Source organism: Pseudomonas sp. 273, assembly GCF_029201425.1.
Lineage (GTDB): Bacteria > Pseudomonadota > Gammaproteobacteria > Pseudomonadales > Pseudomonadaceae > Pseudomonas > Pseudomonas delhiensis.
Map to the genome: position 1 here is coordinate 5,528,401 of NZ_CP116775.1, position 112,313 is coordinate 5,640,713.

Genomic DNA, 112,313 nt, shown 5'->3' on the forward strand with positions numbered 1-112,313 from the left:
TGGGCCTGGTGACCCGCCGCGAAGGCGACCTGGCCACCCAGGTGGTGCAGAACGTCAATGGCGTGCAGAAGATCGTGCGGTTGTTCGAATACATCGACTGAGCGAGTTCAGCCGGTTGAAAAAGCCCCGCCAAGCGGGGCTTTTTCTTGGCGCTGCGACCGCTGCAGGGCGCATAACCGTTCGCGGTTATCCGCCGTTGGCCAAAATTGCACCGGGACGCCCGGGCCGGTGAATCCAATCGCGGACGGAGTCCGCTCCTACGCTCGTGCTTCCGGAGCAGGCTCTGTCCGCGATTCGGCGGATAACGCCGTAGGCGTTATTCGCCCTACGGTTCCGGAGAAATGCCACCACAGGATGGGTTGGGCGAAGTCGGCGCGCCCTGCAAAGCAGGCTCCTACAGGCCCACCTGCCCGCCGACGAACCATCACAACCGCGCGGGCATGAAAAAGGCGATCCTCGGATCGCCTTTTTTCTTACTTGACCACCTTCAGGCTGGGCCGCCCGCTGGGCTTTGGCGGCTCGTCGCTGGGGCCGCCGTCGTCCTGCAGCTCCTCGTCGTCCGCCGGCACCGGCGGCTCCAGGTCGAAGACCATGCCCTGGCCGTTCTCCCGCGCATAGACCGCCATCACCGCCTGGGACGGGATGTACAGGCTCTGCGCCACGCCGCCGAAGCGCCCCTCGAAGCTCACCGCCTCGTTGTCCATCAGCAGGTGGCGCACCGCCGTGGGCGACACGTTGAGGACGATCTGGCCGTCGCTGGCATAGCCCGGCGGCACCTTGACCCCCGGGTACTCGGCGTTCACCAGGATATGCGGTGTACAGCCGTTGTCGACGATCCACTCATAGAGGGCTCGTACGAGGTAGGGTCGACTGGAATTCATCATCGGTTTCCTTAGCGCATATCACGTTCGATGGAGGACAGACTAGCCTGGAAGCTGTCACGGGCGAACTGCCGCTCCATGTAGTCGAGCAACGGCTTGGCCTGCCGCGGCAGCTCGATGCCGAGTCGGGGCAGGCGCCAGAGGATCGGCAGCAGGCAGCAGTCGACCAGGCTCAACTCCTCGCTGAGGAAGAAAGGCTTCTCGGCGAACAGCGGCGACACACCCGTTAGACTCTCACGCAACTCCTTGCGCGCCAAGGCGCGATCGCCATCCTTCTGACGATCGTCGAGGATGCGGTCGACCAGGGCGCACCAGTCGCGCTGGATGCGGTGCACCAGCAGGCGGGTGTTGGCGCGCGCCACCGGGTACACCGGCATCAGCGGCGGGTGCGGGTAGCGCTCTTCCAGGTACTCCATGATCACCGTCGACTCGTAGAGCACGAGGTCGCGGTCGACCAGGGTCGGCACGCTGGCGTAGGGGTTCACCTCGGCCAGCTTCGGCGGGCAGCGCCCGGCCTGGACCTCGACGATGTCGGCCTGGACGTTCTTTTCCGCCAGGACCAGACGCACGCGGTGGCAGTAGTGATCGGCAGGGTCGGAGTAACAGGTGAGTTTATTGACTGCGGCCATGCCGGGCCTCCTCGCAACAGCATTTCAGGGAGGTAAAAAGACGCGCGCGCCCCGAGGGGCGCGCGCGCTTCAACGCTTGGAGCTGGCTGTGCTTAGTGCACGTCCTTCCAGTATTCGCGCTTGAGCAGGTAGGCGAACACGAAGAAGAAGGCCAGGTACAGCAGGACGTAGGTGCCGATGCGGTGGGAATCCAGCTTGTTCGGGTCAGCCGAGTAAGCCAGGAAGGTCACCAGGTTCTTCACCTTCTCGTCGAACTGTGCTTCGGTCAGCTGGCCGGTCTTCGGCACCACGGTGAGCTGGTCGCAGGCCTCGTGGGTCAGCGGCGTACCGGTCAGCGGATCGAACTGCTTCTTGCCATTTTCCACGACCTGGACCTGCTTGCAACCGATAACCTGGCGGCCTTGCACGCTACCCAGCACGTTGGGCATGCCGACGTTCGGGAACACCTTGTTGTTCACCCCCCACGGACGCTTGGGGTCCTCGTAGAAGGAGCGCAGGTAGGTGTACAGCCAGTCGGTGCCACGCACGCGGGCCACCAGGGTCAGGTCCGGCGGCGCGGCGCCGAACCAGACCTTGGCGTCGGCCGGCTTCATGCCGATGTCCATGTGGTCGCCGATCTTCGCCCCGGTGAACACCAGGTGGCTCAGCATCAGCTCCTCGGGAATCCCGAGGTCACGGGAAACGCGCTCGTAACGCTGGAACTTGGCGCTGTGGCAACCCATGCAGTAGTTGGCGAAGGTACGCGCGCCATCCTGCATGGCCGCTTTGTCGGTCAGGTCGATGTCGACGTGATCGAGGGCCGGTCCGTGGCCTTCGGCGGCGAAGCCGAAGAGGGGCACCAGGGCCAGAATCAATGCTGCGAATTGCTTTTTCATCAGCCAGTCACCCTTTCCGGAACCGGTTTGGTTTTCTCCATCCGGGTGTAGAACGGCATCAGGATGAAGAACGCGAAATACAGGATGGTGCACAGACGCGACAGCGTGGTGCCCAGCGGCGACGGGGCCTGGGAGCCGTAGTAGCCGAGGATCACGAAGGACACCGCGAAGATCACCAGCCAGATTTTGCTCAGCCAACCCTTGTAGCGGATCGAGCGTACCGGGCTACGGTCGAGCCACGGCAGCACGAACAGCACGGCGATGGCGGCGCCCATGGCGATGACGCCCATCAGCTTGTCCGGAACGGCGCGCAGGATCGCGTAGAACGGGGTGAAGTACCACACCGGGGCGATGTGCTCGGGGGTCTTGAACTGGTTCGCCATCTCGAAGTTGGGCTTCTCGAGGAAGAACCCGCCCATTTCCGGGAAGAAGAAGATCACGGTGCAGAACACGAACAGGAAGACCACCACGCCGAGGATGTCCTTGACGGTGTAGTACGGGTGGAACGGGATGCCGTCCAGCGGGATGCCGTTCTCGTCCTTCTTCTTCTTGATGTCCACGCCGTCGGGGTTGTTCGAGCCGACTTCGTGCAGCGCCAGGATGTGCAGCACGACCAGGCCGAGCAGGACGATCGGCAAGGCGATCACGTGCAGGGCGAAGAAGCGGTTCAGGGTGATGCCGGAGATCAGGAAGTCACCGCGGATCCACTGCGCCAGCGCCTCGCCCACCACCGGGATGGCGCCGAACAGCGAGATGATCACCTGGGCGCCCCAGTAGGACATCTGGCCCCAGGGCAGCAGGTAGCCCATGAAGGCCTCGGCCATCAGGGCGAGGTAGATCAGCATGCCGAACAGCCACACCAGCTCGCGCGGCTTCTGGTAGGAGCCGTAGAGCAGGCCGCGGAACATGTGGAGGTAGACCACGATGAAGAACGCCGATGCACCGGTGGAGTGCATGTAGCGGATGATCCAGCCGTAGTCCACATCACGCATGATGTATTCCACGGAGGCGAAGGCTTCTTCCGACGACGGCGTGAAGCTCATGGTCAGCCAGACGCCGGTGAGGATCTGGTTGACCAGCACCAGCAGCGCCAGGGAGCCGAAGAAGTACCAGAAGTTGAAGTTCTTCGGGGCGTAATACTTGCTCAGATGGTCTTCCCACATCTTGGTCGCGGGGAAGCGGGCATCGACCCAAGCCATGAACTTGTTCATCAGGCTTTCTCCTGGTCCACACCGATGGTCAGCACGTCACCATCGAGGCTATAGGGCGGAATCGGCAGGTTCAGGGGCGCGGGCTGGCCCTTGTAGACGCGACCGGCCAGATCGTAGTGGGAGCCGTGGCAGGGGCAGAAGTAGCCACCCTTCCAGTCCGGACCGAGGTCGGCGGGAGCGACTTCCGGGCGGAAGGTCGGCGAGCAGCCCAGGTGGGTACAGATACCAACGATAACGGCGAGTTCCGGCTTGATGGAGCGCAGCTTGGGATCGACGTAGGTCGGCTGGTCGGAGGCCTTGGATTCCGGGTCGGCCAGCTGACCCTCGAGGGTCGGCAGGGCGTCGAGCATTTCCTTGGTTCGGTGAACCAGGAACACCGGCTTGCCGCGCCATTCAGCGATGACCTGCTGCCCTGGCTCGATCTTGCCGACGTTCACCTTCACCGGCGCGCCGGCCGCCTTGGCCTTGGCACTAGGGAACCATGACCCCACGAACGGGACCGCAGCACCGACAGCTCCCGCGGCGCCGACCACCGAAGTGGCCGCGACGAGGAAGCGACGCCGGCCTGCATTCACGCCGTCATTACTCATTCAGTCGTCTCCCATCAGCTTTAGCCCGTTATCTTCTCGGGCCTTAGAGTAAAAGTTGTGCCGCAGAAAAATTCGCCAAATGGTAAAGAAAAGCCCTGTACCTGACAAGGTAATTACCCTTGAACAGGAAGCTGGAGCCCTTGTGCCACGCGGCTCTCAGGCGTGCGACACCTTGCCGCATAAATTGCCGGCCACCTTAATCCTAGGCATAAAAAAACGCCCAGTCCTGTTGGAGCTGGGCGTTTTTTTCGAAGCGCCGTATTAACGCTTGGAGTACTGCGGACGCTTACGCGCTTTACGCAGACCGACTTTCTTACGCTCAACCTCACGGGCGTCGCGGGTGACGTAACCGGCTTTGCGCAGGGCGCTGCGCAGGGTTTCGTCGTATTCGATCAGGGCGCGGGTGATACCGTGGCGGATCGCACCGGCCTGGCCGCTGACACCACCACCGACGACGGTGACGTAGATGTCGAACTTCTCGGTGTTCTCGGTCAGCTCGAGCGGCTGACGTACGACCATGCGAGCGGTTTCGCGGCCGAAGAACACGTCCAGGCTGCGGTTGTTGATGGAAATATTGCCGGTACCCGGACGCAGGAAGACGCGTGCGGTAGCGGTCTTACGACGGCCAGTGCCGTAATTTTGAGTCGCCGACATGATGAGCTATCCCGTTAAATCTTCAGTTCTTGAGGCTGCTGAGCGGTGTGCGGGTGGCTGGCACCCTTGTACACTTTCAGCTTGCGGTACATGTCGCGACCCAGCGGGTTCTTCGGCAGCATGCCTTTGACCGCGATCTCGATGACGCGCTCGGGAGCCTTGGCAATCAGCTTCTCGAAGTTGATCGACTTGATACCGCCCGGGAAGCCCGAGTGGTGGTAGTACATCTTGTCGGTGGTTTTCGCGCCAGTGACACGAACCTGCTCGGCGTTGATGACGACGATGTAGTCGCCGGTGTCAACGTGCGGGGTGTATTCCGGCTTGTGCTTGCCGCGCAGGCGGGTAGCGATTTCGGTAGCCAGGCGACCCAGGGTCAGGCCAGCAGCGTCGACGACGAACCAGTCGCGCTTAACAGTTTCTGGTTTCGCGGTGAAAGTTTTCATTCGTTATAGCCTCAGGGGCCGCCTGAAAATAAGACGGCGAATCTTACTGGACAGTGGTTGCCTTGACAAGTCAAGGACAGCCAGAAACAGACACGATTTGGGGCTCGGGTCAGTGTGCGTCCGTAACGACTAGATGTATCAATCGGCAGGCTAGGCATCCCCCACCGATGAAAGGCTGGCGAATTATGCAGATTCCGGCAGAATTTACAACCTCGTCGACACTCGATTTCACTAGGAGAAGCGCATGGAGTACCGCCCGCTCGGCCGCACCGGACTGCAAGTCAGCGCCCTGTGCCTCGGCACCATGACCTGGGGGGAGCAGAACAGCGAAGCCCAGGCCTTCGCCCAGATCGACCTGGCCAAGGCCGCCGGCGTCAACTTCATCGACACCGCCGAGATGTACCCGGTGCCGCCGCGCGCCGAAACCTACTCGCGCACCGAGCAGATTATCGGCAACTGGTTCCGCCAGCGCGGCGACCGCGCCGACTGGATCCTGGCCAGCAAGGTGGCCGGCCCCGGCAACGGCATCAGCCACATCCGCGACGGCCAGCTCAAGCATGACCGCAAGAACATCGTGGCCGCGCTGGACGCCAGCCTGAAGCGCCTGCAGACCGACTGGATCGACCTCTACCAGTTGCACTGGCCCGAGCGCAGCACCAACTTCTTCGGCCAGCTCGGCTACCAGCACAAGGCCCAGGACTTCACCCCGCTGGAGGAAACCCTGGACGTGCTCGACGAGCAGGTGCGCGCCGGCAAGATCCGCCACGTCGGCCTGTCCAACGAGACGCCCTGGGGCACCATGCGCTTCCTGCAGCTGGCCGAGCAGCGCGGCTGGCCAAGGGCGGTGTCGATCCAGAACCCCTACAACCTGCTCAACCGCAGCTTCGAGGTGGGCCTGGCGGAAATCGCCATCCGCGAGCGCTGCGGCCTGCTGGCCTACTCGCCGCTGGCCTTCGGCATGCTCTCGGGCAAGTACGACAACGGCGCGCGCCCGGCCAACGCCCGCATCACCCTGTTCAGCCGCTTCACCCGCTACACCAACCCGCAGAGCGAGCGCGCCTGCGCCCGCTACGTGGCCCTGGCCCGCGAGCACGGCCTGGACCCGGCGCAAATGGCCCTGGCCTTCGTCACCCGCCAGCCGTTCGTGACCAGCAACATCATTGGCGCGACCTCGCTGGAGCAGCTGGAAAGCAACCTGGGCAGCCTCCACCTGCAGCTCTCGGAAGAGGTACTGGCCGGCATCGAGGCGATCCACAAGGACCAGCCCAACCCGGCGCCCTGAAAGCAGCCCCTGTAGGAGCGAGCTTGCTCGCGAACCGCACTCTGCCGGACTGGCCCGGTGCAAGGAAGGTTCGCGAGCAAGCTCGCTCCTACGAAAGGCCCGCAGCCGCTTACAACGACCGGGCGATAATTTCCTTCATGATCTCGTTGGTCCCCGCGTAGATGCGCTGCACCCGCGCGTCGGCCCAGGCGCGGGCCACCGGGTATTCCCACATGTAGCCGTAGCCGCCGTGCAGTTGCACGCACTCGTCGAGTACCTTGCACTGCAGGTCGGTGGTCCAGTACTTGGCCATGGCCGCGGTGGGTACGTCGAGCTTGCCTTCCAGGTGCAGCTCCAGGCAGCGGTCGACGAAGGTGCGCCCGACCTGGATCTCGGTGGCCATCTCGGCCAGCTTGAAGCGGGTGTTCTGGAAGTCCGCCACGGCCTTGCCGAAGGCCTTGCGGTCGCGGGTGTAGTCGAGTGTCCACTTCAGCGCCGCCTCGGCCGAGGCCAGGGCGCCCAGGGCCACGGTCAGGCGCTCCTGGGGCAGCTCCTGCATCAGGTAGACGAAGCCCTGCCCCGGCTGGCCGAGCAGGGCCTCCCTGGGCACCCGCACGTCCTGGAAGAACAGCTCGGAGGTATCCTGGGCCTTCATGCCGACCTTCTCCAGGCGCTTGCCCTTCTCGAAGCCCGGGGTGCCGGCCTCGACCAGGAACAGGCTGGTGCCCTTGGCGCCGGCCTTGGGGTCGGTCTTGGCGACCACTATCACCAGGTCGGCGAGGAAGCCGTTGGTGATGAAGGTCTTGGAGCCGTTGATGACGTATTCATCGCCATCCAGCACCGCGGTGGTCTTCACCCCCTGCAGGTCGGAGCCGGCGCCCGGCTCGGTCATGGCGATGGCGCCGACCATCTCGCCGGAAACCAGCTTCGGCAGGTAGTGCAGTTTCTGCGCCTCGCTGCCGTAATGCAGGATGTAGGGCGCGACTATGTCCGAGTGCAGGGAGAAGCCGATGCCGGTCAGGCCGAAGCGGCCGATCTCCTCGATCACCACGGCGCTGTAGAGGAAGTCCGCGGCCATGCCGCCGTAGGCCTCGGGGATGTGCGAGCAGAGCATCCCTGCCTCCCCCGCCTTGTTCCACAGGGCGCGGTCGATGTGGCCGTCCTTCTCCCACTGGTGGTGGAAAGGCACGGCTTCCTGCTCGAGGAACTTGCGCACGCTGTCGCGGAAAAGCTCATGGTCGGAACTGAACAGGGTTCTGGGGATCATGCTCGCCTCCTGGCGCCTCGCTGGAGGGCCGAATGTAGGGCAGCCCGCCGAGCGGCGCCTACTGGACACTTGCGCCAAAAAATAAGACGATCCAGCCGCCATTTGACCGGTTAAGCGTCGAATGCGGCCCTCAACAACAATGATAAGAACGATGTCCGAACAATCCGTATCTTCCCTGAAAAGGGTCAGCATTCTTGCGACCGACGGTGTCTTCGCCTCTACCCTCATGCAGGCGCGGGACTTTCTGCACATGGCCAGCCTGCGCTTCGGCAGGCAGGAAGGCCTGGGCCTCACGCCGCTGCTGCGCAGCCGCATCGTCAGCCCCGACGGCCAGCCGGTGCGCGCGTTCAGCGGCGACCTGCTGGCGGTGGACGGCGCCCTCGACGAATCCGACCTGGTGATACTGCCGGCCTTCTGGGGCGACTTCGACCAGTTGCTGGCGCGTTATCCACAGGTGGTGCCCTGGCTGCGCGAACGCCACGCCGCCGGCTGCGCCATCGGCAGCGAGGCCACCGGGGTGTTCTGGCTGGCCGAGGCCGGCCTGCTGGACGGCAAGGAGGCGACCACCTACTGGCGCTTCTTCGACGACTTCGCCGCGCGCTACCCCAAGGTGCTGCTCAACCGCGAGAAGCACATCACCGACGCCGACAACCTCTACGCCGCCAGCGGCGTGACCTCCGCCCGCGACCTCTACCTGTACCTGATCGAGCGCTTCTGCGGCGCCAACGTGGCCCAGGGCGTCTCCCGCGACATCCTCTTCGAGGTGCAGCGCAGCTACACCCCCGGGCGCCTGGGCTTCGGCGGCCAGAAGCTGCACCACGACCCGGCCATCCTGCAGGTCCAGCAATGGCTGGAGGAGCACTACGCGGACAAGTTCCGCTTCGAGGACGTGGCCCGCGAGCACGGCATGAGCATCCGCAACTTCATGCGCCGCTTCCAGGCCGCCACCGGCGACAAGCCGCTGCACTACCTGCAGCGCCTGCGCATCGAGACGGCGCGCAGCCTGCTGTCGACCTCGCGCAAGAGCATCAAGACCATCAGCTACGAGGTGGGCTACGACGACGCCAGCTTCTTCGCCCGACTGTTCCGCCAGCACACCAAGCTGTCACCCAACCACTACCGCAACCAGTACCGGCGGAAAGAGGCCTGAAACACGCCAGCCGTAGGATAGGTCCCGTGCACCGGGGCAGCCGCCTATGATCGGGGCTGCCCTTCCAGAACAAGAACACGGGATACCGCCATGCGCCGCCTATTGCTCGTCCTGCTCGCCAGCTTCTGCCTGCCCGCCTTCGCCGCGGGGGACTGGAAGCCCTTCCCCTACGACCAGAACGCTTTCGACTATTCAGGCGACAAGCTGCGCAGCGCCTGGCCGCAGCTGACCCGCGGCTTCGGCGGCTACCCCTTCCCCGACGCTGCCTGGGTGACGAAGATGGCCGCCGCCCACCCGGACGCGGTGGCCAGGACCGTCGCCGCCGGCAGCGGCTTCAGCGGCAAGCCCGAGGAAGCCCAGGCCTACGCCGAGAAGCTGCAGGACGTATGGCGCAAGGTGTTCCGCGGCGACTTCGCCCAGGCCAAGCAGGACGGCCTGGCCCTGGGCGTCGGCGGCCAGGTGCCGGCGATGTTCGCCCAGGTGCTCTACGCCATGTTCCTGGCCCCGGCGGCGGACAAGCAGCAGTTGCTGGAGGAAGTGATCAGCTACACCGACCAGGCCGGCCCGCTGCTCAACGCCGACCCCATCGCCCAGTTCGGCCGCGCCTATGCCAAGGCCCGGCTGGCGGAGGAACTGCCGGTGCCGGTGGTGCTCAAGCGCGGCTACACCAGCGACATCCCCAGGGAACTGGACGCCATTCTCGCCAAGCAGCCCAACCAGCCCTTCGCCCTGGCGCTGTACGGCGGCTACGAGGCCGGGGTGATCCGCAAGGTCGGCAAGCTGGTCGGGCGCATGACCTACGGCGTCAGCGCGGACAAGATGGAGAGCTACTTCGCCCGCTCCTTCCGCGCCAGCGACGACCTGCCCATCGGGCACTACGAATATGCCAACGCGCTGGGCTACGTGTATGGCGATGACGAGCAGCGGAAGGCCCTGGAACAACTGCAGAAAGCGGTGGCGATCAAGCCGATCAACGCCATGGAAGCCCTGGAAGTGGCGCACGCCAGGCAGTTGCTGCAGAAGGCCGAGGCGCAGACCGCGCAGCGCTGAATGCTTTTCGTAGGAGCGAGCTTGCTCGCGAAGGGTGTTTTCTGGCGGCCGCTTGGTGTCCGTCCCGAAGAGCCCCTCTCCCTAACCCTCTCCCTGAAGGGAGAGGGGACTGTCCGTGCCAACGGACATATCGGCGTTCGCCGGCAGCATCACGGTAGCAATGAGCACTGAGATTACGCTTTACGCCGTACGGCCCCCTCTCCCTTCAGGGAGAGGGTTGGGGAGAGGGAGCGGGCTCAACCTTGGCACCAAACTATCCGGCCAACACCCTTCGCGAGCAAGCTCGCTCCTACGAAGAGCCAGAAACGAAAAAGGGCTGCCATCCGGCAGCCCTTTTCGCATCACCACTACCCCATCAAGGCCGGTGCGGTCGGCTGAGGAACTCGTGGGACTGCATCTCCAGCAGGCGGCTCAAGGTGCGCTGGAACTCGAACTCCAGGCGGCCGCCGGTGTACAGGTCCTTCAGCTCGACCTCGGCGGAGATGATCAGCTTGACGTTGCGGTCGTAGAACTCGTCCACCAGGTTGATGAAGCGGCGGGCCATGTCGTCCTTGGCCACGTTCATCTGCTCGACGTTGGAGATCAGCACCGCATGGAAGATCTTCGCCAGCTCGATGTAGTCGTTCTGGCTGCGCGGGCCGTCGCACAGCTCGCGGTACTCGAACCAGGCCACGTCGTCGCAGGTCAGGCGCGCGCGGATCTCGCGGTTCTCGATCATCAGCACGTCGTCGCGGGTGGCCGCGGCGCATTCCGGGGTGAGCTTGCGGAAGTCGCGGGCCATGGCCTGCTCGGCCTGCTCGGTGAGCGGCCAGTGGTACAGTTCGGCCTGCTCCAGGGCCCGCAGGCGGTAGTCCACGCCGCTGTCGACGTTGACCACCTCGGTGTGCTCCTTGAGCAGGGCGATGGCCGGCAGGAAGCGGGCGCGCTGCAGGCCGTCCCGGTACAGGCCGTCGGGCACGATGTTGGAGGTCGCCACCAGGCTGACGCCGTTCTTGAACAGCTCCTCCAGCAGGGTCGCGAGGATCATGGCATCGGTGATGTCGGAGACGAAGAATTCGTCGAAGCAGATCACCCGGGCCTCGTCGGCGAAGCGCTTGCCGATGATGGTCAGCGGGTTCTTCTCGCCCTTGAGAGTCTTCATTTCCTCGTGCACGCGCTTCATGAAGCGGTGGAAGTGCGTGCGCATCTTCTGCTTGAACGGCAGCGCGTCGAAGAAGGTGTCCACCAGGTAGGTCTTGCCGCGCCCCACGCCGCCCCAGAAGTACAGGCCCTTGACCGGCCCGTTGGGCTTCTTGCCGAGCAGTTTGCCGAACAACCCGGGCTTGGCCTGGTCGGCCGCCAGCAGGTCGTCGTACAGACGCTGCAGGTGCTTCACGGCATTGGCCTGGGCCGCATCGTGGAAGAAATCGGGACGTTTGAGGTCTTCCTGGTAGCGCTGAAGAGGCGTCATGATCGGTAGCAAGGCAACGAAAACGGGGCCGACACTTTAGCGACGGCCCCGCCTCTTGGCAATCGGCCATCCGTCGAGGATGGCCGTTCGCGGCCTTACTCCTGGGGCGCCAGCGCCTCGCGCACACGCTCGATGGCGGCGTCGCGGCTGGCGGCGTCGGCGAACGCCGGGCTCTGCGCCACGGCCGCACCGTCCAGCCACAGGGCGAAGGCATTGCCTTCGGCGCGCAGGTCCAGCGCCTCGCCGCTCTGCAGGCGCTTGCTCACCGCCCCGGCAGACTTGCCGTCGGCGAAGGCATTGGACAGCAGCAGCTGCTCGCCGGCGGCGTCCAGCAGGCGGAAGCGGAAGCTGCCGTCTTCCTCGCGGAAGCTGACGATGCGCGCGCTCTTGGCGGCCTTCTTCTTGCCCTCGCCGGCCACCTGCACCTGCTCGCGGAAGGAGCGCAGGCCCACGGCCTCGCGCAGCTCGCCGAGGAACGGGGTGGCGATGCGACGGGCCTTGGCGGCGCCGGCCAGGAGGATGTCCTCCAGGTCGGCGGGGCGGGCGATCAGCGTGTGGTAGCGCTCGCGGGCCTCGCCCAGCTCGGCTTCCAGCAGTTCGTAGAGGCGCTGCTTGGCTTCGCCCCAGGCCAGGCCCTCGAGCAGCGCGGCGCGGAACTCGGCCAGCTGCGCCGGCGTGGCGAAGGCCTGGTAGAGGGTGAACAGGTGCGAATTGTCCGGGTCCTTCGGCTCGCCGGGGGCGCGGGAGTCGGTGACGATGCGGGCGATGGCGTCCTTGAGCTGCTTGCTGCTGCCGAACAGCGGGATGGTGTTGTCGTAGCTCTTGGACATCTTGCGCCCGTCCAGGCCCGGCAGGGTCGCCACTTCTTCCTCGATCACCACTTCCGGCAGGGTGAACAGCTCCTTGCCGTTGCCGAACAGGTGGTTGAAGCGCTGGCCGATGTCGCGGGCCATCTCCACGTGCTGGATCTGGTCGCGGCCGACCGGCACCTTGTGCGCGTTGAACATCAGGATGTCCGCGGCCATCAGGATCGGGTAGCTGTACAGGCCCATGCTGACGCCGGCGTCCGGGTCCTCCCCGGCCTCGACGTTCTTGTCCACCGAGGCCTTGTACGCGTGGGCGCGGTTGAGCAGGCCCTTGGCCGTGACGCAGGTCAGCAGCCAGGTCAGCTCGGGGATCTCGGGAATGTCGGACTGGCGGTAGAAGGTCGCCTTGTCGGTATCCAGGCCCAGGGCCAGCCAGGTGGCGGCGATCTCCAGGCGCGAGCGCTGGATGCGCAGCGGGTCGTCGCACTTGATCAGCGCGTGGTAGTCGGCCAGGAAGTAGAAGGAGTCGGCCTGCGGGTCGCGGCTGGCGACGATCGCCGGGCGGATGGCGCCAGCGTAGTTGCCCAGGTGCGGGGTGCCGGTGGTGGTGATGCCGGTGAGGATGCGGGTCGTCATGGGATACCAGAAATCAGCGCGGGAAAAATGAGCGGCCTGGATGTTAACCCGCGGCGCCGGCCGGCGCGAGCCGGGGCTGCAGCAGGTCCTTGAGCTCGATCAGCTTGCCGTGGAAGAAGTGGCTGCACTCAGGCACGCGCAGCAGTTCGTGGGGCAGCGCCAGCGACTCGCTCCAGGCGTAGACGCGGGCCGGGGTCACCACTTCGTCATCTTCGGGCTGTACCACGGTGATGGAGCACTGCCGCGGCAGTTCGACGGCGAAGCGTTCCACCGGCGGCGCCAGCATGAACAGGTGGCGCAGGGCCACGCCCTGCCCTTCCAGGCGCGCGGCGGCGTTGCCGGCCACGCAGGAGCCGAAGGAAAAGCCCATCGGCGTCAGCGGCAGGCCGGGGTGTTTCTCCCCGAGCCAGCGGGCCGCGGCCAGGGCGTCGTCGATCTCGCCACGGCCGTCTGCGTAGCTGCCGGCGCTCTGGCCGACGCCACGGAAGTTGAAACGCAGGGTGGCGTAGCCGGCATCCCGGGCGATGCGCTGCAGGGTGGCGACCACCTTGTTCTGCATGGTGCCGGCGAACAGCGGGTGCGGATGGCAGATCAGCGCCACGCCGACGGCGTCCGGCGTGTCCAGGTGCAGGGCTTCCAGGGGGCCGTCCGGGCCATCGATGAACAGGGGGATTTCGCGGGTGGACAAACAGCAACTCCGTGACCCCGAGGCGGGTCGTCTCGTCTAGCTCGATACCGCGCCGACACCGAGGCCTCGCCCCGTGGTATACAGCGCAGGTGCAAGTCGCTAACGTAAAGCAAAGCCGTCTATAGAGGAAGGATTCGCGTGGAACAGTCCCTCACCACCTGGTTGGTCCCGGTCATCGCTCTGCTCGTCGGGGCCGCTGTCGGCTTCCTGATCGCTCGCCTGCTGCCCGGCGCCGCGCCCAACCGCATGCAACGCCAGGTCGATGACCTGCAGGAACGCTTCGACAGTTACCAGCGCGAGGTGGTGACGCACTTCAACACCACCGCCAGCCTGGTGAAGAAGCTCACCCAGAGCTACCAGGACGTCCAGGAACACCTGTCCGAGAGCGCCGAGCGCCTGGCCCTCGACGAGCAGACCAAGCAGCGCCTGCTGGCCGCCCTGCACGCCGAGGACAGCTACCCCGAGCGCCGCGAACGCCTGACCCCGCCGGCCAGCCAGGAAGCGCCGAAGGACTACGCGCCGAAGACCGGCGAAGGCCCCGGCACCCTGGACGAGACCTACGGTCTCAAGCGCAAGCTCTGAGCCCGCAGCGCCCCGGAAAAAAGCCCCGCCATGGCGGGGTTTTTTCATGTCTGGAAACAGGCTTTCGTAGGAGCGAGCTTGCTCGCGAAGGGTGTTTATCGGCTGGTGCCTGGTGTTCGCCCCGAAGAGCCCCTCTCCCTAACCCTCTCCCTGAAGGGAGAGGGGACCGTTCGGTGTGCTTGGATATTCTGGAGTCAGCCGGCAACACCGTTGGTTTCCGACTGAAACCATTCCTCCTCTCGGCACGGACAGGCCCCCTCTCCCTTCAGGGAGAGGGCTGGGGAGAGGGCGCTCTAAAGCCCGGCATCTAAAGTCCTCGGCAGCCCCCTTCGCGAGCAAGCTCGCGCCTACACAAAAAAGAAAAAACCCCGCCTAGGCGGGGCTTTTCACAACGCTGTCGCGATCAGATCGCGCCGCGCTGGCGCAGCATGTCGAGGACCGCCTTGACGCCCTCTTCCACCGACTGGTGGTGGGTGTCGATCACCAGGTCGGCATCCAGCGGCACGTCGTAGGGGAAGGACTCGCCGGGGATGTTGTCCTGGCCGGCCGCGTACAGGCCCTGCGGGTCGCGCTCGCGGCAGACCTGCGGCGATGCCTGGACGTAGACGGTGATCAGGCGCTCGTCGCCGATCAGCGCCCTGGCCTGCTCGCGGCCTTCGGCGCTGGGCGCGACGAAGGCGCACAGGCTGATCAGCCCGGCCTCGTTGAACTGCCTGGCGACGTGGGCGGTGCGCAGCCAGTTCTCGGTGCGCCCGGCGCGGTCCTGGGGCAGGCCCTTGTTCAGGTCGTGGCGCAGGTTCTGGCCATCCAGCACGTAGACCGCGCGGCCCATGTCGAACAGCTTGCGCTCCAGGGCGTAGGCCAGGGTGCTCTTGCCGGCGCCGGAGAGGCCGCTGAACAGCACCGTGGCCGGCTGCTGACCGAAGCGCGCGGAGCGCTCCTCGCGGCTCACGTGGGCGCCCTGGCCGTGGTGGCCGGCATGGCTCTGGCCGGCTGGCGGCGCGGCGATGATCATGCCGGCGCCGACGGTGCCGTTGGTCAGCCGGTCGATGACGATGAAGGCGCCGGTGGTGCGGTTCTGCGCATAGCCGTCGAGGGCGATGGGCGCATCCAGGCTGACCTTCACGCGGGCGATCTCGTTGAGCTTGAGTTCGCTGGCGGCGGTCTCTTCCAGGGTGTTCACGTCCACCTTGTGGGTGATGCTCGGGATCGAGCCCGGCACATAGCTGGTGGCGCGCTTGATGTCGTATTTCTTGCCCGGGAGCATGGGCTCCTCGGCCATCCACACGAGCATGGCGTCGAAGCCGTCGGTGACCTGCGGGCGGTTGTCCGCATGCACCAGCATGTCGCCACGGGAGACGTCGATCTCGTCTTCCAGGGTCAGGGTGATGGCCTGGCCCGGGCCGGCGTGTTCCAGCTCGCCTTCGAAGGTGACGATGGACTTGACCTTGCTGCCCTTGCCCGACGGCAGCGCCACGACCTCGTCGCCCTTGCGCACGATGCCGCTGGCCAGGGTGCCGGCGAAGCCGCGGAAGTTCAGGTTCGGGCGGTTGACGTACTGCACCGGGAAGCGCATGTCGTCCAGGTTGCGGTCGCCGGCGATCTCGACGGTCTCGAGGATCTCCATCAGCGACTGGCCGGTGTACCAGGGCGAACGCTCGGACTTGTTGACCACGTTGTCGCCCTTGAGCGCCGACATGGGGACGAAGTGCAGCGAGCTGGCCTTCAGGTTGATCTTCTCGGCGAACTGCAGGTAGTCGGCCTTGATCTGCTCGAACACGCCCTGGTCGAAGTCCTTCAGGTCCATCTTGTTGATGGCGACGACGATGTGCTTGATGCCCAGCAGGGAGGCGATGAAGCTGTGCCGGCGGGTCTGGGTCTGCACGCCGTAGCGGGCGTCGATCAGGATGATGGCCAGGTCGCAGGTGGACGCGCCGGTGGCCATGTTGCGGGTGTACTGCTCGTGGCCGGGGGTGTCGGCGATGATGAACTTGCGCTTGGCGGTGCTGAAGTAGCGGTACGCCACGTCGATGGTGATGCCCTGCTCGCGCTCGGCCTGCAGGCCGTCCACCAGCAGCGCCAGGTCGACGTCGTCGCCGGTGGTGCCGACTTTCTTCGAGTCGCGGGTGATGGCCTCCAGGTGATCCTCGTAGATCATCTTGGAGTCGTGCAGCAAGCGCCCGATCAGGGTGCTCTTGCCATCATCGACGTTGCCGCAGGTGAGGAAGCGCAGCAGCTCTTTACGCTCGTGCTGGGCCAGGTAGGCGAGGATGTCCTCGCTGATCAATTCAGATTGATGCGACATTTCGTGGGCTCCAGGCTGCAAGCTGCAGGCGGCAGGCTTACAGCGCCAAAAATTACTCTGAAATCCGGCCAATCAGGCCGGTCAGCATCCGAGAGATCCGCGTCGACTCTTCAAGCCAGTGGTCGGCGACTGAGGGACTGATGTAACCGATGTCGGCACCCACCAGAATCTGCGTCCTGAGCTCTGCACAAGAACCCTTCGCGATCCAGAGGAACCGGCACTTCTCCCTCTCGCTCCCTCTCTCCATGCCCTCGGCGATATTGCTGGGAATGGACAGGGCCGAACGAGTGATCTGATCCCTGAAACCGTAATCGCGGCATCCTGCGAAGCCGCGATATACATCTACCGTAAGCGTCCTGGCCTTTTGCCAGACTTCAAGCCGTTCGAAATCCATTCGCAGCACTCCGTTCTTGCCTGGAGCCTGCAGCTTGAAGCCTGCAGCCTGTAGCCGCTTCTTAGAAATACCCCTGACGTTTCTTTTCTTCCATCGAACCTGCCTGGTCGTGGTCGATGACCCGGCCCTGGCGTTCGGAAGTGCGCGTCAGCAGCATTTCCTGGATGATTTCCGGCAGCGTGGTGGCGGTGGATTCCACCGCGCCGGTCAGCGGGTAGCAGCCCAGGGTGCGGAAACGCACCATCTTCTTCTGGATGCTGGCCTTCTGTTCATCGCTGAGGTGCTCGAGGATGCGCTCGTCGTCGATCATGATCAGCGCGCCGTTCATCTCGATCACTTCGCGCTCGGCGGCGAAGTACAGCGGGACGATCGGGATCTGTTCCAGGTAGATGTATTGCCAGATGTCCAGCTCGGTCCAGTTGGACAGCGGGAAGACGCGGATCGACTCGCCCTTCTTCACCTTGCCGTTGTAGACGTTCCACAGCTCCGGGCGCTGGTTCTTCGGGTCCCAGCGGTGCTTGCTGTCGCGGAAGGAGTAGACGCGCTCCTTGGCGCGGGACTTCTCCTCGTCGCGGCGGGCACCACCGAAGGCGGCGTCGAAGCCGTACTTGTCGAGGGCCTGCTTGAGGCCTTCGGTCTTCATGATGTCGGTGTGCTTGGCGCTGCCGTGGGTGAAGGGGTTGATGTCCTGGGCCACGCCATCGGGGTTGATGTGGGTGATCAGGTCCAGGCCCATTTCCTCGACCATCTTGTCGCGGAAGCGGTACATCTCCTGGAATTTCCAGCGGGTGTCGACGTGCATCACCGGGAACGGCAGCTTGCCGGGGAAGAAGGCCTTGCGCGCCAGATGCAGCATCACCGCGCTGTCCTTGCCGATCGAGTACAGCATCACCGGGTTGTCGAACTCGGCGGCCACCTCGCGGATGATGTGGATGCTTTCCGCCTCCAGCTGTTTCAGATGCGTCAGTTTGTCGACCATGGCTACTCACGGAATTGCTTATGGACGGCCTTCGGGCCGTAGACGAGGGCGCACTCTACCACAACGCCAGACTCTAACCGGGCGCCCACTTATACCGAAAGAATATACTCATATAGCCACTTGTCAGACCGCGCCAGCGCCCAGGAGACTAGGGCCCCGGCCTTGGCGGGCGGGCTGGGGCGCGCCGCTGGAAAGAAGATATCCACAGACGCCCGACCCGCCGACGAACAGCCTTGCCGACCGGCAGCGCGGGAAAACGGGCCAGGCGCGAATTCAGGAGGAAGCGCACCCCGGCCTCCGCTAGAGTATGCCCCAGTAGGCGCGCCCATCTGCGCTACCATACCTTCATTCCCGACGCCCCAGCAGATTTCCCATGCGCCGCATCGCCCCGCTCCTGCCCCTGTTCCTCCTGATCGCCGCCTGCAGCAGCAAGCCCACCTCGCCGCCGCCGGCAACCGCCCCGCAAAAGGGTGGCGCGCCCACCACGACGCGCCTGTACACCCCGGCGAACCCGGTGCAGCCGATCAGCCCGCTGACCGGCGACTTCGCCAACAACCCGAACGCGCGGCGTTTCGTCGACCGGATGGTCAGCCTGCACGGCTTCGATCGCCAGCAGCTGCAGGACGTGCTGGGCCGCACCCAGCGCCTGGACTGGGTGATCCGCCTGATGGACCGCCAGGCGCCGACCTACCAGGCGCCGAGCGGCCCCAATGGCGCCTGGCTGCGCTACCGCAGGAAGTTCATCACCCCGGACAACATCCAGAACGGCGTGGCCTTCTGGAACCAGTACGAAGACGCGCTCGAGCGCGCCTCGAAGACCTACGGCGTGCCGCCGGAGATCATCGTCGGCATCATCGGCGTGGAAACCCGCTGGGGCCGGGTGATGGGCAAGACGCGGATCATGGACGCCCTGGCCACCCTGGCCTTCGACTACCCGCGGCGCGCCGACTTCTTCACCGGCGAGCTGGAGCAGTTCCTCCTGCTGGCGCGCAAGGAGCGCGACGACCCGCTGGCCCTGCGCGGTTCCTACGCCGGCGCCATGGGCTACGGCCAGTTCATGCCGACCTCGTTCGCCCGCTACGCGGTGGACTTCGATGGCGACGGCCACGTCGACCTGTGGGACCCGCAGGACGCCATCGGCAGCGTCGCCAACTATTTCCAGCAGCACGGCTGGGTCACCCACGACAGCATCGCCGTGCCGGCCAGCGGCCAGGCGCGCGGGCTCGAGGATGGCTTCAAGACGCAGTATCCGATCCAGACGCTGAGCGCCGCCGGGCTGCGCCCGCAGGCGCCGCTGGGCAAGCACCAGAGCGCCAGCCTGCTGCGCCTGGACATGGGCCGCAACTACCAGTACTGGTACGGCCTGCCGAACTTCTACGTGATCACCCGCTACAACCACAGCACCCACTACGCGATGGCGGTCTGGCAGCTGGGCGCGGCCGTGGACCAGGCCCGGCGCCGCTACGCCTCGACGCCCTGAATGCCCCGCCGCATCAGGCGGGGTTCGGGCAGTCGATGAAGCGGTGCTCGATGCCGAAGCGCTCGGCCAGGTAACGGCCCAGCGCCTGTACGCCGTAGCGCTCTGTGGCATGGTGGCCGGCGGCGATGAAGGTGATGCCGTTCTCCCGGGCGCTGTGCACCGTCTGCTCGGAGACCTCGCCGGTGAGGTAGGCATCCACGCCCGCCGCGATGGCCTGGTCGATGTAGCCCTGGGCGCCGCCGGTGCACCAGGCGATGCGCCGGATCGGCCGCTCGCCTTCCACCAGCAGCGGCTCGCGGCCCAGCACCCGGGCCACGTGGGCGGCGAAATCGGCTGGCGCCGTGGGCGCCGCGGGGGCGCCCAGCAACACGATGGAGCGCGGGTTGCCCGGCTCCAGCGGGCCCTCGACGTGCAGGCCGAGCTGTTGCCCCAGCTGCACGTTGTTGCCCACCTGCGGGTGCAGGTCCAGCGGCAGGTGGTAGGCGATCAGGCTGATGTCGTGGGCCAGCAGGGTCTTCAGGCGGCGCTGCTTCATGCCCACCACGCAGGGATTCTCGCCCTTCCAGAAGTAGCCATGGTGGACCAGCACCGCATCGGCCTGCGCGGCCACCGCCGCGTCCAGCAGCGCCTGGCTGGCGGTGACGCCGCTGACGATGCGCCGCACCTGCGGCCGGCCCTGCACCTGCAGGCCATTGGGGCAGTAGTCCTGGATGCGCGCGGCGTCCAGGTAGCGGTCGGCCTCTTCGACCAGCTCGGTCAGATCGATCGCCATCGAATTTCCTCCAGGCATTAGGGGAGACGGCTATTTTCTTGCCACGCCGCCCGTATAATGGCGGCCACCCTAGCGGCCTTCCCCAGGCCGAGCAACCCCCAAGGATCGTCCTCCGATGCTGAAGGCCCTGCGTTTTCTCGGCTGGCCCGCGCTTGTCGGCGTCTTGCTGGCGCTGCTGATCATCCAGCGTAACCCCGAATGGGTCGGCCTGCCCGAACAGGAAGTCCACCTGCAGCAGGCGCCCCTGCTCAGCCGCCTGCAGCAGGGCCCCGGGACCTATGCCGACGCCGTGACCCGCGCCGCCCCGGCCGTGGCCAACCTGTACACCACCAAGATGGTCAGCCGGCCGGGCAACTCGATGCTCGACGACCCGCTGTTCCGCCGCTTCTTCGGCGACAACCTGCCGCAACAGAAGCGCATGGAGTCGAGCCTGGGCTCGGCGGTGATCATGAGCCCGGAAGGCTACCTGCTGACCAACAACCACGTCACCGCCGGCGCCGACCAGATAGTCGTGGCCCTGCGCGACGGCCGCGAGACCACCGCGCGCCTGGTCGGCAGCGACCCGGAGACGGACCTGGCGGTGCTCAAGATCGACCTCAAGGATCTGCCGGTGATGACCCTCGGCCGTTCCGACGGCATCCGCACCGGCGACGTCTGCCTGGCCATCGGCAACCCCTTCGGCGTGGGCCAGACGGTGACCATGGGCATCATCAGCGCCACCGGCCGCAACCAGCTGGGGCTGAACACCTACGAGGACTTCATCCAGACCGACGCGGCGATCAACCCGGGCAACTCCGGCGGCGCCCTGGTGGACGCCAGCGGCAACCTGGTGGGCATCAACACCGCCATCTTCTCCAAGTCCGGCGGCTCCCAGGGCATCGGCTTCGCCATCCCGGTCAAGCTGGCGCTGGAGGTGATGCAGTCGATCATCGAGCACGGCTCGGTGATCCGCGGCTGGCTGGGTGTCGAGGTGCAGCCGCTGACGCCGGAGCTGGCCGAGTCCTTCGGCCTGCAGGACCAGGGCGGCGTGGTGGTCGCCGGCGTCTACCGCGACGGCCCCGCGGCCCAGTCCGGCATGCAGCCGGGCGACATCATCCTCGACATCGACGGCAAGAAGGCCGCCGATGGCCGCACCGCGATGAACCAGGTGGCGCGCACCAAGCCGGGCGAGCAGATCAGCATCCAGGTGCTGCGCAACGGCAAGCACGTCACCCTGCAGGCCGAAGTGGGCCTGCGCCCGCCGCCGGCCCCGCCCGCGCAGCAACAGCAGCAATGACGAAGAACGGCGCCCGAGGGCGCCGTTGCTTTTCCTGCCGAGGAAGGCTCAGAGCCGCGGGCGCAGGGCGTCCAGCAGCGCCTGGTTCTGCTCCTCGGTGCCGATGCTGATGCGCAGGAACTGGGCGATGCGTTCCTGCCTGAAGTGGCGCACGATCACGCCCTGCTCGCGCAGGCCGGCGGCCAGCTCGGCGGCGTCGTGCCGCGGGTGGCGGGCGAAGATGAAGTTGGCCGCCGAGGGCAGCACCTCGAAGCCCATGCCGCTCAGCTCGCCCACCAGCTTCTCGCGGCTGTCGATCACCGCCTGGCAGGTGCGCTGGAAGTACTCGCGGTCCTCGAAGGCGGCGATGGCGCCGGCCTGGGCCACGCGGTCCAGCGGGTAGGAGTTGAAGCTGTTCTTGACCCGTTCCAGGGCCTCGATCAGGTCCTCGTGGCCGACCGCCAGGCCGACGCGCAGCCCGGCCAGGGAGCGCGACTTGGACAGGGTTTGCGCCACCAGCAGGTTCGGGTAGCGCTCCACCAGGGCGATTGCGGTCTCGCCGCCGAAGTCGACGTAGGCCTCGTCCACCAGCACCACGCTGTCCGGGTTGGCCAGCAGCAGGCGCTCGATGGCCTCCAGGGGCAGCAGGCAGCCGGTGGGGGCGTTGGGGTTGGGGAAGATGATGCCGGCGTTGGGCCTGGCGTAGTCCTCGACGCGGATCTGGAACTGCTCGTCCAGCGCCAGCGCCTCGAAGGGGATGCCGTAGAGGCCGCAGTACACCGGGTAGAAGCTGTAGGTCACGTCGGGGAACAGCAGCGGCCGGCCGTCGTGCTGGAACAGTGCGTGGAAGGCGTGGGCCAGCACCTCGTCGGAGCCGTTGCCGACGAACACCTGGCCCGGGCGCACGCCGTAGTAGTCGGCGATGGTCTGCTTCAGGCGGTCGGCGTTGGGGTCCGGGTACAGCCGCAGGGCATCGTTCAGCTCGCCCTGCATGGCGGCCAGCGCCTTGGGCGACGGGCCGTAGGGGTTCTCGTTGGTGTTCAGCTTGACCAGTTTGGCCAGCTTGGGTTGCTCACCCGGCACGTAGGGCACCAGGTCCTTGACGAAGGGGCTCCAGAACTTGCTCATCGCCCTTCTCTCCTCGAATGCGGTGGTGGGGCCGCCCCGTCACGGGGCGGCGGCACGGGTTCAGTTCTTGATGCGGTATTCGGCGCTGCGGGCATGGGCGGTCAGCGACTCGCCGCGGGCCAGGACCGAGGCGGTCTTGCCGAGTACCGAGGCGCCATCGGCCGAGCAGAAGATGATCGACGAACGCTTCTGGAAGTCGTACACCCCCAGCGGCGAGGAGAAGCGCGCGGTGCCGGAGGTCGGCAGCACGTGGTTCGGGCCTGCGCAGTAGTCGCCCAGGGCCTCGGCGGTGTAGCGGCCCATGAAGATGGCGCCGGCGTGGCGGATGCTCGGCAGCCAGCTTTGCGGGTCGGCCACCGACAGCTCCAGGTGCTCCGGGGCGATGCGGTTGGCCACCTGGCAGGCCTGGGCCTGGTCGGCGACCTGGATCAGCGCGCCGCGGTTGCCCAGCGAGGTGCGGATGATCTCGGCGCGCTCCATGGTCGGCAGCAGTTTCTCGATGCTGGCGGCGACCTTGTCGAGGAAGGCGGCATCCGGGCTGACCAGGATCGACTGGGCGTCCTCGTCGTGCTCGGCCTGGGAGAACAGGTCCATGGCGATCCAGTCCGGGTCGGTGCCGCCGTCGCAGACCACGAGGATCTCCGAGGGGCCGGCGATCATGTCGATGCCCACCTGGCCGAACACGTGGCGCTTGGCGGTGGCCACGTAGATGTTGCCCGGGCCGACGATCTTGTCCACCTGGGGCACGCTCTCGGTGCCATAGGCCAGCGCGGCCACGGCCTGGGCGCCGCCGATGGTGAAGACGCGGTCGACGCCGGCGATGCAGGCGGCGGCCAGGACGATCTCGTTGATCTCGCCACGCGGCGTCGGCACCACCATCACCACCTCGGCGACGCCGGCGACCTTGGCGGGAATCGCGTTCATCAGCACCGAGGACGGATAGGATGCCTTGCCGCCGGGTACGTACAGGCCGGCGCGGTCCAGCGGGGTGACCTGCTGGCCGAGCACGGTGCCGTCGGCCTCGGTGTAGCGCCAGGAGTCCTGCTTCTGCTTCTCGTGGTAGCTGCGCACGCGCTCGGCGGCGGTTTCCAGCGCCTCGCGCTGGGCCGGGGTGATGCGCGTCAGGGCCAGTTCCAGGCGCTCGCGCGGCAGGATCAGGTCGGCCATGGAGTTGACGGCGAGGCCGTCGAAGCGCTGGGTGAACTCGACCAGGGCGGCGTCGCCGCGGCTGCGCACGGCGGCGATGATGTCCAGCACGCGCTGGTTCACGGCGTCGTCGGACACGCTTTCCCAGGACAGCAGATGGTCCAGATGACGCGCGAAGTCCGGATCGGCGGCATTGAGTCGACGGATGGCGAAGGGTGCGGTCATAGCTGGCCTCTTTAATTGGCGTGATCTCGGGCGCCGCTAGACTAGCAAGCCTGCCGTGCGGGCACCCGAGAAAATTGGCTATGACACGGATAGGCTGCCGCGGTCATGGGACCGCGGTGGATATCAGTGACGGTGTCGCGCCTCGACGGCGTCGCGCAGGGTGTCGATCAGCGCCTGGATGCGGGCGTGCTGCATCTTCATCGAGGCCTTGTTGACCACCAGGCGCGAGCTGATGTGGGCGATCAGCTCCTGGGGCTCCAGGCCGTTGGCGCGCAGGGTGTTGCCGGTGTCGACCACGTCGATGATCTTGTCGGCCAGACCGATCAGCGGCGCCAGCTCCATCGAGCCGTAGAGCTTGATCACGTCGACCTGGCGGCCCTGTTCGGCGTAGTAGCGCTTGGCGACGTTGACGAACTTGGTGGCCACCCGCAGGCGGCCCTTGGGCTCCGGCGCGCCGACCGCGCCCGCGGTCATCAGCTTGCAGTTGGCGATACGCAGGTCCAGCGGCTCGTACAGGCCCTGGCCGCCGTACTCCATGAGCACGTCCTTGCCGGCCACGCCGAGGTCGGCGGCGCCGTGCTCGACGTAGGTCGGCACGTCGGTGGCGCGGACGATCAGCAGGCGCACGTCGTCGAGGCTGGTGGGGATGATCAGCTTGCGGCTCTTGTCCGGATTCTCGGTCGGCACTATGCCTGCCGCTGCGAGCAGCGGCAGGGTGTCATCGAGGATCCGGCCCTTGGACAGGGCGATGGTCAGCATGTCTGGTCAGCCCTAGCCCGGTACGCGGCGGATCTTGGCGCCGAGCAGTTGCAGCTTCTCTTCGATGCACTCGTAGCCACGGTCGATGTGGTAGATGCGGTCGATCAGGGTGTCGCCCTCGGCCACGAGGCCCGCGATCACCAGGCTGGCGGAAGCCCGCAGGTCGGTGGCCATGACCGGGGCGCCCTTGAGCTGCGGCACGCCGGTGACGATGGCGGTGTTGCCCTCGACCAGGATCTGCGCGCCCATGCGGTTCATCTCGTAGACGTGCATGAAGCGGTTCTCGAACACGGTCTCGATCACCGCGCCGGTGCCTTCGGCCACGGCGTTCAGCGAGATGAACTGGGCCTGCATGTCGGTGGGGAACGCCGGGTACGGCGCGGTGCGGATGTTCACCGCCTTCGGCCGGTTGCCCTTCATGTCCAGCTCGATCCAGTCGTTGCCGGTGTTGATGTGCGCACCGGCCTCCTCCAGCTTCAGCAGCACCGCCTCGAGGATGGTCGGATCGGTGTCCTTGAGCTTGACACGGCCACCGGTGGCCGCGGCGGCGACCAGGTAGGTGCCGGTCTCGATGCGGTCGGGCAGCACGTTGTACTTGGCGCCGCCCAGGCGCTTCACGCCGTCGATGACGATGGTGTCGGTGCCGGCGCCCTGGATCTGCGCGCCCATGGCGATCAGGCAGTTGGCCAGGTCGACCACCTCAGGCTCGCGGGCTGCGTTTTCCAGCACGGTACGGCCGTTGGCCAGGGCCGCGGCCATCATGATGTTCTCGGTACCGGTCACGGACACGGTATCGAAGAAGAAGTGCGCGCCGCGCAGGCCACCGGCCGGGGCCCGGGCCTTGATGTAGCCGCCTTCGACGGTGATCTGCGCGCCCATGGCCTCGAGGCCGCGGATGTGCAGGTCGACCGGACGCGAACCGATGGCGCAGCCGCCGGGCAGGGCCACCTCGGCCTCGCCGAAGCGCGCGACCATGGGGCCGAGCACCAGGATCGAGGCGCGCATGGTCTTCACCAGCTCGTAGGGCGCGACCAGGGTCTTGATGCTGTTGGCGTCGACTTCGACGTTGAGCTTCTCGTTGATCACCGGCTGCACGCCCATGCGACCGAACAGCTCGATCATGGTGGTGATGTCGTGCAGGTGCGGCAGGTTGCACACGGTGACCGGGGTGTCCGCCAGCAGGGTGGCGGCGAGGATCGGCAGCGCGGAGTTCTTGGCGCCGGAGATGCGGATTTCGCCGTCGAGACGGGAACCGCCGGTAATGATCAGTTTGTCCATAGCAGGTTATCCCCGGCGGCTCAGGAACGCTCGGCCCAGGCGGCGCGGCTGAAGAATTTCATGGTCACGGCATGGATGGCGCCACTGGCGATCCACTCGTTAAGGTGCGCGTAGATCTGCTGCTGACGTTTCACCGGGCTCAGACCGGCCAGTTCGTCACTGATCAGGTTCAGCTGGAAGTTGCAGCCTTCGCCTTCCACTTCGACCTGGGTACCCGGAAGCTTGGTTTCCAGGAAGTTCTTGACTTCAATCGCCTGCATGCTCGACCTCAATCGGCGCTCAACGCGCGCGGGCCGGCAATGATACAAAAAAGCCCCCCGCCTGCGAACCCCGCCAGGGGAAGTCGCGGACGGAGGGGCTTCCGGCCGCCCCGGTCAGCCCTGCAGCGGCAGGATGCCGTCGAGGTCGCTGACCTTGGCGATGTCCTGCATGTCCTTGGGCAGGCTGCGGATCTGCAGGCTCTTGCCCGCGTCGTGGGCATCGCGCAGGAAGGCCAGCAACAGCGACAGGCCGACGCTGCTGGATTTCTCCACCGCCGAGCAGTCCACCACCAGCTGCTGGGCGCCGCTCGCGGCGATCAGGGCCTTGCCCTGCTCGCGCAGCTGCGCACCGCTGCGGTAGTCGAGCACCCCGGCCAGGCGCAGCTCGCCGGCCGCGCCCTCGCTGATGCTGGCGGCGCTGCTCATTGCGCGCTGCCCTCGTCCGGGTTGCCCTTGGCGGCGTCCTTGGCATGGGCGACCACCTGGTCCCAACCGGCGATGGTCTTCTCCAGGTCGTTGCCGTTCTTCTGCATGGAGTCGGCGAACTGGTCGCGGAACAGCTTGCCGATGTTGATGCCGTTGATGATCACGTTGCGCAGGCGCCAGTTGCCCGCCTGGTTGACCATGGTGTACTGCACCGGATAGACGGTGCCCTTGCTGTCACGGATCTCCATGTTCACGCTGGAGCGCTCCGGGTCCTGCTTGCCGGTGGACGGCAGCACGCGGATGTCCTGGTTGTCGTACTCGAGCAGGGCGTTGCCGTAGAACTGCATCAGGCTGTTCTTGAACACCGTCTCGAAGCGCTTGATCTGCTCCGGGGTGGCCTGGCGCGAGTACTTGACGGTCATCACGCCCTTGGCGATGCCCTCGGAGTCCACCACCGGGCCGAGGATGCGGTCCAGGGCGGCGTAGAGCTGCTTGGGATCGGCGCGGTAGGCCGGCCTGTTGGTCTTGAGGTCGGACAGCAGGTTGTCGACGGTCTGCTGCACCACCTGCTGCGCATTGGGCGCGGCGTTGGCGTTGGCGATCAGCGGCAGCGCGGCGAGCAGGACCAGCAGGCCGCGGCGCAGGAGAGTCAGCATGGCGTTCATCCTCATCATCGTCATTGCTTCTTGGGCTCTTCTTTGTTGACCGAGTTCAACAGGAACTTGCCGATCAGGTCTTCCAGCACCAGCGCGGACTGGGTGTCGTGGATCACCCCGCCGTCGGCGAGCATCTTGTCGTCGCCGCCGACGCTGATGCCGATGTACTTCTCGCCCAGCAGGCCTGCGGTGAGGATAGACGCGGTGGAGTCGTCCGGCAGGTTGTTGACGCTCTTGTTGATCTCCATGGTCACCCGGCCACGGTAGCTGTCGTGGTCCAGGTCCACGGCGACCACCTTGCCGATGGTCACGCCGGCCATGGTCACCTTGCCGCGCACGGTCACGCCGGCGACGTTGTCGAAGTAGGCATACAGCTGGTAGGTGTCGGTGGAATGCCCGATGGTCAGTCCACTGACACGCAGGGCCAGCAGCAGCAGGGCCAGCAGGCCGCCGAGAAGAAACAGGCCTACACCGATTTCCAGGGTGCGGGTTTGCATCAGAAGTCTCCAAACATCAAAGCGGTCAGTATGAAGTCCAGCCCCAGTACCGCCAGGGAGGCATAGACCACGGTTCGAGTCGTCGCGCGGCTGATCCCTTCGGAGGTCGGCTCGCAGTCATAGCCCTGGAACACGGCGATCCAGGTCACAACGAAGGCGAACACCACGCTCTTGATCACGCCATTGAGCACATCCTCGCCGAATTGCACGCTGTTCTGCATGTTCGACCAGAAGGAGCCCTCGTATACGCCCAGCCAGTCGACGGCGACGGCGGCGCCGCCCCAGATGCCGACCACGCTGAAGATCGCCGCCAGCAGCGGCATCGAGATGAAGCCGGCCCACAGGCGCGGCGCGATCACGTAGCGCAGCGGGTCGACGCCGATCATCTCCAGGCTGGAAAGCTGCTCGGTGGATTTCATGTTGCCGATCTCGGCGGTCAGCGCGGAGCCTGCGCGGCCGGCGAACAGCAGGCCGGTCACCACCGGGCCCAGTTCGCGCAGCAGGGTCAGGGCCACCATCTGCCCCACCGCCTGCTCGGAACCGTAGTCCTTGAGGATGTTGTAGCCCTGCAGGGCCAGCACCATGCCGATGAAGATGCCCGAAACCACGACGATCGCCAGCGACAGCACGCCCACCGAGTACAGCTGCTTGACCAGCAGCTGGCCCATGCCGCCGGGCACCCGGCGGCCGAGCACGGCGTGGCCGAGGAACAGCGTGGAACGGCCGAGCGCCTCGAGCACGTCGAGGCCCGACCGCCCGAGCAGGCGGATCCGCTCGAGCAGTGAAGTCTTGCGCATCAGCGTTCCCCAGCAGGTCGGCGCGGTAGTCGCGCGCGGGATAGTGGAAGGGCACCGGACCATCCGGGATGCCTTTCATAAACTGGCGCACGCGCGGATCGTCGAGCTCCTTGAGCTCCGCCGGCGTGCCCTGCCCCAGCACCTTGCCGTCGCCGACGATATAGATGTAGTCGGCGATGCTGGCGGTTTCCGCCAGGTCGTGGGAAACCACGATGCTGGTGATGCCCAGGGCGTCGTTGAGCAGGCGGATCAGCCGCACCAGCACGCCCATGGCGATCGGGTCCTGGCCGACGAAAGGCTCGTCGTACATGAGTATCTGTGGGTCCAGGGCTATCGCCCGGGCCAGTGCCACGCGGCGCTTCATGCCGCCGGACAGCTCGTCCGGCATCAGCTCGACGGCGCCGCGCAGGCCCACGGCCTGCAGCTTCATCAGGACGATGTCGCGGATCATCTCCTCGGGCAGGTCGGTGTGCACCCGCAGCGGGAAGGCGACGTTCTCGAACACGTCCAGGTCGGTGAACAGCGCGCCGCTCTGGAACAGCACGCCGAACTGCTTGCGCATGTCGAACAGGTCGGCACGGGCCAGCTTGGGCAGGTTCTGCCCGTTGACCATGACGTCGCCCCTGACCGGGCGCAGCTGTGCGGCGATCAGGCGCAGCAGGGTGGTCTTGCCACAACCGGACGGCCCCATGATGCCGGTGACCTTGCCGCGCGGAATACGGATATCCACGTTGTCGAAGATGGCGCGGGTACCGCGCTTGAAGGTAACCCCCTTCAGCTCGACAGCGTATTTTTCATCGGTGCTCATAGAACTCCTTGCATGACGGCCCTGTCCCTGCAATGCCCCGTCGAACCGCCGGAACACGGTGACGCAAGACAGGCCGAACGGCGGCGAACTATAGCACTGGCGTGCGCGGCGGCCCAAGGCCCGCCACCGGCGATTCAGCTCGGATTCAGGTTCGCGTGTGCAAGATCCGGTATCGGCAGGGTGAAGCCCGGACCGCTTTACCGTTATAATCTCGCCCTTCACTTCGCCCCACGCGATCGGAACATGAGCCAGAATCACGATTTCATCCAGTCGGCACAACGCACCATCGGCCTCGAGCGCGATGCGGTGGATGCCCTGCTGCCACGCATCGGGGCCGATTTCTCCCGAGCCTGCGAGCTGCTGCTCGCCTGCAAGGGCCGCGTGGTGGTGGTCGGCATGGGCAAGTCCGGGCACATCGGCCGCAAGATCGCCGCCACCCTGGCCAGCACCGGCACCCCGGCGTTCTTCGTCCACCCGGCCGAGGCCAGCCACGGCGACATGGGCATGATCACCAGGGACGACGTGGTCCTGGCGCTGTCCAACTCCGGCTCCACCGCCGAGATCATCACCCTGCTGCCGCTGATCGCGCGCCTGGGCATCACCCTGGTGAGCATGACCGGCAACCCCGAGTCGCCGCTGGCCAAGGCCGCCGCGGTGAACCTGGACGCCAGCGTCGAGCACGAGGCCTGCTCGCTGAACCTGGCGCCGACCTCCTCCACCACCGTCTCCCTGGTGCTCGGCGACGCCCTCGCCGTGGCCCTGCTGGAGGCCCGCGGCTTCACCGCCGAGGACTTCGCCTTCTCCCACCCGGGCGGCGCCCTGGGCCGGCGATTGTTGCTGAAAGTGGAAAACATCATGCACGTGGGTGAAGAACTGCCGCAGGTCTCCCCCGGCACCTCGCTCAGCGGCGCCCTGCTGGAAATGACCCGCAAGGGCCTGGGCATGACCATCGTCCTGGGCGAGGACGGCCGCCTGGCCGGCGTGTTCACCGACGGCGACCTGCGCCGCACCCTGGACAAGGGCGTGGACGTGCGCACGGCCACCATCGACCAGGTGATGACCGTGCACGGCAAGACCGTGCGCCCGGACATGCTCGCCGCCGAAGCCCTGAAGATCATGGACGACCACAAGATCAACGTCCTGGTGGTGGTCGACGGCGACGACCACCCGGTGGGCGTGCTGCACGTCCACGACCTGACCCGCGCCGGAGTCATCTGAATGACCGCAGACCTGCTGCAACGCGCCAGTGGCGTGCGCCTGGCGGTGTTCGACGTGGACGGCGTGCTGACCGACGGCAAGCTCTACTTCCTGCCCGACGGCGGCGAGTTCAAGACCTTCAACACCCTCGACGGCCACGGCATCAAGATGCTCATCGCCTCGGGCGTGCGCACCGCCATCATCAGCGGCCGCAAGAGCGCCGTGGTCGAGCGCCGCGCCCAGAACCTGGGCATCGAGCACCTGTTCCAGGGCCGCGAGGACAAGCTGGTGGTCCTCGACCAACTGCTCGCCGAACTCGGGCTAGGCTATGAACAGGTCGCCTACCTGGGCGACGACCTGCCCGACCTTCCGGTCATCCGCCGGGTCGGCCTGGGCATGGCGGTGGCCAGCGCCGACGCCTTCGTTCGCCAGCACGCCCACGGCGTGACCCAGGCGCGCGGCGGCGAAGGCGCGGCCCGTGAATTCTGCGAACTCATCCTGCGCGCCCAGGGCAACCTCGAGGCGGCGCAGAGCGCCTACCTGTAGAGCCGGATATGCCGAAGACCCTTCGCCAGAAGCTCCTCCTCGCCCTGATCGCGGTCCTGCTGGTCGCACTGGGCTACTACTGGAACGTGCGCCTGGACTTCAACGAGCGCCAGGTCACGCCCAGCAACGACGCCATCGACTTCTACGCGGCCAATGCCCACAGCCTGCAGTACCGCGAGGACGGCAGCCTGGCCTACGAGATGACCGCCGATCGGCTGGAACACATGAAGGCCACCGACGTCACCAACGTCACCACGCCGGACCTGTTCTTCTTCCGCGAGGGCCAGCCGCAGCCGTGGCACGTGCAGAGCGTGCGCGCCGAGGTGGGCCCGGAAGGCAAGCAGGTCGAACTGATAGACAACGTCCGGGTCCAGCGCACCGACGCGCAGAACCGCACCCTGCTGCTCACCACCACGCGCATGACGGTGTTCCCGGACAAGGATTATGCCGAGACCAGTCAACCCGTTAAGATCACCGAGCCCCAAGGGGTGACCACGGCGGTAGGCATGAAAGCGTATCTGAAAGACAGCCGGATGACCCTGCTGTCCAACGTAAGAGGTCAGCATGAGGTTCGTTAAAACCTTCCCCCTTTTCCTCGGCCTCGTCGCCAGCCTGGGCAGCAGCGCAAGCTGGGCGCTGCCGACCGATCGCGAACAACCGATCCGCGTGCAGGCCGACAGCGCCGAGCTGGACGACAAGCAGGGCGTCGCGGTCTACCGCGGCGACGTGGTGGTGACCCAGGGCAGCATGAAGCTGACCGGCAACACCGTCACCCTCAAGCAGAACAAGGACGGCGAGATCGAGGTGGTCACCTCGGTCGGCAAGCCCGCCTACTTCGAGCAGAAGCCGGCGCCGGAAAAGGAAATCACCAAGGCCTACGGCCTGACCATCCAGTACTTCGTCACCCAGAACCGGGTGATCCTGATCGACCAGGCCAAGGTGATCCAGGAAGGCAACACCTTCGAAGGCGAGAAGGTCGTCTACGATACCGAACGGCAGATCGTCAACGCCGGCCGCGCCACGGGCACCCAGGTGACCACCCCGCGCCCGCGCATCGACATGGTCATCCAGCCCAAGAAGAAGCAGGATCAAGCCCAGTAATGGCCACGCTCACCGCACAGCACCTCGCCAAGAGCTACAAGGGTCGCCAGGTCGTCCGCGACGTCAGCATGAGCATCGACAGCGGGCAGATCGTCGGCCTGCTCGGCCCCAACGGCGCCGGCAAGACCACCTGCTTCTACATGATCGTCGGCCTGGTGCGCGCCGACCAGGGCGTGGTCCGCATCGACGAGCAGGACGTCACCAACCTGCCCATGCACGGCCGCGCCCGCGCCGGCATCGGCTACCTGCCGCAGGAAGCCTCGATCTTCCGCAAGCTGTCGGTGGCGGACAACATCGGCGCCATCCTCGAGACCCGCGCCGACCTCGACCGCAACGGCCGCAAGGAAGCCCTGGAGAGCCTGCTGGAGGAGTTCCACATCCACCACATCCGCGACAACCTCGGCATGAGCCTGTCCGGTGGCGAGCGCCGCCGCGTGGAGATCGCCCGCGCCCTGGCCAGCTCGCCGAAGTTCATCCTCCTCGACGAACCCTTCGCCGGCGTGGACCCGATCTCGGTGGGCGACATCAAGCAGATCATCCACCACCTCAAGGCCAAGGGCATCGGCGTGCTCATCACCGACCACAACGTGCGCGAGACCCTGGACATCTGCGAGACGGCCTACATCGTCAACGACGGCCAGTTGATCGCCGAAGGCGACTCCACGGCAATCATGGCCAACGAGCTGGTCAAGGAAGTCTACCTGGGCCACGAGTTCCGCCTCTGAGCCCCCACGCCCCGGCCTCGTGCCGGGGCGCAGGCACCCCATCACGTCGGCCCGACCGACCGACATCAGATTTATGCGTAAACGCCCTAGGCAAAGTCCGAGAATTCAGGCATATAATTTGCTTCCTAGCGGCGTTCCGGAGCTTCGGCCCTGGCGCCCGTAGTCGTGGATATGGCGCACTACACGCCAGCGAACAAGGTGCCAAGTTCCAGCCATGAAACCATCGCTTGTCCTCAAGATGGGCCAGCAGCTGACGATGACCCCGCAGCTGCAACAGGCCATCCGACTGCTCCAACTCTCCACCCTGGACCTGCAACAGGAGATCCAGGAGGCGCTGGAATCCAACCCGATGCTCGAGCGCCAGGAAGAAGGCGACGACTTCGACGCTAGCGACCCCTACGCCGAAGGCGCGGAAACCCCCGCCAACACCAACGCCAACTCGCAGAGCGAAAGCTTCCAGGAAACCACCACGCCCAGCGCCGACAGCCTGGACGAGGACCAGTGGGCCGAACGCATCCCCAACGAGCTGCCGGTCGACACCGCCTGGGAAGACGTCTACCAGACCAGCGCCAGCAGCCTGCCCAGCAACGACGACGACGAGTGGGACTTCACCGCCCGCACCTCCGCCGGCGAGAGCCTGCAGAGCCACCTGCTGTGGCAGCTGAACCTCTCCCCCATGTCCGACACCGACCGCCTGATCGCCCTCAGCATCATCGACGGCATCAACGACGACGGCTACCTGGAGGAGTCCCTGGAGGACATCCTCGTCTCCCTCGACCCCGAGCTGGACGTCGAGATGGACGAGGTGGAAGTGGTGCTGCGGCGCATCCAGCAGATGGAGCCGGCCGGCGTCGGCGCGCGCAACCTGCGCGAATGCCTGCTGCTGCAGCTACGCCAGATGCCCGCCAACACCCACCTGCTGAACGAGGCCCTGCGCCTGGTCGCCGACCACCTCGACCTGCTCGGCAGCCGCGACTACACCCAGCTGATGCGGCGCATGAAGCTCAAGGAAGACGAACTGCGCGAGACCATCGAGCTGATCCAGTCGCTGCACCCGCGCCCGGGCTCGCAGATCGAGTCCGGCGAGGCCGAGTACGTGGTGCCGGACGTGATAGTGCGCAAGCACAACGAGCGCTGGCTGGTGGAACTGAACCAGGAAGCGGTGCCACGCCTGCGCGTCAATTCGCAGTACGCCGGCCTGGTGCGCCGCGCCGACTCCAGCGCCGACAACACCTTCATGCGCAACCAGCTGCAGGAAGCCCGCTGGTTCATCAAGAGCCTGCAGAGCCGCAACGAGACGCTGATGAAGGTGGCGACGCAGATCGTCGAGCACCAGCGCGGCTTCCTCGAGTACGGCGAGGAGGCCATGAAGCCGCTGGTCCTGCATGACATCGCCGAGGCGGTGGGCATGCACGAGTCGACCATCTCGCGGGTCACCACGCAGAAATTCATGCACACCCCGCGTGGCATCTTCGAGCTGAAGTACTTCTTCTCCAGCCACGTCAGCACCTCCGAGGGCGGTGAATGCTCGTCCACGGCGATCCGCGCCATCATCAAGAAACTGGTCGCGGCAGAAAGTCCGAAAAAGCCGTTGAGCGACAGCAAGATCGCTGGTTTACTGGAGGCACAGGGCATTCAAGTGGCACGTCGGACAGTCGCCAAGTACCGGGAATCCCTCGGGATAGCTCCGTCGAGCGAGCGCAAGCGACTGGTCTGATTGACCCAAGCCAAGGTGTTCCGGCGGCAGGCCCCATAACCTGCCACTTATACACGGGCAATAAGGAGAAAGCGGTATGCAAGTCAACATCAGTGGACATCAACTGGATGTGACCGACGCCCTGCGCGACTACGTCGGCGAGAAACTCGGCCGACTGGAGCGCCACTTCGACAAGATCACCAATGTTCAGGTCATCATGGAGGTCGAAAAGCTGAAACAGCGCATCGAGGCCACCCTGCACATCGCCGGTGGCGAAGTGGTGGCCTGTGCCGAACATGAAGACATGTACGCAGCCATCGACCTGCTGACCGACAAACTCGACCGCCAACTGATCAAACACAAGGAAAAGTACCTCGAACGCCAACAGGGCGTTGGAGTCCGCTAACCCCCCTCCCCTATGATCCGACTTGAGCAGATCCTGTCCCCCGGCCGTTCCCTGGTGAACGTGCCGGGCGGCAGCAAGAAGCGCGTACTCGAACAGATCGCCAACCTGGTCGTGAAAGACCTTCCCGGCCTCGACGCGCAAGACATCTTCGAAAGCCTGGTGGCCCGCGAACGCCTGGGCTCCACCGGCTTCGGCAATGGCATCGCCATTCCCCACTGCCGCCTGACCGGCTGCAAGGCGCCGATCAGCGCAATCCTTCACCTCGATGCACCGGTGGACTTCGACGCCCTCGACGGCGCCCCGGTCGACCTGCTGTTCGTCCTGCTGGTACCCGAAGCGGCCACCGAGGAGCACCTGGAGCTGCTGCGCCAGATCGCCTCCATGCTCGACCGTTCCGAGGTGCGCGACCGCCTGCGCCGCGCGAGCGATGGCGACGCGCTGTACCAGATAGTCGTGGAAGTGCAGAACGGCCACTAGCATGCGCCTGATCATCGTCAGCGGCCGTTCCGGCTCCGGCAAGAGCACTGCCCTCAACGTCCTCGAGGACAGCGGCTTCTACTGCATCGACAACCTGCCGGCCAGCCTGCTGCCGGACCTGGCCCAGCGCGCGCTGCTGCACACCGAGCTGATGCACCCGCAGGTGGCCGTGTCGATCGACGCGCGCAACCTGCCCAGCCAGCTCAAGCGTTTTCCCGAGCTGCTGCAGGAGGCCCGCGACAAGCACATCCAGTGCGACGTGCTGTACCTGGACGCCGACGACGAGACGCTGCTCAAGCGCTTCTCCGAAACGCGCCGGCGCCACCCGCTGACCACCGACAACCGTTCCCTCGCCGAGGCCATCGCCGACGAGGAGCAACTGCTCAGCCCGATCGCCGACCTCGCCGACCTCAAGCTGAACACCACCAACCTCAACCTCTACCAGCTGCGCGACGTCATCAAGCTGCGCCTGCTGAACAAACCCGAGCCGGGCACCGCCTTCCTCGTCGAGTCCTTCGGCTTCAAGCGCGGCATGCCGGTGGACGCCGACCTGGTGTTCGACGTGCGCTGCCTGCCCAACCCCTACTGGAAACCGGAACTGCGCGAGCAGTCGGGCCTGGACAAGGACGTGCAGCAATACCTCGCCGAGCAGCCCGACGTGGAAGAGATGTACCAGGACACCCTGGGCTACCTGAACAAATGGCTGCCGCGCTTCGCCGCCAGCAACCGCGCCTACGTCACCATTGCCATCGGCTGCACGGGCGGCCATCATCGCTCGGTCTACCTCGCCGAGCGCATCGGCAGTGCCCTGAGAGCCACCCTGAAGAACGTGCAGATTCGCCACCGCGACCTGAGCTAGCAGCAGATAACGAAAGGACAGCCCCCTCGCGATGCCCGCCCTCGAGATCACCATCATCAACAAGCTCGGCCTGCATGCCCGCGCGGCGGCCAAATTCGTCGGCGTGGCCGGCCGCTTCCCGTGCCAGGTCCGCGTCGGCCGCAGCCCGGAGAGCACGGTGGATGGCAAGAGCATCATGGCCGTGATGATGCTGGCCGCGGGCAAGGGCACCAACCTGCACCTGAACGCCGAGGGCGAGCAGGCCGACGAGGCCCTGCAGGCGCTCGTCGACCTGATCAACAACTACTTCGACGAAGGCGAGTGACCGCCCGCCCGCACGACGCCGGGTGCTAGCCCAGCGACGTATCCAGCACCATCATCAGGCAGAAGCCGACGATCAGCCCCAGGGTGGCCTCCCCGGCATAGCCACGGCGCTGCGATTCCGGAACGATTTCCCGCACCACCACGTAGAGCATGGCGCCCGCCGCCAGGGCCAGGCCCCAGGGCAGCAGCATCCGCGATACGCCCACCAGCCAGGCGCAGAGCACCGCGAACAACGGCTCGACCAGCCCGGAAGCCGCGCCGGCCAGCATCGCCTTGCCCCGCGACATGCCCGCCCCGCCAGCACCAGCGCGATCGCCAGGCCCTCGGGCACGTCCTGCAGGGCGATGCCCAGCGCCAGGCCGCCCGCCCCTTCGACCTCGCCGCCGGCGGCGACGCCCACGGCCATGCCTTCGGGAATGTTGTGCAGGACGATAGCCGCGACGAACAGCAGGATGCGCGCGGGGATGGCCGGCCCCGGCGCGTCCCGCAGGTCATGCTGGGCATCGTCCAGGACCCGCCCGGCCAGCATCAGCCCCAGCGCCCCCAGGGCCATGCCGAAGCTCACCAGCAAGGCCGCGTAGAGCGGCGAGCGGCCACTGGCCTCGACCGCCTCCAGCGCCGGCAGCAGCAGCGAGAACGCGGTCGCCGCCAGCATCACCCCGGCGCCGAAGCCCAGCAGGGCATCGGCCACCCGCGCCGGCATGCTGCGGATCAGCAGCACCGGCACGGCGCCCAGGGCGGTACCCAGGGCGCAGACCAGGCCGCCGACCAGCGCCTGGTACAACGGCGCCGGCAATTGCAGGCGAGCCAGCAGCAACAGGTGGTTGAACAGCAGGCCGCTGCCCAGGAGCACTATCCCCAGGCCGAGCCACCAGCGCAGGTTGCGTGCGCCGGCCTGGCGCGCGCTTGCCTCTAGCGGGCGCATGGTGCCACTTCCCCGGCAGGCATCAGGCGAGCCCCCGCTGCTCCAGGGCCAGGCGGTAGCGGCGCGCCACTTCCGGCCAGTCGACCACCTCGTAGAAGGCCGCGATGTATTCCGGCCGGCGGTTCTGGTACTGCAGGTAGTAGGCGTGTTCCCAGACGTCCAGGCCGAGGATGGGGATCAGGTCCTGCATCAGCGGGCTGTCCTGGTTGGCGCTGCTTTCCACCTTCAGGCGTCCCTGGCTGTCGACGCAGAGCCAGGCCCAGCCGCTGCCGAAGCGGGTCAGCGCGGCCTTGGTGAAGGCTTCGCGGAAGGCCTTGTAGCCGCCCAGCTCGGTTTCGATGGCGCGGGCCAGGGCGCCGTCGGGCTCGCCGCCGCCCGCGGGCGACATCACCTGCCAGAACAGCGAGTGGTTGGCGTGGCCGCCGCCGTTGTTGATCACCGGGCCGAGCAGCTTCTCCGGCAGGCGGTTCAGCTGCTGCAGCAGTTCTTCCACCGGCAGCTCGGCGAAGGGCGTGCCTTCCAGCGCGGCATTCAGGTTGTTGACGTAGGTCTGGTGGTGCTTGCTGTGGTGGATCTCCATGGTCCGCGCGTCGATGTGCGGTTCCAGGGCGTCGTAGGCGTAGGGCAAGGCGGGAAGACTGTGGGGCATGGTCGCTCCTAGTGGTAGCGCATGGATTGCGGGGTGGCGAAGAGGCCGGGGCGCAGCTCCACTTCGCCCTGCTGGTGCAGCAGCTCGCGGGTGCGCGGGTAGTTGCCGTGCTCGCCGATGAAATTGAGCAGCTCGAGGTAGCTGCGCCGGCTGTGGCGCAGCGCGGCCTCGCGCATGTCGCGGCTCTGCCGCGGGTCGATGCTCAGTTCCAGCAGCCGCTCGTGGCAGTTGCACAGGTATTCGGCGGCCTCTTCCGGCTGGCCCAGCTGCACGTGCAGGTCGCCGAGGTTGTGGTGGGAGATGACGAAGGCCATCACCGCCTCGTCCGGCTCGTGCCAGCGGCCCAGCAGCAACTGGGCGTGGGCCAGGGCGTGGAGGTAGTGCTCGCGGGCATCGATCAACTCGTTGCGGATGAAGCAGCGGTTCCCCAGTTCGATGGTCTGTTGCCAATGGCGCATGTCGCGTACCTCCACGGTGGGGGCGGCCTTCAGAGGCCGCCGGCGGTGAGTTTCTCGGGGTCCAGCAGGGCCTCCAGGCGCTCGCGGCCGAGATCGGTGTTCTCCAGCGCCACCTCGATGATCGGCCGGCCTTCGCGGTAGGCCTGCTTGGCGATCTCGGCGGCCTTCTGGTAGCCGATGATCGGGTTCAGCGCGGTGACCAGGATGGGGTTGCGCGCCAGCGCCTCGCGCAGGCTCGCCTCGTTGACCTTGAAGCTGGCGACGGCCTTGTCGGCCAGCAGCCGGCTGACGTTGCCCAGCAGCTGGATGCTCTGCAGCAGGTTGTCGGCGATCACCGGCAGCATCACGTTCAGCTCGAAGTTGCCGGACTGCCCGGCCACGGCGATGGTCGCGTCGTTGCCGATCACCTGGGCGGCGGCCATGGCGGTGGCCTCGGGGATCACCGGGTTGACCTTGCCGGGCATGATCGAGGAGCCCGGCTGCAGCGCTTCCAGCTCGATCTCGGCGAGGCCGGCGAGCGGGCCGGAGTTCATCCAGCGCAGGTCGTTGGCGACCTTCATCAGCGCCACGGCGAGGGTCTTGAGCTGGCCGGAGACGGCCACGGCGGTGTCCTGGGCGCCGATCAGCGCGAAGAAGTCGTCGCCCGGGCGGAAGGCCAGGCCGGTCAGGCCGTTGAGCTCCTGGCAGAAGCGCGCGGAGAACTGCGGGTGGGCATTCACCCCGGTGCCCACCGCGGTGCCGCCCTGGGCCAGTTGCTGCAGCGCCGGCTGCAGGGCCTCGAGGTGGGCGGTGGCCTGGCGCACCTGCTGGGCCCAGCCGCCAAGCACCTGGCTCAGGCGCACCGGCATGGCGTCCATCAGGTGGGTGCGGCCGGTCTTCACGTAGCGCTGCACCTCGCCGGCCTTGCGCTCGAGGGTGGCCAGCAGGTGGCGCAGGGCCGGCAGCAGGCGCTCGTGGATTTCCAGGGCGGCGCTGATGTGGATGGTCGAGGGGATGATGTCGTTGCTGCTCTGCCCGCAGTTGACCTGGTCGTTGGGGTTGACCGCACGGCCCAGGCGGCGCCCGGCGAGGGTCGCCACCACCTCGTTGGCGTTCATGTTGGAGCTGGTGCCGGAGCCGGTCTGGAACACGTCCACCGGGAAATGCTGGAGGAAATCGCCGGCCAGCAATTCCTCGCAGGCGGCGACTATGGCCGCGCCGGTCTCGGCGTCCAGTTGCTCCAGGGCGACGTTGGCCCGCGCCGCGGCGGCCTTGGCCAGCAGCAGCGCACGGATGAAGGCGGCGGGCATGCGCTGGCCGCTGACCGGGAAGTTGTTCACCGCACGCTGGGTCTGGGCCCCGTACAGCGCCGCGGCCGGCACCGCCAGTTCACCCATGCTGTCGCGTTCGATACGGCTGTCAGTCATTCTGCTTTCTCGCTTACAGGTCGTGGTACGTCAGGGAAGGCGCCATCGGCTGGGTGGCCAGCCGGCGCGAAAGCTGTTGCAGGCGCTGCCTGCGCTCGGCATCGCCGGCCAGGCGGCGCAGGTCGCAGAGCGGACGGTAGGCGTGATCGAGGCACAGGCCGCGCCAGTGCCAGGGCAAGGCGACGTCGGCGGCGGTGTCGAGCAGCAGTTGGTAGCTCTTCTCGAACAGCTGCCAGGCCGGCAGCGGCTCCCAGGCCACCAGGTAGCGCGTCTCGAACAGGTAGAGCTCCAGCAGGCGCGGCTCGTCGGGCTCCAGCGCGCAGCGGATGCGGGTACCCAGGCGGTACCAGCGGTCGAGCAGGGAGGTGTGGGTTTCGACGAACATGGGAATCCCTCAACCGATAATGAGATTGATTATCGTTACGAGAGAAAGAAAATACAAGTCAGACCAAGGGCGTAGGGCAAATCGGGGAGGTAGTTTCGCCGGGTGCTCTTCGTAGGAGCGAGCTTGCTCGCGAAGGGAGTTCCCCTGAAACGCCGCTGCATAGGGAGGCGCCTTTCCCTCTCCCTAACCCTCTCCCTGAAGGGAGAGGGGACCGTTCGGTGTATTTGGATGTTCTGCAGTTAGCCGGCAGCGCCGAAGGTTTCCGGCTGAAACCATTCCTCCTCTCGGCACGGACTGCCCCCTCTCCCTTCAGGGCGGGGCGCGCAGCCGAGGGCTGGGGAGAGGGTGCTCTTGGGGCGAGCGCCGAGCCTAGCCGGCAGAATGCCATTCGCGAGCAAGCTCGCTCCTACGAAAAAAGAAACGCCGCTTCCCTCGACAGGAAACGGCGTTCTCTCAAGCAGCCAGCGGGCCCTGCCCGCGTGGATCAGTTCCCAGCCACCATCATCCTTTCCACCAGCACCGAGCCGGTGTGCAGGTTGCCGCGGTTCTCCACGTCGTTGCCGATGGCCAGGATGCTGGCGAACAGGTCCTTGAGGTTGGCGGCGATGGTGACTTCCTGCACCGGGAACTGGATCTCGCCGTTCTCCACCCAGTAGCCGCCGGCGCCGCGGGAGTAGTCGCCGGTGACCAGGTTGACGCCCTGCCCCATCAGCTCGGTGACCAGCAGGCCGCGGCCCATGCGCCGCAGCAGGGCCTTCTGGTCCTCGTCGCCGTGGCTGACGAAGAGGTTGTGCACGCCGCCGGCGTTGGCCGTGCTGGGCATGCCCAGCTTGCGCCCGGAATAGGTGCCCAGCACATAGGAAACCAGGGTGCCGTTCTCCACGAAGGGCTTGGCGTAGGTGGCCAGGCCATCGTTGTCGAACGCGGCGCTGCCCAGGGCGCCGGGCAGCAGCGGGCGTTCGTCGAGGGTCAGCCATTCGGGGAACAGGCGCTGGCCCAGGCAGCCTTCGAGGAACGACGACTTGCGGTACAGGCTGCCGCCGGAGATGGCGCCGAGGAAGTGGCCGAACAGGCCCACGGCGACCTCCGGGGCGAACAGCACCGGCACCTCGGCGGTCGGCACCGGGCGTGCGCCGAGGCGGCTGGCGGCGCGCTGGGCGGCGCGGCGGCCGATGCTCTGCGGGCTGTCCAGCAGCTCGCCGCGGCGCTTCACGTCGTACCAGTAGTCGCGCTGCATCTGCCCTTCGCCCTCGGCGATCATCACGCAGCTGAGGCTGTGGCGGGTGCTGGCGTAGCCGCCGATGAAGCCGTGGCTGTTGCCGTAGACACGGCAGCCATGGTGGATGTTCAGGGTGGTGCCGTCGGCCTTGGTCACCCGCGGGTCGGCGTCGAAGGCCGCGGCCTCGCAGGCCAGGGCGCGCTCCACCGCCTGGTCCGGGGTCAGCGACCAGGCGTGGTAGAGGTCCAGGTCGGGCAGGTCGCGGGCCATCAGCGCGGGGTCGGCCAGGCCGGAGCAGTCGTCCTCGGAAGTATGCCTGGCGATGGCCAGGGCCGCCGCCACTGTCTCGCGGATGGCCTCGTCGCCGGTCGCCGAGGTGCTCGCCGAGCCCTTGCGCTGGCCGACGTAGAGGGTGATGCCGAAGCCCTGGTCGCGGTTGAACTCGACCGTCTCGACCTCGCGCTGGCGCACGCTGGTGGACAGCCCCTGCTCCAGGGACACCGCCACTTCGCAGCCGCTGGCGCCCTGGCGCTTCGCCTCGGCGACGATCCGCTCGACCTGCTCGCGCAGTGCCGGAAGTGCCTCTGGGCCGACGGCCTTGGCCTGTTCGCTCATTGCCAAACTCTCCTGTTCTGTTCCGCGGGCGGGGCATCGGGCCCCGCGGCCTCGCGGGCGGGCCGGACAAGCGACCCTCGACTCGTTATCATGGCGGCGTTTTCCACTGGACCACCGCCATGGCTGAATATCAAGACGACGACTCGCTGTTCGAAGAGAAGAGCAAGTCGCAAGTAAAACGCGAGCTGCACGCCCTGCAGAACCTCGGCGAGCGCCTGACCGCGCTCAAGCCGGACATGCTCGACCGCCTGCCGCTCACCGAGCCGCTGCGCCGCGCCATCGACGAGGCGCCCAAGCACAAGGCCAACGCCGCCCGCAAACGCCACCGGCAGTTCATCGGCAAGCTGATGCGCGACCAGGACCTCGACGCCATCGTCGCCCTGCTCGACCAGCTCGACAGCTCCACGCGCCAGTACAACGAGCGCTTCCACGCCCTGGAGCGCTGGCGCGACCGCCTCATCACCGGTGGCGACGAGGCCCTTTCCGCCTTCTTCGCCGAATACCCGGACAGCGACCGCCAGCACCTGCTGCAGCTGATCCGCCACGCCCAGCACGAGGCTGCTCACGACAAGCCGCCGGCCGCGGCGCGGAAGATCTTCAAGTACATCCGCGAACTGGACGAGCTCAAGCGCGGTCTCCGTTAAGCCCCGCCCGTCCTTCCCGGCGCCTCAGGCGCCGGTCCCGCCCACGGTGATGCCGTCGATCTTCAGCGTCGGCTGGCCGACGCCCACCGGTACCGACTGGCCATCCTTGCCGCAGGTGCCCACGCCGCTGTCCAGGGCCATGTCGTTGCCGACCATGGACACCCGGCTCATCACTTCCGGGCCGTTGCCGATCAGCGTCGCGCCCTTCACCGGGCGGGTGATCCTGCCGTTCTCGATCAGGTAGGCCTCGCTGCTGGCGAAGACGAACTTGCCGCTGGTGATGTCCACCTGGCCGCCGCCGAGGTTGGCGCAGTAGATGCCCTTCTCCACCGAGGCGATGATCTCCTCCCGCTCGCTCTGCCCGGCCAGCATGTAGGTGTTGGTCATGCGCGGCATCGGCAGGTGCGCGTAGGACTCGCGGCGGCCGTTGCCGGTGCGTGCCACGCCCATCAGGCGGGCGTTGAGCTTGTCCTGCATGTAGCCCTTGAGGATGCCGTTCTCGATCAGCACGTTGTACTGCGTCGGGGTGCCCTCGTCGTCCACCGACAGCGAGCCGCGGCGCCCGGCCAGGGTACCGTCGTCGACGATGGTGCACAGGCTGGAGGCCACCTTCTCGCCGATGCGCCCGCTGTAGGCGGAGCTGCCCTTGCGGTTGAAGTCGCCTTCCAGGCCGTGGCCCACCGCCTCGTGCAGCAGCACGCCGGACCAGCCGGCGCCCATCACCACCGGCAGGGTGCCGGCCGGCGCGGGGACCGCTTCGAGATTGACCAGGGCCTGGCGCAGCGCCTCGCGGGCGTAGGACATGGCGCGGTCTTCGCTGAGGAAATAGCGATAATCGGTACGGCCGCCGCCGCCGTGGCCGCCGCGCTCGCGGCGGCCGTTCTGCTCGACGATGACGCTGACGTTGAAGCGCACCAGCGGGCGGATGTCCGCGGCCAGCGAGCCATCGGCGGCGGCGATCAGCACCTGCTCCCAGACGCCGGCCAGGCTCACGGTGACCTGCTGGATGCGCGGGTCGAGGGCGCGGGTGGCGGCGTCGATCTTCTGCAGCAGTTCCACCTTCTCGGCGCGGCTGAGCACGTCCAGCGGGTTCTCGCCGGCGTACAGGCGCGTCGGCGCGACCGCCTTGAACGCCTGCACCCTGCCGTTCTGCCCGGCCCGGGAGATCGAGCGCGCGGCGCGCGCCGCCTGGGACAGGGCGTCGGGGGTGATGGCGTTGCTGTAGGCGAAGCCGGTCTTCTCGCCGGACTGGGCGCGCACGCCCACGCCCTGGTCCATGTGGAAGCTGCCTTCCTTGACGATGCCGTCCTCGAGCATCCAGGACTCGGAAACCTGGCTCTGGAAGTACAGGTCGGCGGCGTCGATGCCCGGGCCGCTCAGCTCGTGCAGGATCGGCTGCAGGCCGTCGACGTCCAGGCCGCCGGGGGCCAGCAGGTGCTGGCTGACGGATGACAACAACTCGCTCATGGCTACTCCGTAGGCGCCGGTCCGGGTACGGCCGGCGGGTAGAATCTTCGATGGCGGACCACCGGCATGCGCTGCCGGACCGCCGCCTGTTCCGCGCTGTCGCGCTCGGCCAGCAATACCGCCTCGCCCTTGTCGCGCTCGGCGAGGATGCGCCCCCAGGGGTCGACGATGGCCGACTGGCCCCAGGTCTCGCGGCCGCGCGGGTGCGTCCCGCCCTGCCCCGCCGCCAGCAGGTAGCACTGGGTCTCGATGGCGCGGGCGCGGATCAGCACTTCCCAGTGCGCCTGGCCGGTCACCGCGGTGAAGGCCGAGGGCGCGCTGATCAGCTCGGCGCCGGCCTCGCGCAGCCGGGTGTACAACTCGGGGAAGCGCAGGTCGTAGCACACCGTCAGGCCCAGGCGGCCGACCGGGGTATCGGCGACCACCACCTGGCCGCCGAACGCGTAGTCGTCGGACTCGCGGTAGCGGCCGCGGGCATCGGCGACGTCCACGTCGAACAGGTGCAGCTTGTCGTAGCGCGCCGCCCGTTCGCCGCGCTCGTCGACCAGCAGCGAGCAGGCGTTGGCCTTGGCCTCGGGCTGGCCGTCCGGCGGCAACGGCAGGGTACCGGCGACTATCCACAACCTGAGGTCGCGCGCGGCGCTTTTCAACCACGGCAGGATCGGCCCCTCGCCCCGGGCCTCGGCGCGGCCCAGCTCGGCCAGGTCGCGGCGGCCCATGGCGGCGAAGTTCTCCGGCAGCACGGCCAGGCGGGCGCCGCCCTCGGCGGCCTGTTCGAGCAGGCGACGAGCGGCGGCCAGGTTGGCCGGGACATCGTCCTGGCTGACCATCTGAATCACGGCGATGGACATGCGTCTCTCCAACAGCGACTGCGTTTCATCCTAACCGATGCCCGCCGGCTCTGCTCACCGGGGTTTCTCGAAAGGCTTGTCGAAGGCGATCTCGGGGTTCTGCCAGGGGCCCTTGACGCTGTACTGCACGCTGGCGAAACGAGACACCCTGTCGCCCAGCAGCTTGTCCACCACGAAGAGCGCGCCGCCCACCGCCGGGGCGCCGACGATGAGCGCGGCCAGCGGTAGATTGTTGGTCAGCGGCAGGGTCACCAGCAGCCTGGCGTCGATCTGGTCGTGGGCGAGGTCGAGGGTGCCGTTCATCTCGATGTTGCTGGACGGCCCGGTCAGCCTGATCGGCTCGCGGGTCAGGTAGACGCCGTTGGTGGCGCCGAGCACGCCCTGCACGCGGTCGTAGCTCAGGCCCTTGCCGAACAGGTCGGAGAAGTCCAGGCGCAGGCGGCGGTTGATGGCGTTGAAGTTGAGCAGGCCGAACACCCGCAGGGCCTGGGCACTGCCCTCGACGTCGACGAACTGGCCCTTGCGCATGTCGGCTGCCAGGCGCCCGCCGAAACGCCGCAGGCTGATGTAGGCCGGCGAGCCGGGCCAGTTGCCGTCGATGTCCAGGCCAAAGCGTTCGCTGGTGGCGGTGGGGGCGAAGTCCCAGGCCTTGAGCACGTCTGCCAGGTTCTTGCCCTCCAGGCGCCCCTGGAAGGTGCTGTGCGTCGAGCCCACCGGCCCTTCCCAGCGCAACGTGCCGCCGACCTTGAGGCCGCGCAGGTCGAGGTTGACGTTGTTGAAGGCCACGCCGCTGGTGGTCGGGCGCAGGTTGAAGCTCCAGGCGCCGATGGGCTTGCCGCCCTGGGAGATCTGGCGGATGGCCACGTCCATCGCCGGCAGGCTGCGCGGGTCGAACTTCTCCAGCGGGTCGGGGGCGATGGTCGGCGCGGCGGCCAGGTCGTTGGTGGGGTTCTTCGGCAGGTCCAGGCGCGCCAGGTCGATCTGGATGGCCCGCTGGGCGCTGTCCGGGAATACCGCCTGGCCGGCCATCGGGGCGCTGTCGACGCCCAGCTGCCAGCCGCCGGCAACCCGCGCGAGGTCGACCTTGAGGTTGTCCAGGCTGGTGCCGAAGCCGCGGAAGTGGCCGATCCGCAGGTCGGCGCCGCGCAGCAGGCCCTGGGTATCGCCGGGCACGCCGCCGATGCCGTACTTCTTCAGCGCCGCCTGCCACTGGTCCACGTCCAGGGTGTCCAGGTTGCCGCGCACCTGCACCCCGTTCCAGTTCGGCAGCAGCGCCGGGTCGCCGCCCAGGCGCAGGGTGCCGCGGCCGCCCAGGGGTTTGTCGGCGGGGGCGGCGTAGGCCAGGCTGGCCACCTTGTCGTAGTTGGCCCAGTAGCGCCGCTCCGGGCCCTCGAGAGTCATGCGCCAGTCGCTGGCGCGGCTCTCCTCGGCGGCCTTGCCGAGGGGCGCCGGCAGGTCGATGGCCAGGCCCTTGAGGTCGGAGCTGACCTGCAGCTGGCTGTCCTTGCCGTCGAGCAGCAGGTCGAGCTGGTACGGCAGGCGCCCGGAGGCCGGCAGCGCCTGGTGCACGCCGCCCCAGTCGAGCAGGCTTTTCAGCGCCACCTGGCCGCCCACCAGCACGCGGGTACGCGGCTTGCCCGGGCTGCCCTCGGCGCGGATGCTGCCGCTGACGCGGCTGCCCAGGGCCTGGGCGCTGAGGCCCTTGGCGCTCAGGCCGCTGTTGGTGTCGTAGCGGAAGTCGCCCTTGAGCTGGGCCAGTTCCAGGGTGGGCTTGGCGATCTTCAGGCGCGCGCCCTCGGTGGCGAAGTCCACCACCACCCGCGCCTGCTTCGCCTGTTCCCTGGCCAGGGGGATGTCCAGGTTCAGGTGGCCCTTGAGCGGGCCCTCGCCTTCCCAGCCGGCGAAGACCTGCTGCACGCCCAGGGGCGAGTCCTGGAGGATCTTCAGGCCGTCGCCCAGGCTGCTGTCGACGTCGCCATCGACGTGCAGGTGGGAGACCTCGCCCTTGGGCACGTGGGGAATGTCCACCTGCACGTCGCTCACCCGGCTCTGCAGGATGCGCCCGGACTGCGCGCGGATGCGCACGCCGCTGTCCTCCACCAGCACCTCGCCCTCGGCCTGGCTCAGCGCCGGCCAACCCGGCTGGTAGTCCAGCTCGCCGTCGTGGACCTTGAAGTACAGGCTCATGGCGTGGTCTTCCGGCGCCGAGCCCTTGTTCAGCGAGCCCTGCCACTGGAAGTAGCCCTGCTCGACGCGTCCGCCCCTGATGGCGGTGGCCAGCCAGTGGGCCAGGTCCTTGCTCATCTCCGGCAGCACGGTGGGCAGGAACTGCGGGGTGTAGCTGCCGTCGCCATCCACCAGGCCCACGCGCAGGTCCATGTAGCTCTCTTTGTCGTGGTCGTGCATCAGGCGGATCAGCATGTCGCCGCCCAGCCGGCCGACGTCGCCCTCGACCTTCATCAGGTGGCTGCCGAGGGTGAAGGCCTCGTCGTCCCACTTCCAGAACAGCCGTGCGTTGGCGGTGCGGAAGCGCCAGGGCTCGGGGAACAGGGTGGCCAGGTGGAGCATGAAGTCCTTGGCCGAGGCGTCCAGCTGGCCGCCGCCGAGGTTGCCGCTGAAGGTGCCGTCGACGTTGGCCACCGCCGGCACCTCGTGGAAGGCGCTGACGCCGACCTTCTCCAGGTTCACGCCGTAGGCCAGGCGCTCGGCGCCCTGGCGCTGCGGCCACCAGTCGAGGTTGAGGTGGTGCAGCACGCCCTGGGGCGCCAGGCCCTGCAGCCACTCCACCGCCTTGTCCGGCAGCGGCGCCAGGCTTTCCACCACTGGCAGCAGCGGGCCCAGGTCCAGGCGGTCGGCGCGCAGGCGCCAGTGTTCTTCGCCGCGGGTCTGCCGGTTCAGCTCCAGTTCCGCCTCGCCCCAGCGCTTTTCGCCGAGGTTGGCCGCCAGATCATTGACGCGCAGGCTCATCTCGTCGCCCTGGCGCTGGAAGTACAGCCCCACGCCGAGGTCGCCGATCTCCACCGCCTCGCGGCCGTCGAAGGAGGCCCGCACCTGCGGCGCATTGAGCCTGGCCACGGCCGCGCTCGGCTGGCCCTTGTCGATGCGCGCCCAGAGTTCGCCGCCGGCCTCCAGCCGCTGGATGCGCCATTGCCGCGTCAGGCTCGCCGGCAGCCACTTCGCCCAGTCGCTCTGCGGCAGGCTGAGGTAGGCGTCGGCCGAGCTGCGCTTCCAGTCCTCGCGGTCGATGCGCGTATCCACCCGCAGCGCCACCGGCTGGCCGTCCGGCAGGTTGAAGCGGCCGTCCAGGCGCTGGCCGAACACGCCGCTGTGCAGGGTCAGGCCCAGGTAGGTCAGGTTCAGCGTCTGCCCCTCGCGCGGCAGCAGGCTCAGCTGGCTGTCCAGCAGCGACAGGCGGCGCGGCGTCAGCAGCAGGTCGACGAGCTGGCGCGGGTCGCTGCCCTGGGGGCTGGCCGGCAGGCCCTCGACCTGCCAGTGGCCGTCCTCGCCCTCGCGCAGGCTCAGCTGCAGGCCCTGCAGCTCCAGGCTGTCGATGCGCGGCTGGCGCGCCAGCAGGCTGGCGGGGATGTCGGGGGTCAGGCGCACCTGCTCCAGGCGCAGGACGTCGCTGCCCTCGCCGAGCTGGATGTCGCGCACCGTGATGATCGGGCCGAAGCCGTGCCAGCTGCCTTCCAGGGCGCCGATGCGCACCGGCATGTGCAGCCGCGCGCTGGCCTGCTCGGCCAGCTCGTCGCGGTACTCCGCCACCAGCGGCGCCAGCTGGCGCCCCAGGCTGACGTACAGCGCCAGCAGCACCAGGCCCAGGGCGCACAGCCCCAGCGCCAGGCGCAGCAGGCGCGCGAACAGGCGGCCGAAGGATTCCATGTCAGTAAAACGCCTCAGAGCAGGACGACGTCATACTGTTCCTGGGAGTAGATCGGCTCAACCTGAAACTTGATGGTGCGCCCGATGAACATCTCCAGATCGGCGACGTTGCCCGACTCTTCGTCGAGCAGGCGGTCGACCACCTTCTGGTTGGCCAGCACCACGTAGGAATCGGCCTGGTAGGCGCGGGCCTCACGGAGGATCTCGCGGAAGATCTCGTAGCAGATGGTCTCGGGGGTCTTCAGCATGCCGCGCCCCTGGCAGCACGGGCAGGGCTCGCAGAGCACCTGCACCAGGCTCTCGCGGGTGCGCTTGCGGGTCATCTGCACCAGGCCCAGCTCGGTGATGCCGATGATGTTGGTCTTGGCGTGGTCGCGCTCGAGCTGCTTCTCCAGGGTGCGCAGGACCTGGCGGCGGTGCTCCTCGTCCTCCATGTCGATGAAGTCGATGATGATGATCCCGCCGAGGTTGCGCAGGCGCAGCTGGCGGGCGATGGCGGTGGCCGCCTCGAGGTTGGTCTTGAAGATGGTCTCTTCGAGGTTGCGGTGGCCGACGAAGGCGCCGGTGTTGACGTCGATGGTGGTCATCGCCTCGGTCGGGTCGATGATCAGGTAGCCGCCGGACTTGAGCAGCACCTTGCGCTCCAGGGCCTTCTGGATCTCGTCCTCGACGCCGTAGAGGTCGAAGATCGGCCGCTCGCCGGGGTAGTGCTCCAGGCGGTCGGCGATTTCCGGCATCAGCTCGTCGACGAACTGCGTGATCTTCTGGAAGTTCTCCCGGGAATCCACGCGGATCTTCTCGATGCGCGGGTTGACCAGGTCGCGCAGGGTGCGCTGGGCCAGGGACAGGTCCTCGTAGATCACCGTCGGCGCGCCGACCGTCTGGATCTGCGCGTCTATCTGGTCCCACAGCCGGCGCAGGTAGCGGATGTCGGCGAGGATCTCGTCCTCCCCGGCGCCCTCGGCGGCGGTGCGCAGGATGAAGCCGCCCTTCTCGACGATGCCCTCGGCCTCGACGCACTTGGCCACCACCTGCTTGAGGCGCTCGCGCTCCTGCTCGTCCTCGATTTTCAGGGAAATCCCGACGTGGCTGGTGCGCGGCATGTACACCAGGTAGCGCGAGGGGATCGACAGGTGCGTGGTCAGGCGCGCGCCCTTGGTGCCGATGGGGTCCTTGGTGACCTGCACCACCAGGCTCTGGCCCTCGTGGACCAGGGCGCCGATGCTTTCCACCGCGCTGCCCTCGCGGGTGGAGATTTCCGCCGCGTGGATGAAGGCCGCGCGCTCCAGGCCGATGTCGACGAAAGCCGCCTGCATCCCCGGCAACACGCGGACCACCTTGCCCTTGTAGATGTTGCCGACTATCCCGCGGCGCAACGTGCGCTCGACGTGGACTTCCTGAAGGACACCGTTTTCCACCACCGCCACGCGCGATTCCATCGGCGTGATATTGATCAGGATCTCTTCGCTCATGCGCCCTTCCTTATCGCGCCCGTGTGCAGCGCTACTTCTTCAAGACTGCCAGCAAGGGATCGCGAAGTCAGCCAACAGTTCCGCGGTCTCGCACAAGGGCAGGCCGACCACCCCGCTGTAGCTGCCCTCGACGCGGTTGACGAAGATCGCCGCCAACCCCTGGATAGCGTAGCCGCCCGCCTTGTCCTGGGGCTCGCCGGTGGCCCAGTAGGCCTGCGCCTCGGCCTCGCCGATGCGGCGGAACGACACGGTGCTCGCCACCACCCGCACTTCGCAGCGGTCGCGGTCGGCCACCGCCACCGCGGTCAGCACCTGGTGCTGGCGGCCGGACAACGCGCGCAGCATGGCCAGGCTGTCCTCGCGGTCCGCCGGCTTGCCGAGGATGCGGCCGTCGAGCACCACCGCGGTATCGGCGCCGAGCACGCAGACGTCGGGCCTCTGGGCAAGCATAGTCAGTCCGGCCAGGGCCTTGCCGCGCGCCAGGCGCTCGACGTACGCGGCCGGCGTCTCGCCGTCCTCGGGCGTTTCGTCGATGTTGCCGGAAACCAGGTGGAAGGACAGGCCGATCTGCGTCAGCAGCTCACGCCGGCGCGGCGAGCTGGAGGCCAGGTAAAGCTGGGGCATCTGCGACTCCCGGAAGAGTCCCGGCCGCCCCTCTCCCGGCCCCGTGCCAGGTGGGAAGCGGCGGGACGGGTATTAGTAGACCTTAAGGCGCTGGGACAGGCCCTTGAGCAGCACCAGCACCCAGGGCCAGAGCAGGCCGCTGACCAGCGCCGGCAAGAGGAAGGCCAGGGTCGGCGGGCGGTTGCCGGTCAGGGCGTTGAGCCACAGCTGCACCAGTTGCGCCAGGCCATAGACCACCATCAGCACCAGGCACTGCTGCCAGACGGGGTACAGGCGCAGGCGCTGCTGCAGGGCCATGACCAGGAACACGATGAAGCTGAGGATCAGGGCGTTCTGCCCGAGCAGGCTGCCGTACAGCACGTCCTCGGCCAGGCCGCAGACCCAGGCGGTGACCATGCCCACCTTCTGCGGCACCATCAGCACCCAGAAGGTGAGGAACAGCGCCAGCCACAGCGGCCGGCCGATTTCCGTGAAGCTGGGCATCGGCGCCACCGACAGCAGCAGCGCCAGCAGCAGGCTGACCCAGATCAGCCAGCCGTTGCGCGGTCCTTGGGCGGGCATCAGTGACGGTTCCTTTGTGGCGCGGCCTGGGCCGGCGCCGGCGGATGCGCGGGTGTGGCGGCTGGCGTGGCGGGTGCCGGGGCGGCGCCCTGGGCCGGAGCGGCCGGGGCAGCAGGCGCGGCTGGAGCGGCGGGCGCCGGCGCCTGGCCAGCGGCCTCCGCTGCCTGGCGGTCGGCCTCGGCCTGGGCCTCGGCGGCCTCGGTGGCGCGCTGCTCGGGGGTGCGGCTGTCGCTGAACACCAGCAGCACGTAGCGGCTGCGGTTCATCTTCGCGGTGGGCACGGCGCGGATCACCGCAAACGGCTGGCCGGAGTCGTGGATGACCTCCTTGACCACCGCCACCGGGTAGCCGGCCGGGAAGCGCTGGCCGAGGCCGGAGCTGACCAGCAGGTCGCCTTCCTTGATGTCCGCGGTGTCGGCGACGAAACGCAGTTCCAGGCGCTCCGGGTTGCCGGTGCCGACGGCGATGGCGCGCAGGCCGTTGCGGTTGACCTGCACCGGGATGCTGTGGGTGGTGTCGGTGAGCAGCAGCACGCGGGCGGTGTAGGGCATGACCTCGACCACCTGGCCCATCAGGCCGCTGGCGTCGAGCACCGGCTGGCCCTGGAACACGCCGTCCTTCGCGCCCTTGTCGATGAGGATGCGCTGGGTGAAGGGGTTGGGGTCGACGCCGATCAGTTCGCTGACCAGCACCTTGTCGTCCACCAGGGCGGCGGAATTGAGCAGCTCGCGCAGGCGCACGTTCTGTTCGGTCAGGGCGGCCAGCTTCTGCAGGCGGCGCTGCATCAGCAGCGACTCGGCCTTGAGCCGCTCGTTCTCGGCGAGCAGCTCGCTGCGGCTGGTGAACTGGTCGCGCACGCCTTCCCAGGCACGCACCGGCAGGTCGGCCACGCCATAGAAGGGGGTCAGCACCAGGCCCATCTGGCTGCGCACGGGCTTGAGGTAGTCGAAACGCGCGTCGACCACCATCAGGCCCACCGAAAGCACGGCGAGCACCAGCAGGCGCACGCCCAGCGAGGGCCCTTTGGAGAATAGCGGTTTGATGACCAGCTCCTAGCTGATTGAAGGCGGTTGATGTTTCGCCGTGCGCGGCAAAACGTCAACCACCCTCAAGGGCTCCCACCTCACTCGGTGGAGAGCAGGTCCATGGAGTGGCGGTCCATCATGTCCAGCGCCTTGCCGCCGCCACGGGCCACGCAGGTCAGCGGGTCTTCGGCGACGATCACCGGCAGGCCGGTCTCCTGGGCCAGCAGCTTGTCCAGGTCGCGCAGCAGGGCACCACCGCCGGTCAGCACCAGGCCACGCTCGGCGATGTCCGAGGCCAGCTCCGGCGGAGACTGCTCCAGGGCGCTCTTGACCGCCTGGACGATGGTCGCCAGGGACTCCTGCAGGGCTTCGAGCACCTCGTTGGAGTTCAGGGTGAAGCTGCGCGGCACGCCTTCGGCCAGGTTGCGGCCGCGGACGTCCACCTCGCGCACTTCGCCACCGGAGAAGGCGGCGCCGATCTCCTGCTTGATGCGCTCGGCGGTGGATTCGCCGATCAGGCTGCCGTAGTTGCGGCGCACGTAGGTGACGATGGCTTCGTCGAAGCGGTCGCCGCCGACGCGCACGGATTCGGCGTAGACCACGCCGTTCAGCGAGATCAGGGCGATCTCGGTGGTGCCGCCGCCGATGTCGACGACCATCGAGCCACGGGCTTCCTCGACCGGCAGGCCGGCGCCGATGGCCGCGGCCATGGGCTCCTCGATCAGGTACACCTCGCGGGCGCCGGCGCCCAGGGCCGATTCACGGATGGCGCGGCGTTCCACCTGGGTGGACTTGCACGGCACGCAGATCAGCACGCGAGGGCTGGGCTGCAAGAAGCTGTTCTCGTGCACCTTGTTGATGAAGTACTGCAGCATCTTCTCGCAGACGCTGAAGTCGGCGATGACGCCGTCCTTCATCGGGCGGATGGCCGAGATGTTGCCGGGGGTGCGGCCGAGCATGCGCTTGGCCTCGGTACCGACGGCGACCACGCTCTTCTGGTTGCCATGGTTGCGGATGGCCACTACCGAAGGCTCGTTGAGGACGATGCCGCGTTCGCGCACATAAATGAGGGTATTGGCAGTGCCCAGGTCGATCGACAGATCGCTGGAGAACATGCCACGCAATTTTTTGAACATGGAAAGGGAACCCTGGACGATGCGCGGGTAAAAAAGTGCGGCAAACTCTAACAATGACGGGGATTTTGGGCAAGGCGGCATTGTGTTAAATTGCTTGACTTTCAGCGCCTTTAAGGCCTGCCCCAGCGGTCCCTGGGACCGCCCGCCGCGGGTTCCGTTCCCCGCCTACGTTTCGTCCGACCATGCGTCCTATCGACGCTGGCAGCTCTAGCCTGGAGACCCCCGATGGCGCTTGACCGCTCCGACGTGGAAAAAATCGCCCACCTGGCCCGCCTGGGCCTGGCGGAAACCGACGTCCAACCGACCACCGCGACCCTGAACAACATCCTCGGCCTGGTCGACCAGATGCAGGCGGTGGACACCGACGGCGTCGAACCCCTCGCCCACCCCCTGGAAGCCACCCAGCGCCTGCGCGCCGACGTGGTGACCGAAAGCAACCAGCGCGAGGCCTACCAGGCCATCGCACCGGCCGTGGAAGACGGCCTGTACCTGGTTCCGAAAGTGATCGAGTAATAAGGAAGGACACGGACCCATGCTGCACCAACTGACCCTCGCCGAAGTCGCCCGCGGCCTCGCCGACAAACAGTTCTCCGCCGAAGAGCTGACCCGTGCCCTGCTGAGCCGCATCGAGCAGCTCGATCCGCAGCTCAACAGCTTCATCAGCGTCACCGCCGACGAAGCCCTCGCCCAGGCCCGGGCCGCCGACCAGCGGCGCGCCAACGGCGAGGCCGGCGCCCTGCTCGGCGCGCCCATCGCCCACAAGGACCTGTTCTGCACCCGGGGCGTGCGCACCAGCTGCGGCTCGAAGATCCTCGACAACTTCGTCTCGCCCTACGACGCCACCGTGGTCGAGCGCCTGGCCGCCGCCGGCGCCGTGAGCCTGGGCAAGCTGAACATGGACGAGTTCGCCATGGGCTCGGCCAACGAATCCAGCCACTACGGCCCGGTGAAGAACCCCTGGGACGCCACCCGCGTGCCCGGCGGCTCCTCCGGCGGCTCGGCCGCGGCCGTGGCCGCGCGGCTGATCCCCGCCGCCACCGGCACCGACACCGGCGGCTCGATCCGCCAGCCGGCGGCGCTGACCAACCTCACCGGGATCAAGCCGACCTACGGCCGCGTCTCGCGCTGGGGCATGATCGCCTACGCCTCCAGCCTCGACCAGGCCGGCCCCCTGGCCCGCACCGCCGAGGACTGCGCGCTGATGCTCGGCGCCATGGCCGGCTTCGACGCCAAGGACTCCACCTGCGTCGACCAGCCGCTGGACGACTACCTGGCCGCCCTGGGCAAGCCGCTGGCCGGCCTGCGCATCGGCCTGCCGAAGGAATACTTCGGCGAGGGCCTGGACAGCCGCATCGCCGATGCCGTGCTGGCCGTGGTCGAGCAGCTCAAGCAGCTGGGCGCGGTGGTCAGGGACATCTCCCTGCCGAACATGCGCCACGCCATCCCGGCCTACTACGTGATCGCCCCGGCGGAAGCCAGCTCCAACCTGTCGCGCTTCGATGGCGTACGCTACGGCTACCGCTGCGCGGAGCCGAAGGACCTGCAGGACCTGTACAAGCGCTCCCGCGCCGAAGGCTTCGGCGCCGAGGTGAAGCGCCGCATCATGGTCGGCACCTATGCGCTGTCCGCCGGCTACTACGACGCCTACTACCTGAAGGCGCAGAAGATCCGCCGGCTGATCAAGAACGACTTCGTCAGCGCCTTCGGCGAAGTGGACGTCATCCTCGGCCCGACCACGCCCAACCCGGCCTGGAAGCTCGGCACCAAGAACGACGACCCGGTCGCCCAGTACCTGGAAGACATCTACACCATCACCGCCAACCTCGCCGGCATCCCCGGGCTGTCCATGCCCGCCGGGTTCGTCGATGGCCTGCCGGTGGGCGTGCAGCTGCTCGCCCCGTACTTCCAGGAAGGCCGCCTGCTCAACGTCGCGCACCAGTACCAACAGGTGACCGACTGGCACAAACAAGCACCGGCTGGATTCTGAGGACGACACACATGCAATGGGAAACCGTGATCGGGCTGGAAATCCACGCGCAGCTCGCCACCCAATCGAAGATCTTCTCCGGCAGCGCCACCACCTTCGGCGCCGAGCCCAACACCCAGGCCAGCCTGGTCGACCTGGCGATGCCCGGCACCCTGCCGGTGCTCAACGCCGAGGCCGTGCGCATGGCCTGCCGGTTCGGCCTGGCGATCAACGCCGAGATCGCCGAGCGCAACGTCTTCGCCCGCAAGAACTACTTCTACCCGGACCTGCCCAAGGGCTACCAGACCAGCCAGATGGACCACCCCATCGTCGGCAAGGGCTTCCTCGACATCACCCTCGAGGACGGCACCGTCAAGCGCGTGGGCATCACCCGCGCGCACCTGGAAGAGGACGCCGGCAAGAGCCTGCACGAAGACTTCCACGGCATGAGCGGCATCGACCTGAACCGCGCCGGCACGCCGCTGCTGGAGATCGTCTCCGAACCGGACATCCGCAGCGCCAAGGAAGCCGTGGCCTATGTCAAGGCCATCCACGCGCTGGTGCGCTACCTGGGCATCTGCGACGGCAACATGGCCGAGGGCTCGCTGCGCTGCGACTGCAACGTCTCGGTGCGCCCGAAAGGCCAGGCCGAGTTCGGCACCCGCGCCGAGATCAAGAACGTCAACTCCTTCCGCTTCATCGAGAAGGCGATCAACCACGAGGTGCAGCGCCAGATCGACCTGATCGAGGACGGCGGCAAGGTGGTGCAGGAAACCCGCCTGTACGACCCGAACAAGGACGAGACGCGCTCCATGCGCAGCAAGGAAGAAGCCAACGACTACCGCTACTTCCCCTGCCCGGACCTGCTGCCGGTGGTGATCGAGCGCAGCTTCCTGGAAGAGTTGCGCGCCAGCCTGCCGGAACTGCCGGACCAGAAGCGCGAGCGCTTCGAGAGCCAGTACGGGCTGTCGGCCTACGACGCCAGCGTGCTGTCCGCCAGCCGCGAGATGGCCGACTACTTCGAGCAGGTGCAAGGCATCTGCGGCGACGCCAAGCTTGCGGCCAACTGGGTGATGGGCGAGCTTTCCAGCCTGCTCAACAAGGACGGCCTGGAGATCGACCGGTCGCCGGTTTCCGCCGAGCAGCTGGGCGGCATGATCCTGCGCATCAAGGACAACACCATCAGCGGCAAGATCGCCAAGATGGTCTTCGAGGCCATGGCCGCCGGCGAAGGCTCGGCCGATGCGATCATCGAGGCCAAGGGCCTGAAGCAGGTCACCGACACCGGCGCCATCGACAAGATGCTCGACGAGGTGCTGGCGGCCAACGCCGAGCAGGTCGAACAGTACCGCGCCAGCGACGAAGCCAAGCGCGGCAAGATGTTCGGCTTCTTCGTCGGCCAGGCCATGAAGGCCTCGAAGGGGAAAGCCAACCCCGGGCAGGTGAACGAACTGCTGAAGAAGAAGCTCGAAAGCTGAGCCCACTCTTCCTGACGCCGGGCTTGCCCGGCGTTTTTTCGTCCGGAGGCTCGATGCTGCGTTCTCTCGCCCTGCTCTGCGGCCTGGCCCTGCTGGCCGGCTGCGCCACTTCGTCGTACGACGGCGGCTCGGCGCGCGGCTACCGCGCCGAGGGCACCGCGTCCTACTACGGCCGCGCGCACCACGGCAGGAAGACCGCCAGCGGCGAGCGCTTCGACCAGCACGCCCTCACCGCCGCGCACCGCAGCCTGCCCTTCGGCACCCGGCTGAAGGTCACCAACCTCGACAACGGCCGCAGCGTGGTGGTGCGCGTCAACGACCGCGGGCCCTTCGGCCGCGGCAGGATCATCGACCTGTCCCGCGGTGCGGCGCAACGCCTCGACATGTTGCGCACCGGCACGGCGCCGGTGCGCCTGGAAGCCATCGACTAGGAGCAGTCCGAATGACCGACAAGCGCAAGGCCGGCGAACAGGTACGCCGGGAAGTGATGGGCGACGCCTTCGTCGACCGCGCCCTGAACAACGCCACCGACTTCACCCGACCGCTGCAGGACTTCGTCAACGAAAACGCCTGGGGCAGCGTCTGGTCCCGCGACGGCCTGCCGCGCAAGACCCGCAGCCTGATCACCCTGGCCGCCCTGACCGCGCTGAAATGCCCGCAGGAACTGAAAGGCCACGTGCGCGGCGCGCTGAACAACGGCTGCACGGTGGAAGAAATCCGCGAAGCGCTGCTGCACTGCGCGGTCTACGCCGGCGTACCGGCAGCGATCGACGCCTTCCGCGCGGCGCAGGAAGTGATAGAGGCGTGGCAGGCGGACCAGAAGGCCTGAGCGTAGGGCGAATAACCGTTCGCGGTTATCCGCCGCCGGCCGGAACGCCGGAGCCCACGACGACGGCGGATAACGCTTGAGGCGTTATCCGCCCTACGGTCCCGGGAGCTTCGCAGCCCCACTGCACGCCGAACGGTCCCCTCTCCTGCTTGCGGGGGAGGGTCAGGGAGGGGAGCGGAGTTCAGGCCAGGCACCGGTACATCGGCGAAGTCCGCCCCTCTCCCCAACCCTCTCCCTGAAGGGAGAGGGAGCTTGTCCTGAGCGAGCTGAAAATCAAGAGCCCGCCGGCAGCTCCACAGTCTCACAGTGAGCTTTGCGGCCCCGCCTCACACCGAACGGTCCCCTCTCCCGCTTGCGGGGGAGGGTTAGGGAGGGGGAACGGAGTTCAGGCCAACCACCACACATCGGCGAAGTCCGCAACCCTCTCCCCAGCCCTCTCCCTGAAGGGAGAGGGAGCTTGTCCTGAGCGAGCTGAAGATCAAGAGTCAGCCGGTAACCCCACAGTCTCGCAGTGAACTTTGCGGCCCCGCCTCACACCGAACGGTCCCCTCTCCCGCTTGCGGGGGAGGGTCAGGGAGGGGAGCGGAGTTCAGGCCAGGCACCGGTACATCGGCGAAGTCCGCCCCTCTCCCCAACCCTCTCCCTGAAGGGAGAGGGAGCTTGTCCTGAGCGAGCTGAAGCTCAAGAGTCAGCTGGCAACCCCACAGTCTCGCAGTGAGCTTTGCGGCCCCGCCTCACACCGAACGGTCCCCTCTCCCGCTTGCGGGGGAGGGCCAGGGAGGGGAGCGGAGTTCAGGCCAGGCACCGGCACATCGGCGAGGTCCGCCCCTCTCCCCAACCCTCTCCCTGAAGGGAGAGGGAGCTTGTCCTGAGCGAGCTGAAGATCAAGAGTCAGCCGGCAACCCCACAGTCTCGCAGTGAGCTTTGCGGCCCCGCCTCACACCGAACGGTCCCCTCTCCCGCTTGCGGGGGAGGATTAGGGAGGGGGAGCGGAGTTCAGGCCAGGCACCGGCACATCGGCGAAGTCCGCCCTGCCCGCGACTGCTCTTGCTTGCAGCTTGTAGCTTGCCGCTTGCAGCCGCTCCTACGGATAACTAAACCGCTTCACCAAAGTCAGCTCCCCCGGCTGCCGCATCGGCACCAGGAAGCTCTCCTGCTTCTCGTCCGGCGTGCCCTCCTCCGTCACTATCGTCACCCTGGCCGTGGTCAGCGGCTGGGCGGCCTCGACGTTGCCGCTCTCCTCGTCCTGGCTGTAGCCGCCGCCGAAGTAGTTCACGTAGACCAGGTACGCCCCCTTCAGCGGCGTCGGCGTGGCGATGATCTCCGGGCCGTAGCCGGTGGTCACGTCGACGTCCTGGGCGGCGCCGTTGGGCAGGCTGCGGTTGCCGTACCAGACGTGGCCGCCGTCGGGGGTCACCAGGTGCAGGTCGAGGTCGGTGTTGTCGCTGTCCCAGGACAGCAGCACGCGCAGCTTGGCCGGCACCTCGCCGCCGCCACCGCCGTGGTAGAACTGCACGCGCTTGTGGCGCTGGCCGTCCGGGCTGATCACCTCGACGCTGTTGCTGCCGGCCGGGAACGCGTAGGGGCGGTCGAAGCCGCCGTCCTCGCCGATCTTCAGCGGCATGGACACGCCATTGACCACTAGGGTCGCCGGCCGGTCCTTGGGCGCGTTGGCGATCTCGCCCCTGATCCGCGCGCTCAGCGCCTGGTCGGCCGGGGTATTCACCGAGGCCGCCGGGTAGTTCACCGTCTGCCGGAAGTTGGCGCCCTCGCCGTTGCCGGGGCGCCAGCCGCCCAGCGGGGCGTCCAGGCGGATGCCTGGCTCGGCGGCCTGGGCCAGGCCGGCAGCGAGCAGGGAAAGGAACAGGTAGGGACGCAGCGTCATGGCGGTCATTCCAGTATCAGGCGGCGGGCGAGGCTTTCGACGAAGTCCTCGTCCTGGCCGTTGGGGTGCGCCTGGAAGGCCAGGTGCAGGTATTCGTGGGTGAGGTCGAGGCGGTCCTGCAGCGAATACAGGCCGCGCACGTAGATGCGCTGGCGCTCGCGGTCGACGTAGGGGCGGCCCGAGGCCAGTTGGCAGACGGCGAAGCTCTGCAATTCCTCGTAGCCCGGCTCGCCTTCCAGGCGCGGGCGCCAGCCACGGCGCTGCTTGCGCAGCCAGTCCTCGGCGGCGGGCAGCGGCTGGCAGGCCGCCAGCGGGTTGTTCCAGGCGCTCAGGCTGGCGCGCGGGAAGGCACGGGCGAGGATGGCGTCGAAGCGCAGGCCGCTGGCCGCCTGGGCCTTGGCCTCCTGCCAGGAGAGTTTCGCCGGGCCGGCCTGGTCGGCGTGGTAGGTGACCGGGCTGCCGGCCAGCACCAGGCCGTCGGTGAAGGCCGCCACGGCGCGCATCTGCGCCGTGGCCGGGCGCGGGGCGACGCGCTGGCGCTGGCTGCTGTCGTCGATGTCCAGGCAGTCGCCGTGCTGCGCGCCGTTCTGCAGCAGGTAGCTGCGGATGGCCACCGCCAGGGCGCGGGCGGCTTCCACCGGGGTGGCCGCGGCTTCGCGCTGCAGCACGCGGGCGACGTATTCCTCGCGCTCCAGCCGGGCCACCAGCCGGGGCTTGCCGTCGCGCTGGAGGAAGAGTTCGCCGTCGCTGTGGATATCCAGATCGTTGCCGTTCTCGAAGCTCACCCGGTAGCTGCCGCTGAGGCCGCCGGCCGCCGCCGGACGGCCCTGGACGTCGAAGACCTCGCGCAGCGGGTAGCGGCTGAACAGCGGCACCGCCACGCAGCGCCCGGCCTCCCGCGGCCAGGGCGCCGGCAGCAGCGCCCCCAGCGCCTCGGCATACTGCGCCAGCAGCGTCTTGCTGGTGCCGGGGCCGGACACCCAGACCGGCGTGCCGTCCACCAGCCAGCCGGCGAAGCCGCCACGGCGCGCCTGCGGGTCGCGCTCGTCGAGCCAGCTCCAGGTCTTCACCCGCAGGCGCCCGCCAAGACTGGCCACGGCGCGGCCGTCGTCGGCGTTCACCACCACGTCGAGCAGCACGCGGCGCGCCTCGTCCTGGGCCGGCAGGCGGCCGAGGACATCCAGCAGCTCGGCCACCGGCACCTCGGTCTGCGGCTGCAACTTGTCCAGGTCCAACAACCAGGCCGGCGCCGCGTACGCCTGCCAGTACCGGCGCCAGGCCGCGGCGTCCAGGCCCAGGCGCGCCGGCTGGAAGTACAGCCCGCAGGATTTCACCAGCGCCTGGTCGCGGCCGATGCTCTGCCCCGCCGAGCAGCAGTAGACCTCCTCGCGGGACTGGCCCTTGCAGGCATAGGCCGGCTCCTGGCGCTGGTTGTCCACCAGCCAGGCGAAGACGAACAGCTTCCACAGGCTGCCCAGGGGCGTGCGCAGGTCCGCCGGCAGCGGCTCGCGGGCCAGCACCTGCTGGCGGTCCAGGCGCAGCAGCTGGTCGCCCTGGGCGGTACGCCAGGCGAACTGCACGGGCGGCTCCGCCGCCGCGCACAGCGGCAGCAGGAGCAGCAGCCAGGCCAGGCGCATTACCGCACCTTGACCCTGGCCAGCGCCGGGCTCTGCTCCAGGGCCTGCTCGGCGGGCGCGTACATGCGCACATAGCGCGCCGGCGGCAGGGCGAACTCGCCCTTCTGCGAGAAGCGCACCAGGTGGCGGAAGCGCAGCTCGCCGGCGAGGCTGTCCACCGGGATGCCGTAGTGCAGGTCGCCCGGCTCGTTGCGCGCGCGCTCCAGGCTCATCGCCTCGGTGCCGCCCAGGCCGCTGACCTGGATGCCCCAGGTGGTGCGCTCGACGTCGGCGCCCGGCGGCAACGGCACTTCCAGCATGCCGTAGCGCAGGGCGGTGGGCTGCTCGGTCTTCAGCGTCACTTCGTCCAGGTACAGCTCGTCGCTGGACAGCGGCTTGTCGCCCAGCTCCTCGACCTTGAACGCGAAGGCCTTGTCGCCCGGCACCAGGCGCAGCAGGCGGCGGCTGATGCTCACCGGCAACTGGCTGGCCGGGGCCTCGGCGCTGCGGAAGCTGAGCGCGGCGTTGAGCGGGCGCGACGGCGGGCTCTGCAGGGTCAGTTCGGCGGGCACGCCCTGGCCCTGCCACTGCCAGTAACGCTCGCCGCTAGGGCCTTGCTGCTCGAGCCAATCCTTGCCCGGCTTCAGCGTTTCGGCAGCCGGCGCCTGGGCCAGGGCGCGCTGCAGCCAGGTCAGCGCCAGGGCGCGTTCCAGGGTCGACTGCTGCGGGCCCAGGCGCGCCAGCAGGGCGCGGGCGCGGTTGACATCCGGCGCCGCCAGCGACAGTTGCACGGCCTGGGCGAACGGCTGGTCGCTGTTGTTGACCTTGAAGCGCGCCCCGTCCAGCTGCTTGGCGAAGGCCGCCGGCAGCGGCACCTTGGCCTGCTGCGCCAGGTTCGCGGCCAGTACCCGCGCCACCGCCAGGCCGAGGCTGGAGTCCGGCTCGGCCATCACCAGGCTGACGTCGGCATCCGCCGGCAGCTTCGTCTCCTCGCCCTCCCCGGCCTTGGCCAGGTCGTCGAGCAGGCCGCCGACCAGGGTCTGCACCGGCAGCTGCATGTCGCGGGCGAAGCCGAGGATCAGCGCGCGCTGCAGCAGCGGCGTCTGCTCGGCCAGCTTGGCGTAGAGGTCGAGCACCCGCTGCCAGTGTTCCGCCGGCAGGCTGATCTGCAGCGCGCGGCTGGCGTGCCAGTCGGCGTAGTAGGCGTAGGCGGTGAGGAAGGCGTCGCTGTCGGTGTTGTCGCCCCACCAGGTGAAGTAGGCGTTGGGCCCGGCCATCTGCACCAGGCGCAGGCGGCTGTTCTGCATGATCAGGCGCAGGCGGTCGCGCACCCGCGGCTCGCCGCCGGCCAGCAGCGGGTAGGCCACGCTCAGCGGCAGCAGGCGGCTGGCGGTCTGCTCGACGCAGCCGTAGGGGTAGGCCAGCAGGTCGTCGAGGCTGCCGCGGAACAGCGCGCTGGCGCTGTCGTCCAGGCGCAGGCGGATGTCACGGGCGTCCGCCGGCAGTTGCAGCGGGCTGTTCTGCCCGGCCAGTTGCAGGCTGCGCGCTTGCAGCACCTGCCAGCCGTCGGCGGCCAGGGCGAAGCGCACGCCCAGGCTGTCGCGCAACTGGCCGTCCTGGCGCAGCTCGGCGCTCCATCCGCCATCGCTCAGCGCCTGGGCCGGCAGGCGCACGTAGTTCACGCCCCTGGCCAGCTCCAGCGCCTGGGTCTGTTCCTGGCCGGCGTAGCGCACCAGCAGCTCGGCCTTGACCGCCTGCTCGCCCTGGTTGAAGACGAACAGGCCGAGGTCCGGCCGGTCGCCGGCGCGGAAGCGCTTCGGGCCGCTCCATTTCAGGTACAGCGGCTTCTCCGAGCGGATGAACTGCTTCTTCTGGCCGACCTGGCCGTCGCCGTCCATGGCCCGCGCGGTGATGCGCCAGCGCGTCAGCGAATCGGGCATGCGGAAGCTGAAGCGCGCCTTGCCCTGGGCGTCGGTGACCAGCTTCGGCTCCCAGGCGGCGGTGTCGACGTCCTCGCGGCGCGGCCGCTCCAGCACCTTCACCCCGCGCTCGCTGCGGTTGCTGCGCCCCGGCGCGCTGGCGTTGCCCGGCAGGGCCACGTCGTAGCTGATGAAGGCCAGGCTGGCGCTGGTGCGCACGTTGTTGCGCCGCGGGTGGTAGAAGAACTGGTCGATGCCCGGGGCGATCTCCGGCTGCAGGGCGTAGATCATCTCGTCCACCACGCCCACCGCCACCTGGCTGGACACCGGCTTGCCGGCGTAGCTGGTGGCCAGGTCCACGGTCACGGTCTCGCCCGGCTCGTAGCGTTCCTTGTCGGTGGCGATGGCGATCTCCACCTGCGGCACCGTCACCTTGATGCCGGCGTTCTGGAAGCTGTAGTCGCCGCCGCGGGTGTAGAGCACCGAGAAGGTCAGGTTCGGCGAGAAGTCCGGCTTCACCGGGATGCGCGCGCGGTACTGGGTGGGGTTGAGCTTCTCCAGCTTCAGCCAGTCGCCGCCCCTGGACAGCAGCGCGGTGGCCTCGACCTTGTCGCGCTCCAGCGACAGCAGCGCGTCGTCCACCGGCTCGGGGAAGGTGATCAGCGCCAGGGCTTCGTCACCGGCCTGGTACTCGGCCTTGTCGAGGACGATTTCCACGGTGCCGGGCACCGCCTTGACGCCCTCTCCGCTCACCGAGTGGCCGGTGCCGCCGAGCAGTTGGCCCTGGGCGTCACGCAACTCGATGCTGTAGGTGCCGGGCTTGGCGAAGGCGATGGCGAACTTGCCGTCGCCGGCCTCGCCGTCACCCGTGGAGCGGTCTTCCAGGCGCACCCAGCGGTAGCTCTTGGGCTTGAGTTCGGTGGGCTGTTCCGGCGCGTAGCTGAACTCGACCTGGTCGCCCACCGCGCTGAAGCGCTGCGGCGCGGCCAGGCGGTAGCGCGCGGCGCCGCGCTCGATGAGGATTTCCTTGCTGGTCTTCACCCGGTAGGCGGCGCCGTCGCTGGCGAACACCGTCAGCAGGTAGCGGCTGGGCTTGTCCGCCGCCGGCAGCTCGATGGCGGCGCGGCCCTGGGCGTCGGTGGCAAGCTCGGTGCTGGTCAGCTCCACCGGGAACTGGCCGAGGTACTGCAGTTCGTTGTCCACCATGGACAACTGCTGGGCGCGCAGGCTCAGCTGCAGCTTGGCGTTGGCCACCGGCTTGCCGTCCGGGTAGAGCAGCACCAGGTTGCCCTTGACCGCCTCGCCAGTGCGGAAGTCCGGCTTGGCCAGGTCGAGGGAGATCTCGAAGTGCGGCTTGATGTACTCGGCCACGCGGAAGGCGCTGCTGTAGGTCTGCCCGCGGTAGTCGAAGCGCAGCTCGTAGCCGCCGGCCACGGCGTTGTCCGGCAGCTGGAAGCGGCCGTTGCTGCCGGCTTTCGGGTCCAGCTGCAGGTCGAGGGTCTGCAGGGTGGTGCCGGCGGCGTCGATCACGCTCAGCTTCACCGGCGCCGCCTGGGGCGCGGCGGAGTCGCGGGCGCTCTTGAACTCGCGGCCGTAGATCTTCAGCGCCACCCAGTCGCCCGGGCGGTACAGCGGGCGGTCGGTGAAGGCGTAGAGCTTGGTGTCGTAGATCTCGCTGTCGTAGTAGAAGTTTTCCGAGACGAAGACGCCGCCCTCCTTGTCTTCGCCTATCACGAAGGAGCGCTCCGGGCTGGCGTGCTGCAGGCGCAGCAGGCCCTCGGCGTCGGTGCGGCCGCTGCTCATCACGCCCAGGCCGTCGGTCCAGAGTACCTGGGTGTCGGGCACCGGGGTGCCTTCGTGCTTGCGCGCCGACCACACCAGCAGTTCGTTGCCGGCGATCTTGCTCACCGCCACCGTGTTGGAGACGAACACCACGGTGGTGGCGCGGTACTTGCCCACCAGCGCCTCGACCAGGTACAGGCCGGGCTTGAGCTTGCCCAGGGGGATGTAGACGTTGCCCGGCGAGACGTTGATGAACTCGCTGGAAGAGCCGGCCAGCTGCACGTCCTTCGGCGGCTCTATGGGCTTGGCGTCCCACAGCGGGTAGCGGAACTGCTCGACCATCGGCAGCCCGGGAATCGGCGCGTACTGCGGCTGCGCGTCGTAGGGCGTGGGCGCGCTCATGGCCTGGCCCATCTTCAGCTCCGGCACCACCTCGGTGACCTGCTTGCGCGACTCGTAGGAGAAGGCGCGCTGCATCACCCGCCGCGACTTGCGGTACCAGTTGTCCCACAGGTAGGCCAGGGTGTTGGCCAGGCCCTCGCCCTTGAACTGCCCCTCGGCCAGCACCCGGTGCAGGTTCTTCTGGCGCTTGAGGAAGTCCAGCGGCTGGTCGATGCGGTAGACGCGCATGTCCACCCCGCCGTAGGCCTCCATGCGGTAGCGGCGGTAGTCGCGGCCCGGCGCCTCCAGGCGCACGCGGGCCTCCTCGTCGGTGGCGAAGCTGCTGTCGGCGAGCAGGAAGAAGGACTCGCCGCTGACCGGCGCGTAGTTGCTCGCCGGCACCTCGTCGTCGGCCCGCAGCGCCTGCGGCGCGCCCAGCAGCAGGCCGCCCAGGGCCAGGCCGGCGCACACCGCGAGCAGCTTCATCGGGCGAGGAACGACAAGCGGTACACGCCGACGAAGTTGGGGTTGGCGGGGTCGGGTATCCATCGGGTGTCCTTCCATGTCATGAGTTGTTGCAGGCTGACCGAGCGCATGCCGTTGTCGGTCGGCGTGCTGCTGCCGGTGTGGTAGGCGATGTTGCGGCCCATCCAGATCATCAGGTGCTGGTCGTCGCCCTGGTCGAAGAAGATCAGGTCGCCCGGCCGCGCCTGGTTGAGGTCGCGGCCGACGAGGGTGCTGTTGTACTGGATAAGCTTGATGGCATTGACGTAGGGGCCGACCTGGCCGCCGCCCTGCCGCCAGTTCTGCGCCAGTGTGCGCTGCGCGTCGGTGAGCGCCAGCTCCGGCGGCAGGTAGCGGTTGGACAAGCCGTTGGCGCGCAGCCACCTGGCGTCGTGGGGCTTGAGCGCCTCGTTGGCGGCGAAGCGCACCAGGCCCGCGCAGTCCTGCTGGTGCCAGCGCGGGCTGGGGCCCTGGCGCAGCTGTTCCTCGGCGATGCGCACGAACCAGGCGCGGAACACCTGGGACTGCTCGGGGTCGAGCGCGGCGCTGCCGGCCTGGGCCGCCTGGGCGGCCCACAGGCCGAGCGCCAGCAGCAGCGCCCGTGGCCTCACAGCGCGCGCCACTGCAGCGGCAGCCATTGCCAGGGTTGTTCGGCGTGGCTGCCGGCAGGCAGCCCGAGGGCATAGCCGCCATGCCCGGCCAGGGCCTTCAGGCGCGGCAGCAGCAGGCTGTCGGCGGCGTTGCGGAACACCGGCTCCATGTCCTGCGGCAGGCTGTCCAGGGTCTCGCGCTGCAGCAGCGTGGACAGCGACTGCGGCGCCAGGTAGGCCAGCACCAGGGCATCCCTGGGCAGCACGTCGGCCAGCGGCGGGAAGCGCTTGTCGAGGGTGCCCAGGGCCTTGTCCAGCAACTGGTCGTCGAGGGAGAACAGCAGGGTGCTGCCCTGCCGTGCCAGGCCGACACGGAAGAAGCCGCGGCCGCTGATGGCGTCCGGGTCGGCGGCGTCATTGGCGGCGTACTGGCCGAAATTGGAGCTGACCTGGCGCAGCCACTTGTGGGTCTCGCCCTGGTTCTGCTCGTCCACCGGGAAGTTGCCGCCCTCGGCGTTGGCCTCGTAGGCGCCCACCAGGCTGGCGAACAGCCTGCCCAGGTCGGCGTCCAGTTCCGGGCCGGGCGGCGCGCTGAGCGTGGCCACCAGCAGCGGCGTGTACAGCCGCGAGTCGGCGTACCAGCACAGCCCGGCGGCGCCGGACAGGTGCTCGGAGAAGGCCGCGGCCATCTTCTGCTCGGCGCCCAGGCGCACCAGCAGGCTGTCGTACAGGCCCGGGGTCAGCGGCAAGGCCACGCAGGCGCTGGCGCCCATGGGAATGGCCTGCCACACGGGGGTGAAGTCCAGGTCCGGCTGGCGCTCCACCGGGTTCAGCGCCAGGTAGCTGTTCCAGCCCTTGGCGTCCTTGTCGAAACGTACCCCGGCGAAGGCCGGGATGAAGCGCTGGTAGCCCATGGCCAGGGCACCGGCGCCGAGGCTGACGCGCTGGCTCAGCTCGCCGCGCGGGCCCAGGCCGAAGGCGCGGGGGAAGGCCTCGTCGTCGCCGCCCAGCAGCGCGCCCAGGTCGGCGCCGACCTGGGCGTCGGCCTCGCCCATTTCATCGTCGGCGGCCTGGGGGAAGAGCATCTTCGGGTTGGACAGCAGCACCAGGTAGTCGCCGCTGGAGGCGAACAGCAGGGTCTTCCGGCCGTTGTAGCGCAGGCGGTAGACGCCGGCGCCGCCCTTCAGCTCGCCGACCTTGCGCAGCTGGCTGTCGTCGGCGGCGAGGTGCGCCAGGGGCTCCAGCAGTTTGGCCAGGCCGCCGCGCTTCATCACCACCAGGAAGTCGCGCAGGCGGCCGTCGGCGCCGCGCCACAGGGCGACCTGGGCCGGCTGGTCGAGCAGTTCCTCGACCAGGTTGTCCTTCAGCGTCAGCTCGTGTTCGTAGACGATGCGCCGCAGGCTGCCGGCCAGGCCCAGGCGGTCGCCGTCGTTCTCGTAGTAGAAGACGAAGTCCTCGGTGAGGGTGTCGCGCAGCAGCGGCACCTCCAGCAGTTCCTTGGGCAGGCGGGCGAGCGAGGCGCTTTCGATCAGCGCGTCGGGGTGCCTGATGTCGCGGCCCTGGGCGTTGGCCGGCGGCGCCTCCAGCCCCGGCAGCGGGCCGCTGGGCGGCGCGGTGACGACGTAGCGCAGCAGCAGGCCGCCGAGGACCAGCAGCACCAGCGCCAGGCCGCCGATGATCAGCGGCCAGCGCTTCACGCCGGGGCTGTCGGCGGCGGGAGTGGGGGACTGGGGGTGGTGTTGTCGCTCATGCGTGCTCGATCCTGTTGCATCCCTGGCAGGGGACGGCTCTCAATAGGTGAAGGTCTTGACCAGGACCAGGTCGCCGATGGTGCGCAGCGGCACCACGAAGGTCTCGCGCTTCTCGTCGACGCTGTTCTCGTTGAACACCAGGTTGACCTGGGCGGTGATGACCTCCTGCTGGTTGGCGCCGGCCTGGAAGTTATAGCCCTGGGCGCCGAAATTGCCCCAGTAGTTCACGTAGACCAGGTAGGTGCCGTGCAGCGGCGCGGCCATGCTGAACATTTCCGGGCCGGGGCCGTCGACGCCGTCCGGGTCCAGGCCGCCGCCGTTGTTCAGCCGCGGCCGGGCCCAGAAGGCGTGCTGGCCGTCGGGGGTGACGATGTGCAGGTCCAGCTCGGCCTTGGGGTCGTCCCAGCCCAGGGCCACACGCACCCGTGGCGGAATGCGCCCGGCGTTGGCCTCGTAGAACTGCACGCGCTTGAGCGACTGGCCGTCGGCGCTGGCCACCTCAACGCTGTTGGAGCCTGCGCCGAAGGCATAGGGCCGGACGAAGTGCCCCTGGGCATCGGTATACAGGGGCAGCGGGTTGCCGTTGACCACCAGGCGCTGGGCGCGGTCGGTGCCGGCGAGCTGCTTCAGGTCGCCCTCGATCAGGCTGCGGCCGCGCTGGCCGCCTCGGTCAATGGGCGGGGTGGGATAGGCCACGCGCGGGCTGTCGAGGTCGTCGAGCAACCCCGAGTAACGCCAGCCGCCGGCCGGGCTGGACAATTCGGCGCCCGGCCCGGCGTACGACGACGCCAGCCACAGCAGGCCGAGCAGCAGCGCGAGGCTGCGGGCGGAATCCTGGAAACGCATGAGCAATCCTTTGTCGCGCGTTGGAGGGGTAAGTGTAACCGCCTGTAAAACAGCTTGAAATGGCCTTCGGGCAGAGTAAGTGATGCCGTCTGCGAATTCAGAATCCGCTTAGACCGTTCCCCAACAGGCGGCGGTTATCCAGGACGTAGGGCGCATAACGCCTACGGCGTTATCCGCCGTTTGACCTCGATCCCGGGCGCGCTTCGAACTCGGTCACGGAGCGCCTCTTTCCGGGCACTCCGAGTTCGACTGCGACACCGGGCATAAGCTCGGTGTAACGGCGGATAACCGCGAACGGTTATACGCCCTACGCCGAGGGTGGGCTAGGCGTAGGGCGCATAACGCCTATGGCGTTATCCGCCGTTTGACCTCGATCCCGGGCGCGCTTCGAACTCGGTCACGGAGCGCCTCTTTCCGGGCACTCCGAGTTCGACTGCGACACCGGGCATAAGCTCGGTGTAACGGCGGATAACCGCGAACGGTTATACGCCCTACGAACTTGCCGGCTGACGCTGCGATTCGGGGGTTGAGCAGCTCAGATCCACCCACCCCACTGCAGGATGAACAGCCCAAGGTTGGTGGTCAGCGCCGCCGCCAGGGTGGTGATGACGATGATCGAGGCCGCCAGTTCGGCGTTGCCCTGGGCGGCGCGGGCCATCACGTAGCTGGCCGCCGCCGTGGGGCTGGCGAAGTAGAGGAACAGCACGCCCAGTTCGGCGCCGCGGAAGCCGCACAGCCAGGCGGCGACGGTGCACAGCGCGGGCAGCCAGACCATTTTCATCAGGCTGGCGCTCAGGGCCAGGCTGCCGCTGCTGCGCAGGGCCGGCAGCGACAGGGTGCCGCCGATGCAGACCAGCGCCAGGGGCAGGGTCATCTGGGCGAAGTAGTCGCCGGAGGTGAGCACCCAGGCGGGCAGCTGGATGCCCCACCAGGCGAACGGGAAGGCCGCCAGCACGCCGAGGATCAGCGGGTTGAGCAGCACCTGGCGGGCGATGCTCAGCGGGTCGGACTTGAGCACCGGGCTGTAGATCGCCAGGACCACCGTGGCCAGCGTGTTGTAGCAGAGGATCACCAGGGCCGCGAGCACCGAGCCCAGGGCCAGGCCGTGCTCGCCGTAGAGGCTGGTGGCCAGGGCCAGGCCGACGATGCCGTTGTTGCCGCGGAAGGCGCCCTGCACGTAGACGCCGCGTTCCTCGCGCGGCACCCGCCAGAGCGCCCAGCCCCAGGCGAGGAGGAAGCCGCCGAGGGTCGCCAGGCAGAAGAACGTCAGCACCGCCGGGCTGGCCGCGCGGTGCAGGTCGGAATGGTAGATGCCGAGGAACAGCATCACCGGCATGGTGGCGTTGAACACCAGGGCCGAGGCGGTCTGGATGAAGCCCTGGTCGATCCAGCCGACGCGCCGGAGCAACACACCGATGAACAGCATGGAGAACACCGGCGCGGTGATGCCGAGTGTCTGGAACAGCAGTGCGAGCATGGAGGGGAAGCGCCGGCGGAAAAACTGCGGCGATCATAGCAAGGGGCACTGCTTCGCGTGCTAACGATTTGCCTCAGGCGGGCTCCGCTTCCTCGGCGCCCGCCCGCGGGCGCTCGGGCGCCGGCAGCTCCAGCGGGCGCTGCTCGTCCAGGCGGGTGAGCTTGCCGTCGACGCTGGCGCCGTTCTCCATGCTCAGCTGGCGGTAGTGGATGTTGCCGATGACGCGGGCGTTGGAATGCAGCTCCAGCAGGTGCTCGACGTACAGGTCGCCGACGATGGTGCCGTCGATGAGCGCGTCGTAGCTGCTCACGCAGCCCTCGATCCGCCCTTCCGCGCCCAGGGCCAGCAGGCTCTGGGTGCCCGGCTTGTGGCGCACGTTGCCCTGGATGCGCCCCTGGACCTTCAGGCCCTCCTCGAACTCCAGGTCGCCCACCAGCGCCAGGTTGCCCGACAGCAGGCTGGAAAACCTGTCCACCGCCACCTGCGGCCCCTTCTTCTTGCTGCTGAACATGTTCGTCCTCCTGCGGATCACTTGGCGGGTTTCTGCTGGCGGTAGAACGCCAGGTCGGTCTTGAGCTTCTTGAGTTCCCCGGACATCTGCTCGATGCGCCGCTCCAGCTGCTCGCGCGTGGCCTGCGCCTCGTCGGCCAGCAGGCGCTGGCGCTGCAGGTCGGCGGCCAGCGCGGCGTTGCCGGCCTGCAGCTCATCGATGCGCTGCTGCACCCCGTCCTGCTGTGCGCTGCGCCAGAAATGCAGCGCGGCGAAGGCCACGGCCAGCGCCAGCGCGGCCCAGAGCAGCGGCCGGTAGCTGCGCGCCACCTGCGCCCGCGGCTGGTGCTCGGCGCGCAGCAGCTCGCGGGTGGTCGAGGGCCTAGTCCTGGGCCAGCGCATCGAGGGCCTTCTCCATGTCGCCCAGGGAGAGGAAGTGCTGCGGGTCGACGAACTCGCCGCGGTAGAGCACTTCGAAATGCAGGTGCGAGCCGGTGGAACGGCCCGTGGAACCCATGGCGGCGATGCGCTGGCCGGGCATCACCACCTCGCCGACGCGCACGTGGAGTTTCGACAGGTGCGCGTAGCGGGTGAGCAGGCCGTTGCCATGGTCGATCTCCACGCGGATGCCGTAGGAGCTGAAAGGCCCGGCCGCGACCACCCGGCCGCCGGCGGCGGCCTGGATCTCGGTGCCGCTGGGCGCGGCGAAGTCGAGCCCGGAGTGGAAGGCCAGGCGGCGGTTGAACGGGTCCACCCGGTTGCCGAAGGCCGAGCCCAGGCGCGCCTTGTCCACCGGGCGATGGGTGGGGATGGCGAGGAAGTCGGCGTTGCGCCGCGACACCGCGTCCAGCAGCAGGTCGAGCTGGCGGCGCAGGCAGCGGGCGGCCGCGGTGCCCTGCTGCACGTCGACCAGCGGCGCGGCCTGGCACGGCCGCGGCGGCAGCAGCAGGCCGCCCTCCCCGTCCTCATGCGGCGCCGCGGCGTCGCCGGGCACCAGGGCGGGGTCGATGCGCGCCAGCTTGCGGGCGATTTCCTCGTGGCCATCGACCACCTTGAGCAGGTAGGCGGCGTCCTTCTCCAGCACCTGCAGGCGCCCGGCCAGCTCGCCCAGGCGCGCCACGGCGAAGCGCTGTTCCGGGGTTTCGCCCGGGGCGGCCTCGGCCACGGCGGCGGCGGGCGCCATCGCGCGGCCGAACCAGAGGCCGGCGGCGAAGGCCAGGGCGCCGAGCAGCAGGGCGAGGCCGGCGGCGGCCAGCAGCCAGCGACGCAGGTTGACCAGGCGCAGCGGCTCGCGGGTCAGCGCCTGCCAGGAAGGCAAGAGAACGTGCATTGGGGTACCCAGGCGACGAAACAGGAGAACCTTTTAGAGGAAAGTCGCCGAGGGTACCGGGTAGCAGGCCCGTTAGGCTGGCCTGATGAGCGAATCTGCCAACTGTTTATGAATTTTCCTACCCCGCCCGTGCAAGCCGTTGGCAAGATGTTTCACCACGGCGCCCCGGGCGGGGCAGGCCTCAGGCCGGCAGCACCGCCTCGACCTCGCGCAGGTGGCGATCCTCCAGGCGCAGCTGGCGGTCGTGGAAGCGCTTGAGGTCGGCGCGGTGGCCGACGCTGACCAGGGTCACGCCGGGCAGTTGCTCCAGCAGGGTCTGGTAGAGCGCGGCCTCGTCGTTGTCGTCCAGCGCCGAGGTGGCTTCGTCGAGGAACAGCCAGGCCGGCGCGTAGAGCAGCGCGCGGGCGATGGCCAGGCGCTGCTGCTCGCCCGGCGAGAGCAGGCGCTGCCAGTGCTGGGCTTCGTCCAGGCGTTCGCCCAGGTGCTCCAGGCGGCATTGCCGCAGCACCTCGCGCAGGCGCTCGGGGCCGTGCCGGCCGGGCGCCTCGGGGTAGCTCAGGGCCTCGGCCAGGCTGCCGATCGGCAGGTAGGGCTTCTGCGGCAGGAACAGCGTGCGCGCCGCCGGCATCAGCACCTGCCCGGCGCCGAAGCGCCAGAGCCCGCTCATGGCCCGCAGCAGGGTGCTCTTGCCGGCGCCCGAGGGACCGCTGACGAGAACGTGTTCGCCAGCCCGCAGGATGAGGCTGGTGGGCTCCAGCAGCACGCTGCCGTCGGCCAGGCGCAGGCTCAGGTGGTCGAGCTGCAGGTTGTCGCCGGCGGCCCGCACCGCGATACCCTCGTGCTCGCCGACCACCTCGTCCATGGCATTGCGGAAGCTCAGCAGACGGTCGCAGGTGGCGCGCCAGGTGGCCAGGCTGGCGTAGGCGTCGATGAACCAGCTCAGGCCGTCCTGGACGTTGCCGAAGGCGGAGTTGATCTGCATGAGCTCGCCGAGCTGGATCTTGCCGGCGAAGTAGCGCGGCGCGGCCACCACGATGGGGAAGATGATGGCGATCTGGGCGTAGCCGGAGCTGAAGAAGGTCAGGCGCTTCTGCACCTTCATCAGTTCCCAGAAGTTGCCCCAGACGTTGCGGAAGCGCGTCATCAGGCGTTCGTTCTCGCTGCCTTCGCCGTTGTACAGGGCGATGCTCTCGGCGTTCTCGCGGATGCGCACCAGGCCGAAGCGCAGGTCGGCCTCGTAGCGCTGCTGCTGGTTGTTCAGGCCGATCAGGCGGCGGGCGATCAGGTGCGTCAGCCAGCTGCCGACCAGGGCATAGAGCAGCGCGGCCCAGAACATATAGCCGGGGATGGAGACGCCGAACAGCTCGATGCTGCCGGACACGCCCCAGAGGATCACCGAGAAGGACACCAGGCTGACCAGGTTGCGGATCAGCCCCAGGCCCAGGCTCAGGGTGGTGTCGGTGAAGCTGTTGAGGTCCTCGGACAGGCGCTGGTCGGGGTTGTCGGTGTAGCCGCGCTGTTCCAGGCGGTAGTAGTTCTTGTCGGAAAGCCAGGCGGCGAAGTGCTTCTCGGTGAGCCAGCGGCGCCAGCGGATGGTCAGCATCTGCGTCAGGTACAGCCGGTACACGGCGACCAGGATGGCCACCGCGGCGATGCCGCAGAAGTACAGGATCAGGCGGACGAAGGCGTCCAGGTCCTTGTTCTGCAGGGCGTTGTAGAAGTCGCGGTACCAGGTGTTGACCCACACCGAGACACCGACGCCGACCAGCGACAGCGCGATCACCACGACCAGCAGCAGCCAGGCCATGCCCTTCTCTTCGCTGCGCCAGTACGGCGCCGTCAGTTTCCACACCTGGGAGAAGAATCGCTCGCGAACGGCATCGTTCGCGGCACGGTACTCGGCGCTTTCAGTCATCGGGTCGGGCTCAGCACGGGCACAAAAAAAAGAGCGCCCAGTTGGCGCTCCCTGTCTAGAACCTGTCTACGATCTGCTGCGCGTCGGCATAACCGCGTTAAAAACAGGCGAGTGATGCTCATTTAGCGGACTAAACTGCGCTCCCTCGCCTGTTTTCGCCTTGTTCTGCGCTAGCTCGCGAGATCGTAGATACAGCTTCTTATGAATTCCTTAACGCCTCACCGGGCGCTTCTGCAGCTTACGCTGCAACGTCCGCCGATGCATCCCCAGGGCGCGGGCGGTGGCGGAAATATTGCCGTCGTGCTCGGCCAATACGCGCTGGATGTGCTCCCACTGCAGGCGGTCCACCGACATGGGGTTTTCCGGCACCAGGCTGTCCAGGTCGGCATGCTGCGAGAGCAGCGCGGTCAGCACGTCGTCGGCGTCGGCCGGCTTGCACAGGTAGTTGGTGGCGCCGCGCTTGATGGCCTCCACCGCGGTGGCGATGCTGGAGTAGCCGGTGAGGATCACCACGCGCATCTCCGCGTCCAGCTCCAGCAGCTTGGGCAGCAGCACCAGGCCGGAGTCGCCGTCCATCTTCAGGTCCAGCACGGCATAGTCGGGCAGGTCCTCCTTGGCCAGCGCCAGGCCTTCCTCGGCGGAGCCGGCGACCGACACGCGCAGGCCGCGGCGGCTCATGGCGCGCGCCATCACGCGGGTGAAGGTGGCGTCGTCGTCCACCAGCAGCAGGTGGGGTTGCTCTTCGCCTTCGAACAGGTTCTCTTCGCTCATGGGTACTTCCTCGCGCGTGGGTTCACACCACACCGTAACTGCGCGGCAGGCGCAGCTCGGTAAGCGTGCCGCCGTCTTCGTGGTTGTACAACTTCACCGTGCCGCCGGCGCGGGTGACGCTGGCCTGGCTGAGGAACAGGCCGAGGCCGAAGCCCTTGCCCTTGGTGGTGAAGAAGGGTTTGCCGAGTTGCTCGGCGATCGCCAGGGGCACGCCGGGGCCGTGGTCGCGGATGCTCAGGCAGATAGTGGAGGCGTCCCAGTCGACGCTGATCTCGAGGTCGTCCGGGCAGGCGTCGGCGGCGTTGTTCAGCAGGTTCAGCAGGGCCTGGGTGAGGTCGGTGGGCGGCGTCAGCCGCGGGGCGCTGCCGGGGCCCAGGTTCAGGTAGCGGTAGGTGGCTTCCGGGCGCATCAGGTGCCAGCGGCGCAGCACCGCCTCCAGCCATTCGTTGGCGCCCTGCTCCTGGATGGCCTGGCGGCGGTCGGCCTCGGCGGCGCGCACCAGTTGCTGCAGGGTGTCCTTGCACAGCTTGACCTGCTCCTGCAGCAGCGCCAGGTCTTCCTGCAGCAGCGGGTCCTTCGGGTGCGCCTGGCGCAGTTCCTTGAGCAGCACGCTCATGGTCGCCAGCGGCGTGCCCAGCTCATGGGCGGCGCCGGCGGCCTGGGTGGCCACGGCCAGCAGCTGCTGGTCGCGCATGCTCTCCTCGCGGCGCTGCGCGACTATCTGCTCCTGGCGGCGCAGCGCCTGGGACATGCGCGCGACGAAGAAGGTGATCAGCCCGGCGGCCAGGGCGAAGCTCAGCCACATGCCGTAGATCAGCAGGTAGTCGCGCTGCACCGGGGCCATGTTCAGCGGGTGGAACCACACCAGCAGCACCGTGTAGGCGGCCAGGGCCAGGCCGGCGAGGACGATGGTGTAGAGCCACGGCAGGGTCGCCGCGGCGATGGTCAGCGGCACCAGGTAATAGGAGACGAAGGGGTTGGACGAGCCGCCGGAGAAGTACAGCAGGGCGCTGTGGATGATCAGGTCGCAGCCCAGCTGCACCGAATACTCCAGCTCGGTCACCGGCCAGGGCCCGCGCAGGCGCAGGGCGGTGGCCAGGCACAGCACCAGGGACACGCCGAGGGTCACTCCCAGGGCCGCCCAGGGCAGCGCGAGCAACTGGGCCTTGTAGGCGATGCCCACCGAACCGGCCTGTGCGGCCAACACGAGAATACGGATGAGCGTCAGGTGCAGCAGGTTCTGCCGGCTGGCGGATAACTGGAAAACCGGTGTGCGCATGGTGAATTCCGGAATTTGCGCGAGTATAGCCAAGCCCCTTCCCCTCTCGGTGCGTCATAGCGACACAGCATACGAGATAAAGGCTATCGCGATTCAACCCCTTTGAACGCCGACCTGCGTCAAAAGGTCTGACGGTCCATGTGCGGGTTCGTCTACCCTGCACCCGGGACTCATTCAGGACCAAGGAGTCGATCATGTCCGCATTTAAGAAAAGCCTCGCCGCCCTGGCCGCGTCCGTCGCCCTGGCCGCCACCAGCTTCGCCGCCCACGCCGACGAGCCGCGCTACAACCTGGTGTCGCTGCACGCCGAGGCCAGCCAGGAAGTGGCCCACGACCAGATGCACGTGACCCTCTTCAACGAGGCCCAGGCCAGCGACCCGGCCAGGCTCGCCGCCGAGACCACCGACGCGCTCAACGCCGCGGTGACCGAGGCGCGCAAGGTCAAGGGGGTGACCGTGAGCCTGGGCAGCCGCAACAGCTACCCGGTGTACGACGACAAGGGGCAGAAGATCACCGCCTGGCGCGAACGCGCCGAGCTGCGCCTGGAAAGCCCGGACTTCGCCGCGCTGTCGCAGCTCACCGCCAGCCTGCTGGGCAAGCTGAAGATGGGCAACATGAGCTTCAGCATCGCCGACGCCACCCGCCAGCAGAACGAAGACAGCCTGATGAAGAACGCCGTGGCCGCGTTCAAGGCCCGCGCCCAGCTGCTGACCGACTCCCTCGGCGGCAAGGGCTACCGCCTGGTCAACCTGAACCTGAACAGCGCCGGCGCGCCGCGGCCGATGCCGGTGATGCGCATGGCGGCGATGAAAGCCGACGCCGGCTACGGCGCGGCGCCGGAGATCGAGGCCGGCACCAGCCAGGTCACGGTGACCGCCGACGGCACCATCGAAGTGCAGATGCCCTGAGCCGCTGGCCCGCCGCCTCGCCCATCCCCCGGCATGGCGGCAGGCTTCTTGCGATATTGCGACATTCCCTTACGACTTCATCACAGCTTCTACACTGTGGCGGGTGTGGCCCTTGCGCCCGGCATGTGCCCTGCATAGTTTCAGGCGACACGCCCCACAAGGGCGTGCCTCGATGACAACCACAACAAACTGAGGTCAGCATGCGCAAGAATGCCGTCATCCGCTCCATGATCGCCGCTGGGTTGATCGCCAGCGCTCCCTTCGCCCACGCCGCCGGCAACCTGGTGTTCTGCTCCGAGGGCAGCCCGGCGGGCTTCGACCCCGGCCAGTACACCACCGGCACCGATTTCGACGCCGCCGCCGAGACCGTGTTCAACCGCCTGACCCAGTTCGAACGCGGCGGCACCCAGGTGATCCCCGGCCTGGCCGAGAAGTGGGACGTATCCGATGACGGCAAGACCTACACCTTCCACCTGCGCCACGGCGTGAAGTTCCACACCACCGACTACTTCAAGCCCAGCCGCGAGTTCAACGCCGACGACGTGCTGTTCACCTTCAACCGCATGCTCGACAAGAACCACCCGTTCCGCAAGGCCTACCCCACCGAGTTCCCCTACTTCACCGACATGGGCATGGACGCCAACATCGCCAAGGTGGAGAAGGTCGACGACTACACCGTGAAGTTCAGCCTCAACGAGGTCGACGCCGCCTTCATCCAGAACCTGGCCATGAGCTTCGCCTCCATCCAGTCCGCCGAGTACGCCGACCAGTTGCTCAAGCGGAACAGGGCCAGCGACATCAACCAGAAGCCGATCGGCACCGGGCCCTTCGTGTTCAGCCGCTACCAGAAGGACGCGATGATCCGCTTCAAGGCCAACAAGGACTACTGGGTGCCCGGCGAGGTGAAGATCGACAACCTGATCTTCGCCATCAACACCGACGCCTCGGTGCGCATGCAGAAGCTCAAGGCCAACGAGTGCCAGATCACCCTGTTCCCGCGCCCGGCGGACCTGGAGTCGCTGAAGAAGGACGCCAACCTGAACATGCCCTCGCAGCCGGGCTTCAACCTCGGCTACATCGCCTACAACGTGCTGCACAAGCCGCTGGACAAGCTGGAAGTGCGCGAGGCGCTGGACATGGCGGTGAACAAGAAGGCCATCATCGACGCCGTCTACCAGGGCGCCGGCCAGCTCGCCGTGAACGGCATGCCGCCGACCCAGTGGTCCTACGACGACAGCATCAAGGACGCCGGCTACAACCCGGAAAAGGCCAAGGAACTGCTGAAGAAGGCCGGCGTGCCCGAAGGCACCGAGATCACCCTGTGGGCCATGCCGGTGCAGCGCCCCTACAACCCCAACGCCAAGCTGATGGCCGAGATGCTCCAGGCCGACTGGGCCAAGGTCGGCATCAAGGCGAAGATCGTCACCTACGAGTGGGGCGAATACATCAAGCGCGCCAAGGCCGGCGAGCACGACGCCATGCTGATCGGCTGGAGCGGCGACAACGGTGACCCGGACAACTGGCTGGGCACCCTGTACAGCTGCGACGCGGTCAACGGCAACAACTTCTCCAAATGGTGCGACCAGCCCTACGACAAGCTGATCAAGGAAGCCAAGCGCACCCCCGACCAGGCCAAGCGCACCGAGCTGTACAAGCAGGCCCAGCACATCCTCAAGGAACAGGTGCCGATCACCCCGATCGCCCACTCCACCGTGTACCAGCCGATGCGCAAGACGGTCGAGGACTTCAAGATCAGCCCCTTCGCGCTCAACTCCTTCTACGGCGTGGGCGTCGGCAAGTAAGGCAGGTGGCCGCCGCGAGGCGGCCGCTACGCCATGCTGCGCTGGCTACAGCCGCACCCTGAGCGACGACCGGGGCGCCCCACGTGGGCGGCCCTGGCGTTGCTGCTCGCCGCCGCGCCGGCGCCGGCGCCGGCCCGGCCCCTGGTGGTGTGCACCGAGGGCAGCCCGGAAGGCTTCGACATCACCCAGTACACCGCCGCCACCACCGCCGACGCCACGGCCGAGACGGTGTACGAACGCCTGGTGCAGTTCGCCCCCGGCAGCACGAAGGTAATCCCTGCGCTGGCACAGAGCTGGGACATCAGCGCCGACGGCCTGGCCTACACCTTCCACCTGCGCCCGGGCGTGAAGTTCCAGCGCACCGACTACTTCACCCCCAGCCGCACCTTCAACGCCGACGACGTGCTCTGGAGCTTCCAGCGCCAGCTCGACCCGGCGCACCCGTGGAACAAGCTGGCCCCGCGCGGCTTCCCCTATGCCCAGTCGATGGGCCTGCCGGGGCTGATCGAGCGCATCGACAAGCTCGACGCGCTGACCGTGCGCTTCACCCTGCGCCACCCCGAGGCGCCCTTCCTCGCCGACCTGGCCATGGGCTTCGCCTCCATCTACTCGGCCGAGTACGCCGACCTGCTGCTGGCGGCCGGCAAGCCCGAGCAACTGAACAACCTGCCCCTGGGCACCGGGCCCTTCGTCTTCCAGCGCTACCAGAAGGACGCCCAGGTGCGCTTCGCCGCCAACCCCGACTACTGGGGCGGCACGCCGAAGATCGAGCGCCTGCTGCTGGCGATCACCCCCGACCCCAGCGTGCGCATCCAGAAGCTGCGCGCCGGCGACTGCCAGGTGGCCGTGTACCCGCGGCCCACGGACATCCCCGAGCTGCGCAGGGACCCACGGCTGAAAGTGGAGGAACTGGACTCGCTGCTGGTCGCCTACGTCGCCATCAACACCCGGCACAAGCCGCTGGACGACGTGCGCGTGCGCCAGGCCATCAACCTCGCCTTCGACCGCGACGCCTACCGCAAGGCGCAGTTCGGCGAGGGCGGCGCCAGCCCGGCGGTGGCGCCCTACCCGCCGACGCTGTGGGGTTCGGACCCGGACCTGAAGGGCTGGCCGCGCGACCTCGAACGGGCCCGCCAGCTGCTGGCCGAGGCCGGCGTGCAACCCGGGCAGAAACTCAGCATCTGGACCCGCCCCGGCGGCGGCCCGACCAACCCCAACCCCGGCATAGGCGCGCAGATGCTGCAGAACGACCTGGGCAGGCTGGGCATCCGCGCCGACATCCGCGTCTACGAATGGGGCGAACTGATCCGCCGCGCCAAGCACGGCGAGCACGACCTGGTGTTCATGGGCTGGGTGGGCGACAACGGCGACCCGGACAACTTCCTCACCCCCAACCTGTCCTGCGCGGCGGCGCAGAGCGGCGAGAACATGGCCGGCTGGTGCAACGCCCAGTTCGACGACCTGCTGCGCCAGGCCCGCGCCACCACCGACCAGGACGCCCGCGCCGCGCTCTACCGCCAGGCCCTGGCGATCTTCCAGCGCGAAGCGCCCTGGATAGCCCTGGCCTACCCCAAGCAGTTCGTGGCGCTGAGCCCACGGGTGAAAGGCTTCACCCTGAGCCCGCTGGGTTCGAACAATTTCACCCATGTCGAGCTGGGGCCGTGAGGCGCGTTCCGTAGGGCGAATCGCGGACGGAGTCCGCTCCTACGGTGGAAGGAATGCCGTGCCACCCGACAACCCGTAGGAGCGGGCCCTGCCCGCGATTTCGCGCGCAGGGCGCGCTCCTACAGGGAAATGGCGTGGGTGGGGTAGCGTAGGAGCGGATCTCATCCGCGAATCGCGCCGAAACCTCCGGCTATCGCGGAAAAGTTCCGCTCCTACGAGGACGAGAAATCCCGTGCCACCCGACAACCTGTAGGAGCGGGCCCTGCCCGCGATTTCGCGCGCAGGGCGCGCTCCTACAGGGTAATGGTGTGGGTGGGGTAGCGTAGGAGCGGATCTCATCCGCGAATCGCGCCGGAACCTCCGGTTATCGCGGAAAAGTTCCGCTCCTACGAAGACGAGAAATCCCGTGCCACCCGACAACCTGTAGGAGCGGGCCCTGCCCGCGATTTCGCGCGCAGGGCGCGCTCCTACAGGGGAATGGTGTGGGTGGGGTAGCGTAGGAGCGGATCTCATCCGCGAATCGCGCCGAAACCTCCGGTTATCGCGGAAAAGTTCCGCTCCTACGAAGACGAGAAATCCCGTGCCACCCGACAACCTGTAGGAGCGGGCCCTGCCCGCGATTTCGCGCGCAGGGCGCGCTCCTACAGGGAAATGGCAACCCCACGCAGCCGGCTACGCCCCCAGGCCGAACGGATCGTCGATGGAATGGCTCGGCCGGGTGAACCAGCGCGGGCCCTCGGCGCTCATGTAGAAGTGGTCTTCCAGGCGGATGCCGAACTCGCCGGGCACGCAGATCATCGGCTCGTTGCTGAAGCACATGCCGGCCTCCAACGGGGTTTCGTCGCCGCGTACCAGGTAGGGGCCTTCGTGGATGTCCAGGCCGATGCCGTGGCCGGTGCGGTGCGGCAGGCCGGGCAGGGCGTAGTCCGGGCCCAGGCCGCCGGCTTCCAGGCAGCGCCTTGCGGCGGCGTCCACCGCCTGGCAGGGGGCGCCCGGCAGGGCGGCGTCGAAGGCGGCCTGCTGGGCGGCCTTCTCCAGGTTCCAGAAGGCGCGCTGGCGGTCGCTGGGGGTACCGAAGACGTAGCTGCGGGTGATGTCCGAGTTGTAGCCGTGCAACTGACAGCCGGTGTCGATCAGCACCATGTCGCCCTCGCGCAGCGGGCGCGGCTCGCGCACGCCGTGGGGGAAGGCGCTGTCCTCGCCGAACAGCACGATGCAGAAGGTCGAGCCGGGCGCGCCGACACGGCGGTGCGCCGCCTCGATGAAGCGCACCACCTCGGTGGCGGTGATGCCTTCGCGGAGGATGCCGGCGGCAGCCTTGTGCACCTCCAGGGTCATGTCCTTGGCGCGCTGCAGCAGCGCCAGCTCGGCGGCCGACTTGCGCTGCCGGCCATGGTCCACGGCAGCGCCGGCATCTACCAGGCGCAGGGCGCCGTCGACTTCGCGCAGGCGCTCGACCATGCCGAACGGCAGGCTCGGGCACAGGCCGAGGCGGGCGTTGGCCGGCACGCCCAGCTCCACCAGCATGTCCAGCAGCAGGCGGTAGGGGCTCTGGTGCTCCTGCCAGGTGTGGATCGCCCCCGGCAGCACCTGGAAGTCGCGCACCGTGCCCTCCTCGAAGGCCGGGGCGAGGTACAGCGGCTCGCCGTCGGCGGGCACCAGCAGGCCGACCAAGCGCTCGCTGGGGTTCCACTTCACCCCGCTGAAATAGCGCAGGTAGCTGCCGGCATCGACGAAGGCCGCGGCCATGCCCTGCTCGCGCAGGCGCGCCTGCAGGCCGGCCACGCGGGCCCGGTATTCGTCCAGCCCGATCGGCTCGACGCCGCCGCTCATGTCATGCAGCCCCGCCAGTGCCTGCTCGGGGGTGCGGCCCCAACGCCCAATGCCATCGCCCAGCTCCCGTGGTGAAAAATGCCGGCTGGATTTAAGCATTACTTAAAATCCGTGCCAAACAAATTTTAAGTCACACTTAAAACCACGAAGAAAGCGCCTACCCCCTGTCAACCTTGCCGACACTCTTCCGCCGCGATTCTTCACCGGTATACTGCCGGCATCCTCCAAGAGCCCAGCCAATGACCGTCGATCGAATCGGAGAGCGCCTGCGTCGTTATCGGCGCGCCGCGAAGAAGACCCTCAACCAGGTGGCCAGCGAATCCGGCCTCACCGCCAGCTTCCTGTCCCAGGCCGAGCGCAACCTCACCGGCGTTTCCATCTCCTCCCTGGCCAGCATCGCCAGGTCCCTGGGGGTGCCGCTCAACGAACTGTTCGACCAGCCGCGGCAAGCGCAGCCGGACACCCACCAGGGCGAGCGCGTGCGCTACGCCATCGAAGGCCAGCCGCTGGGCTACGAGCGCCTGTCCAGCACCTTCCCCGGCAACCAGCTCAACGCGGTGAAGATGAACATGCCGGTCGGCTACCAGTCCGAGCTGATTTCCCACGAAGGCGCGGAATTCGCCTACGTGCTCAGTGGCAACATCGTCTACACCATCGACGGCCGCAACTACCCCCTCGGCCCCGGCGACTCGGTGCACTTCGATGCCGGCAAACCCCACTGCCTGCGCAATGCCGGCGAGGAAACCGCCGAGGTGCTGACCGTCACCACCATGCCGCTGTTCGGCGAGCACCCGGGCACCTGAGTCCTTCCCCCGCCATCAGGATTCGTCTGATTTTTGCAGTGGCACTGAATTTAAGTTGACCTTAATTTCAGCCTGACTTATCTTCGCGTTCGACGTTCGCCGGCCACCCCGGCGGCATCCGGCCATCGCCTCCGGGGGAGCGATGGCGCCCGAGCCGGCGCAGGCCCACAACGCCCAGCGCACGGCTCCCTCAGAAAAAGAACAACGAGGTTAGGCATGCGTATGAAGCGTCGTAACTCCATGCATTCACTGGTTGCCGGCGGCCTGCTGCTGGCCAGCTCGGCGAGCTTCGCCGGCAACACCCTGGTGTACTGCTCCGAAGGCAGCCCGGCCGGCTTCGACCCGGGCCAGTACACCACCGGCACCGACTACGACGCCACGTCGGAAACCCTGTTCAACCGCCTGGTGCAGTTCGAGCGCGGCGGCACCGAGGCCGTGCCGGCCCTGGCCGAAAGCTGGGAGACCAGCGCCGACGGCAAGGCCTGGACCTTCCACCTGCGCCCCGGCGTGAAGTTCCACAGCACCGACTACTTCAAGCCCAGCCGCGCGTTCAACGCCGACGACGTGGTCTTCACCTTCCAGCGCATGCTCGACAGGAACCACCCGTTCCGCAAGGCCTACCCCACCGAGTTCCCCTACTTCACCGACATGGGCCTGGACCGCAACATCGCCAGGGTGGAGAAGCTCGACGAGCACAGCGTCCGGTTCACCCTCAACGAGGTCGACGCCGCCTTCATCCAGAACCTGGCGATGAACTTCGCGGCCATCCAGTCCGCCGAGTACGCCGACCAGCTGCTCAGGCAGAACAGGGCCAGCGACATCAACCAGAAGCCCATCGGCACCGGGCCCTTCGTGCTCAGCCGCTACCAGAAGGACGCGCTGATCCGCTTCAGGGGCAACAAGGACTACTGGAAGCCCGAGGACGTGCGCCTGGACAACCTGATCTTCGCCATCAATACCGACGCCTCGGTGCGCATGCAGAAGCTCAAGGCCGGCGAATGCCAGATCAGCCTCAACCCGCGCCCGGCGGACCTTGAGTCGCTGAAGCGCGACCCGAACCTGAACATGCCCTCGCAGCCGGGCTTCAACCTCGGCTACCTGGCCTACAACGTCACCCACAAGCCGCTGGACCGCGTCGAGGTGCGCCAGGCGCTGGACATGGCGGTGAACAAGCAGGCCATCATCGACGCCATCTACCAGGGCGCCGGCCAGTTGGCGGTGAACGCCATGCCGCCGACGCAGTGGTCCTACGATGAATCGATCAAGGGCCAGGCCTACGATCCGGCCAAGGCCCGCGAACTGCTGAAACAGGCCGGCATCGCCGAGGGCACCGAGATCACCCTCTGGGCCATGCCGGTGCAGCGCCCGTACAACCCCAACGCCAGGCTGATGGCCGAGATGATCCAGGCCGACTGGGCCAAGGTCGGCATCAAGGCCAGGATCGTCAGCTACGAGTGGGGCGAGTACATCAAGCGCGCCCACGCCGGCGAGCACGACGTGGCCCTGTTCGGCTGGACCGGCGACAACGGCGACCCGGACAACTGGCTGGGCACCCTCTACGGCTGCGACGCGGTCAACGGCAACAACGTCTCCAAGTGGTGCGACCCGGCCTACGACAAGCTGGTGAAGCAGGCCAAGGCGACCACCGACCACGCCCAGCGCGTCGCCCTCTACCAGCAGGCCCAGCAACTGCTGGCGCAGCAGCTGCCGATCAGCCCCATCGCCCACTCCACCGTGTACCAGCCCATGCGCAAGTCGGTGCAGGGCTTCCTCATCAGCCCCTTCGGGCGCAACTCGTTCTACGGCGTGAGCAACCAGCCCTAGCCGCAGCCCGCGGCCCCACCGCGGGCAGGCCAGCCCGGCACAGACCGGGCGGCCCTTCGTTTCGCCACTGCCTCACTCCCAGCGCGCCAGCCCCGGCAGGCGCGGCGGGATGCGTTTGCCGTTTCGAACAACAACGAAGAAGAAAGAAGGAGCAACCCCATGCAGTGTCCCTACATCAAACCCACCGTACTGGGCCTGGCGATCGGCGCCGGGCTGCTCGGCCAGGCCTGGGCCGCCGAGGACGATTCGGACAAGGGCCAGGCCGGCGCCAGCGGCTTCGTCGAAGGCCAGAAGCTGACCCTGAGCACGCGCAACTTCTTCTCCCGCGAGCAGATGCACGACAGCTTCGGCTTCCGCATCCCCAAGGAGGGCGGTTCGGAGTTCACCCACAGCCGCCGCGCCTGGGTCCAGGGCACCATCCTCCAGTACAGCTCCGGCTACACCCAGGGCACCGTCGGCTTCGGCCTGGACCTGGCCGGCTTCAACGCCATCAACCTGGAGCGCGGCAAGGGCGTGATCGGCGGCGGCGGCAACCGCACCCTGGCCCACAGCGACGGCGAGGCGGTGGACGAGTGGTCGAAGATGGGCATCGCCAACCTGCGCCTGCGGGTCTCCAACACCGAGCTCAAGGCCGGGCGCTTCCAGGTCGAGACGCCGGTGTTCAACAGCATCGACAACCGCGCCCTGCCGTCGAGCTTCAACGGCGTCGGCCTGCTCAGCGAGGAACTGGCCGGCCTCTCGCTGCAGGGCGGCAGCTTCACCCGCGCCAGCCCGCGCACCGGGGCGGGCGACGAGGACCTCACCACCGAGTACGGCACGCGCCAGGTCAAGGGCGACCGCTACAGTTACCTCGGCGGCACCTACAAGGTCGCCGACAACCTCTCGGTGACGGCCTACGGCGGGCACTTCGAGGACGTCTGGAACCAGTACTACCTCGGCTTCTCCCACGACCTGGGCGATGCCCAGAGCCTGGCCCTGAACACCAGTTTCAACCTCTACAGCACCCGCGACACCGGCAACCGCGAGGCCGGCTACATCGACAACGACACCTGGAGCCTGGCCTTCACCCTCAGCCGCGGCGCCCACTCGCTGATGCTCGGCTGGCAGCAGGTCGACGGCAACGAGTACTTCGACTACGTGCACGAAACCTCGGCCATCTACCTGGCCAACTCGCTGCTGTCGGACTACAACGGGCCCAACGAGAAATCCGTGCAACTGCGCTACGGCACCGACTTCGCGCCCTACGGCGTGCCCGGCCTGAGCACCGCGGTGTGGTACGCCAAGGGCTGGGACATCGACGGCACCCACTACGACGGGGACCGCAACGGCGCCTACGGCAACTACGCTGAAGTCCGTGGCCAGGACGGCGAGAAGCACCACGAACTGGGCCTGATGGGCACCTACGTGATCCAGGACGGCCCGCTCAAGCGCAGCAGGTTCCGCCTGATGTACATGAAGCACCTGGCCAGCCAGAACCAGGTCGACGGCAGCGTCGACGAAGTCCGCCTGGTCAGCACCTTCCCCTTCGATCTGCTGTAGGAGAACCTGCATGCCCGTCCCGCGCTACCTGCCCCTGCTCCTGGCCCTTGGCGCCGGCCCCGCGCTGGCGCAGAACCTGGTGGTCTGCACCGAGGCCAGCCCGGAAGGCTTCGACATCGTCCAGTACACCGGCGCGGTCACCGCCGACGCCGCCGCCGAGACGGTGTTCAGCCGCCTGGTGGCGTTCCGCCCGGGCACCACCGAGGTAGTGCCGGCACTGGCGCAAAGCTGGGAGGTCAGCCCCGACGGGCTGACCTACAGCTTCCACCTGCGCCCGGGGGTGAAGTTCCACAGCACCGAGTACTTCAAGCCCAGCCGCACCCTGAACGCCGACGACGTGCTCTGGAGCTTCCGCCGCGCCCTGGACCCGCAACACCCCTGGCACGCCTCGGCGCCGCGCGGCTACCCCTACTTCGAAGCCATGGGCATGGGCGAGCTGATCAAGTCGGTGGACAAGCTCGACGAGTTGACCGTGCGCTTCACCCTCAACCACCCGGAGGCGCCCTTCCTCGCCGACATGGCCATGGGCTTCGCCTCCATCTACTCGGCCGAATACGGCGACCAGCTGCTCAAGGCCGGCAAGCCGGAGCAGCTCAATACCCAGCCCATCGGCACCGGGCCCTTCGTCTTCAGCCGCTACGCCCGCGACGCCCAGGTGCGCTACAAGGCCAACCCGGACTACTTCGGCGGCAAGCCGGCGATCGACAACCTGGTGTTCGCCATCACCCTGGACCCCAACGTGCGCATGCAGAAGCTGCGCCGCGGCGAGTGCCAGGTGGCGCTCTACCCCAAGCCCGCCGACGTGCCGCAGTTGCAGAAGGAGGCGGGCCTGGAGGTGGACAGCACCGACGCCCTGCTGACCACCTACGTGGCCCTCAACACCCAGCACAAGCCGCTGGACGACGTGCGCGTGCGCCAGGCCATCAACCTGGCCATCGACAAGCCGGCCCTGCTCGCCGCGGTGTTCGGCCCCGGCGCCGCGACCCCGGCCATCAACCCCTATCCGTCCACCCTGCTGGGCTACAACGAGGCACTGCAGGACTGGCCGCACGACCCCGAGCGCGCCCGGGCCCTGCTCGAGGAAGCCGGGGTGGACGGCCTGAAGCTGACGCTGTTCATCCGCAACGGCAGCTCGCCGACCATCCCCAACCCGGCGCTGGCGGCACAGATGATGCAGGCGGACCTGGCCAAGGTCGGCATCGCCTTGCAGATCCGTTCGCTGGAATGGGGCGAGCTGCTCAAGCGCTCCAAGGCCGGCGAGCACGACCTCTCGCTGCTCGGCTGGGCCGGCGACAACGGCGACCCGGACAACTTCCTCAGCCCGAACCTCAGCTGCGCGGCGGCGAAGTCCGGGGAAAACCAGGCGCGCTGGTGCGATGCGGCCTTCGAATCACTGATCCAGCAGGCCCGGCGCACCGACGAGCGGTCGAAACGGCAGGAACTTTATGAAAAGGCGACAAAGATATTCCACGAACAGGCCCCCTGGATTCCCCTGGCGCATCCTAAGCTGTTCAATGTGCGCCGCAGCAACATCGAGGGCTACACCATCAGCCCGCTGAGCAATAACAACTTCGCCGAAACCCGGGTGAAGTGACAAGAAAAAGCGGCGCCCGCCCTACCCCTGCGGGCAGCCGCGCGATGAGGAGTGCTCCACCACCATGCTGAGTTTCATCGCACGCCGCTTCGGCCTGCTCATCCCCACTTTCTTCGGCGTCACGCTGCTGACCTTCGCGCTGATCCGCATGATCCCCGGCGACCCGGTCGAGGTGATGATGGGCGAGCGCCGCGTCGACCCGCAGATGCACGCCGAGGCCATGCACCGCCTGGGCCTGGACAAGCCGCTGTACCAGCAGTACCTGGACTACATCGGCAACCTCGCCCAGGGCAACCTCGGCGAATCCCTGGTCACCCGCGACAGCGTCTGGCACGAGTTCCTCACGCTGTTCCCGGCGACCCTGGAGCTGGCCATCGCGGCCATGCTGTTCGCCGGCACCTTCGGCCTGCTGGCCGGGGTGATCGCGGCGCTCAAGCGCGGCTCGATCTTCGACCACGGGGTGATGACCATCTCCCTGGCCGGCTACTCGATGCCGATCTTCTGGTGGGGCCTGATCCTCATCATGCTGTTCTCCGTGACCCTCGGCTGGACGCCGGTGTCCGGGCGCCTGGACCTGCTCTACGACATTGAGCCTGTGACCGGCTTCATGCTCATCGACACCCTGCTCTCCGACGAGCAGGGCGCCTTCCTCGACGCCCTGCACCACCTGGTGCTGCCGGCCATCGTGCTGGGCACCATCCCGCTGGCGGTGATCGCCCGCATGACCCGCTCGGCCATGCTCGAGGTGCTGCGCGAGGACTACGTGCGCACCGCCCGCGCCAAGGGCCTGTCGCCGGCCCGGGTGGTGTTCGTGCACGCCCTGCGCAACGCCATGATCCCGGTGCTCACCGTGTTCGGCCTGCAGGTCGGCGCGCTGCTGGCCGGCGCCGTGCTGACCGAGACCATCTTCTCCTGGCCGGGCATCGGCAAGTGGCTGATCGACGCCATCAGCCGCCGCGACTACCCGGTGGTGCAGAACGGCATCCTGCTGGTCGCCACCCTGGTGATCCTGGTCAACTTCACCGTGGACATCCTCTACGGCCTGGTCAACCCGCGCATTCGCCACCAACGCTGAGGAGCCCGCGATGAATTCCATGCAAAACGCTCCCGCCGGCGACCCGAGCCTGGTCTACCCCTCGCCCCTGAAAGAGTTCTGGCAAGCCTTCGCGCACAACAAGGGTGCGGTGGGCGGCCTGGCGTTCATGGTGCTGATCGTCTTCTGCGCGCTGTTCGCGCCCTGGGTGGCGCCCCACGACCCCAGCGAGCAGTTCCGCGACTTCCTGCTCACCCCGCCGGTGTGGCTGGAGGGCGGCACCGGGCAGTTCCTGCTGGGCACCGACGAAGTGGGCCGCGACATGCTCTCGCGGCTGATCTTCGGCGCCCGCCTGTCGCTGCTGATCGCCCTGAGCTCGGTGGTCATCTCGCTGCTGCCGGGGCTGGTGCTGGGCCTGGTCGCCGGCTTCTCGCCGACCCGCCTGGGCCCGGTGATCATGCGCCTGATGGACATCATGCTGGCGCTACCCTCGCTGCTGCTGGCGGTGGCCATAGTCGCGGTGCTCGGCCCAGGGCTGTTCAATACCGTGATCGCCATCGCCGTGGTCTCGCTGCCCTCCTACGTGCGCCTGACCCGCGCGGCGGTGCTCGGCGAGGTCAACCGCGACTACGTCACCGCCTCGCGCCTGGCCGGCGCCGGCATCTGGCGGCTGATGTTCGTCACCGTGCTGCCCAACTGCATGGCGCCGCTGATCGTCCAGGCCACTCTGAGCTTCTCCTCGGCCATCCTCGACGCCGCCGCCCTGGGCTTCCTCGGCCTCGGCGTGCAGCCGCCGACCCCGGAGTGGGGCACCATGCTGGCCTCGGCGCGCGACTACATCGAGCGCGCCTGGTGGGTGGTGAGCCTGCCGGGCCTGGCCATCCTGCTCAGCGTGCTGGCGATCAACCTGGTGGGCGACGGCCTGCGCGACGCGCTGGACCCGAAACTCAAGAGCGCGGCGTGAGGATGACCCCGATGAAGACTGCGCTTTTCGTAGGAGCGAGCTTGCTCGCGAACCTGCCTTTCCTCCCTGCCGCCGTTCGCGAGCAAGCTCGCTCCTACAAGAGCAACACGCTGGAGACCGCCGTATGAGCCTCCTGGAAATCCGCAACCTCTCGGTGCGCTTCGGCGGCGCCGACGCCGTACCCGTGGTCGACGGCCTCGACCTGAACGTCGACAAGGGCGAGGTGCTGGCCATCGTCGGCGAGTCCGGCTCCGGCAAGTCGGTGACCATGATGGCGCTGATGGGCCTGATCGACGCCCCCGGGCGCATCACCGCCGACACCCTGCGCTTCGACGGCAGCGACATGCTCAGGCTCAAGGGCCGCGAGCGCCGGCGCATCGTCGGCAAGGACATCGCCATGGTCTTCCAGGACCCGATGACCGCCCTCAACCCCAGCTACACCGTGGGCTTCCAGATCGAGGAAGTGCTCAGGCTGCACCTCGGCCTGCGCGGCAAGGCCGCGCGCCAGCGCGCCCTGGAGCTGCTGGAGAAGGTCGAGATCCCCGGCGCCGCCCAGCGCCTGGACGCCTACCCGCACCAGCTCTCCGGCGGTATGAGCCAGCGCGTGGCCATCGCCATGGCCATCGCCGGCGAGCCCAAGCTGCTGATCGCCGACGAGCCCACCACGGCACTGGACGTGACCATCCAGGCGCAGATCATGGAACTGCTGCTGAACCTGCAGCGCGACGAGGGCATGGCGCTGATCCTGATCACCCACGACCTCGCCGTGGTCGCCGAGACCGCCCAGCGCGTCTGCGTGATGTATGCGGGCCAGGCGGTGGAGATCGGCCAGGTGCCGGCGCTGTTCGACCTGCCCACCCACCCCTACACCGAGGCGCTGCTCAAGGCGATTCCCGAGCACAGCGCAGGCCTGGAGCGCCTGGCCACCCTGCCCGGCATCGTCCCCGGCCGCTACGACCGCCCGCAGGGCTGCCTGCTGTCGCCGCGCTGCCCCTACGTGCACGACGACTGCCGCGCCACTCGCCCGGCCCTGGAACCCCACGTCCGCGGCGCGGTGCGCTGCTACTACCCGCTGAACCTCAAGGAGGTGGTCTGATGGAAGCCGTACTGACCGCCCGCGACCTGACCCGCCACTACGACATCGCCCAGGGCCTGTTCAAGCCCCACGCCCTGGTCCGCGCCCTCAACGGCGTGTCCTTCGAACTGCAGGCCGGCAAGACCCTGGCGGTGGTCGGCGAATCCGGCTGCGGCAAGTCCACCCTGGCCCGCGCCCTGACGCTGATCGAGGAACCCACCTCCGGCTCCCTGCGCATCGCCGGGCACGAGGTGAAGGGCGCCAGCCACGAGCAGCGCAGGCAATTGCGCCGCGACGTGCAGATGGTGTTCCAGAACCCCTACGCCTCGCTCAACCCGCGGCAGAAGATCGGCGACCAGCTCGGCGAACCGCTGCTGATCAACACCAGCCTGTCGCGCGGCGAACGCCGCGAGCGGGTGCAGGCGATGATGCAGCAGGTGGGCCTGCGCCCGGAGCACTACCAGCGCTACCCGCACATGTTCTCCGGCGGCCAGCGCCAGCGCATCGCCCTGGCCCGCGCCATGATGCTGCAGCCCAAGGTGCTGGTGGCCGACGAGCCGACCTCGGCGCTGGACGTGTCGATCCAGGCCCAGGTGCTCAACCTGTTCATGGACCTGCAGGAAGAGTTCGGCACCGCCTACGTGTTCATCTCCCACAACCTGGCGGTGGTGCGCCACGTGGCCGACGACGTGCTGGTGATGTACCTCGGCCGCCCGGCGGAAATGGGCCCGGCGGACAAGCTCTACGAACGCCCGCTGCATCCCTACACCCGCGCCCTGCTCTCGGCCACCCCGGCGATCCACCCGGACCCGGGCAAGCCGAAGATCAAGATCCAGGGCGAGCTGCCCAACCCGCTCAACCCGCCCAGCGGCTGCGCCTTCCACAAGCGCTGCCCCTATGCGACGGAGCGTTGCAAGGTGGAGGTGCCGGCGCTGCGGCCGCTGGATGAGCGGCAAGTGGCTTGTCACCATGCGGAGCAGTTTCTGGGGTAGCCGGGGACGGTGGTGCTCGTGCTGGGTCCCGTTCCCTCTCCCTGAAGGGAGAGGGAGCTTGTCCGTGCCGGCTGGAGGTAAGGTTTCAGCCGGATAGCACAGCGTCCGGCTAACGCCGAATTATCAGCGCACTCCGAACGGCCCCCTCTCCCTCCGGGAGAGGGCTGGGGTGAGGGGAACGGAGCCTCCCTGTAATCCACAACACCCCCACACACCCACCTCCTCTTGTAGGAGCGAGCTTGCTCGCGAACCCGCCCAACCCCACAGCCCCCGGCGAAATCCCTTCGCGAGCAAGCTCACTCCTACACCTCCCTCAACAATGCCAACCGCGCCCCGAACCCGATCAGCAGGGAAGCAAAGGCCCACTGCTGCACCCGCTGCGCCAAGGCATGCCGCTCCAGCCAACGCCCCAACCGCGCCCCGCTCAGCGCGTAGAAACCGTCGAAAGCCAAGCCCACCAACACCAGCACCGCCCCCAGCACGCCAAACTGCAACGCCAACGGCCCCGCATCCGGCCGCACGAACTGCGGCAACAACACCGAACAGAAGAGCAACGCCTTGGGATTGAGCAGATTGGTCAACAACCCATTGCCAAAGGCCCGCCGCCAACTCCGCGCCTGGACCTCGGCCACAAGCTCGATACCCGCCAACGACGGCCGCCCCAGCAACATGCGCAGCCCCAGCCACGCCAGGTAGGCCGCGCCGGCCAGGCGCACCGCATCGAAGGTCCAGGGCACGCTGCGGAACAGCAGGGCCAGCCCGGCACCGGCCAGCGCCACGTGGCAGGCCCGCGCCGTGGCCAGGCCCAGGGCGGTGACCAGGGCCGCGCGGCCGCCGCGGCTGGCGCCGGTGTGCAGCAGCAGGAGCATGTCCGGCCCGGGCAACAGGTAGACCATCGCCAGGGCTAGCAGGAAGACGCCGAAATCCATGGTTCGCACTCCGCAGGAAGGGATTCCGGTCAAGGATTCTATGCCCGACGGCCAGGGCAGGTGCTTGCGTATTCGGCTTGCCAGCTCAGGTAGTTTTGGCATGATCTGCCAATCCAAATCCTGAAAGCTGGCCAGATATGCCAAACCACAAACTGGACGCCTACGACCACCGCATCCTCGCCGCGCTGCAGCGCGACGGCCGCCTGAGCAACGTGCAGCTGGCCGAGGCCATCGGCCTGTCGCCCTCCCCTGCCTGCGCCGCGTGCGCCTGCTGGAGGAGGCCGGGGTGATCCGCCGCTACGGCGCCGACCTGGACCGCGACCAGGTCGGCCTGGGCCTGACGGTGTTCGTCGGGATCAAGGTGGAGCGCCACCACGAGGAACAGGCCGAGGCCTTCCGCCAGGCGGTGATCGACCTGCCCGAGGTGATCTCGGTGCACCTGGTCTCCGGCGAGTCGGACTTCCTGCTGCAAGTGGTGGTGCCGGACCTGCGCGCCTACGAGCGCTTCCTCACCGGCACCCTGCTGAAGCTGCCCGGGGTGAGCGACATCCGCAGCAACTTCGCCATCAGCACCCTCAAGGAATCGGCGCCGCTGCCCCTGCAGCACCTGCCCCGCTAGCCGCGGAAGAAACGGTAGAACCGCCGCAGTTCGTCCTGGGCCGCTTCCAGGGTCGTCTCGGCGAAGCGCACCTCGGCGTGGGCCGGGCACTGCGCCAGACGGCCCAGGTCCAGGGGGTGGACGAAGCCGAGCAGCGGGTAGCCGCCCATGCTCTGGTGGTCGGCCAGCAGGACGATGGGCTGGCCGTCCGGCGGCACCTGGATGGCGCCGCGGACCATGCCCAGCGACCACTGCCGGCGCGGCGCGCACAGCGGCTCGCCCTGCAGGCGCGCGCCCATGCGGTCGGACTGCGGGCTGAGCTGCCAGGCGCGGCGGAAGAAAGCCGCGCGCTGCCCGGGCTCGAAGGCGTCCGCATCGCCACCGTGCAGCACGCGCAGCACGGGCGTCTCGCGGTAGTCCGGCACGTAGGGCCAGGGCACGCTGGCGCCGCGCGCGAAGGCTTCGCCGCTGGCCGCGCAGGGCAGCAGGTCGCCCTCCGCCAGCGCCCGGCCGTCGCCGTGCAGGCCGCCCAGGCCCTCGCGGCGCTGGGTGGCGATGCTGCCCAGCACCGGTTCGACATGGAAGCCGCCCGCCACCGCCAGGTAGGCGCGCTGGCCGCTGGCGGCGAAGCCCAGTTCCAGTTCCTGCCCGGCATGCACAATGAAGCGCGACCAGCCGGGACGCGCTTCGCCATCCACCCGAACCGGTAACTGCGCACCGCACAGCGCCAGCCAGCAGTCCACCTCGGCCCGCAGGCGCAGGCCGCCCAGGGCCACTTCCAGCAGCGGCGTGCCCCAGGCATTGCCCAGCAGATGGTTGGCCCAGGCCGCGGAATCGATATCCACAGCCCCGCCCGGCGATACCCCGAGGTGCTGCCAGCCATGGCGGCCGGCGTCCTGCAACAGGCTCAGCGGCCCGGCCCTGAGCACCCGCAGGCCGCTCATGGGCGTCCTCCGGCGCGGCGGAAGGCGGCTTCGTCGATGGGCAGGAAGCGCACCAGGTCGCCGACTGCCAGCGGGCAGGGTGGCTCGCGTCGTGGATCGAACAGGCGTTGCGCGGTGAGCCCCAGCAGGTGCCAGCCGCCCGGCGAGGCCTGTGGATAGACCGCGGTCTGCCGCTCGGCGATGGCCAGGCTGCCGGCCGGCACGCGGGTGCGCGGCCGGGCCCGGCGCGGCAGGGCCAGGCGCTCGTCCAGCTCGCCCAGGTAGGCGAAGCCCGGGGCGAAACCGATGGCACCCACGCGGTACTCGCGGGCGCAGTGCAGCTCGATCACCTGCCCGGTGCCCAGGCCGCAGGCCCGCGCCACTTCCGCCAGGTCCTCGCCGGCGTACCACACCGGGATTTCGTGCAGGCGGCCGGCGGCGTCGTCCGGCTCGGGGCCGGGCCAGCCCGCCAGCAGGGGCGCCAGGCGGCGCTGCAGGTCGAGGGCGTCGGTGCGACGCAGGTCGTAGTGCAGCAGCAGGGTGGTCCAGCCCGGCACCAGGTCGGTCAGCAGCGCGCCCAGGGCCGCGCGCAGGCGTTCGGCCAGGGCGGCGATGCGCAGCGGCAGGTGCGCGTCCGGGCGTTCGGCCAGGGTCAGCAGCAGGGCTTCGGCGCCGAAGGGCTCGACGCGGATCATGCGGCGTCCAGCAGGCCACGCAGGCGCCGCAGCACCGCCAGGGATTCGGGGTTGTCGCCATGTACGCAGAGGCTGTCGGCGCGCAGCCGCAGGGGGTTGCCGTCGATGTCCGGGAAGGGCTCGCCGCGGGCGATGGCCAGGGCCTGGTCGAGGATGCGCTGCGGCTCGTGGTGCACCGCGCCGGCCAGGCGCCGCGGGGCCAGCTGGCCGTCGGGCAGGTAGGCGCGGTCGGCGAAGGCCTCGAACATCAGCGGCACGTCGGCCGCATCGGCCAGGGCCAGTTCGCGGCGGTTGTCGGCCAGGGCCAGGACCATCAGCGGCAGGCCCTTGCGGTAGGCCGAGCAGGCGTCGAGCACCGCGGCCAGCAGGGCGTCGTCGCGGACCAGGTCGTTGTACAGCGCACCGTGGGGCTTCACGTAGTCGACGCGGGTGCCGGCGGCGCGGCAGAAGGCGTCCAGCGCGCCCACCTGGTACAGCACCAGGGCCTGCACCTCTTCCGGCGAGCAGCTCATGTGGCGGCGGCCGAAGCCGGCCAGGTCGGGGTAGGACGGGTGCGCGCCTATGCTCACGCCCTGTTCCACCGCCAGGCGCACGGTGCGCTGAAGGGTCAGCGGGTCGCCGGCATGGAAGCCGCAGGCCAGGTTGGCCTGGTCGATCAGCGGCATGGCGTGGACGTCGTCGCCCATGCGCCAGGCGCCGTAGCTTTCCCCCATGTCGCAGTTGAGCAGGATGCGGGTTGACTGATCGGTCATGATACTGCCTCGACTTCGCCGGCGAGTTTCGGAAACATCCCTAGGGTAAACCAGAGGGCCATCATTTAGTCTTAGGAATATTCAGTAACGATTCAGGGGAGTAATATCCTCCGCTTCCTCCCGCCGAAAGCCATCGAATCGAAGATGAAAGCCCTGATCCTGGCGGCCTACGCGGCCTGCATCGTCTATGTGCACGTGCGTGGCAAGGTCCGTCACAAGCTGTCCCGGCAGTTGAGCGACCACTCCAGCTTCCTCGCCCCGCTGAACTGCTTCATGTACCTGTTCTCCAAGGTACCCAACACCCCTACCTGACACCCAACGCCTTCCCGGAGATGCAGAAGCTCACCGACAACTGGGAAGTCATCCGCGCCGAGGCCCTGCGCCTGCGCGAGGCCGGCAGCATCAAGCGCTCCGAGCAGTACAACGACGTCGGCTTCAACTCCTTCTTCAAGACCGGCTGGAAGCGCTTCTACCTGAAGTGGTACGACGACGCCCACCCCTCGGCCGACGTGGTCTGCCCGCAGACCACCGCGCTGCTGCGGGAAATCCCCTCGGTGAAGGCGGCGATGTTCGCCGAGCTGCCGCCGGGCTCGCGCCTGGTGCGCCACCGCGACCCTTACGCCGGCTCGCTGCGCTACCACCTGGGGCTGTTCACCCCGAACGACGAGGGCTGCTTCATCGAGGTCGATGGCCAGCGCTATTCGTGGAAGGACGGCGAGGCCGTGGTGTTCGACGAGACCTACATCCACTACGCCGAGAACACCACCGGGCACGACCGGGTGATCCTCTTCTGCGACGTCGAGCGGCCGCTGAAGTACCGCTGGGCGCAGGCCTTCAACCGCTGGTTCAGCCGCAACGTGATGGCCGCCGCGGCCTCGCCCAACGACGCCGGCGACAAGACCGGCGGCATCAACCGCGCCTTCGGCACGCTGTACAAGATCCGCCTGCAGGGCAAGGCACTGAAGAAGCGCAACCGCAAGCTGTACTACCTGCAGAAGTGGACGTTCTTCGGGGCGATCCTGGCGTTCATTCTCTGGATCTGAAGGGCGGCTGCAGGCGGTAGGCTACAGGCGACAGGCAAGAGCGCAGCGGCACCTGGGTACCAATCCGCGAATCGCGCGGGTGGGATGGCGTAGGAGCAACTGTCTTGCAGGCCGTGCCGAGATGCTCGCTCCTACGAAAATCGCTGCCAGCCGGTGATGTAGGATCTCATCCGCGAATCGCGCCGGAACCTCCGGTTATCGCGGACAAAGTCCTACGTCCGTGCTCGACCGTAGGGCGAATAACCGTTCGCGGTTATCCGCCGTTGGCCGGAACGCCGGTGCCCGACGGCCTCGGCGGATAACGCCGTAGGCGTTATGCGCCCTACGGTGCGGGCGGCCACGGTTTTCGGGGGATGATTCCGGGCCCGCCCCTTCGCTCTTGCCTGCCGCCTGTAGCCTGCAGCCTGCCGCCCTAATAAACATCCCGCCGATAGCGCCCCTCCTCCAGCAACGCCTCCACCGCCAGGTCGCCCAGCGCTTCGCGCAGCACCGCGTCCACGCCGCCGGCCATGCCTTCCAGGCTGCCGCATACGTAGATGGCGGCGCCCTCTTCCAGCCACTGCGTCAATTCCACGGTGCGTTCGCGCAGCACGTCCTGCACGTAGACCTTTTCCGCCTGGTCGCGGGAGAAGGCCACGTCCAGGCGCTGCAGTTCGCCGCTGAGCAGGTAGTCCTCCAGCTCTTCGCGGCAGTAGAAGTCGTGCTCGCGGTTGCGTTCGCCGAACAGCAGCCAGTTGCGCCGGCGGCCGGCGCCGATGCTGGCGCGCAGTAGCGAACGCAGGCCGGCCAGGCCAGTGCCGTTGCCTATCAGCAGCAGCGGGCGGTCGTCCTCCGGCAGGTGGAAGCCGGCGTTGCGGCGCAGGCGCAGGGCCAGGCCGGCGCCCGGCTGCAGGTATTCGGTGAGCCAGCCGGAGCCCACGCCCAGGCTGCCGTCGGGGTGGCGTTCCTGGCGCACGATCAGCTCCAGGGCGCCGTCGCTGGGCAGCGAGGCGATGGAGTATTCCCGCGCTGCCAGCGGCACCAAGGCATCCAGCACGGCTTGCGGGTGCAGGCCGACCAGATGGCCGTGGGAAACCGGCAGTTCGCGCCCGGCCAGGGCATCGGCCAGGGCCACGCTGCCGCCCTCGACCTCGACGCGGGCCTGGCCGTCCAGGCCCAGGCGCGCCAGCCAAGCCAGCACGCGCTCGCGGGGATGCTGCGGGAGGATTTCCACCAGGTCGCCGGCGCGCCAGTCGGCGGCGCTGCCGGCCGGCGGTTGCAGGCGCAGCAGCCAGGTGGACTGGCCCTGGCTGCCGGGGTTCAGGTGCTCGCGGGCGGCCAGGCTCCACAGCTCGAACTGCGCAGCGGCGAAGGGCGCCGGCGCGGCCGTGCCGGTCAGTTGCGCCAGGCGCTGTTGCCAGTCGCGCAGGGCCGCGGCGTCGCCGTTGTCCACTTCCACGCCGTCGAACAGCGGCTGCGCGCCCTGCCCTTGCAGCCAGCCCTGCAAGCGCCGGGCGAAGCCGCAGAAGGCCTGGTACTGGCGGTCGCCCAGGGCGAGCATGGCGAAGCGCAGCTGGCCGAGGCCGGCGGCTTCGCCGAGCAGCTTGCGCTCGAAGCCGCGGGCGCTGTCCGGGGCCTCGCCGTCGCCGAAGGTGCTGACCACGAAGAGCGCATTGCGCGTCTGTTCCAGTTGCTGGCGGTCCAGGCGCGCCAGGGGTTCCACGCGCACCGCCAGGCCCGCGGCCTGCAGCTGCCCGGCGCTCTGCCAGGCCAGTTGTTCGGCGAAGCCGCTCTGGCTGGCGTAGCCCACCAGCCAGGCGTCGCCGCCACTGGCGTCACCCAGCCCGGCGCGGGCGGCCTGGGCGGCCTTCTTCTTGCGCCGGCGGTCGAGGTAGAGCAGCCAGCCGGTGACGAAGAACAGCGGCATGGCCAGGCTCGCCAGCATCATCAGGATGCGCCCGGGCATGCCGAAGTAGCTGCCCACGTGCAGGGCATAGACGCTGGTCAGCAGCTGCTTGCCGAAGCTGCTGTCGGCATAGCGGCTGTCGCCCAGCAGGCGGCCGCTCTTCGGCTCGATGCGCATTTCGTTGAAGGCGCGTTCGTGGGCGGCGTCGTCCAGGCGGTAGAACACCATGGCCGGCTGCCCGCCCACCGGCGGCAGGCGCAGGTTGTAGGCCGCAAGGCCGGGGCCGGCGGTGCTGCGCAGGGTGTTCCAGAGGGCGCTGTAGTCCACTTCCAGCGGCGGCCCCTTGGGCGCTTCGCCGCCACGGCCACCGCGGCCGCCCTGGCGCTGCTGGCCGGCCGGGGCGTCGTCGAGCAGCTTGAACAGCGCGCCGCGGTACCAGTCGTAGGACCAGTACAGGCCGGTCAGCGAGGCCAGCAGGTAGAAGGCCAGGCACCAGGTGCCGGCCACCGCGTGCAGGTCCCAGTTGAAGGCGCGGCCCTTCTTGCGCCAGTCCAGGGCCAGCCAGGCGCGCCAGCTGAGCAGCTTGCGCGGCCAGCGCAGGTACAGGCCGGAGAGGCAGAAATAGATGAGGATCAGGGTGCAGGCCGCGGTCACCTGCTTGCCGAACTCGCCCAGGGCCAGGAAGCGGTGCAGCTGCATGACGAACATGAAGAAGCCTTCCCCGGACGGCGCCGGCAGGAAGGCTGCGGTGTAGGGGTCGACGTAGCGCGACTCGCCGCGGCGCTGGCCCGGCGGCGGGGTGTAGAAGATACGGCCGGCCTCGTCGCCGTCCACCGTGACCCAGACGAAGGAGACCTTCTTGCCCGGTTCGGCGGCTTCCACCCGCTGCACCAGCTCGTCCAGCGCCAGGGTGCCGCCGGGCTGCTTCTGCACGGTCAGGCTGGCAGGGTTGAAGGCGCGCAGCAGTTCGTCCTGGAACGACAGGGTCGCCCCGGTCACGCCCATCAGGGCCAACACCAGGCCGGCGCTTATGCCGAAGAACCAATGCAGCTGGAACCAGACTTTCTTCAACACCTTGCTCTCACCTCAGGCGCGGGGCGCCAAACATAGAAAACCCCGCCCGAAGGAGCAACGGGCGGGGTGCACGGAAGGCCGTGCGATCAGAAGTGCAGGTTCACCCCCAGCAGCGCGGTGCGGCCCGGGGCCACGTGGGCCATGTGGGTGCTGTAGACCTGGTCGAAGTAACGCTTGTCGGTCAGGTTCTGCACGTTCAGCTGCAGGTCGACGTTCTTGCTCAGCTTGTAGCTGGCCATGGCGTCGTAGCGCCAGTAGGACGGGATGTAGGTCGAGTTGGCAGTGTTGCCGAACTGCTTGTCCACGTAGGTGGTGCCGCCGCCGATGGTCAGGTCCTGGAGCAGCTCGTAGGTGGTCCACAGGGTGAAGTTGTTCGGAGCCACCTGCGGCATGCGGTTGCCTTCGTCGGACTTGGTGCTCGACTTGCGGATCTCGCTGTCCAGGTAGGTGTAGCCGCCGAAGACCTTCCACTTGGGCATCAGTTGGCCGCTGAAGCCCAGCTCCACGCCCTGCACGCGCTGTTCACCGTCGAGCACCTGGAAGGAGCTGTTGTCCGGGTCGGCGACGCGGGCGTTGGTCTTGTCGGTGCGGAACACCGCGGCGTTCAGCGACAGCGCCTCGTCGAAGAAGTCCCACTTGGTGCCCAGTTCCAGGTTGCGGTTGCGTTCCGGGTCCAGGCTGGTGTTGGCCGCGCTGACTTCCTGGCCGCCTTCGCCTGCGGTCTCGCCGCTGGGGTTGCTGGAGGTGGACCAGGCCAGGTAGATGCTGCCGTTGGGCAGCGGCTTGTAGACCAGGCCGGTCTGGTAGTTCCAGAAGTGGGTGTTGCTCTCGCGCTTGAAGTTGCCCGGCGCCGCGCCACGGCCGCCGGTGCTGTAGCCGCTGGACTCGGTGTCGAAGTCGTCGTAGCGCAGGCCCAGGTTCAGGTCCCACTGCTCGTTGAGCTTGAGGGTGTCGAACACGTAGGCGGCCGAGGTCTTGGTATCGGTGTCGGTATAGGCCTGGCTGTCGACGATGCTGCCGGTCCAGGGGTCCTTGGGCGTCGGGTTGGCCAGGCTGGTGCAGTCGCCGCTGGCCAGCAGGGCGGCGTTGCAGGTGTTGCCCGGCGCCCCCGGGTTCACCACGTAGGGGCGGTTGTGCACGTCCTCGTAGCTGAACTCCAGGCCGGTCACCAGGCTGTGCTTGATGAAGCCGGTGTCGAAGCTGGCCTTCAGGTCGGTCTGGTTGACCCAGCCCTTGGAGGTGGAGTTGCGGTTCTTCGACGAGCGATAGACGTAGCCGTTGGCGACGTTGCCGCGGCTGTCGTCGGGGTTGCTGACCACGTAGTCGAGGGTGGTGCGGACCATGCGGAAGCTGTTGGACAGCGTCAGGTCGTCGTTGAGGTCGTGCTCGATGCGGAAGGTGCCGCTGTCGGTGGTGCTCTGGCGGTAGTCGCGGTGGGTCAGGCCGTAGAAGTTGTCGCGGTCGACCGATGCCGGCTTGCTCGGGTTGTGCTTGCTGCGGTCGACGTTGGTCAGCGGCAGGCCGTAGTCCGGGATGTCGTCGGTATCCAGGTGGTAGTACGAGAGGGTCGCGCGGGTCGGGGTGTTGAAGCCGAAGGTGACGGTCGGCGCCACGCCCCAGCGGCTGACGCTGACGTCGTCGCGGCCGGCGACGTTGGCCTCGTGCTTCATCAGGTTCAGGCGGAAGGCCGCGTTGTCGCCCAGGGTGTGGTTGACGTCCAGGGTGGTGCGGTGGGTCTGGTCGGAACCGTAGGTGAAGCTGGCGTCGTTGAAGTCCTGCAGCTTGGCGGTCTTGCTGACCAGGTTCAGGCTGCCGCCGGTGGAGCCGGCGCCGGTGTAGGCCGAGCCCGGGCCCTTGCTGACCTCGATCTGCTCGATGTTGAACACCTCGCGGGTCTGCGAGGCGACGTCGCGCATGCCGTCCAGGAAGGTGTCGCTCTCGGCGTTGAAGCCACGGATGAACGGACGGTCGCCCGCCGGGTTGCCGCCCTCGCCGGCGCCGAAGGTGATGCCGGGGGTGGTGCGCAGGGCATCCACCAGGGTCAGGGCGCCGGTGTCCTTGATCACCTGCTGCGGGATCACGGTGACGGTCTTGGGCGTCTCGAGCAGCGGCGCGGTGTACTTCTGCGAGGCCGATTGCTGGACGTTGTAGGTTTCCTCGCCCGGCTGGCCGACGACGGTGTCGGCATCCAGCGACAGCACATCCTGCGCGGGCTTCTTCTCGGTGGATTCCGCCGCCTGGGCGAAGTGGCTGCCGGACATGGCGGTGATGGCCACACCGACGGCGGAGACCAGCAGGCGCGGAGCGCTGGTGGCTTCGACAGTTTGACGCGACATCGAAAGTTCCCTCCCCAGGGACTTGCTGAAGGCCGCGAAATCTAGTGCAAAACGAGAATCTGTATCAATTAGTAAATATTATCAGACGCACTTTATTTACAACATTTACATTTGCCCCGTGCGACCGTTCGCCACCTCCGCTATACGCTGCAAATGCAAATGTCTATCATCGGCGTCGGATTTTCATTTGACCGAGCCCCGCCATGCTGCTGCACATTCCCGGCCTGTTCACCCGCGACGAGGTGACACGCATCCGTACCGCCCTGGAACAGGCCGAGTGGGGCGACGGCAAGGTCACCGCCGGCTACCAGTCGGCCAGGGCCAAGCACAACCTGCAGCTGGCCCAGGACCACCCGCTGGCCCGCGAGATCGCCGAGGCCATGCTCCAGCGCCTGTGGCAGAACCCGCTGTTCATGTCCGCCGCCCTGCCGCACAAGGTGTTCCCGCCGCTGTTCAACTGCTACACCGGCGGCGGCAGCTTCGACTTCCACATCGACAACGCCGTGCGCGACGTGCACAACGGCCGCGAGCGGGTGCGTACCGACGTCTCCTCCACGCTGTTCTTCAGCGACCCCGAGGACTACGACGGCGGCGAGCTGGTGATCCAGGACACCTACGGCGAGCAGCGCGTGAAGCTGCCGGCCGGCGACCTGGTGCTGTACCCCGGCACCAGCCTGCACAAGGTCGAGCCGGTGACCCGCGGCGCGCGCCTGGCCTCGTTCTTCTGGACCCAGAGCCTGGTGCGCGAGGACAGCCAGCGCGCCCTGCTGTTCCAGATGGACCAGGCGATCCAGAAGCTCACCCGCGACGTGCCGGAGCACCCGGCCCTGGTCGAGCTGACCGGCACCTACCACAACCTGCTGCGGCGCTGGGTCGAGGTCTGACATGGCGTTCCTCCTGCGCCGGCGCGAAGAGCTCTCGGTGGAGCAGCTGCGCGCCCGCCTGGCCAGCGACCCGCGCCAGGCCGCGGCGGCCATCCTCGAAGCCGCGCGCCAGGACGATGTCGAGGCCCAGGCGCTGCTCGGGCAGATCCTCCTCGACGGCCAGGGCATCGAGCGCGACCCGGCGCTGGCGGTGACCTGGTTCCGCATCGCCGCCGAACGCGGCCACGCCATGGCCCGCAACATGCTCGGGCGCTGCCTGGAGCACGGCTGGGGCGTGCCCGCCGACCCCGCCGAAGCGGCCGAACACTATGCCCGCGCGGCGGCCGTGGATCTCGACTGGGGCCTGTACAACCTGGCCAACCTGCTGGCCACCGGCCGCGGCGTGCCGCGCGATGCGGCCCATGCCCTGGCGCTGTACCGGCGCGCCGCCGACCTCGGCCACGCCAAGTCGATGAACCTGGTCGGCCGCCATCACGAGGAAGGCCTGTGCGTGCCGCGCAACCCCGAGCTGGCCCGCGAGTGGTACCGTCGCTCGGCCGTCGCCGGCGACTTCCGCGGCCAGTTCAGCCACGCCGCGGCGCAGGCCGAGCAAGGCGAGGTGGAAGACGCGCGCTACTGGCTGCTGCGCGCCCTGGAAGGCGGCAACCTGAACTTCCTGCGGGTGGCCCGCGAGCAGCTGGAGCGGGCGCCGCAGCCGGAGCTGCGCAGCCTGGCCCTGGCCTACTACCGACGCGCCGCGGAAATCGGCGAGACGGCCGACGCCGACCTCTTCGCTGCGGCCCTCAAGCGCCTGTGAGCGCTCTCTTGACGTTTTCTTCACACACCCTTGCCCTGCTCTTCACACGCATCCCGCTAGGCTCGCTGCCCAACTGACCGCCCCGGACGGGCGGCTTCTGCAAGACGAGGCAAGCGTGTCGACTGCAACCAACCCCTCCCCCCGCAAGGTGGACTGGGCCGGCCTGGGCTGGCTGCTGCTGTTCTTCTGGTACTTCTCCGGCGTCACCCAGGCGCTGATCCTGTTCAGCGGCACCACCGGCTTCGCCGGCTTCCGCGACGCCTTCTTCCTCAGCAGCCTGTGGCTGGCCCCGGCCCTGCTGCTGCCGCGCTTCACCCGTGGCCTGGCGGCGCTGATCGGCCTGGTGCTGTGGGCGGCCTCGCTGGTCGGCCTGAGCTACTTCGGCATCTACCACCAGGAGTTCTCGCAGAGCGTCATCTTCGTCATGTTCGAATCGAACACGGCCGAGGCCAGCGAGTACTTCAGCCAGTACTTCAGCACCTGGCTGTGCCTGGCCCTGCTGCTCTACACGGCGGTGGCGGTGCTGCTGTGGCGACGCGTGCGCCCGCTGCGCATGCCGGCGCCGGCCCGGGTGGCCCTGGCCATGCTGCTGGTGGCGGCGAACCTGGCGTACCCCTTCTACAAGCAGATGGTCACCCAGGACCGCAGCTTCGCCGAGGCCCTGGAGAAGGTGCAGCAGCGCATGGAGCCGGCGGTGCCCTGGCAATTGGCCGTGGGCTATGCGCAGTACCGCCAGCAGCTGGACAACATGCAGAAGCTGCTCGACCGCAACGCCGCCCTGCCGCCGCTGAAGAACCTGCGGGACGGCAGCGGCGAGGCGCCGCGCACCCTGGTGCTGGTGCTGGGCGAATCCACCACCCGCGAACACATGCACCTGTACGGCTACGACCGGCCGACTACGCCGAACCTCGACGCCCTGGCCGCCGCCGACCGCAACCTCACGGTGTTCAGGGACGTGGTCTCGCCGCGCCCCTACACCATCGAGGTGATGCAGCAGATCCTCACCTTCGGCGACGAGCAGCACCCGGACCGCTTCCTCACCGACCCGTCGCTGATCAACCTGATGAAACAGGCCGGCTACAAGACGTTCTGGATCACCAACCAGCAGACCATGACCAAGCGCAACACCATGCTCACCACCTTCTCGCAGCAGACGGACGAGCAGTTCTACCTGAACAACCAGCGCAACCAGAACGCCCGCCAGTACGACGACGTGGTCTTCACGCCCTTCGAGCAGGTGCTCAGGGACCCGGCGCCGAAGAAGCTCATCGTGGTGCACCTGCTGGGCACGCACATGGACTACCGCTACCGCTATCCCGAGGCCTCGGCCCGCTTCAAGGACCGCCAGGGCGTGCCGGCCGGGCTCTCCGACGACCAGGCGGACACCTACAACGCCTACGACAACGCGGTGCTGCACAACGACTTCGTGGTCGCCAACCTGATCAAGCGCTACGCCGCCAGCGAAGCGAACGGCTTCCTGGTGTACCTCTCCGACCATGGCGAGGAGGTCTTCAGCTCCGGCAAGCACGACCGCCTGGGGCGCAACGAGGGCGACCCGACGCGGCCGATGTATACCATCCCCTTCCTGCTCTGGACCTCGCCGAGCTGGCAGCAGGCCCACCCGCGCGACCTGCAGGCGATGAGCGGAAGGCCCTACAGCAGTTCGCACCTGATCCACACCCTGTCCGACCTGGCCGGCCTGAACTACGACGGCTACGAGCCGGGCAAGAGCCTGGTCAGTCCCGAGTTCGTCGCGGCGCCGCGCTGGATCGGCGACCCCTACGCGAAGAACGGCCTGCACGAGTTCGACAAGCTGCCGCTGGAGAACGCCACGGGCGACCAGCAGATCGCCAGGGCCGGCAAGGCACCGGCCACCGCCCAGGTGCGCCAGGCCAACGAGGGTTGAGGCCGCGCGGGCCCTGCCCGCGAATCGCGCGCAGGGCGCGCTCCTACATGGGCACGGTGTTGGGGCAATCCACGAATCACGCCGATACGTCCGGCTATCGCGGACAGGGTCCTACGCCCGTGCCTTCCTGGAACTGTAGGCTGCGCCGAGGTGCTCTTCGTAGGAGCGAGCTTGCTCGCGAACCAACCCTCCGGCACCGTGCCAGCCCGGTTCGCGAGCAAGCTCGCTCCTACGAAAAGCCGCGCCTACACCTCCGGCGAACACTACGCCCGTAGGATGGGTTGAGCGAAGCGATACCCATCATCACCACCGCATGGGTTTCGCAAGCTCAACCCATCCTACGAAAAGCCCCTCGGCGCAGTCGGGAAGGCATTGGCCGGGACAAAAGAAAAAACCCCGCATCGGCGGGGTTTCTTCGGTCCAGCTACGGCTTAGATGTAGAAGGCCTTCAGCGGCGGGAAGCCGTTGAATTCCACCGCACTGTAGCTGGTGGTGTAGGCACCGGTGGACAGCCAGTACAGGCGGTCGCCGGCGGCCAGGTTCAGCGGCAGGCCGTACTTGTAGTGCTCGTACATGATGTCGGCGCTGTCGCAGGTCGGGCCGGCGATCACCACTTCCTCCATCTCGCCCTTCTTCTCGGTCCAGATGGGGAACTTGATCGACTCGTCCATGGTTTCGATCAGGCCGGAGAACTTGCCCACGTCGGCGTACACCCAGCGCTCCACCGCGGTGCGCGACTTGCGCGCCACCAGCACCACTTCGCTGACCAGGATGCCGGCGTTGGCGATCAGCGAGCGGCCCGGCTCGAGGATGATCTCCGGCAGGTCATCGCCGAAATCTTCCTTGAGGAAGCGGATGATTTCCTCGGCGTAGGTTTCCAGGTCGTTGGTCTTGGCGATGTAGTTGGCCGGGAAGCCGCCGCCCATGTTGATCATCTTCAGCTCGATGCCGTCTTCTTCCTTCAGGCGCTCGAAGATCACCTTGACCTTGGCGATGGCCGCGTCCCACACCGAGATGTCGCGCTGCTGCGAGCCGACGTGGAAGGAGATGCCGTAGGGCACCAGGCCCAGCTGGCGGGCGAGGATCAGCAGGTCCATGGCCATGTCGGTCTGGCAGCCGAACTTGCGCGACAGCGGCCAGTCGGCGGTGGTCGAACCCTCGGTGAGGATGCGCACGTAGACCCTGGAGCCCGGCGCGGCCTTGGCGATGTTGCGCAGGTCGGCCTCGGAGTCGGTGGCGAACAGGCGCACGCCCTTCTCGTAGAAGTAGCGGATGTCCTTGGCTTTCTTGATGGTGTTGCCGTAGCTGATGCGCTCCGGGCCCACGCCGGTCTTCATCACCTTGTCCAGCTCGTAGATCGAGGCGATGTCGAAGTTCGAGCCCTTGTCGCGCAGCAACTCGGTGATCTCGGTGGCCGGGTTGGCCTTGACCGCGTAGTACACCTTGGCGAACGGGAAGCAATGGGTCAGCTGGTCGTAGGCGTTGGCGATGGTCTGCTTGTCGATGACGACGAAGGGGGTTTCCTGCTTGTCGGCGAATGCCTTCATGCGCTGGAAGGTTTCAGGGGCGAAGTAATCCTCGACCTTGATGGACATGGTTGGGACTCCCAATGGCAAAACACATGGATACGTAGGGGTGAAGCTGAACGTCTAATCCGTTTCCCCACTTTGGTTCGCCTACTTCCCAAGGCATGTCGCCGAGTATCGCGACCGCGGTCCGCGACCTGCGATCTCTCGTCGTCAGTACTTGAGCCGGATGGATCGTTTCCAGCATGGACGTTCGGGCGCGAACTTTAGGACCTGAAGTCCGCGAGTTCAACCAGAAATTGCCGCTTTCCCGAATCCCTTTGTCGCCTGGCCGGTTGACTGTTCTAGATACTCGACAAAATGCACGGAATACCGCACAGCACGGGGTTTCCAGGGGTATCGGACGCACTTTCGGATCGATCCGATCATCCCCCTTCTTTTTGACAGACCGGGGACAACGGCGGGGGTTCAGCCGAAGCGTCGCCACGCACCTTGCGTTGGAGAAAGTTCGCGCACCAGCCTCGGAAACCCCCACCATGGGAGGAACCCATACTCCCCGCCCCTGTCGGACAAAACCTCGGCGTTCGCCAACACGCCCGCCGTATCCGGTTATCATCCGGTTCCTTTTCCGCGTGCCCCCGACCCAGGGATAGGTCACTGGGGCCGGCCCACTTGCCTTGCCAAGGAGTACCTGCATCATGCTCGACCTCGCCGCGGCGTTCATCACGCTCACCACCCTGCTCACCTACGTGAACTACCGCTTCGTGCGGCTGCCGCCGACCATCGGCGTGATGGCCACGGCGCTGGTGTTCTCGCTCATCGCCCAGGGCCTGTCGATGGCCGGCTACCCGGTGCTGGAGGTGGAGATGCAGCAGATCATCCGCCGCATCGACTTCTCCGAAGTGCTGATGACCTGGTTCCTGCCCGCGCTGCTGTTCGCCGGCGCCCTGCACGTGAACCTGGGCGACCTGCGCAACTACAAGTGGCCCATCGGCCTGCTGGCCACCTTCGGCGTGCTGATCGCCACCACGGTGATCGGCTACCTGGCCTACTACACCTTCGCCCTGTTCGGCTGGCACGTGGACTTCATCTACTGCCTGCTGTTCGGCGCGCTCATCTCGCCCACCGACCCCATCGCCGTGCTCGGCATCCTGCGCTCGGCCGGCGCGCCCAAGCCGCTGGCCACCACCATCGTCGGCGAGTCGCTGTTCAACGACGGCACCGCGGTGGTGGTGTTCACCATCCTCTTCGGCATCCTCCAGGCCGGCGAGGCGCCCACCGTCTCGGCCACCACCTGGCTGTTCCTGCAGGAGGCCGTGGGCGGCGTGCTGTTCGGCGCGGCCCTGGGCTACGGGGTGTTCCTGATGATGCGCGGCATCGACCAGTACCAGGTGGAGGTGATGCTGACCCTCGCCCTGGTCATCGGCGGCGCCGCCCTGGCCGCGCGCCTGCACGTGTCGGCGCCGATCGCCATGGTGGTGGCCGGGCTGATCATCGGCAACCACGTCCGCCAGTACGCCATGTCCGACGAGACGCGGCGCTACGTCGACAAGTTCTGGGAGCTGATCGACGAGATCCTCAACGCCCTGCTGTTCGCCCTGATCGGCCTGGAGCTGCTCCTGCTGCCGTTCAACTGGCTGCACGTGGTGGCCGCCTTCGTCCTCGGCGGCGCGGTGCTGGTCTCGCGCCTGCTCACCGTGGCCCCGGCCATCCTGGTGCTGCGCCAGACCGAGGCCGGCGGCCGCCAGGTGCCGCGCGGGACCATCCGCATCCTGGTCTGGGGCGGCCTGCGCGGCGGCGTCTCGGTGGCCCTGGCGCTGTCGCTGCCGCTGGGCGAGCAGCGCGACCTGATCCTCAGCCTGACCTACGTGGTGGTGCTGGTGTCCATCCTGCTCCAGGGCCTGTCCATCGGCCCGCTGGTGCGCGCCATCTACCGTGGCGAGGCACGCCCGGCGGCGGACGAGCATTGAAGTCCGGCCTTGCGTCGCCGCGGGTGCTGGCGACGCAAGGCTTTGGGTTATAATCCCGCGCTTTTCCGGGCCGTCCGTGCCCGCCGTCACCGAATCCAGCAGGCACGCACCCATGACCATCCAGGCCGCCGAAGTCGCCAAGCGCCGCACCTTCGCGATCATCTCCCACCCCGACGCAGGCAAGACCACCATCACCGAGAAGCTGCTGCTGATGGGCAAGGCCATCGCCGTCGCCGGTACCGTGAAGTCGCGCAAGTCCGACCGCCACGCGACCTCCGACTGGATGGAAATGGAGAAGCAGCGCGGCATCTCCATCACCACCTCGGTGATGCAGTTCCCCTACCGCGAGCACATGATCAACCTGCTCGACACCCCCGGCCACGAAGACTTCTCCGAAGACACCTACCGCACCCTGACCGCGGTGGACTCGGCGCTGATGGTGCTGGACGGCGGCAAGGGCGTGGAACCGCGGACCATCGCCCTGATGGAAGTCTGCCGCCTGCGCGACACGCCCATCGTCAGCTTCATCAACAAGCTCGACCGCGACATCCGCGACCCCATCGAGCTGCTCGACGAGATCGAGGCGGTGCTGAAGATCAAGGCCGCGCCCATCACCTGGCCGATCGGCTGCTACAAGGACTTCAAGGGCGTCTACCACCTGGCCCAGGACAAGATCATCGTCTACGTCCCCGGCCACGGCCACGAGCGCATCGAAACCCAGGTCATCGACAAGCTGGACTCCGACGAGGCCCGCGCGCACCTGGGCGACCTCTACGAGAACTTCCTCGAGGAACTGGAACTGGTGCAGGGCGCCTGCCACGAGTTCGACAAGGACGCCTTCCTCAAGGGCGAGATGACCCCGGTGTTCTTCGGTACCGCGCTGGGCAACTTCGGCGTCGACCAGGTGCTCGACTGCATCGTCGACTGGGCCCCGCAGCCGCTGCCGCGCGCCACCCACGAGCGCGAGGTACGGCCCACCGAAGAGAAGTTCTCCGGTTTCGTGTTCAAGATCCAGGCGAACATGGACCCCAAGCACCGCGACCGCATCGCCTTCATGCGCATCTGCTCGGGCAAGTACGAGAAGGGCATGAAGATGCGCCACGTGCGCCTGGGCAAGGACGTGAAGATCGCCGACGCCCTGACCTTCTTCTCCAGCGAGCGCGAGCAGCTGGAGGAAGCCTTCGCCGGCGACATCATCGGCCTGCACAACCACGGCACCATCCAGATCGGCGACACCTTCACCGAGGGTGAGAACCTGGGCTTCACCGGCATCCCGCACTTCGCCCCGGAACTGTTCCGCCGCGTGCGTCTGAAGGACCCGCTGAAATCCAAGCAGCTGCGCCAGGGCCTGCAGGAACTGGCCGAGGAAGGCGCCACCCAGGTGTTCTTCCCCGAGCGCAACAACGACATCATCCTCGGCGCCGTGGGCGTGCTGCAGTTCGACGTGGTCGCCAGCCGCCTGAAGGAGGAATACAAGGTCGAGTGCGCCTACGAGAACATCAACGTCTGGTCGGCCCGCTGGATCGAGTGCAAGGACGAGAAGAAGCTCAAGGAGTTCAAGGACAAGGCCTTCGAGAACCTCTCCGTGGACGGCGGCGGCCACCTCACCTACCTGGCCCCCACCCGCGTCAACCTGAGCCTGATGGAAGAGCGCTGGCCGGACATCAAATTCCGCGCCACCCGCGAGCACCACTGAGTTCGGTGCCTTGCGAAAACGCCCGCCCTCGTGCGGGCGTTTTTGTTTGAGGCGGGTTCGCGAGCAAGCTCGCTCCTACGAAAAGCAGGTGCCACGCCCGACCTGTAGGAGCGAGCTTGCTCGCGAACCGCCCCACACACCGCCCTTCCCGGATAAATCCGATACCTCTCCCTGCCATGCTCCCAGCGTCACCCAAGCATGGAGCACCCCATGGGCTTCCACGGAAAGGACCTGCGCAAGGGCCGTCATTCCATACCCGGTCAGATTTACCTGGTCACAACGGTCACTCCCCATCGCGAGCGTCTCTTCGAGGACTGGGCGACCGCCTGCCAGGTCTGTCGGCAAATCCACCATGCCGAGGAGTTAAGGACTCTGGCCTGGGTTCTAATGCCGGATCACCTCCATTGGCTGCTCCAGCTTCAGGAAGAGAGCCTGGAACGCGCGATGCGACGCTTCAAATCACGAACGGCTATCGCCATCAATGCAGCCTCGC

98 protein-coding genes and 4 pseudogenes (2 of these 102 only partly in view) are annotated in these 112,313 nt (G+C 67.8%); 42 read left to right on the forward strand and 60 right to left on the reverse strand.

The genetic code is table 11. The features are described from left to right. Window positions 1–101, forward strand: partial view of a BON domain-containing protein gene (locus tag PKO50_RS25215; protein ID WP_109932048.1) — the 3' portion only. The gene continues 481 nt to the left of window position 1, outside the view; only the last 101 of its 582 coding nucleotides appear in the window; the start codon falls outside the window, past its left edge; its stop codon occupies window positions 99–101. A 372-nt stretch (window positions 102–473) separates the two neighbouring features. On the opposite strand, the gene PKO50_RS25220 is transcribed toward PKO50_RS25215, so the two are convergent. The 7 genes from PKO50_RS25220 to rplM form a co-directional block, all read right to left on the reverse strand. Then, window positions 474–881 (reverse strand): ClpXP protease specificity-enhancing factor, encoded by a 408-nt coding sequence (locus tag PKO50_RS25220; RefSeq protein ID WP_089390705.1) that lies wholly within the window; start codon window positions 879–881, stop codon window positions 474–476. An 11-nt stretch (window positions 882–892) separates the two neighbouring features. Further along, entirely contained in the window at window positions 893–1,510 is a 618-nt protein-coding gene (locus PKO50_RS25225; protein ID WP_109932050.1) for a glutathione S-transferase N-terminal domain-containing protein, read from the reverse strand. Window positions 1,511–1,602: 92 nt separating this feature from the next. Next, window positions 1,603–2,385, reverse strand: coding sequence for a cytochrome c1 (locus PKO50_RS25230; protein WP_275627574.1), 783 nt, complete (start codon window positions 2,383–2,385; stop codon window positions 1,603–1,605). Continuing rightward, window positions 2,385–3,596 (reverse strand): cytochrome bc complex cytochrome b subunit, encoded by a 1,212-nt coding sequence (locus PKO50_RS25235; protein WP_109932054.1) that lies wholly within the window; start codon window positions 3,594–3,596, stop codon window positions 2,385–2,387. The genes PKO50_RS25230 and PKO50_RS25235 overlap by 1 nt, the downstream gene beginning before the upstream one ends. Beyond that, on the reverse strand, window positions 3,596–4,186 hold the full coding sequence (gene petA, locus PKO50_RS25240; protein WP_109932056.1) for a ubiquinol-cytochrome c reductase iron-sulfur subunit: 591 nt from the start codon (window positions 4,184–4,186) through the stop codon (window positions 3,596–3,598). The genes PKO50_RS25235 and petA overlap by 1 nt, the downstream gene beginning before the upstream one ends. Window positions 4,187–4,447: 261 nt before the next feature. Continuing rightward, window positions 4,448–4,840, reverse strand: a complete 393-nt coding sequence (gene rpsI, locus PKO50_RS25245; RefSeq protein WP_009617885.1) for a 30S ribosomal protein S9 — start codon at window positions 4,838–4,840, stop codon at window positions 4,448–4,450. A 14-nt stretch (window positions 4,841–4,854) separates the two neighbouring features. Then, window positions 4,855–5,283, reverse strand: coding sequence for a 50S ribosomal protein L13 (rplM, locus tag PKO50_RS25250; protein WP_109932058.1), 429 nt, complete (start codon window positions 5,281–5,283; stop codon window positions 4,855–4,857). A gap of 244 nt (window positions 5,284–5,527) precedes the next feature. Here rplM and PKO50_RS25255 point away from each other — a divergent pair, with 244 nt between their 5' ends. Next, a complete protein-coding gene (locus PKO50_RS25255; RefSeq protein WP_109932060.1) occupies window positions 5,528–6,565 on the forward strand; it encodes an NADP(H)-dependent aldo-keto reductase in 1,038 nt (345 codons plus the stop codon). A gap of 109 nt (window positions 6,566–6,674) precedes the next feature. On the opposite strand, the gene PKO50_RS25260 is transcribed toward PKO50_RS25255, so the two are convergent. Then, a complete protein-coding gene (locus tag PKO50_RS25260) occupies window positions 6,675–7,811 on the reverse strand; it encodes an acyl-CoA dehydrogenase family protein (protein WP_275627575.1) in 1,137 nt (378 codons plus the stop codon). A gap of 250 nt (window positions 7,812–8,061) precedes the next feature. On the opposite strand from PKO50_RS25260, the gene PKO50_RS25265 reads away from it, so the two are divergent. Next, window positions 8,062–8,961, forward strand: a complete 900-nt coding sequence (locus tag PKO50_RS25265; RefSeq protein ID WP_275630528.1) for a GlxA family transcriptional regulator — start codon at window positions 8,062–8,064, stop codon at window positions 8,959–8,961. Between the two features lie 90 nt (window positions 8,962–9,051). Continuing rightward, window positions 9,052–10,011 carry a hypothetical protein gene (locus tag PKO50_RS25270; RefSeq protein WP_275627576.1) on the forward strand — a complete coding sequence of 320 codons (960 nt, stop codon included), beginning with the start codon at window positions 9,052–9,054 and terminating at the stop codon, window positions 10,009–10,011. Between the two features lie 355 nt (window positions 10,012–10,366). On the opposite strand, the gene zapE is transcribed toward PKO50_RS25270, so the two are convergent. The 3 genes from zapE to PKO50_RS25285 form a co-directional block, all read right to left on the reverse strand. Beyond that, entirely contained in the window at window positions 10,367–11,461 is a 1,095-nt protein-coding gene (gene zapE / locus PKO50_RS25275; RefSeq protein WP_275627577.1) for a cell division protein ZapE, read from the reverse strand. A gap of 95 nt (window positions 11,462–11,556) precedes the next feature. Continuing rightward, on the reverse strand, window positions 11,557–12,903 hold the full coding sequence (locus tag PKO50_RS25280; RefSeq protein ID WP_275627578.1) for a tryptophan--tRNA ligase: 1,347 nt from the start codon (window positions 12,901–12,903) through the stop codon (window positions 11,557–11,559). 43 nt (window positions 12,904–12,946) lie between these two features. Continuing rightward, window positions 12,947–13,591, reverse strand: coding sequence for an alpha/beta hydrolase (locus PKO50_RS25285; protein ID WP_275627579.1), 645 nt, complete (start codon window positions 13,589–13,591; stop codon window positions 12,947–12,949). Window positions 13,592–13,729: 138 nt separating this feature from the next. Here PKO50_RS25285 and PKO50_RS25290 point away from each other — a divergent pair, with 138 nt between their 5' ends. Next, window positions 13,730–14,173, forward strand: a complete 444-nt coding sequence (locus PKO50_RS25290; RefSeq protein ID WP_089390633.1) for a DUF1043 family protein — start codon at window positions 13,730–13,732, stop codon at window positions 14,171–14,173. A 403-nt stretch (window positions 14,174–14,576) separates the two neighbouring features. On the opposite strand, the gene cysN is transcribed toward PKO50_RS25290, so the two are convergent. From cysN to cysD, 3 genes are all read right to left on the reverse strand, one after another. Continuing rightward, window positions 14,577–16,478, reverse strand: coding sequence for a sulfate adenylyltransferase subunit CysN (gene cysN / locus PKO50_RS25295; protein ID WP_275627580.1), 1,902 nt, complete (start codon window positions 16,476–16,478; stop codon window positions 14,577–14,579). A gap of 52 nt (window positions 16,479–16,530) precedes the next feature. Continuing rightward, the gene (locus PKO50_RS25300) at window positions 16,531–16,872 is read right to left on the reverse strand and encodes a four helix bundle protein (protein ID WP_275627581.1); all 342 of its coding nucleotides are present in this window, start codon (window positions 16,870–16,872) and stop codon (window positions 16,531–16,533) included. A gap of 61 nt (window positions 16,873–16,933) precedes the next feature. Beyond that, the gene (gene cysD / locus PKO50_RS25305; RefSeq protein WP_043272357.1) at window positions 16,934–17,851 is read right to left on the reverse strand and encodes a sulfate adenylyltransferase subunit CysD; all 918 of its coding nucleotides are present in this window, start codon (window positions 17,849–17,851) and stop codon (window positions 16,934–16,936) included. A gap of 373 nt (window positions 17,852–18,224) precedes the next feature. On the opposite strand from cysD, the gene mltB reads away from it, so the two are divergent. Further along, window positions 18,225–19,331, forward strand: a complete 1,107-nt coding sequence (mltB, locus tag PKO50_RS25310) for a lytic murein transglycosylase B (protein WP_275627582.1) — start codon at window positions 18,225–18,227, stop codon at window positions 19,329–19,331. A gap of 13 nt (window positions 19,332–19,344) precedes the next feature. Here the strand turns inward: mltB and PKO50_RS25315 are convergent, their stop codons facing one another. Further along, a complete protein-coding gene (locus PKO50_RS25315) occupies window positions 19,345–20,103 on the reverse strand; it encodes a Nif3-like dinuclear metal center hexameric protein (RefSeq protein WP_089390629.1) in 759 nt (252 codons plus the stop codon). 115 nt (window positions 20,104–20,218) lie between these two features. Here PKO50_RS25315 and algW point away from each other — a divergent pair, with 115 nt between their 5' ends. Further along, the gene (algW, locus tag PKO50_RS25320) at window positions 20,219–21,379 is read left to right on the forward strand and encodes a Do family serine endopeptidase AlgW (protein WP_089390628.1); all 1,161 of its coding nucleotides are present in this window, start codon (window positions 20,219–20,221) and stop codon (window positions 21,377–21,379) included. A 48-nt stretch (window positions 21,380–21,427) separates the two neighbouring features. Here the strand turns inward: algW and hisC are convergent, their stop codons facing one another. The 10 genes and pseudogenes from hisC to PKO50_RS25370 all read right to left on the reverse strand — a co-directional run. Continuing rightward, complete coding sequence (hisC, locus tag PKO50_RS25325) at window positions 21,428–22,486, reverse strand: histidinol-phosphate transaminase (RefSeq protein WP_275627583.1); 1,059 nt, start codon at window positions 22,484–22,486, stop codon at window positions 21,428–21,430. A 60-nt stretch (window positions 22,487–22,546) separates the two neighbouring features. Next, entirely contained in the window at window positions 22,547–23,857 is a 1,311-nt protein-coding gene (gene hisD / locus PKO50_RS25330; protein WP_275627584.1) for a histidinol dehydrogenase, read from the reverse strand. A 123-nt stretch (window positions 23,858–23,980) separates the two neighbouring features. Beyond that, window positions 23,981–24,616, reverse strand: a complete 636-nt coding sequence (gene hisG / locus PKO50_RS25335; protein WP_109931841.1) for an ATP phosphoribosyltransferase — start codon at window positions 24,614–24,616, stop codon at window positions 23,981–23,983. A 12-nt stretch (window positions 24,617–24,628) separates the two neighbouring features. Beyond that, window positions 24,629–25,894 (reverse strand): UDP-N-acetylglucosamine 1-carboxyvinyltransferase, encoded by a 1,266-nt coding sequence (gene murA / locus PKO50_RS25340; RefSeq protein ID WP_089390624.1) that lies wholly within the window; start codon window positions 25,892–25,894, stop codon window positions 24,629–24,631. 20 nt (window positions 25,895–25,914) lie between these two features. Further along, the gene (locus PKO50_RS25345) at window positions 25,915–26,154 is read right to left on the reverse strand and encodes a BolA family protein (RefSeq protein WP_109931843.1); all 240 of its coding nucleotides are present in this window, start codon (window positions 26,152–26,154) and stop codon (window positions 25,915–25,917) included. 114 nt (window positions 26,155–26,268) lie between these two features. After that, on the reverse strand, window positions 26,269–26,580 hold the full coding sequence (locus PKO50_RS25350) for an STAS domain-containing protein (RefSeq protein WP_275627585.1): 312 nt from the start codon (window positions 26,578–26,580) through the stop codon (window positions 26,269–26,271). Further along, window positions 26,577–27,236: an ABC transporter substrate-binding protein gene (locus tag PKO50_RS25355; RefSeq protein ID WP_109932927.1), complete on the reverse strand. Its 660-nt coding sequence runs from the start codon at window positions 27,234–27,236 to the stop codon at window positions 26,577–26,579. The genes PKO50_RS25350 and PKO50_RS25355 overlap by 4 nt, the downstream gene beginning before the upstream one ends. 20 nt (window positions 27,237–27,256) lie before the next feature. After that, window positions 27,257–27,733, reverse strand: coding sequence for an outer membrane lipid asymmetry maintenance protein MlaD (gene mlaD, locus PKO50_RS25360; RefSeq protein WP_109931847.1), 477 nt, complete (start codon window positions 27,731–27,733; stop codon window positions 27,257–27,259). After that, entirely contained in the window at window positions 27,733–28,530 is a 798-nt protein-coding gene (mlaE, locus tag PKO50_RS25365; RefSeq protein ID WP_109931848.1) for a lipid asymmetry maintenance ABC transporter permease subunit MlaE, read from the reverse strand. Before mlaE ends, mlaD begins: the two co-directional genes overlap by 1 nt. Window positions 28,531–28,537: 7 nt before the next feature. Further along, window positions 28,538–29,338: pseudogene (locus tag PKO50_RS25370) on the reverse strand (ATP-binding cassette domain-containing protein); the annotation flags it as partial. A 243-nt stretch (window positions 29,339–29,581) separates the two neighbouring features. Here PKO50_RS25370 and PKO50_RS25375 point away from each other — a divergent pair. From PKO50_RS25375 to PKO50_RS25420, 10 genes are all read left to right on the forward strand, one after another. Beyond that, entirely contained in the window at window positions 29,582–30,556 is a 975-nt protein-coding gene (locus tag PKO50_RS25375) for a KpsF/GutQ family sugar-phosphate isomerase (RefSeq protein WP_275627586.1), read from the forward strand. Beyond that, window positions 30,557–31,081 (forward strand): HAD family hydrolase, encoded by a 525-nt coding sequence (locus tag PKO50_RS25380; RefSeq protein WP_058488599.1) that lies wholly within the window; start codon window positions 30,557–30,559, stop codon window positions 31,079–31,081. Window positions 31,082–31,089: 8 nt separating this feature from the next. Beyond that, a complete protein-coding gene (gene lptC, locus PKO50_RS25385; RefSeq protein WP_089390619.1) occupies window positions 31,090–31,659 on the forward strand; it encodes an LPS export ABC transporter periplasmic protein LptC in 570 nt (189 codons plus the stop codon). Beyond that, window positions 31,646–32,182, forward strand: a complete 537-nt coding sequence (gene lptA, locus PKO50_RS25390) for a lipopolysaccharide transport periplasmic protein LptA (RefSeq protein WP_089390618.1) — start codon at window positions 31,646–31,648, stop codon at window positions 32,180–32,182. The genes lptC and lptA overlap by 14 nt, the downstream gene beginning before the upstream one ends. Continuing rightward, on the forward strand, window positions 32,182–32,907 hold the full coding sequence (gene lptB, locus PKO50_RS25395) for an LPS export ABC transporter ATP-binding protein (RefSeq protein WP_109931855.1): 726 nt from the start codon (window positions 32,182–32,184) through the stop codon (window positions 32,905–32,907). The genes lptA and lptB overlap by 1 nt, the downstream gene beginning before the upstream one ends. A gap of 214 nt (window positions 32,908–33,121) precedes the next feature. Beyond that, window positions 33,122–34,624 carry an RNA polymerase factor sigma-54 gene (locus PKO50_RS25400; protein WP_109931857.1) on the forward strand — a complete coding sequence of 501 codons (1,503 nt, stop codon included), beginning with the start codon at window positions 33,122–33,124 and terminating at the stop codon, window positions 34,622–34,624. Window positions 34,625–34,700: 76 nt separating this feature from the next. Beyond that, on the forward strand, window positions 34,701–35,009 hold the full coding sequence (gene raiA / locus PKO50_RS25405; RefSeq protein ID WP_089390615.1) for a ribosome-associated translation inhibitor RaiA: 309 nt from the start codon (window positions 34,701–34,703) through the stop codon (window positions 35,007–35,009). Window positions 35,010–35,021: 12 nt separating this feature from the next. Further along, window positions 35,022–35,486, forward strand: coding sequence for a PTS IIA-like nitrogen regulatory protein PtsN (ptsN, locus tag PKO50_RS25410; protein WP_089390614.1), 465 nt, complete (start codon window positions 35,022–35,024; stop codon window positions 35,484–35,486). A gap of 1 nt (window position 35,487) precedes the next feature. Then, window positions 35,488–36,345, forward strand: a complete 858-nt coding sequence (gene rapZ / locus PKO50_RS25415; RefSeq protein WP_089390613.1) for an RNase adapter RapZ — start codon at window positions 35,488–35,490, stop codon at window positions 36,343–36,345. A gap of 31 nt (window positions 36,346–36,376) precedes the next feature. After that, window positions 36,377–36,649 (forward strand): HPr family phosphocarrier protein, encoded by a 273-nt coding sequence (locus tag PKO50_RS25420; protein ID WP_009617794.1) that lies wholly within the window; start codon window positions 36,377–36,379, stop codon window positions 36,647–36,649. Window positions 36,650–36,674: 25 nt separating this feature from the next. Here PKO50_RS25420 and PKO50_RS25425 read toward each other — a convergent pair. The 6 genes and pseudogenes from PKO50_RS25425 to pmbA all read right to left on the reverse strand — a co-directional run bounded on the left by PKO50_RS25425 (window position 36,675) and on the right by pmbA (window position 42,305). Beyond that, window positions 36,675–37,573 (reverse strand): annotated as a pseudogene (locus PKO50_RS25425) (ZIP family metal transporter). A 22-nt stretch (window positions 37,574–37,595) separates the two neighbouring features. Next, window positions 37,596–38,222 (reverse strand): superoxide dismutase, encoded by a 627-nt coding sequence (locus PKO50_RS25430; protein ID WP_109935848.1) that lies wholly within the window; start codon window positions 38,220–38,222, stop codon window positions 37,596–37,598. An 8-nt stretch (window positions 38,223–38,230) separates the two neighbouring features. Continuing rightward, window positions 38,231–38,680: a hypothetical protein gene (locus PKO50_RS25435; protein ID WP_109935847.1), complete on the reverse strand. Its 450-nt coding sequence runs from the start codon at window positions 38,678–38,680 to the stop codon at window positions 38,231–38,233. Window positions 38,681–38,709: 29 nt separating this feature from the next. Continuing rightward, a complete protein-coding gene (fumC, locus tag PKO50_RS25440) occupies window positions 38,710–40,086 on the reverse strand; it encodes a class II fumarate hydratase FumC (protein WP_275627587.1) in 1,377 nt (458 codons plus the stop codon). Between the two features lie 13 nt (window positions 40,087–40,099). Then, window positions 40,100–40,471: a FagA protein gene (locus PKO50_RS25445; protein ID WP_275627588.1), complete on the reverse strand. Its 372-nt coding sequence runs from the start codon at window positions 40,469–40,471 to the stop codon at window positions 40,100–40,102. 484 nt (window positions 40,472–40,955) lie between these two features. Further along, window positions 40,956–42,305: a metalloprotease PmbA gene (pmbA, locus tag PKO50_RS25450; protein ID WP_109935845.1), complete on the reverse strand. Its 1,350-nt coding sequence runs from the start codon at window positions 42,303–42,305 to the stop codon at window positions 40,956–40,958. Window positions 42,306–42,424: 119 nt separating this feature from the next. Here pmbA and yjgA point away from each other — a divergent pair, with 119 nt between their 5' ends. Beyond that, complete coding sequence (yjgA, locus tag PKO50_RS25455) at window positions 42,425–42,949, forward strand: ribosome biogenesis factor YjgA (RefSeq protein ID WP_275627589.1); 525 nt, start codon at window positions 42,425–42,427, stop codon at window positions 42,947–42,949. 24 nt (window positions 42,950–42,973) lie between these two features. Here yjgA and tldD read toward each other — a convergent pair whose 3' ends face one another. From tldD to mreB, 8 genes are all read right to left on the reverse strand, one after another. Beyond that, the gene (gene tldD, locus PKO50_RS25460; protein WP_275627590.1) at window positions 42,974–44,416 is read right to left on the reverse strand and encodes a metalloprotease TldD; all 1,443 of its coding nucleotides are present in this window, start codon (window positions 44,414–44,416) and stop codon (window positions 42,974–42,976) included. Between the two features lie 2 nt (window positions 44,417–44,418). Continuing rightward, on the reverse strand, window positions 44,419–45,267 hold the full coding sequence (locus PKO50_RS25465; RefSeq protein WP_089390604.1) for a carbon-nitrogen hydrolase family protein: 849 nt from the start codon (window positions 45,265–45,267) through the stop codon (window positions 44,419–44,421). 54 nt (window positions 45,268–45,321) lie between these two features. Continuing rightward, complete coding sequence (locus PKO50_RS25470; protein WP_275627591.1) at window positions 45,322–49,149, reverse strand: YhdP family protein; 3,828 nt, start codon at window positions 49,147–49,149, stop codon at window positions 45,322–45,324. Window positions 49,150–49,163: 14 nt separating this feature from the next. Beyond that, window positions 49,164–50,621 (reverse strand): ribonuclease G, encoded by a 1,458-nt coding sequence (gene rng, locus PKO50_RS25475; protein ID WP_109936872.1) that lies wholly within the window; start codon window positions 50,619–50,621, stop codon window positions 49,164–49,166. A 39-nt stretch (window positions 50,622–50,660) separates the two neighbouring features. Continuing rightward, the gene (locus PKO50_RS25480; protein WP_275627592.1) at window positions 50,661–51,245 is read right to left on the reverse strand and encodes a Maf family protein; all 585 of its coding nucleotides are present in this window, start codon (window positions 51,243–51,245) and stop codon (window positions 50,661–50,663) included. A gap of 72 nt (window positions 51,246–51,317) precedes the next feature. Further along, complete coding sequence (gene mreD, locus PKO50_RS25485) at window positions 51,318–51,806, reverse strand: rod shape-determining protein MreD (protein WP_109936870.1); 489 nt, start codon at window positions 51,804–51,806, stop codon at window positions 51,318–51,320. Next, window positions 51,806–52,849: a rod shape-determining protein MreC gene (gene mreC, locus PKO50_RS25490; protein WP_275630529.1), complete on the reverse strand. Its 1,044-nt coding sequence runs from the start codon at window positions 52,847–52,849 to the stop codon at window positions 51,806–51,808. The genes mreD and mreC overlap by 1 nt, the downstream gene beginning before the upstream one ends. Window positions 52,850–52,929: 80 nt before the next feature. Next, window positions 52,930–53,967 (reverse strand): rod shape-determining protein MreB, encoded by a 1,038-nt coding sequence (mreB, locus tag PKO50_RS25495; RefSeq protein WP_009617768.1) that lies wholly within the window; start codon window positions 53,965–53,967, stop codon window positions 52,930–52,932. Window positions 53,968–54,192: 225 nt separating this feature from the next. Here mreB and gatC point away from each other — a divergent pair, with 225 nt between their 5' ends. Genes gatC through PKO50_RS25520 form a run of 5 tightly spaced genes read left to right on the forward strand, consistent with a single transcriptional unit; the run spans window position 54,193 to window position 58,240 of the window. Continuing rightward, window positions 54,193–54,480 carry an Asp-tRNA(Asn)/Glu-tRNA(Gln) amidotransferase subunit GatC gene (gene gatC / locus PKO50_RS25500; RefSeq protein ID WP_109936868.1) on the forward strand — a complete coding sequence of 96 codons (288 nt, stop codon included), beginning with the start codon at window positions 54,193–54,195 and terminating at the stop codon, window positions 54,478–54,480. Between the two features lie 19 nt (window positions 54,481–54,499). Further along, window positions 54,500–55,954 (forward strand): Asp-tRNA(Asn)/Glu-tRNA(Gln) amidotransferase subunit GatA, encoded by a 1,455-nt coding sequence (gene gatA, locus PKO50_RS25505; RefSeq protein ID WP_275627593.1) that lies wholly within the window; start codon window positions 54,500–54,502, stop codon window positions 55,952–55,954. An 11-nt stretch (window positions 55,955–55,965) separates the two neighbouring features. Continuing rightward, complete coding sequence (gene gatB / locus PKO50_RS25510; protein ID WP_109936866.1) at window positions 55,966–57,411, forward strand: Asp-tRNA(Asn)/Glu-tRNA(Gln) amidotransferase subunit GatB; 1,446 nt, start codon at window positions 55,966–55,968, stop codon at window positions 57,409–57,411. 53 nt (window positions 57,412–57,464) lie between these two features. Then, window positions 57,465–57,842, forward strand: coding sequence for a septal ring lytic transglycosylase RlpA family protein (locus PKO50_RS25515; protein ID WP_089390595.1), 378 nt, complete (start codon window positions 57,465–57,467; stop codon window positions 57,840–57,842). 11 nt (window positions 57,843–57,853) lie between these two features. Next, the gene (locus tag PKO50_RS25520) at window positions 57,854–58,240 is read left to right on the forward strand and encodes a carboxymuconolactone decarboxylase family protein (protein ID WP_109936865.1); all 387 of its coding nucleotides are present in this window, start codon (window positions 57,854–57,856) and stop codon (window positions 58,238–58,240) included. Between the two features lie 1,084 nt (window positions 58,241–59,324). On the opposite strand, the gene PKO50_RS25525 is transcribed toward PKO50_RS25520, so the two are convergent. From PKO50_RS25525 to PKO50_RS25585, 13 genes are all read right to left on the reverse strand, one after another. After that, window positions 59,325–60,125: a DUF2135 domain-containing protein gene (locus PKO50_RS25525; RefSeq protein ID WP_275627594.1), complete on the reverse strand. Its 801-nt coding sequence runs from the start codon at window positions 60,123–60,125 to the stop codon at window positions 59,325–59,327. 5 nt (window positions 60,126–60,130) lie between these two features. Continuing rightward, on the reverse strand, window positions 60,131–61,762 hold the full coding sequence (locus tag PKO50_RS25530; RefSeq protein ID WP_275627595.1) for a DUF2300 domain-containing protein: 1,632 nt from the start codon (window positions 61,760–61,762) through the stop codon (window positions 60,131–60,133). Beyond that, on the reverse strand, window positions 61,762–66,309 hold the full coding sequence (locus PKO50_RS25535) for an alpha-2-macroglobulin (protein ID WP_275627596.1): 4,548 nt from the start codon (window positions 66,307–66,309) through the stop codon (window positions 61,762–61,764). Before PKO50_RS25535 ends, PKO50_RS25530 begins: the two co-directional genes overlap by 1 nt. Then, a complete protein-coding gene (locus PKO50_RS25540) occupies window positions 66,306–66,950 on the reverse strand; it encodes a DUF1175 family protein (protein ID WP_275627597.1) in 645 nt (214 codons plus the stop codon). Before PKO50_RS25540 ends, PKO50_RS25535 begins: the two co-directional genes overlap by 4 nt. Beyond that, window positions 66,935–68,614 (reverse strand): DUF2138 domain-containing protein, encoded by a 1,680-nt coding sequence (locus PKO50_RS25545; RefSeq protein ID WP_275627598.1) that lies wholly within the window; start codon window positions 68,612–68,614, stop codon window positions 66,935–66,937. The genes PKO50_RS25540 and PKO50_RS25545 overlap by 16 nt, the downstream gene beginning before the upstream one ends. A 93-nt stretch (window positions 68,615–68,707) precedes the next feature. Then, a complete protein-coding gene (locus tag PKO50_RS25550; protein ID WP_275627599.1) occupies window positions 68,708–69,514 on the reverse strand; it encodes a DUF2135 domain-containing protein in 807 nt (268 codons plus the stop codon). A gap of 535 nt (window positions 69,515–70,049) precedes the next feature. Then, window positions 70,050–70,991 (reverse strand): AEC family transporter, encoded by a 942-nt coding sequence (locus tag PKO50_RS25555; RefSeq protein WP_275627600.1) that lies wholly within the window; start codon window positions 70,989–70,991, stop codon window positions 70,050–70,052. 73 nt (window positions 70,992–71,064) lie between these two features. Further along, on the reverse strand, window positions 71,065–71,502 hold the full coding sequence (locus tag PKO50_RS25560) for a polymer-forming cytoskeletal protein (RefSeq protein ID WP_275627601.1): 438 nt from the start codon (window positions 71,500–71,502) through the stop codon (window positions 71,065–71,067). Between the two features lie 17 nt (window positions 71,503–71,519). Further along, window positions 71,520–71,882 (reverse strand): hypothetical protein, encoded by a 363-nt coding sequence (locus tag PKO50_RS25565; protein WP_275627602.1) that lies wholly within the window; start codon window positions 71,880–71,882, stop codon window positions 71,520–71,522. After that, the gene (locus PKO50_RS25570; RefSeq protein WP_275627603.1) at window positions 71,863–72,810 is read right to left on the reverse strand and encodes a M23 family metallopeptidase; all 948 of its coding nucleotides are present in this window, start codon (window positions 72,808–72,810) and stop codon (window positions 71,863–71,865) included. The genes PKO50_RS25565 and PKO50_RS25570 overlap by 20 nt, the downstream gene beginning before the upstream one ends. 181 nt (window positions 72,811–72,991) lie before the next feature. After that, entirely contained in the window at window positions 72,992–74,725 is a 1,734-nt protein-coding gene (locus tag PKO50_RS25575; RefSeq protein WP_275627604.1) for an ABC transporter ATP-binding protein/permease, read from the reverse strand. A 210-nt stretch (window positions 74,726–74,935) separates the two neighbouring features. Beyond that, on the reverse strand, window positions 74,936–75,496 hold the full coding sequence (locus PKO50_RS25580; protein WP_009617747.1) for a response regulator transcription factor: 561 nt from the start codon (window positions 75,494–75,496) through the stop codon (window positions 74,936–74,938). A gap of 22 nt (window positions 75,497–75,518) precedes the next feature. Next, the gene (locus PKO50_RS25585; protein WP_109932871.1) at window positions 75,519–76,775 is read right to left on the reverse strand and encodes an ATP-binding protein; all 1,257 of its coding nucleotides are present in this window, start codon (window positions 76,773–76,775) and stop codon (window positions 75,519–75,521) included. A gap of 194 nt (window positions 76,776–76,969) precedes the next feature. Here PKO50_RS25585 and PKO50_RS25590 point away from each other — a divergent pair, with 194 nt between their 5' ends. The 3 genes from PKO50_RS25590 to PKO50_RS25600 all read left to right on the forward strand — a co-directional run bounded on the left by PKO50_RS25590 (window position 76,970) and on the right by PKO50_RS25600 (window position 81,150). Beyond that, complete coding sequence (locus PKO50_RS25590) at window positions 76,970–77,683, forward strand: SIMPL domain-containing protein (RefSeq protein WP_275627605.1); 714 nt, start codon at window positions 76,970–76,972, stop codon at window positions 77,681–77,683. Window positions 77,684–77,883: 200 nt separating this feature from the next. Next, complete coding sequence (locus PKO50_RS25595) at window positions 77,884–79,485, forward strand: ABC transporter substrate-binding protein (RefSeq protein ID WP_109932867.1); 1,602 nt, start codon at window positions 77,884–77,886, stop codon at window positions 79,483–79,485. 33 nt (window positions 79,486–79,518) lie between these two features. Then, on the forward strand, window positions 79,519–81,150 hold the full coding sequence (locus PKO50_RS25600) for an ABC transporter substrate-binding protein (protein ID WP_275627606.1): 1,632 nt from the start codon (window positions 79,519–79,521) through the stop codon (window positions 81,148–81,150). A 672-nt stretch (window positions 81,151–81,822) separates the two neighbouring features. Here the strand turns inward: PKO50_RS25600 and PKO50_RS25605 are convergent. Next, window positions 81,823–83,046: a Xaa-Pro peptidase family protein gene (locus tag PKO50_RS25605; RefSeq protein ID WP_275630530.1), complete on the reverse strand. Its 1,224-nt coding sequence runs from the start codon at window positions 83,044–83,046 to the stop codon at window positions 81,823–81,825. A 176-nt stretch (window positions 83,047–83,222) separates the two neighbouring features. On the opposite strand from PKO50_RS25605, the gene PKO50_RS25610 reads away from it, so the two are divergent. The 8 genes from PKO50_RS25610 (at window position 83,223) to PKO50_RS25645 (ending at window position 92,807) form a co-directional block, all read left to right on the forward strand. Beyond that, window positions 83,223–83,786 carry an XRE family transcriptional regulator gene (locus PKO50_RS25610; RefSeq protein ID WP_109932860.1) on the forward strand — a complete coding sequence of 188 codons (564 nt, stop codon included), beginning with the start codon at window positions 83,223–83,225 and terminating at the stop codon, window positions 83,784–83,786. 222 nt (window positions 83,787–84,008) lie between these two features. After that, window positions 84,009–85,610 carry an ABC transporter substrate-binding protein gene (locus PKO50_RS25615; RefSeq protein WP_275630531.1) on the forward strand — a complete coding sequence of 534 codons (1,602 nt, stop codon included), beginning with the start codon at window positions 84,009–84,011 and terminating at the stop codon, window positions 85,608–85,610. A gap of 159 nt (window positions 85,611–85,769) precedes the next feature. After that, entirely contained in the window at window positions 85,770–87,149 is a 1,380-nt protein-coding gene (locus tag PKO50_RS25620; RefSeq protein WP_275627607.1) for an OprD family porin, read from the forward strand. A gap of 10 nt (window positions 87,150–87,159) precedes the next feature. Next, the gene (locus PKO50_RS25625) at window positions 87,160–88,743 is read left to right on the forward strand and encodes an ABC transporter substrate-binding protein (RefSeq protein WP_275627608.1); all 1,584 of its coding nucleotides are present in this window, start codon (window positions 87,160–87,162) and stop codon (window positions 88,741–88,743) included. A gap of 64 nt (window positions 88,744–88,807) precedes the next feature. Then, window positions 88,808–89,818 (forward strand): ABC transporter permease subunit, encoded by a 1,011-nt coding sequence (locus PKO50_RS25630; RefSeq protein ID WP_275627609.1) that lies wholly within the window; start codon window positions 88,808–88,810, stop codon window positions 89,816–89,818. 10 nt (window positions 89,819–89,828) lie between these two features. Further along, window positions 89,829–90,740: an ABC transporter permease subunit gene (locus PKO50_RS25635; RefSeq protein ID WP_275627610.1), complete on the forward strand. Its 912-nt coding sequence runs from the start codon at window positions 89,829–89,831 to the stop codon at window positions 90,738–90,740. Between the two features lie 124 nt (window positions 90,741–90,864). Next, window positions 90,865–91,836, forward strand: coding sequence for an ABC transporter ATP-binding protein (locus tag PKO50_RS25640; RefSeq protein WP_109932852.1), 972 nt, complete (start codon window positions 90,865–90,867; stop codon window positions 91,834–91,836). Further along, window positions 91,836–92,807 (forward strand): peptide ABC transporter ATP-binding protein, encoded by a 972-nt coding sequence (locus PKO50_RS25645; protein ID WP_109932850.1) that lies wholly within the window; start codon window positions 91,836–91,838, stop codon window positions 92,805–92,807. The genes PKO50_RS25640 and PKO50_RS25645 overlap by 1 nt, the downstream gene beginning before the upstream one ends. 302 nt (window positions 92,808–93,109) lie before the next feature. Here the strand turns inward: PKO50_RS25645 and PKO50_RS25650 are convergent, their stop codons facing one another. Next, window positions 93,110–93,736 (reverse strand): LysE family translocator, encoded by a 627-nt coding sequence (locus PKO50_RS25650; RefSeq protein ID WP_275627611.1) that lies wholly within the window; start codon window positions 93,734–93,736, stop codon window positions 93,110–93,112. Window positions 93,737–93,873: 137 nt separating this feature from the next. On the opposite strand from PKO50_RS25650, the pseudogene PKO50_RS25655 reads away from it, so the two are divergent. Continuing rightward, window positions 93,874–94,355 (forward strand): annotated as a pseudogene (locus PKO50_RS25655) (Lrp/AsnC family transcriptional regulator). Here PKO50_RS25655 and PKO50_RS25660 read toward each other — a convergent pair. From PKO50_RS25660 to PKO50_RS25670, 3 genes are read right to left on the reverse strand one after another with little or no spacing between them, the layout of a single operon-like run. After that, a complete protein-coding gene (locus tag PKO50_RS25660) occupies window positions 94,352–95,278 on the reverse strand; it encodes a biotin-dependent carboxyltransferase family protein (protein ID WP_109932844.1) in 927 nt (308 codons plus the stop codon). The pseudogene PKO50_RS25655 and the gene PKO50_RS25660 sit on opposite strands and share 4 nt — an antisense overlap. Further along, complete coding sequence (gene pxpB / locus PKO50_RS25665) at window positions 95,275–95,952, reverse strand: 5-oxoprolinase subunit PxpB (protein ID WP_275627612.1); 678 nt, start codon at window positions 95,950–95,952, stop codon at window positions 95,275–95,277. Before pxpB ends, PKO50_RS25660 begins: the two co-directional genes overlap by 4 nt. Then, window positions 95,949–96,704 (reverse strand): 5-oxoprolinase subunit PxpA, encoded by a 756-nt coding sequence (locus tag PKO50_RS25670; RefSeq protein ID WP_275627613.1) that lies wholly within the window; start codon window positions 96,702–96,704, stop codon window positions 95,949–95,951. The genes pxpB and PKO50_RS25670 overlap by 4 nt, the downstream gene beginning before the upstream one ends. Window positions 96,705–96,848: 144 nt before the next feature. Between PKO50_RS25670 and lpxO the strand changes: the two are divergent. Next, window positions 96,849–97,747 (forward strand): annotated as a pseudogene (gene lpxO, locus PKO50_RS25675) (lipid A hydroxylase LpxO). Between the two features lie 412 nt (window positions 97,748–98,159). Here lpxO and PKO50_RS25680 read toward each other — a convergent pair. Next, window positions 98,160–100,703, reverse strand: coding sequence for a sulfite reductase flavoprotein subunit alpha (locus tag PKO50_RS25680; protein WP_256595813.1), 2,544 nt, complete (start codon window positions 100,701–100,703; stop codon window positions 98,160–98,162). Window positions 100,704–100,792: 89 nt separating this feature from the next. Continuing rightward, complete coding sequence (locus PKO50_RS25685; RefSeq protein WP_109932836.1) at window positions 100,793–103,042, reverse strand: TonB-dependent siderophore receptor; 2,250 nt, start codon at window positions 103,040–103,042, stop codon at window positions 100,793–100,795. Window positions 103,043–103,245: 203 nt separating this feature from the next. Between PKO50_RS25685 and PKO50_RS25690 the strand changes: the two genes are divergently transcribed. From PKO50_RS25690 to PKO50_RS25700, 3 genes are all read left to right on the forward strand, one after another. Then, on the forward strand, window positions 103,246–103,926 hold the full coding sequence (locus PKO50_RS25690; protein WP_275627614.1) for a Fe2+-dependent dioxygenase: 681 nt from the start codon (window positions 103,246–103,248) through the stop codon (window positions 103,924–103,926). Window position 103,927: 1 nt separating this feature from the next. Further along, on the forward strand, window positions 103,928–104,722 hold the full coding sequence (locus PKO50_RS25695) for a tetratricopeptide repeat protein (RefSeq protein WP_109932832.1): 795 nt from the start codon (window positions 103,928–103,930) through the stop codon (window positions 104,720–104,722). Window positions 104,723–104,837: 115 nt separating this feature from the next. Next, complete coding sequence (locus tag PKO50_RS25700; RefSeq protein ID WP_275627615.1) at window positions 104,838–106,628, forward strand: phosphoethanolamine transferase CptA; 1,791 nt, start codon at window positions 104,838–104,840, stop codon at window positions 106,626–106,628. Between the two features lie 431 nt (window positions 106,629–107,059). Here PKO50_RS25700 and PKO50_RS25705 read toward each other — a convergent pair whose 3' ends face one another. Further along, a complete protein-coding gene (locus PKO50_RS25705) occupies window positions 107,060–108,223 on the reverse strand; it encodes a type III PLP-dependent enzyme (protein WP_109932828.1) in 1,164 nt (387 codons plus the stop codon). A 629-nt stretch (window positions 108,224–108,852) separates the two neighbouring features. Here PKO50_RS25705 and PKO50_RS25710 point away from each other — a divergent pair. The 3 genes from PKO50_RS25710 to PKO50_RS25720 form a co-directional block, all read left to right on the forward strand. After that, entirely contained in the window at window positions 108,853–110,124 is a 1,272-nt protein-coding gene (locus PKO50_RS25710) for a sodium:proton antiporter (protein WP_109932826.1), read from the forward strand. A gap of 112 nt (window positions 110,125–110,236) precedes the next feature. Further along, a complete protein-coding gene (locus PKO50_RS25715; protein WP_275627616.1) occupies window positions 110,237–111,820 on the forward strand; it encodes a peptide chain release factor 3 in 1,584 nt (527 codons plus the stop codon). A gap of 210 nt (window positions 111,821–112,030) precedes the next feature. Next, on the forward strand, window positions 112,031–112,313 hold the 5' portion of the coding sequence (locus PKO50_RS25720; protein ID WP_275627617.1) for a transposase. 161 nt of this gene lie beyond the right edge of the window; only the first 283 of its 444 coding nucleotides appear in the window; it begins with the start codon at window positions 112,031–112,033; its stop codon lies beyond the right edge, outside the window.

What these genes read in the sequence shown, in the direction of transcription:
- PKO50_RS25600 (WP_275627606.1), top strand. Translation starts at nt 79,519, where the DNA reads ATGCTGCGCTGGCTACAGCCGCACCCTGAGCGACGACCGGGGCGCCCC.
- PKO50_RS25350 (WP_275627585.1), bottom strand. Translation starts at nt 26,580, where the DNA reads ATGAGCAGCGCCGCCAGCATCAGCGAGGGCGCGGCCGGCGAGCTGCGC.
- PKO50_RS25590 (WP_275627605.1), top strand. Translation starts at nt 76,970, where the DNA reads ATGTCCGCATTTAAGAAAAGCCTCGCCGCCCTGGCCGCGTCCGTCGCC.
- PKO50_RS25640 (WP_109932852.1), top strand. Translation starts at nt 90,865, where the DNA reads ATGAGCCTCCTGGAAATCCGCAACCTCTCGGTGCGCTTCGGCGGCGCC.
- yjgA (WP_275627589.1), top strand. Translation starts at nt 42,425, where the DNA reads ATGGCTGAATATCAAGACGACGACTCGCTGTTCGAAGAGAAGAGCAAG.
- PKO50_RS25235 (WP_109932054.1), bottom strand. Translation starts at nt 3,596, where the DNA reads ATGAACAAGTTCATGGCTTGGGTCGATGCCCGCTTCCCCGCGACCAAG.
- lptB (WP_109931855.1), top strand. Translation starts at nt 32,182, where the DNA reads ATGGCCACGCTCACCGCACAGCACCTCGCCAAGAGCTACAAGGGTCGC.
- PKO50_RS25615 (WP_275630531.1), top strand. Translation starts at nt 84,009, where the DNA reads ATGAAGCGTCGTAACTCCATGCATTCACTGGTTGCCGGCGGCCTGCTG.
- mlaE (WP_109931848.1), bottom strand. Translation starts at nt 28,530, where the DNA reads ATGCGCAAGACTTCACTGCTCGAGCGGATCCGCCTGCTCGGGCGGTCG.
- rapZ (WP_089390613.1), top strand. Translation starts at nt 35,488, where the DNA reads ATGCGCCTGATCATCGTCAGCGGCCGTTCCGGCTCCGGCAAGAGCACT.
- pmbA (WP_109935845.1), bottom strand. Translation starts at nt 42,305, where the DNA reads ATGAGCGAACAGGCCAAGGCCGTCGGCCCAGAGGCACTTCCGGCACTG.
- PKO50_RS25555 (WP_275627600.1), bottom strand. Translation starts at nt 70,991, where the DNA reads ATGCTCGCACTGCTGTTCCAGACACTCGGCATCACCGCGCCGGTGTTC.
- zapE (WP_275627577.1), bottom strand. Translation starts at nt 11,461, where the DNA reads ATGACGCCTCTTCAGCGCTACCAGGAAGACCTCAAACGTCCCGATTTC.
- rplM (WP_109932058.1), bottom strand. Translation starts at nt 5,283, where the DNA reads ATGAAAACTTTCACCGCGAAACCAGAAACTGTTAAGCGCGACTGGTTC.
- PKO50_RS25620 (WP_275627607.1), top strand. Translation starts at nt 85,770, where the DNA reads ATGCAGTGTCCCTACATCAAACCCACCGTACTGGGCCTGGCGATCGGC.
- mltB (WP_275627582.1), top strand. Translation starts at nt 18,225, where the DNA reads ATGCGCCGCATCGCCCCGCTCCTGCCCCTGTTCCTCCTGATCGCCGCC.
- PKO50_RS25715 (WP_275627616.1), top strand. Translation starts at nt 110,237, where the DNA reads ATGACCATCCAGGCCGCCGAAGTCGCCAAGCGCCGCACCTTCGCGATC.
- PKO50_RS25220 (WP_089390705.1), bottom strand. Translation starts at nt 881, where the DNA reads ATGAATTCCAGTCGACCCTACCTCGTACGAGCCCTCTATGAGTGGATC.
- PKO50_RS25435 (WP_109935847.1), bottom strand. Translation starts at nt 38,680, where the DNA reads ATGCGCCATTGGCAACAGACCATCGAACTGGGGAACCGCTGCTTCATC.
- PKO50_RS25645 (WP_109932850.1), top strand. Translation starts at nt 91,836, where the DNA reads ATGGAAGCCGTACTGACCGCCCGCGACCTGACCCGCCACTACGACATC.
- ptsN (WP_089390614.1), top strand. Translation starts at nt 35,022, where the DNA reads ATGATCCGACTTGAGCAGATCCTGTCCCCCGGCCGTTCCCTGGTGAAC.
- PKO50_RS25420 (WP_009617794.1), top strand. Translation starts at nt 36,377, where the DNA reads ATGCCCGCCCTCGAGATCACCATCATCAACAAGCTCGGCCTGCATGCC.
- PKO50_RS25445 (WP_275627588.1), bottom strand. Translation starts at nt 40,471, where the DNA reads ATGTTCGTCGAAACCCACACCTCCCTGCTCGACCGCTGGTACCGCCTG.
- hisD (WP_275627584.1), bottom strand. Translation starts at nt 23,857, where the DNA reads ATGACCGCACCCTTCGCCATCCGTCGACTCAATGCCGCCGATCCGGAC.
- PKO50_RS25570 (WP_275627603.1), bottom strand. Translation starts at nt 72,810, where the DNA reads ATGCACGTTCTCTTGCCTTCCTGGCAGGCGCTGACCCGCGAGCCGCTG.
- PKO50_RS25465 (WP_089390604.1), bottom strand. Translation starts at nt 45,267, where the DNA reads ATGTCCATCGCCGTGATTCAGATGGTCAGCCAGGACGATGTCCCGGCC.
- PKO50_RS25690 (WP_275627614.1), top strand. Translation starts at nt 103,246, where the DNA reads ATGCTGCTGCACATTCCCGGCCTGTTCACCCGCGACGAGGTGACACGC.
- PKO50_RS25660 (WP_109932844.1), bottom strand. Translation starts at nt 95,278, where the DNA reads ATGAGCGGCCTGCGGGTGCTCAGGGCCGGGCCGCTGAGCCTGTTGCAG.
- pxpB (WP_275627612.1), bottom strand. Translation starts at nt 95,952, where the DNA reads ATGATCCGCGTCGAGCCCTTCGGCGCCGAAGCCCTGCTGCTGACCCTG.
- PKO50_RS25650 (WP_275627611.1), bottom strand. Translation starts at nt 93,736, where the DNA reads ATGGATTTCGGCGTCTTCCTGCTAGCCCTGGCGATGGTCTACCTGTTG.
- PKO50_RS25480 (WP_275627592.1), bottom strand. Translation starts at nt 51,245, where the DNA reads ATGCCCCAGCTTTACCTGGCCTCCAGCTCGCCGCGCCGGCGTGAGCTG.
- PKO50_RS25375 (WP_275627586.1), top strand. Translation starts at nt 29,582, where the DNA reads ATGAGCCAGAATCACGATTTCATCCAGTCGGCACAACGCACCATCGGC.
- PKO50_RS25280 (WP_275627578.1), bottom strand. Translation starts at nt 12,903, where the DNA reads ATGACGACCCGCATCCTCACCGGCATCACCACCACCGGCACCCCGCAC.
- PKO50_RS25580 (WP_009617747.1), bottom strand. Translation starts at nt 75,496, where the DNA reads ATGAGCGAAGAGAACCTGTTCGAAGGCGAAGAGCAACCCCACCTGCTG.
- PKO50_RS25535 (WP_275627596.1), bottom strand. Translation starts at nt 66,309, where the DNA reads ATGAAGCTGCTCGCGGTGTGCGCCGGCCTGGCCCTGGGCGGCCTGCTG.
- PKO50_RS25635 (WP_275627610.1), top strand. Translation starts at nt 89,829, where the DNA reads ATGAATTCCATGCAAAACGCTCCCGCCGGCGACCCGAGCCTGGTCTAC.
- petA (WP_109932056.1), bottom strand. Translation starts at nt 4,186, where the DNA reads ATGAGTAATGACGGCGTGAATGCAGGCCGGCGTCGCTTCCTCGTCGCG.
- gatA (WP_275627593.1), top strand. Translation starts at nt 54,500, where the DNA reads ATGCTGCACCAACTGACCCTCGCCGAAGTCGCCCGCGGCCTCGCCGAC.
- PKO50_RS25705 (WP_109932828.1), bottom strand. Translation starts at nt 108,223, where the DNA reads ATGTCCATCAAGGTCGAGGATTACTTCGCCCCTGAAACCTTCCAGCGC.
- PKO50_RS25575 (WP_275627604.1), bottom strand. Translation starts at nt 74,725, where the DNA reads ATGACTGAAAGCGCCGAGTACCGTGCCGCGAACGATGCCGTTCGCGAG.
- PKO50_RS25515 (WP_089390595.1), top strand. Translation starts at nt 57,465, where the DNA reads ATGCTGCGTTCTCTCGCCCTGCTCTGCGGCCTGGCCCTGCTGGCCGGC.
- PKO50_RS25710 (WP_109932826.1), top strand. Translation starts at nt 108,853, where the DNA reads ATGCTCGACCTCGCCGCGGCGTTCATCACGCTCACCACCCTGCTCACC.
- raiA (WP_089390615.1), top strand. Translation starts at nt 34,701, where the DNA reads ATGCAAGTCAACATCAGTGGACATCAACTGGATGTGACCGACGCCCTG.
- lptC (WP_089390619.1), top strand. Translation starts at nt 31,090, where the DNA reads ATGCCGAAGACCCTTCGCCAGAAGCTCCTCCTCGCCCTGATCGCGGTC.
- PKO50_RS25685 (WP_109932836.1), bottom strand. Translation starts at nt 103,042, where the DNA reads ATGTCGCGTCAAACTGTCGAAGCCACCAGCGCTCCGCGCCTGCTGGTC.
- gatB (WP_109936866.1), top strand. Translation starts at nt 55,966, where the DNA reads ATGCAATGGGAAACCGTGATCGGGCTGGAAATCCACGCGCAGCTCGCC.
- rpsI (WP_009617885.1), bottom strand. Translation starts at nt 4,840, where the DNA reads ATGTCGGCGACTCAAAATTACGGCACTGGCCGTCGTAAGACCGCTACC.
- murA (WP_089390624.1), bottom strand. Translation starts at nt 25,894, where the DNA reads ATGGACAAACTGATCATTACCGGCGGTTCCCGTCTCGACGGCGAAATC.
- PKO50_RS25670 (WP_275627613.1), bottom strand. Translation starts at nt 96,704, where the DNA reads ATGACCGATCAGTCAACCCGCATCCTGCTCAACTGCGACATGGGGGAA.
- algW (WP_089390628.1), top strand. Translation starts at nt 20,219, where the DNA reads ATGCTGAAGGCCCTGCGTTTTCTCGGCTGGCCCGCGCTTGTCGGCGTC.
- hisC (WP_275627583.1), bottom strand. Translation starts at nt 22,486, where the DNA reads ATGAGCAAGTTCTGGAGCCCCTTCGTCAAGGACCTGGTGCCCTACGTG.
- PKO50_RS25625 (WP_275627608.1), top strand. Translation starts at nt 87,160, where the DNA reads ATGCCCGTCCCGCGCTACCTGCCCCTGCTCCTGGCCCTTGGCGCCGGC.
- PKO50_RS25695 (WP_109932832.1), top strand. Translation starts at nt 103,928, where the DNA reads ATGGCGTTCCTCCTGCGCCGGCGCGAAGAGCTCTCGGTGGAGCAGCTG.
- PKO50_RS25525 (WP_275627594.1), bottom strand. Translation starts at nt 60,125, where the DNA reads ATGACGCTGCGTCCCTACCTGTTCCTTTCCCTGCTCGCTGCCGGCCTG.
- cysD (WP_043272357.1), bottom strand. Translation starts at nt 17,851, where the DNA reads ATGGTCGACAAACTGACGCATCTGAAACAGCTGGAGGCGGAAAGCATC.
- PKO50_RS25560 (WP_275627601.1), bottom strand. Translation starts at nt 71,502, where the DNA reads ATGTTCAGCAGCAAGAAGAAGGGGCCGCAGGTGGCGGTGGACAGGTTT.
- lptA (WP_089390618.1), top strand. Translation starts at nt 31,646, where the DNA reads ATGAGGTTCGTTAAAACCTTCCCCCTTTTCCTCGGCCTCGTCGCCAGC.
- mreB (WP_009617768.1), bottom strand. Translation starts at nt 53,967, where the DNA reads ATGTTCAAAAAATTGCGTGGCATGTTCTCCAGCGATCTGTCGATCGAC.
- PKO50_RS25430 (WP_109935848.1), bottom strand. Translation starts at nt 38,222, where the DNA reads ATGCCCCACAGTCTTCCCGCCTTGCCCTACGCCTACGACGCCCTGGAA.
- rng (WP_109936872.1), bottom strand. Translation starts at nt 50,621, where the DNA reads ATGAGCGAAGAGATCCTGATCAATATCACGCCGATGGAATCGCGCGTG.
- fumC (WP_275627587.1), bottom strand. Translation starts at nt 40,086, where the DNA reads ATGACTGACAGCCGTATCGAACGCGACAGCATGGGTGAACTGGCGGTG.
- PKO50_RS25255 (WP_109932060.1), top strand. Translation starts at nt 5,528, where the DNA reads ATGGAGTACCGCCCGCTCGGCCGCACCGGACTGCAAGTCAGCGCCCTG.
- PKO50_RS25550 (WP_275627599.1), bottom strand. Translation starts at nt 69,514, where the DNA reads ATGCGTTTCCAGGATTCCGCCCGCAGCCTCGCGCTGCTGCTCGGCCTG.
- PKO50_RS25265 (WP_275630528.1), top strand. Translation starts at nt 8,062, where the DNA reads ATGGCCAGCCTGCGCTTCGGCAGGCAGGAAGGCCTGGGCCTCACGCCG.
- PKO50_RS25345 (WP_109931843.1), bottom strand. Translation starts at nt 26,154, where the DNA reads ATGCAGGCGATTGAAGTCAAGAACTTCCTGGAAACCAAGCTTCCGGGT.
- PKO50_RS25595 (WP_109932867.1), top strand. Translation starts at nt 77,884, where the DNA reads ATGCGCAAGAATGCCGTCATCCGCTCCATGATCGCCGCTGGGTTGATC.
- PKO50_RS25585 (WP_109932871.1), bottom strand. Translation starts at nt 76,775, where the DNA reads ATGCGCACACCGGTTTTCCAGTTATCCGCCAGCCGGCAGAACCTGCTG.
- PKO50_RS25315 (WP_089390629.1), bottom strand. Translation starts at nt 20,103, where the DNA reads ATGGCGATCGATCTGACCGAGCTGGTCGAAGAGGCCGACCGCTACCTG.
- mlaD (WP_109931847.1), bottom strand. Translation starts at nt 27,733, where the DNA reads ATGCAAACCCGCACCCTGGAAATCGGTGTAGGCCTGTTTCTTCTCGGC.
- tldD (WP_275627590.1), bottom strand. Translation starts at nt 44,416, where the DNA reads ATGAGCGAGTTGTTGTCATCCGTCAGCCAGCACCTGCTGGCCCCCGGC.
- PKO50_RS25630 (WP_275627609.1), top strand. Translation starts at nt 88,808, where the DNA reads ATGCTGAGTTTCATCGCACGCCGCTTCGGCCTGCTCATCCCCACTTTC.
- PKO50_RS25530 (WP_275627595.1), bottom strand. Translation starts at nt 61,762, where the DNA reads ATGCGCCTGGCCTGGCTGCTGCTCCTGCTGCCGCTGTGCGCGGCGGCG.
- PKO50_RS25610 (WP_109932860.1), top strand. Translation starts at nt 83,223, where the DNA reads ATGACCGTCGATCGAATCGGAGAGCGCCTGCGTCGTTATCGGCGCGCC.
- cysN (WP_275627580.1), bottom strand. Translation starts at nt 16,478, where the DNA reads ATGTCGCATCAATCTGAATTGATCAGCGAGGACATCCTCGCCTACCTG.
- hisG (WP_109931841.1), bottom strand. Translation starts at nt 24,616, where the DNA reads ATGCTGACCATCGCCCTGTCCAAGGGCCGGATCCTCGATGACACCCTG.
- PKO50_RS25230 (WP_275627574.1), bottom strand. Translation starts at nt 2,385, where the DNA reads ATGAAAAAGCAATTCGCAGCATTGATTCTGGCCCTGGTGCCCCTCTTC.
- PKO50_RS25520 (WP_109936865.1), top strand. Translation starts at nt 57,854, where the DNA reads ATGACCGACAAGCGCAAGGCCGGCGAACAGGTACGCCGGGAAGTGATG.
- PKO50_RS25470 (WP_275627591.1), bottom strand. Translation starts at nt 49,149, where the DNA reads ATGGAATCCTTCGGCCGCCTGTTCGCGCGCCTGCTGCGCCTGGCGCTG.
- PKO50_RS25355 (WP_109932927.1), bottom strand. Translation starts at nt 27,236, where the DNA reads ATGCTGACTCTCCTGCGCCGCGGCCTGCTGGTCCTGCTCGCCGCGCTG.
- PKO50_RS25225 (WP_109932050.1), bottom strand. Translation starts at nt 1,510, where the DNA reads ATGGCCGCAGTCAATAAACTCACCTGTTACTCCGACCCTGCCGATCAC.
- PKO50_RS25300 (WP_275627581.1), bottom strand. Translation starts at nt 16,872, where the DNA reads ATGGATTTCGAACGGCTTGAAGTCTGGCAAAAGGCCAGGACGCTTACG.
- PKO50_RS25260 (WP_275627575.1), bottom strand. Translation starts at nt 7,811, where the DNA reads ATGATCCCCAGAACCCTGTTCAGTTCCGACCATGAGCTTTTCCGCGAC.
- mreD (WP_109936870.1), bottom strand. Translation starts at nt 51,806, where the DNA reads ATGCCCGCCCAAGGACCGCGCAACGGCTGGCTGATCTGGGTCAGCCTG.
- PKO50_RS25380 (WP_058488599.1), top strand. Translation starts at nt 30,557, where the DNA reads ATGACCGCAGACCTGCTGCAACGCGCCAGTGGCGTGCGCCTGGCGGTG.
- PKO50_RS25400 (WP_109931857.1), top strand. Translation starts at nt 33,122, where the DNA reads ATGAAACCATCGCTTGTCCTCAAGATGGGCCAGCAGCTGACGATGACC.
- PKO50_RS25565 (WP_275627602.1), bottom strand. Translation starts at nt 71,882, where the DNA reads ATGCGCTGGCCCAGGACTAGGCCCTCGACCACCCGCGAGCTGCTGCGC.
- PKO50_RS25270 (WP_275627576.1), top strand. Translation starts at nt 9,052, where the DNA reads ATGCGCCGCCTATTGCTCGTCCTGCTCGCCAGCTTCTGCCTGCCCGCC.
- gatC (WP_109936868.1), top strand. Translation starts at nt 54,193, where the DNA reads ATGGCGCTTGACCGCTCCGACGTGGAAAAAATCGCCCACCTGGCCCGC.